The sequence below is a fragment of the Taibaiella chishuiensis genome (assembly GCF_003014535.1).
Classification (GTDB): domain Bacteria; phylum Bacteroidota; class Bacteroidia; order Chitinophagales; family Chitinophagaceae; genus Taibaiella; species Taibaiella chishuiensis.
Map to the genome: position 1 here is coordinate 115,343 of NZ_PYGD01000001.1, position 115,343 is coordinate 230,685.

A 115,343-nucleotide genomic window follows, 5' to 3' on the forward strand; every position below is an offset into this window, starting at 1 on the left:
CCGCGGTAGCCGCCACCTGTGCGATACCGCTGCCCATAGCGCCGCCGCCTACAACGCCTACGGAGAATTTATGCTGATCTGCTTGCATGCTGTTTTTTTGTTGTCGGCAAAAATAAAAAAATCCCGCAGGTCTGCGGGATTTCAGGGGCAATTAGTTCTTTAGAATTTATTCTTCCACATCATGCTTTCCACGGGGCGTACCGTACGCTCGGTGTATTTGGCATTCTGCTTGGTATTGTATTTGTTTTCCACCTCGCCGTCTACCGGGAAGTAGATGAGCTGACCTACCGGCATACCGGCGTAGATACGTACGGGGTGCACACAGGAGATCTCGAGGGTCCAGGTATTGCAGAAGCCCACATCGCCTTTACCCGCCGTAGCATGAATATCGATACCCAGGCGCCCGGTCGACGATTTGCCTTCGAGAAAAGGTACATGGGCATGCGTTTCGGTATACTCTTCCGTTACGCCCAGGTACAGGGTGCCGGGTTGCAGGATATAACCTTCTTCGGGGATTTCGAAATGCTCGATCTCGTTATGTTTCTTGGCATCAAGTACGCCGTCGCGGTACACTGCCAGGTGTTTGCCCAGGTGCACATCGTAGGAATTGCTGCCTAAATATTGCCGGTCGTACGGCTCGATAACAATAGTACCTTTCTGGATTTCCTCCAGTATACGTTTGTCGGAAAGGATCATTTTCTTTTATTTGAATCTACGGGTATGAGATCGGGCGGCAAAAATATAAAATCAGATCATATCCTTTCCTATTATTTTATCGCCGGTCCTTTAATTATCGGCCGGCAGCTGTACCCTGTTTTTTAGCCAGCTGAAACCCAGGGGCTGCAGCCAGTTGCGGAACATATCGGCCTTGGTGGCTACCAGGTTGTTGAACAGGAGGGTTTCGCCGTTTATATAACCTTTATCGATCGCATATTGCACCTGGCCCATAGGCAATACCTCGGGCTGGCCTTTTACCAGGAAGGTGATGGACAGGCGGTCGAACAGGTTTACATCGTACTGCCGTTCGATGCTTTTAATGATCCTTACCGAACTATCGGTGCTGCAACCGCTTACGGCTACTTCCGTTTCGTCGGCCATCATTACGATAAAGCGGCGAAAAAGCAGGCGGGCCCAGCCTTTAACCGGTGCGCCATGCGCCTGCCACTGGGCGTAGAACTGGAATAGTTGTTCGTTGATCTCCAATTCCTCTTTTTCGCTGAAGGGGCGGCTGCCCTGGTATATCCAAACCCGCGAGTCGTCCGAAAAACCGGCCGGTACAAGCGGGGTCAAGTCATAATTTGTCATGCTGCAAAGTTACGTTAAATAAGAAGAAGCCTGTTTATCGTGCTATATGTCTAAACTATCGGGACAATTTTTGATGCTGCACTTCAGGTGAGGCATCACGGATCCAATTTTTCAGCGCTTTTTCCATATGCCTGCGCAGCCGTGCCGGTGGCACCATCATCAGCGTGTTGTTGGCAAAGTGGCTATTGAGCAGGATGCGGCCTTCGTCGGCGATCAGCACCAGCACTTCGCGCATATCGCCCGACCTTGAGGAAACGGGCGTACTGACGATCTGGAAAATGTCCCCGCTCATCGGGTGGGTAATTACGGCCACCTGTTGCGCCCGGAGAAAAGCGGCTATCAGCTCGCGGCTGCGGCGCCTATCGAGACCGGTATATAAGGTTGCAAACCGGAGCGTAGCGCCGTAGCGCGACAGGCCGGCCAGGGTAATGATGGTAAATATAAGGGGCAATACGCCCATATAGTAGCGGCGATGATCTGCAGGATCGCCTGCGCCCCATATCCGGGCCAGGCTAAAACCGTATAAAGCCAGCAAGGGCACTATCCAGGCCAGCAGCGGCACCAGCAGGCGGCGCCGGAGCGGGTAATGCAGTTTCTTTTTTATAAAATCGAGATCTTCATAAACGCCGGCGCTCCGGGGACCGTCGTTTAAATAATGTTGCGTCATAGCGTGGCTTTAAATATTCATGATTGGCGGCGTTTGCAGTGGTGTGCCTGGTTCACTCTACCTGCGGATAACGACTTTGCCGCTACCGGAGCCGGAAGGTCCCCATAACCGGAAACCGTAGATACCATCCGGTAAGTTGCCGGTAGTGATTAGCGTGCGGGAACCGCTTATCTTTTGGGTAATCATCCTGCGTCCGCAAATATCGTATACTTCGAAGATAAAATTGTCAGCGGGTAAAGCCTCCGGTAGTTCCAGGTAAAACTGTGTGGCAGCAGGGTTGGGGAACAACCGGAATGTTATGGCCTGTGCAGCAACCGCCCCGGCTATACCCAGGGCATTATTGTTATCGCAGGGCACCTGGCCTGCCTTGCCGGCAGCCTCCAGCTTGCTGCGCGTTACCGGTATATGAATACCTGTAATACCCCCACTCTCCATGGAGATTTCGCCCAGCCCGTTTTTGTAATAACTTTTAGGCAGGACAGGCTCTACAGCTCCGCCCTCCAATTGCCCGTTAGCAAATATCACATCCGTTTCAAAACCATAAGCCGCAGAACGGTAACAGAACGTAGAATCGCCGGGCCAGTAATAACAGTATTTCCCATTAAACCATTCTTCCGGCATTTTAACCGTATCGCTCAACAAGGCATCCTCACCGATGTTCAGGGTGTCCAAACCGCTTCCGGCCGTAGGGTAAGGCGGCGCATTGCCCGGGTAGACCGTTCCGGAACTGGTATAAGCCCGGGTATAGGCAATACCGCTACCAGTTACCTGCTTCGCCGTTATCTCGAAGCGGGTGTTCTTGAACGAATATTGATTGACGTCGAAAGCGACATACCGGTTATCGCGGAACACATCGCCGGTATTAAAATCATAGATCTTATGCCGGTAGGCAGGCACGAAATTAATGCGCCGGAAAACCAGCAAAGCCGGGTTCAGTACTCCTCCCCCATTTACCTGCTTGAAATAACAGTCGAAAAAACTATTAAAAACCTTGCCTGGTGCATGATAAGGAAACAGATAAAGATCGGCTGCCTGCAGCCAGCCCTGCTCGCGGCCTAGGAGCAGTTCCAGGTGATGCAAGGGGTCGGTGCTCAAAACCGAAGTGCCGCTCCAGGCAGTAAGCCGGATGGTTTTTACCGAATCGGTTACGCCGTTTACCGTCATCGTATCCCAGGCCGTAACCGTGGCTTCGTAGTAGACAGCCGTACTATCGCGGAAAAAGATCCAGGATTCGTTTAATAATGCGTCGTTTTTTATACGGATCGTATCGCCCCAGGTATTGGGTATATAGGTAAAGCCGCCGGGTGTTTCTATAATCTCTTTGCCCAGCCAGCTGCCACCGGTTGTATCTGCTTGTAAAGGTCCGCTCCCATAGGACAGCCTCGCCCTCCGGAACGGGTAATGTACCGTATTGCCATCAATTATTTTAGTAGAGTCTATACGCATGCCCCGCAGGTAACCGGCTGCGTTCGTGAAGTATACTTTTTGCCCCGGTGCCACGCAGGCGTAGTGCTGCGCCCGCATCACATACCCGGATAGCACAACCAGTATAAACAATAAAAAGTACTTCATTTTCGACATATTTACCCATAAATGTAAATAATCAAAAACTTAAAATCGAGTCATACAAGGGATTATTTATAACAGGGATTATGAGGAGTATCTGCCTGTTACGGCGGTATTACCAACCGGTATTGTACCGGGCAAACAATCCGGCTTTAAGCTCGGGCCATTCCTCTTTCAGGATGCTGTAATAAACCGTATTGCGCAGGCTGCCGTCGGGGTTGACCATATGGTGGCGGAAGATGCCTTCGAAACGGCCGCCGATACTTTCGATCGCCCGGCGGGAACGCGTATTATCCTCGTTGGTCTTGATCTCTACCCGGTTCATCTCCATCACGCTGAAAGCATGTTCGAGCATCAGGTATTTCATGGCTTTATTGAGCCCGGTACCCTGAAAGGCGCTGCCGATCCAGGTCCAACCGATCTCTACCCGCTTGTGCCGCAACTCCAGGTTGCCAAACCGGGTAGCGCCCGCAATGGCGTCCTGCTGTTTATCGATCACTACAAAAGGTATGCATTTGCCGGCCTCCCGGTCTTGTATGCCTTCGGTTACAAACCGCAACAGGTCGTCTTCATTGCCGATAACGGCGCTCATATAACGGTAAAGCTCCGGCTCGCCAAGGGCCAGGGGCGCGAGCAGGGCTACATCGCTCAGCTGCATGGGACGCAGCAAGGCCCGCCTGTTTTCAAGGGTGGGACTGAAGTTCATAGGGATAAGGTGTGGGTAACAAGAACATAAGCCTGACGGGTTAAGGATCAGGCTTATGTGTTCTTCTAATTCTGGCATTTATAGCTAGGCGATGATCAGGCCAGCGACTGGGCCACCATTTCGGCGATATCCAGTACCTGTACATGATCTTCCTGTTCCTTGTTCTTCACACCGTCCAGCAACATCGTGGTACAGAAAGGGCAGTTGGCGGCAATTACGGTAGCACCGGTGGCCAGGGCCTCCTCGGAGCGTTCGATATTGATCCTTTTATCGCCGGGCTCATCTTCTTTAAACATCTGGGCACCGCCCGCACCGCAGCAAAGACCGTTGGTCTTGCAGCGTTTCATCTCTACCAGCTCCACATCGAGCGCTTCCAGCACGGCGCGGGGCGCTTCGTAAATCTGGTTGGCCCGGCCCAGGTAACAGCTGTCGTGATAGGTGATCCTGCGGCCTTTAAATGCGCCGCCTTCCTTCATCACGATCTTGCCTTCGCCGATCAGCTGGTTGATGAAGGTGGTATGATGGATCACTTCATATTGGCCGCCCAGGGCAGGATATTCGTTTTTCAGGATATTGAAACAATGCGGACAAGCGGTTACGATCTTCTTGATATTATAACCGTTCAGCAGCTGGATATTGTTATAAGCCATCATCTGGAACAGGAACTCGTTACCCGAGCGCCGTGCCGGATCGCCGGTACACATTTCCTCTTTACCTAAAATGGCGAACTGAACGCCTACTTTATCCAGGATCTGGGCAAAGGCTTTGGTAATACGTTGCGCGCGCTGGTCAAAGCTGCCGGCACATCCTACCCAAAACAGGACTTCCGGTTCCGTACCTTCGGCCATGTATTCGGCCATTGTTTTTATCTGCATAAAATCTTCTTCTTTTGGTTGTTCCGGCTGCAGCCGGAGAAAAACGTCAACTTACAAACTCGTTACTGTTGTCTGCCATTCGCCCTGGTGATTGGAACGTTGGGTAACGACGTATATCATTTTCCCGCTTACCACATCGTAGTGCAATACCCAGCTATTGGGCAAGCCGGGATAAGGCTGCTGGTATAAGGCCGTATCGTTCGTGGTACCCATATAGGCCAGCGACTGCGATGCCATACCATTGTTTTCCAACACCACACGGATCGTATCCGGCCCTCCGCTTATCGTCATATGCCCGGTGTACGTGGTATCCGTGCTGTGCCCGATAGGACCATCCGGGCCCATCGGCGCAGTGTATTGATCCCTGATCTGCACATTATAGACACCAGGGTCGATAACGGGCTCCTTCACCGGAACGGGAACCGGGGTATCCGGATCCGAATGACAACCAGCAAATATACCGGCAGCAATCACGAGTAAAAAACCTTTTTTCATGGCTATCCTTTATTGCCCGATAATCATCATTTACTATACAGCCTTCAGGATGCAGCCAGCTCTTCAGCCCATTTGTCGCGGTCATCAGGACTGAACTTCCAGGGCGCCATATTATTTTCGATATTGCTGAACATGCTGTTCCATTCCTGTGGCGCATTACTTTCTTCCATAACCAGGTTACGGCGCAGGTCCAGGATAATGGACAGCGGGTCGATGCTTACCGGGCAGGCTTCCACACAAGCGTTACAGGAGGTACAAGCCCTCAGTTCTTCGGTGGTAATATAATCGTGCAACAGCGACTTGCCGTCGTCTACAAAAGTCTTGTTCTTATCGATATTTTTACCCACTTCTTCCATACGGTCGCGGGTATCCATCATAATCTTACGCGGCGACAGCTTTTTGCCGGTCATATTGGCCGGGCAATTGGCGGTACAACGGCCACATTCCGTACAGGAGTAGGCATCCATCAGGCTCTTCCAGCTCAGGTCGGTTATGTCTTTGGCGCCGAAACGGTGCGGTTCGGCCGCAGCGGCATCTGCCGGCGCTTTATCCGGCTCCATCATATACAATACCTCGTTCTGGATCTCGGGCATGTTTACCATTTTGCCCTGGGGCACCAGTTTGGCATAATAAGCATTGGGGAAAGCCAGTACGATATGCAGGTGTTTACTGTAAGGCAGGTAGTTGAGGAAGGCGAATATACCGGCAATGTGCAACCACCAGCAGGTACGCTCGAGCAGGACCAGGCCGGTTTCGCTCATACCGGAAAACAAAGGTGCGATAAGCCCCGAAACCCAGAAAGCGCCGGTATCCTGGTAGTGATGCGCCCCCAGTTGCTGCAGGTTATAGTCTGCGGCATTCATGGTGAGCAGCAGCGCCATCAGCACCACCTCGGTAGTCAGGATGAGGTTGGCATCGGTTTTGGGCCAGCCGTCGAGCTCGCTTTGGTTCAGCCTTTTCAGCTTCAGTATATTACGGCGGATTAAAAAGATAACACAGGAAACCAGTACCAGCGCGGCCAGGATCTCGAAAAAGCCGACCAGCACATTGTACAGCCCACCGATATAAGGGGCGAACAGGCGGTGTGTACCCAGGATACCATCCAGGATGATTTCGAGGATCTCGATATTGATGATCACGAAACCGGCATACACAAAAAAGTGCAGGATAGCCGGCGTCATGCGTTTAAACATTTTTTTCTGACCAAAAGCCAGCAGCAGTACATTCTTCCAACGGGCCGAGGGATTGTCTTTTATCTCCAGGTCTTTACCCAGGTTGATGTTACGCCTTATCTCCCGCACCTTACGGACAAAAAGAAACGTTGCCGCAACGGCAAGAAGGACGAAAAGGATCTGCTGAACAATTTGCATGGTTTATATTTTTTAACGCTTAGCCTGGTCACACCCTGCCAGCGTCACAACAGGGCGGACAGATAACGGATCACGAAAATGAACGGTTATTCATTTTTATTTTCTCAGTGCGAAAATACGCTGTTTACTGTAAAAAATACAGAAATGTCATGATTTTGTAAAAAACGGGGAAGGCTTTTGCAACAAAACCTTCCCCGCTACGCCTATGGTAAGTTACCACTCACTTCGACTCTGTTGTTCCGTATTTTATATACGGCGCCTGCCGGTTATACCGTGGCCTCGTATTCATGCAACCATTGCTCTACCTGCGCGGCATACTCCGGTTGTTCTATATTCGTAAAGAAGTCGCCGCCGGCCATAATCCTGCCCAGCAGTACATCCTGCGCTTTGGTGCAATGCAGGGCATAAGCATAGGGCGTATGACTGAAGGATACCATTTCGTATACCGAGTTGAAACGGCCGGCATAACGGCGTCCCAGCTCTTTTTCGATCTTTTTCCTTTCGAGGAATACCGGGTCGGCTACCTTATCGCGCATTTCGATAAAATTGTTGAGCGCCAGGTCGGCTACCGCATCGGCATTGGGTTTACGCTGCTGCTCCAATTCGCGCAGTATCGTTTCCCAGTCTTCGCCATGCTCCTCCATAAGGGCTTCCAGTACCGAGCAGTCTTCGAAACCGGCATTCATACCCTGCCCGTAAAACGGCACGATGGCATGTGCCGCATCGCCGATCAGGCAGCTGCGGTCGGCATTGCGCCAGGGGAAGATTTTGGTAGTGATGAGCGAGGATACCGGGTTATGCATAAAATCGTGTACCAACGTAGGCATCAGGTCGATCGCATCGGGAAACTGCGCCTGGAAGAAGGCCTGTACTTCGGCTTCGGTTTTGAGCGCAGCAAAGGACGGATTGCCTTCGAAGGGGAAGAACAGGGTACAGGTAAAGCTGCCGTCAGTATTGGGCAGGGCAATCATCATATAATTATGCCGCGGCCAGATATGCAGGGCATTCTTCTCGATCTGCCAGGCGCCATTGGGCCCCGCAGGGATATTGAGCTCTTTATAGCCCGCTTCGATATAAAACTGGGAGAAATTGGTACGGTCGGTAAACGACATCGCGGTACGCAGGGCCGAGAACGCGCCATCAGCACCAAACAACAGGTCGCAGGTTATGGCCTGCTCGCTGCCGTCTTCCTGTTGTATAAAAATGGTATTGGCCGCCACATCGACCCGGCTGCAACGCTGGTTGAACAGGATCCTGGCGCCATGCTGTTCGGCCAGGTCCATCAGCTTTTTATTGAGCTCGCCGCGGCTTACCGAATAGATGGCTTCTCCGTTTTTGCCATAGGCCTGGAAGGCCGAGGAACCGTCTTCCTGGTGCAGGAAACGTCCGGGCATAGGGATGGCAATGGCTTCGATGTCTTCGCGCAGACCGGCCAATTCAAGGGCTTTCCAGCCGCGGTTGCTCATCGCCAGGTTAATGGACCGGCCCGCCCCGATAGTTTCTTTACGCATGTCCGGACGACGTTCGTAAATGGTCACTTCATAGCCCCTTTTGCGGAGCAGCACCGCCAATACCGAACCCACCAGACCGGCACCTAATATAGTAACAGCACGTTTGCTCATGTAGATTTCAAATTTTGCGGGCTAAGGTACAAAAATGCCGTTATTCCTGCGGAAAAAGAGAACTATATTGCAGGGACTTTGTTAGTTCAGAACATTTAAATTCAATATCATGAGTCAAAACATTGTAAGCTTCTACGACAGCCACGAACAGGCAGTAGCAGCCGTTAACCTGCTGAAGCAAAACGGGTTTAACGAAAAACATATCAGCCTGCTGGGCAAAACCGATGTAGGCGATGATCTCCAGGTAAAGGATGCCACTATCGCGGCCAAAGGCGTAGGTGTAGGCGCGCTCGTGGGTGTGCTGGCCGGCGTAGGCCTGGTAGCGGTACCCGGTATCGGCGTACTGTATGGCATCGGCGCATTAGCAGGCGCCATAGCGGGTTTCGACTTCGGTGTGATCGGCGGCACCATTGCTTCCGTACTCATGATCAATAACGCCGATGCAAAAATTGCCCAGCACTACGAAAACCAGTTGAAGGAGGGTAAGACCCTGCTGGCCTTTAAAGGCAGCAAAGAGGAGGTGCACCAAGCCCAAGCTGTACTCGAGGGCCATGGTATCCATACGGAACTGAATGTACACTAAACCAGGCTATCCTGAGATAAATATAAAAACCGGGACCTTTCCAGGACCCGGTTTTCGCATTTTATAATTTTCAGCGCCACACTTCCACAAGCGCCTCTTGTATTTTTCCTGCAGTAAGATCGTCACCAGGACTATTTACAGGCCCAGCTGCGCGCTCAGCTCCAGCATACGGTCGATCGGCTTTTTAGCCGCGAGGCGCAGCTCTTCTTCCATCGTGATCTCCGGGATCTCGTACTTCATACAGAGGTACAGTTTCTCCAGGGTATTCAGTTTCATATGCGGGCAATCGTTACAGGCACAGTTATTCTCCGGCGGTGCGGGAATAAAGGTTTTGTCGGGCGAGTTTTTCTGCATCTGGTGCAGGATACCGGTTTCTGTAGCCACGATAAAGGAGGTTGCAGGATTGACTTCCGTATACTTCAGCAGTTGCGTGGTAGAACCTACAAAATCGGAGATCTTCAGCAGCGGCTCTTCACATTCGGGGTGCGAGATCAGTTTGGCATCGGGGTGTTGCTCCTTCAGGCGGATAATTTTTTCAAGTGAAAAAATCTCGTGTACCATACAGGCGCCGTCCCACAGCACCATATTACGACCGGTCACTTTATTGATATAACCGCCCAGGTTCTTGTCCGGTGCGAAAATGATCTTCTGGTCCTGCGGCAGGCTGTCTACGATCAGCTTGGCATTAGAAGAGGTACAGATAATATCGCTCAGGGCTTTAATACCCGCGCTGCAATTGATATAGGAGATCACCAGGTGGTCGGGATGCTCCGCCTTGAATTTGGCAAAGGCTGGCGGTGGACAGCTATCGCTCAGCGAGCAGCCCGCATTCAGGTCGGGCAGCAACACTTTTTTATCGGGGTTGAGGATCTTAGCGGTTTCGGCCATAAAATGCACCCCGGCAAATACGATAATATCGGCATCGGTTTTGGCGGCTTCCTGCGCCAGGCCCAGGCTATCGCCAATATAATCGGCCACGTCCTGGATATCGGGCTCCTGGTAATAGTGCGCCAGCAGCACGGCATTTTTCTCTTTCTTTAATTTCTCTATTTCTTCAAACAGATCCAGCGTGGGGTCGATCGCAACGTCGAGAAACCCACGGCGGCCTACCTGTTGTTTTGCTGTTTCAATATCTGCAACCATGTACTTATAATTTTGTTTACCTTAGATCGGTTCCGCAGCCTTCCGTTTAGTCGGGCCATGACGAAACCGTGACACAAACTTCGCATTTTATTTCGGAAACGGATGCTAAGCCTTGTTTATATTTTACTAATGGGACTATAGGCTGCGGCGAACACCGGCCACCATGTCTTACCTCGAAACCCTGATCAATGATACCGCGCATCGCCCCTGGCCGCTACCACCCGGCAACTGGACCTATTACCAGGAGTGGAACAGGGCCCTGTTCCTGCATTGGAAAATAGACAGCGCCCTATTAATTCCCTTTTTACCCCCGGGACTTGAACCCGATACTTTTGCCGGTTCGGCCTGGATATCGCTGGTGGCCTTTACGATGGAGCAAATACGGCCGCGACAGTTGCCCGCCCTGGCTTTCCTCTCCGATTTTCACGAGCTCAACCTGCGTACCTATGTGCAGCATAGCGGTAAAAAAGGCGTTTACTTCCTGGGTATCGAAGCGCAGAAAATCCTTTCTGTACTGGTGGCCCGCAGCCTGTCGGGACTGCCCTACCGCAAAGCCAGCATCAGTCGTAAGCCTACGGCAACAGGCCAGCAATACGAAGTACAGAACCCCGGGGCGGGTACCCGGCTGCTGGTGCGTTACCGTACCGGTGCTCAATTGGATGCGAAACAGGAGCAGGACACCTGGCTTACCGAACGGTATTGCCTTTATACGGAAAAAGATACCCGCCTTTTCCGCTTCGACATACACCACGAGCCCTGGCCCTTGCAGGAAGTACAGTTGGAGCAACTGGAAACGCATTACCGCGTGGGCAGTTTCGACCTGGCCGGCCGCAAGCCCGACCTGCTGCATTACTCGCCGGGCATAAAAGTGCTGGCCTGGCATAAAACTTTAGTGTTGCAGGGTTGTTAGTTCAAGAGCGGCCGTTATCTAAAGATTTACAAAGTAAGTACTTCCCTACCCCTTTCTTTTTTGATCGTAAACCGCTATCTTTGAATGAACGTTTATTCATTTTAATAACCGGCTCCTCCGGGACGTAAAACATAAGAACAGCTATGCAACAACAGCGATTGTTTGATTTTGCAGATATACAAGCCGCAGACCGCCCGGGGGGCGTCATGCTGGCTTCGAAGATAAATGGCGTTTGGCAGACGATTTCCTGTAAGGAGGTAAAAAAACGTTCGGAGGACCTTGCCTCCGGCCTGTTGTCTTTAGGCATCCGCAACAAGGAACTCGTTCCGGAGCAACAGGAAAAAATTGCCATCTGCTCCCAAAACCGGCCCGAATGGATCATTACCGACCTGGCCGTACAACGTACCGGCGCTATCCTTACGCCTATCTACCCTACGGTAAGCCCACAGGATTTTGCCTTTATCCTCAACGAGGCCGAAGTAAAGATCATCTTCTTTGCCAGCAAAGAGTTGTACGACCGTTTCCAGCCCGCCTTTAAGGATATACCCAGCCTTAAACATATTTATACCTTCGATGAACTGCCTGGTGTCGATAACTGGAACGTACTGAAACCCACACCCGATGGCGATGCCCAACGCGATGAGGTATGCAGCCGTATTACTACCGAGACGATCGCTACTATTATTTATACCTCCGGTACCACCGGCGCACCCAAAGGCGTTATGCTTTGCCACCGCAACATCGTCAGCAATGTGGTCGACAGTGCGCCGCTGTTTCACTTTGCCCGTAAAGACGACCGGGCACTAAGCTTCCTGCCGCTCAACCATATTTTCGAAAAGATGATCACCTATGTGTACATCAAAGGCGGCCTGGGTATTTACTATGCCGAAAGTATGGATACTATCGGCGACAACCTGAAAGAGGTGCAACCCATGGTGTTTACCTGCGTACCGCGCCTGCTCGAAAAGGTATACGAAAAGATTATGGCCAAAGGCCTTGCCCTGACCGGCATCAAACGCGGCCTGTTTTTCTGGGCGGTGGAGCTGGGTAAGAAATACGATAATGTAAAAAAAGGCAGCCTGGGCTACCGCTTACAATTATGGCTGGCCAATAAACTCATCTTCAACAAATGGAGAGAAGCCCTGGGCGGCCGTGTAGAAGCGGTAGTGAGCGGTTCGGCAGCCCTGTCCGAAAAACTGATCCGTATCTTCAGCGCAGCACAGATCACGGTTATGGAAGGATACGGCCTTACCGAAACTTCGCCGGTAATCTCGGTAAACCATCTCGAAAGCGAGAACCGGCGTATCGGCACCGTTGGCCCCATCCTGAAAAATGTACAGGTAAAGCTGGCTGAAGATGGCGAGATACTTTGTAAAGGCAATAACGTAATGGTGGGGTATTATAAAAACCCGGAAGCTACAGCCAAAGAGCTGACTTCAGATGGCTGGTTCCATACCGGCGATATCGGCGTATGGGTAGAAGAGCGGTTCCTGAAGATCACCGACCGTAAAAAAGAAATGTTTAAAACCTCGGGTGGTAAATATGTAGCCCCACAGGCTATCGAAAACAAAATGCGCGAAAGCCCGTATATCGAGCAAATGATGGTGGTAGGCCCGGGCCGTAAATTTGTAAGTGCACTGATCGTTCCCAATTATGGCCAGATCCGCGGCAAACTGAAGGGCGAAGGCAAATCGCTACCCGATGATAATGCCGCGCTGATCAAAGAAGAGTCGGTGATCAAGCTCATCCAGCAACAGATCGATCGTTATAACCCCGAATTCGGGCATGTGGAACAGGTGAAGAAGTTTACCCTCCTGCCTTCCGAATGGACGGTAGACAATGGTATCCTTACGCCCAAGTTGTCGATACGCCGTAAAATGGTGGAAGAAAAATACAGTAAAGAAATAGAGGCCATGTATGCCGATGGCCACGAAACGGTATAAGCTAATAATCAATTACTCGAAGCATGAGCCCTGCAGTTGTCGCCTGCGGGGCTTTTTTCGTGGTTGAAATTTAGATGTCCCCGCAGGGTCTCCTGCATTGAGACCCTGCGTGAAGGAAGGACAACAGACAGCCCTTTCGCAACGTCCCTTACAGTAGCCGTCGCGACGAAATCAACTGTTGATTAAGGGCTTGCAGTGCCGCGGCAATCGCAGAAAAATCCAGATGTCCCACGCAGGGTCTCCTGCAAAGAGCCCCTGCGTGAAGGAAGGACAACAGACAGCCCCTTCGCAACGTCCCTTACAGTAGCCGTCGCGACGAAATCAAATTTAGATGTACCCGCAGGGTCTTCTGCAAAGAGACCCTGCGTGAAGGAAGGACAATAGACAGCCCCTTCGCAACGTCCCTTACAGTAGCCGTCGCGACGAAATCAACTGTTCTGTTTAATATCTCGCAGTGCCGCGGCGATCGCAGAAAAATTTAGATGCCCCCGCAGGGTCTGCTGCAAAGGGACCCTGCAGAAGGCAAGGAACAACAGACAGCCCCTTCGCAACGTCCCTTCGCAGGAGACGTCGCGACGAAAATCAACTGGTCCGTTTAATATCTCGCAGTGCCGCGGCGACCGCATAAAAATCCAGATGTCCCCGCAGGGGCTCCTGCAAAAGGACCCTGCAGAAGGCAAGGAACAACAGACAGCCTCTTCGCAACGTCCCTTACAGTAGCCGTCGCGACGAAATCAACTGGTCTGTTTAAGGGCTTGCGGTAGTGCGATGATCGCAGAAAAATTTAGATGTCCCCGCAGGGTCTCCTGCAAAGGGACCCTGCGGGAAGGAAGGACAATAGACAGCCCCTTCGCAACGTCCCTTCGCAGGAGACGTCGCGACCAAATCAAATTTAGATGTCTCCGCAGGGTCTCCTGCAAAGGGACCCTGCGGAAGGAAGGACAACAGACAGCCACTTCGCAACGTCCCTTCGCAGGAGACGTCGCGACGAAATCAACTGGTCCGTTTAATATCTCGCAGTGCCGCGGCGATCGCAGAAAAATCCAGATGTCTCCGCGGGGTCTTCTGCAAAGAGACCCTGTGAAAGGAAGGACAACAGACAGCCCCTTCGCAACGTCCCTTTGCGGGAGACGTCGCGACCAAATCAACGGATCTGATTAAGGACTTGCGGTGGCACGGCGATCGCAGAAAAATCCAGATGTCCCCGCGGGGTCTTCTGCAAAAGGACCCTGCGGAAGGAAGGACAACAGACAGCCCCTTCGCGACGTCCCTTACAGTAGCCGTCGCGACGAAAATCAACTGGTCTGTTTAATATCTCGCAGTGCCGCGGCGATCGCAGAAAAATCCAGATGTCCCCGCAGGGTCTCCTGCAAAGAGACCCTACGGGAAGGAAAAAGTCGATTATTCCATATCCCCATTGCCAATATACGGAACTCCCCGTTTGATCCTCCGGATCACCACAGGGAGCTCTTCGGCACCAAACGAACACCAGGCGCAGGTATTGACGGAGCCCCGCTTACGGGAAATCATACGCATTAGTTTACGCTCTTTATCATTAAGTCTTAGGCCCTGCCGTTTCAGTTGCACAAAGGCATCATACCCATACAACTGTTTTTCAGTATTGGTTGCCTGCAGCCAGGACAAAAGCGCCACCCGGTTGCGGTATTTAACCAGGCTGTCGGTTACAAGCCGTTCGTCCGGTACCGCGCCGCCAATGCCACACTGGTAACCGAATACAATGCCATCGCGAAACAATTGGGTAGTATCCATCGATGCTCCGGTGGTTTGTTTGAACCCCTGCTGCAGCTGCACGTAGTCTGCAACATCCCGGTATGCGCCCCGTTGTACGAAACGGATCGAATCGGGTTGTTCCTCATTACCGTTTACGACCTGCATCAGTTTACCTTCGATCATTTTATCTTTCCGGGTAATCACCCATAGTTGATATTCCTCATAAGGGTACTTACCTGCGGGAGCGGTGGGCAGGTAGTGGTCGTAGGTAAATATACCCTCTTTATAATCGCCGTAAAGGGTTCGATAATAAACGGTATCCAGTCCATCCTTTCCTACCCGGCGACCTGGCCGTCCTGCAAACTGCTTAAATGGAGAGAGGCCTTTGCTGGCCATCACCCGGTGCCATAGATCCAACATTTGCCCATGCGCAAACGCGGAATAAAACAGGCAAACCAACAGAATAAGGCGTTTCATAAGCGGGTTTTGATCAGTAATTATGCACAAACCATAAACAGTAAACGGGCAACAGGCTTTACCCTATCCGGGTATGGGGCTACCAGTCGTAGTTAAACAGTCCCGTCCGGTCTGCGACCTCCTTTGGCCTGTGCTTAACCTGGTGAATAATATGATGAATCTCCGGCCTTCCATGCCTGTAAGCTGCACAACTATTTATCGTTCCCTTCTTAGCCGAAATCTTTTTTATCAGATCCTGCTCAAAGCGTGTAATCGGGAGGCCTTGTCTTTTAAGCTGGTAACTGGCATCCAGGCCATATAGTTGTCGCTCCGTATTCGCAGATTGCAGCCAGGATAGTATTGCTGCTTTATCCTTATGCACAATAAGTGTATCCATCAGCACTCTTTCATCCGATGGCGTTGAGCCAAAGCCACAGCCATGACTAAACTCAATATTATCCCGGAGCAGCTCCGATGCTTTTATATCGGCCCCGAATGTCTGTCTGAAGGATCTGTGCAGCAGGCTGTAAGAAACGGAATCCTGGTAGAAAGCTCTTTCGGCAAAGCGCAGAGAATCCGGATCATCGGCAGCCTTTTTATTATCTTCCAACAACCTGGCATAAATAATTTTGTCCCGCCGGGTTATGACCCGGAACTGATAGCTTATTCTGTAAAGCCCGCCGGGCCTGGTATCGCCAACCCACCTATCATAAATAAAAAGACCTTCATAAAAATCGTCACACAGGGTACGGAAATAAAGAGTATCCAATTTATCCTTATCCTCCTGGTAGCTTTCCTGTCCTGTAAATTGCTTAAAAGGAGCAAGGTCCTTGCCTGCAAGTATTTGGTTCCACAAGCCTGGCGTTTGTCCGTGGACACGTAGCGTAGAAATAAGCACCAATAAGAGTATAAATTGTTTCATGGATAGTATGGTATAGCCGATACCATTCCAAAATACAAAAAATTGATTTGTTGCTCCGTAATGTAGCCTATATACATAAGCTATTCTGCACATTCCGTTCGCAACATCCCTTACAGTAGTCGACGCGACGAAATCAACTGATCTGATTAAGGACTTGCGGTGGCACGGCGATCGCAGAAAAATCCAGATGTCCCCGCAGGGTCTTCTGCAAAAGAACACCGTGGTAGCAAGGACAATAGACAGCCCTTCGCAACGTCCCTTTGCGGGAGACGTCGCGACCAAATCAACTGTTCTGTTTAAGGGCTTGCAGTGCCGCAGCGATCGCAGAAAAATTTAGATGTCCCCGCAGGGTCTCCTGCAAAGGAACCCTGCAGAAGGAAGGACAACAGACAGCCCCTTCGCAAAGTCCCTTACAGTAGCCGTCGCGACGAAATCAACGGATCTGATTAAGGGCTTGCAGTGCCGCAGTGATCGCAGAAAAAGGTTTTGATGTCCTCGTAGGGTCTCCTGCAAAGAGACCCTGCGGAAGGAAGGACAACAGACAGCCCCTTCGCAACGTCCCTTTGCGGGAGACGTCGCGACCAAATCAACTGTTCTGTTTAATATCTCGCAGTACCGCAGTGATCGCAGAAAAATTTAGATGTCCCCTCAGGGTCTCCTGCAAAGGGACCCTGCAGAAGGAAGGACAACAGACAGCCCCTTCGCAACGTCCCTTACAGTAGCGGTCGCGACGAAATCAAATAGAAAAAATTCTGCTGCTGCGTGTTTAGCCTGAATAAACATAAAAAACCGCCCTATAAGCGGCGGTTTCTATATTGCATATCCTATTACTGGCAGCCTACACCAATTGTGCAGCCAGGGTTTCGAAACTTTCTACCGCATGGAAGAAAGATTGCATCTCTTTATATTCATGCGTAGACAGGTTGATTACCGTAGTGCCGTCTACCGCCTCTGCGATGGAGATGATGCTGTCTTTACGGATCAATACCCTTAAGTGCTTGTCGTCTGTAATTGTTGTTATCTGGATAAAACCATTCATTGCTTTTGTTTTTTGTACAGAGATATAACAAGGTAACAGGCACAAAGTTGGATAGTTCCCCAACAAAAAGGACCGGCTGTTGACCGGTCCTTTTACCACTATTGCTAAAATATTACTCCGGTACGACCACCTCTACTTTAGGCGGCAGTAATTTATACACTACCGGCGTTACGATGCGCGACAGCAAGGTGGAACTGATGAGGCCACCGATCAGCACGATGGCCAGCGGGGCAATCAGTGGGTTGGTCGATATCGCGATGGGTATCAAACCACCGATGGCCGTAAGTGAAGTCAATACGATGGGCAGGAACCTGATCTCGCCCGCCTCGCGTATGGCCGTATCCAGGTCGCGGCCCTGCATCCGCAACTGGTTGGTAAAGTCGACCAGCAGGATGGTATTTTTAACCTCGATACCTGCCAATGCGATCAACCCGATAATGGCTACGAAGGATAAAGAGTTGCCGGTAAGCCACAGTGCGATAGCGGCGCCCACGATACCCAGCGGTATTACCGACAGTACGATCAGCGTGCTTTTAAAGGTCTTGAACTCCAGGATCAGCACGGCAATAAAAAGGAACAAGGTAACGATGATAATGCTGCCGAAGCCGCCGAAGGAGTCCTGCCGCGATTCCACCTCGCCCCCCATACCGTACTTATAACCGGCAGGCATTTTCATCTTATCCATCTTCGCTATGGTCTCGTTGATGATACGGTCGGCCAGGAAACCCTTTTTCACAAAGGCTTTTACGGCTACTACCCTTTGCTTCTCGTGGTGGTTAATGTTTACCGGCGACTGCTCCAGCTTCAGCGTAGCCAGCTGGTTCAGCGGCACCACACCGCCCTGCTGGTTGTTGACATAAAGATTATTGAGCACATCGAGATCGGGCCTGCCGGGCTTGCTGCGGGTTACTACAATGTTGTAATCGTTGCCATTGGCATCGTTATACTTGCCTACATCGAGACCGGCAATAGCCAGGCGCACCATACGGTCTATGTTTACGGTAGGCACGCCCAACATCTGCGCTTTCTCGCGGTTAATGGCAACGCGCATATCGCTCTTCAGGATGCTCATTGGGTTGTTTACATAGATTGTGCCCCCGATCTGCTTCAACAAGGTTTCGACCTGGCCGGCGATCTGCCGCAGGGTATCCATGTTTTCGCCATAGATGCGTACCTCTACCGGGGCAGTAATACCTGTACCCTGTTCAAAGTTTTTGAGCTCTACTTTAGCGCCCGGGTAAGGCGTCCAGCGTTTCTGGTATTTTTCGATCAGGGCCAGTTTTTCGGCCGGTGTGGTGTGCTTGTCGAGCTGTACAAAGATCTGGGCATAGTCGGAGCGTTCGTTCTCCTGCATCTCGTTGTAATAGATACGCGGGTTGCCCTTGCCTATGTTGGCGGCATAATACTGTACGGCTTTTTCATGCTTCAGTTCGGCTTCGATCTGCTGTGTGATCTTATTGGTATAAGCCAGGTTGGACTGTGGCGGCGTATTGATATTGATCAGGAACTGTGGTTTTTCAGAAGCAGGGAACAGGCTAAAGCCAATTACCTGGAAAAGATAAACCGAACCCGCAAAGATCAGTACAGCGATGACCACGGTTTGCCAGGGATGCTTCAAAGCCCGCTCCAGTAAAGGCGCATAGCTTTTATGAATGCCTTTTTTAAGCCCGCGCATAAAGATATTGCCTTCGGGATTACCCACATGTTCCTTGAGCAAACGGCTCGAAAGGAAAGGGATAACGGTAAGCGATACCAGCATGGAGGCCAGTACGGAGAACATAACCGCCAGCGGCAGGCTGCGGATAAAGTCGCCCGAGCCCTCGGGCATAAAGGCGATAGGCAGGAAGGCGATGATGAGCATAGCCGTACAGCCCATTACCGCAAGACCGATCTGCCTTGTGGCCTTTAAGGTAGCCTCCATACGCGAATGTCCTTCGAGCATCCAGCGTTCTATATTTTCAACCACTACGATGCTATCATCTACCAGCAGGCCCAGCGCCACCACAAGGCCCACGATACTGAGCTGGTTAAGGTTGTAGCCGAAAAGATTGAGCAGGATAATACCAATGGCCAGCGACAACGGGATGGAGATCATTACGATCAACGCAGGCCGCGAGCCCAGGGGCAACAAGGTTACGGCGACCAGCAGGATAGCAATCAGGAAGTCTTTGCCCAGGCCGCTGAGCCTGCTGTTTACATTATCGGCCTGGTCGAAATGCGCCACGAAGTCGATGTTCTGCGGCTGGGTCTTTTTGAACTTTGCGATTACGGGTTGATAGCGTTCCTGCGCGCTGCTGATATTGGCGCCGTCTTTGAGGGCCGCGGTTACGAATACCGCGCGGTGACTGTTGAGGCGGGTACTGTACTTCTCGTCTTCATAACCATAGTATACCTTGGCGATATCGCGCAGCAGGATGTTCTTGCCATTCATGGAGAAGACGATGGTCTGCTGAATCTCGTCGAGCGACTCGTAATTGCCGCTGGTCTTGATGTTGAAGGTTTTGTTGCCCGCATCGATACTACCGCCGGGTATATTGGCGATCTCGCTCTGCAGGTTGCCGATCACGGCAGTAACCGGTATATTCATCTGGGCCATCTTATCGAGGTCCAGCTCTACGCGTACCTGGCGGTCGGGCAGGCCGTGTATCTTCACGTTTTTCAGTTCGGGTATTTTCTCAAGGTCTTCCTGCAGATCTTCGGCATATTGCTTCAGGCGTTCGCGCGGTGCATTTTCCGAGATCAGGGCCATCTGCAGGATATTTACATCGGAGGGTTGCCACTTCTCTACCACGAGGCTATAGATCTCGCGGGGCAACTCGGCCTGCTTGCTGTTAACCAGGCGTACCACCTCCTGGTACTTGGCCTCTACATCGCTGCTGTATTTATAGTCTACGCGGATCACGGCAAAACCATCGCCGATCACGGTGCGCAACCTTTTTATATTTTCGAGCTGGTAAATTTCTTTTTCGAGCGGGTCTACCACCAGGTCTTCCATGTCTTTAGGACTGGCGCCGGGATAGATGGCCGTAACCGTGTACACAGGCGCATGCATCTCGGGGTCCTCGCTGCGGGGCATATTCAGTATAGTACTGATACCCAGTACCACGATCATGATCACGATAATGAGCGTGAACTGGTAATTCTTTACGGCGTAATCAGATATTTTCATGGACAGCTGTTTTTATTGCTGAATGTTTGCTTTCGGGATAAGGCGATCAGGGTATTACTTTAATGCGGCTTTTATCGTTGAGGTAAGCACTGCCTGAAATGATGAGCGACTGCGCATCTTCGAGCCCCTGCTGTATCCAGATGCGGTCTTTGTCCATACCGGCAATGGTCACCTTTATCTTTTGGGCCGTTTTGTTATCATTGGTTACGAATACATAACCGGTACTGCCATCGCCATCCAGCAGCGCATCGTAAGGTATGGCCCAGGCCGAGCCTGTAGTAGCGGTAGCTGCTGCAGCGCCCGTGCTGATTACGGCACGACCGTACATACCGCTGGCCACGGGCATGCCCTCGCCGGCATCGAGTTTGATATCGATAGCAAATGCGCCGGTATAGGGGTCTACACTTTCGGCACGGCGGAATACGATGCCTTTGTATGACTTGCCCGACACGGATTCTGAACTGACCACAGCCTTGTCGTTGACCCGGATGGCCGCCCAGTCGCGGTCGCTGACACCGATACGCAGGAACCAGGCGCCACTGCCCGCGCCGTTGGTTTGTAATACCGGTGTACCGGGACCAGCCACCTGGCCTTCATTGGCCAGTTTACGCAATACATAACCGGCACGGGGCGCCCTGATCTCAGAGTAACTGCGATTAAACTGTGCGGCCGATAACTGTTGCCGCGCCAGGTCCAGCGCCGTTTTGCTGTTTTGTAGTTGTTCGAGCGAAGCCACGCTATCCTGGTACAGGTTGCCGGTACGCTGGTGGTCGCGCTGGGCCTTTTCGAAGCCGGCCTTTGCCTGGCCTACCTGCGCATCGATCTCGGTAAGATTGAGCGTGGCCAGCAATTGCCCGGGCTTGATAGCATCGCCTTCTTTAACGAGTATCTTGTTGATAATACCGCCCGTCTTAAAGGACAGGTACACTTCATCGTCGGTGGTAAAGCGGCCCGAAGCCGTTACAGTACTGGCTGCCGTCGATTTATTGAGGGGCAACAGTTTTACCGGGATTACATCGGCAGTCGTAGTGGCAGGTTCTTCTTTTTTACCGCCGCAGGCCGCCAGCGTGATGGTGATGGCTGCGATCAGGGGTAAAATTTTTATGTATTGCATAAGCTATAGTTTATACCTGGGTCATTAGTATATAGAGGAAGAAATTAAAGGGGATAAGCAGCCTGGCTGCGTTCGAGGGCCGCCAGCGCGATCCAGATATCGGTGCGGGCTACGGCAAGCTGCAAGCGTGCGCCGGTAAGCTGGTTTTGGGCATCGAGCAGTTCGATATACAACAACTGTCCTTCTTTGTACACTTTGAACTGGTCGTTGTAATAACGCTCCGAAAGGCTGGCCTGGACCTGGGCATTATTGTAATTGGTCATGGCCGTATTGAGGTTATTGCGGGCCTGCGCCTGTTGCAGTTTAAGCGCCAGTTCGGTCTGGTCCAGCTGGGCTTGTGCTTGTTTCAGTTCGGCATCGGCCTGGCGTATTTTGGTATTGTTGCGGCCACCGGCAAAGAGGTCCCATTGCAAGCTGATACCACCGAAGTAATACAGCGTCTTACTGTCTACTTTAAAATTGAACGCCTGTGAACCCAGGTCCAGGAAGGCATTCAGCTTGGGTATACGGTTGCTTTGCTGCATATCTTTCTGCAGGGAGAAGGCCTGTTGCGCGGCTTTGATCTGCAACAGTTCTTCGCGCTGACCAACCCCTTCAAAGCTGGCCGGGGGCTGTGCCGACAGGGCTGTCGTGTCCAGTTCGATATCAGCCAGCAGGTCGCGGTTTAGCAGGAAGTTGAAGTACTGTTTGGCGTTCTTCACATTGTTCTGCTGTTCGTTGATCAGGGCTTCCGTCTTCTGGCCTTCGGCCTGGGCGCGGGTTAGCGCCGTGGCATTGCGCGAACCGTTGCGGTACAGGCTTTCGTTTACCCGTATGTTTTCGCGCACCAATGCCTGGGCCGCCTGGTAGATGGCTACCGCCTGCGTGGCCTGGTAGTAGCGGAAGTAAGCGGTTTTGATATCTTTTACCAGCTCCCTTTTATATACATTGATGGTTGCCTGCTGCCGGCTGATCAGCTCCTTACGGATCTGCTTGTTGTAACCGATCTCCATATTGACCAGCGGTAAGGTAGTATGCAGTTTGGCATCGTAAAAGTTACTGGGGTTAAGCAGTACGCTCTCGTTGCTGATCTGTGGGAAACGGTTGCTGGCCGTAAGCTGGTTGAGGGTGCTGTACACGGGATTCATGAGGTCGCCGATAGGCAGGTCGATGGTACGGCCGCCATCGGCCAGGGTGTAGTTGGCATTGAAGCTAACATTGGGCAGGTAGTAGGACCGGGCTTCCTGCAAGGCATACACGGCTTTATCAAGATTGAGCCACTCCTGCTTCAGGCCCTGGTTGCCGGCAAAGGCATCGCGAATGTACCCGTCCAGTACGGGTTGTGCCCCTGCTCCCGCCGAAAGGCTTAGTAAAGCGCCAAGGATCAGTTTTCTTTTTATAAATACTGTAAACATAATGAACAATGTTTAGTAAACAGGCAAAATTTTTTTAAAACGTCCCCCGCAGGGGACTGGTTATTGACGGATCATACGGAGAAACTCCTGTACTATATGTTGTACCATAGGCTCTACCGCCACCTCCTCGTTTTGTATTATTTTTAAACGGCAGCACAGGTTCAGCGACAAAATGCCGTGGCCCATAGCCCATACCGATAAGGCAGCCGTTGGCACATCCTTATAGCGCAGCAAGCCTTTGTCCATACAGCCCTGCACACAATTGATCAGGAAGTCGAAGGCCGACTGGCCGTTGGCCCAGTACTCGTCTTCGTCGATCACGTTCATCGGTGCTTTGTTGATGAACATCAGCGTGTAGAGTTCGGGCTGCTCGATACCGAACCGCACATAGGTTTCGCAAAGCTGCTCCAGGCGCTTCCAGGGGCTTTTACTCACCACCCTCTGTTCGAACAGGTCCAGCAATTGTTTGAAGGCTTCGCCCTGCACATCATAGAGCAGTTCGTCCTTGTCTTTATAATACAGGTAAATAGTGGCCGGGCTGTATTCGATCTTATCGGCGATATTACGGATCGAGGTTTTCTCATAACCTTCCTCTATAAACATAGCCAATGAAGCGTCGATAATACGCTGGCGCATCTCCTGCCGCTCTCTTTCTTTTCGCTCTGATATTCCCATAGTATACACTGCAAATTTACTGAACACTGTTCAGTATTTCCAAATTAATTGCTGCATTTATTTTTTGCCCCGGCTTTTTGATACAAAAAATGCCGGACCAGGTCCGGCATTTTTTTAGCGTAGGTTGCTGCGGGTTAACGGGCACCTGCCTGTTGTGCCGCAGCTGCGTATTTCTGTGCGGTAGCCATATCGCCCTGTTGCTGGTAAATGTAGGCCAGGGCCATATAAGCCTGTGGCGCAATATTGCCATCGAGTGCTAATGCTTTATTGAGGTTATCGATCGCCATCGGGTAGTTTTTCAACCCGGCATAGGCTTGTCCCAGGCCCAGCCAGCCTTCGCCCATCAGCGGATAGTCCTGGGTCATTTTTCCAAATACCTGCAGCGCCTTATTGAAGTCGCCGATTTGCATATATACACCACCCGCAGTACTTGCATTTTCGAGATCGAGCGACGAGATCGCGTAAGCCTTACCGATAGCCTCCGCTGCGCCGGCCTTGTTGCCGGTCTGGAAATAAGTAATCGCCAGGTTGCGCCAGTTTTCCACGTCTTTGGGATATTGTTGAACCGCCTTTACAAGCAGGGGCAGGGCTACCGTATCCTGGCCCGCCTTCAGGGCCTCGAAGGCCTTCAGGCCTTTCCGTTCGGGATCATTCTGCAGCACGGTGGTCAACGGCACGCCATCGGCCGACTCGATATGGATCGGGTTGTCGCCGGGGAAATAGCCATTCTGCAACTGTTCTTTATCCAGGAAGCGGCTCATAAATACGCCATAGTCCCAATTACTCTGGTTACGCTGGTAATACCGTACATAAACGAATTTAAAGGGTACCGGCGATATCTTCTGGTATTCGATAAAAAGCGCGGGCGCATTGGAAGCAATGATTATAGAATCGCCGGGCTTCCTGCCTGCCGCATCTTTTTTCAGCTTGTTTTCTACCAGCCAGTTCAGGGCGCCTTTCATAGAATTGAAGTAGTAATCGGTTTCGTACTCGCCGTACGCGCCCTTAATACCACCGGCCAGTTCGTTGAAGTAAACATATTCGTTGGGATAATTGGCAAACATAAACCGGGCGGGCAATGCAACCAGTACCAGCGTAACACCGGCAACGGCGTATTGTATCGCCTTTTTACCCGCAAACAGCTGCAGCAGGTAATCGTAAAACAGCGCTGCAAGTATAACGAACAAAGGCAGTACGAACAGGATATGACGCATACCGTCGTATACCACCGATTTCTTATAAATGATATATACTATGGGGAACAGCGCTGCGAAAGCCAGTAACAGGTAATACGTATGCTTGCTTGTTTTGGTCCACTTGAACAACAGGACCAGCGCCCCGATAAAGCCAATGAGAATATACAGCGGCATACCGATGCTGATCCAGCGGGGCAGGTATCCCGGGGGAATCTCCGTAGTCCGGATCTTCATACCCTCGTACAGTGTGCTTACATTAAGCGGATACGCACTCATTACCTTAACGGCATCTATAGGGTGACTGATCACGTCTTCGAGGGCATAAGGCCACCAGATACAGGCGCCGAGCCAGCCGATAATACCGGCTACTACCAGATGTTTGATAGACCCGGTAAATACCTTCGTGCCAAACTTTTTGGTACGCCATAGTTCTATAAGCCAGAAAAGGCCCAGATAGGCGATAACCAATATCCCACCCACACGCACACTGATCGCCAGGGCAATGGAAAGACCGAGTAATATAGTTGTTTTCCAGGAAGGGGTTTCCAGGTTTTTCAGCCATTTAACGATGCAGAGCAAGGCCGCCAGGTAACCCGTAGCGAAAGGAATGTCTTTGGGGTTATTGAACATTTCGCCGAAAATACGCGGCGTAAATACCATAAAGATCACCGTAATGATAGCGGCACGCCAACCGGCGAACTCCCTGGCCAGCAAACCTGCAAAAACAATACCCGCAAAACCGAAAATCATATTCCAGTAGTGGCGCAACAGGAACTCATCTTTAGGATGAAAGATATCGATCAGCATGGCGGCAAACCCATCGAAGAAACCACCGTACATCGCCTGGGTATTTTCGAGATAGGTACCACTTACCGCAGTTTTATCGGCACCGAAGGTCTTAAGGTAGTTCCATACGGAGGTACCGTATTTCCACTGGGTTACTTCATCGCCCGTAATCCCGTATTGCGGTACCATAAACAACATGACCACAAAAATGAGGGCGAGCAGGCCCCAGAAAATTTTTGGCAGATTTTTTTGATCCATCATAATTAAAAAGCAATTCCCGTTTTAGACCTTGGCCATATACAACCAGTCGCCGTCTATCTTACGGCACTCATAGCTGGGTAACTGGAACAGGCTGGATACGGAGTATTCGTTAGGAAAGAAATGAATATGCAGGTCGAGGGTATAAAAGTAATAACGCTGGCAGGGGGTTGCGATGATGATCTGTTTCCTGGCTACCCTTTTCATCTCTTCGATGGCTTTGGGCAGGTTTTTAAGATGCTCGATCGTATGCTGGCAGGTAACGATATCGAAAGACTTATCGGGAAAGGGCAGGGCTTCAACATTGCCCCGGCAATAGGTGGCGCGCTTCATAGGTACATCATCGAAAAAGTCGACACCGGTAAGCTCCAGCCCCGGGAAACGGTCGGCAACCAGGTCGAGCCAGTAACCACGGCCACAGCCGACATCGAGCATATTCGTCGCACCCGGATCCAGGTTTTCCAGGATATGATCGATTGTAGCCTGGTTCGTATCCGTAGGCCGGTCTTTAGACAGGTTGGAGGTGGTCCTGTAAATATCAGCGAACTCTTCGTCCGTCATGGTGCTGACATTTTTCTTGAAGTTCATCACTTTATCCAGATTACTATTCTTGAACCATATCTTAAAAAAAGGATACATAAACCAACGGCTATCCCTGATAACCGGCGGGATGCATTCATCCATTATGAAGCGTATCTTATTGGTTGTACTCCTTTTCATTTGTTGTATAAGAACAGGAACCTATTGCGATGCAGCGGATCCTCTTTTGTTTTTTCGTTTAAATTTATACATCACGCCCATCAGTATCCAGATATCTTTAAAGGCTTTGATCACCGTTTTGAAAGATGATCCCTTACTGACCCCATAGATACGCGGCAGGTATTTTGATTGTACTTCTTTAACCCCTACACCGAGATAAAGCAATTTCGAGCAAATCTCGGTTTCCACCAGGGAGCTTTTGAGCTGGAGGTCGAGCTGTTTCAGATGATGCTGCTTGATGATCTTCGACCAGTTCACATCTTTTATCTTAACACCCAGCAGGTATTCGTTCATTTTTTTATTGACCCAGCTCAGCCAGTTCCGGTAAAAACTATATACCGTATTTTCCTTGCGGTAAAAAGATACAAAGCTATCGGGGGCTACATAAGCAAAGGGGAGCAGTTCGTCCAGGTCGAACTGGCCGTCGCCCGCGGTGAGAAAAACATTTTCGTAACGCACATGCTCATAAAAGGAATTAATACCCATACCAATCCCTTTATTGGTAGCATGGATCACAGGCACCACCTGTTTATATTGTGCTGCCAGTTCGCGTATTGCCTCTGTGGATCCGTCCTTACTGCCATCATCAACGATAATCAACTCATACTCCGAAGCAATAAGCTCCAGGTTGCGCAAGGCCTTCTCGGCAACATCCCTGATTGTTTTTACTTCGTTGTAACACAATAGTCCAACGGACCAGCTTTGCTTTTGCATTTAATTATAGGCGTTAATGGCATCAATTACCTGTTGCACGGCATCGTCTTTCAGCTCTGCATAGATGGGCAGCGACACGCAATGCTCCGCCAGGTATTCGCTGTTAGGAAAATCGCCTTGTTTATAACCCAGGTGCGCATAGGCTTTCTGCAGGTGGCAGGGTACCGGGTAGTGTAGTCCGGGGTAAATATTTTTGCTGTTCATGTACTGCATAAAATGCTCGCGGTCGGCTACCGTAACCACGAAAAGGTGGTAGGACGAATCGGCCCATTCGGGCATCGCCTGGAAGGTGATTGCCTTATTGGTAATTTCGGTTTTGTAGCGGGCGGCGATCTCTTTCCTGCGGTTGTTCCAGCCGTCAATGTATTTGAGCTTCACTTCGAGTATCGCGCCTTCAATACCGCCCATGCGCCAGTTATAGCCGATCTCGTCGTGGTAGTAACGTACGGTGCTGCCGTGGTTACGCAGGCTGCACATGCGTTTGTAATAATTTTCGTCGTTGGTAATTACACCACCGCCTTCGCCGAAGGTGCCCAGGTTCTTACCCGGGTAGAAGCTGAAGCAACCCATGTGCCCGGTATTGCCTACATGCCGGCCTTTATAGTAGGCCCCATGCGCCTGCGCACAGTCTTCGACCAGGTACAGGTTATGTTTATCGGCAATGGCTTTTACGGCGTCGATATCGAAGGTTTGCCCGTAGAGGTGTACGCCGGCAATGGCTTTGGTTTTCGGGGTAATTTTTGCTTCGATCAGGGCAGGATCTATTTCCCAGGTATCGCTGGTACAATCGACAAAAACCGGGGTAGCACCGGCATGCGACACGCCCCATGCGGTAGCGATAAAGGTATTGGCCGGAACGATCACCTCGTCGCCGGGACCGATATTGAGGGTTTGGAAGGCCAGCTGCAATGCAATGGTACCGTTACTTATACCGACAGCGTATTTTGCGCCGGTCCACGCGGCAAATTTCTCTTCGAAGGAAGCGACAAAAGGCCCACCGGAAAAAGCAGTCTGATCCATTACCTTTTCCATAGCCTGCCAGGCTTCTTCTTTGATCTGCAGGTACTGTTCTTTAAGGTCTAAAAAATTAATGCGTTGCATGCAGCGGCTCTTTATATGTTATTATTGGTTTGCTGAATAAATAATCGTCCAAAAATAATGGAATTCTTCAAGATACCTTGGCCGCAGGGCAATTTTGCCGGTTTTTTTTTGCCCCATGCCTCACTGCATCTGCATAAATGAAAAAGATCCGCAGCGACAGCCACGGATCTTTACCTTTTCTTTAATTTATAATATTACCCCGGATAGCCGGTTGCTATGCGTTCACCTTTACTTCCCTGCCCTTGTCTTTGATACTCTCCTGCGCGGCTTCCAGCAGGGCCACCACATCGCGCCCCAGCTGCCAGTTCGATAAAGGTTCTGACCCGGTGCGGACGGCCTGTATAAAGTCGGTAGCCATGCCGAACAAAGCTTCCTTCTGTGCCAGCTTAGGCACGAATATATCGCCGGTACGGTAGTCGATCAGCAGTTTCCGCTTTTCTTCATCGTTGGTTACATTATAACCGGTGTCGTATACCTTTACTTTTTCGGAGGGTTCCACATCGTCGAAAAGCACCATCTTTTTACTCCCGCCGATCAGGATGGTCCGTAGCTTTACGGGCGAGGTCCAGGAGCAGTTAAAATGCGCGATCTTGGGCACATTATAATTAACCGTAAGGTAAGCGATATTCTCGATACCGTTTGGCGTATGGGATACGCCGGTAGCGCAAACACTTACCGGGCGCTCTTTTACGAGGTGGAACAGGATGGAGATATCGTGCGGGGCCAGATCCCAGAGCACATTCACGTCCTGTTGAAAAAGCCCGAGGTTGATCCGTGTGGAATCGAAGTATTCGATCTCGCCGATCTCTTTGGAATCGATCAGCTCTTTGATCTTCTGTACCGCCCCGGTATACAGGAAGGTATGGTCGACCATCAGCACAAGGCCTTTTTCCGAAGCCAGCGCACCCAGCTCATCTGCTTCTGCGACCGAAGGCGTCATCGGCTTTTCGAGCAGTACATGCTTGCCGGCCTGTAGTGCCTTCAGGGCCAGCGGGTAGTGCGTCTGCACCGGCGTTGCGATGATTACGGCATCCACTCCGGCATCCGAAAAGATATCTTCTACATCCGTGGTAACACCGATACCCGGGTATTGCTTACTGATCAGGTCCAGCCGGGGCTGCCGCAGGTCCGAAACCCACTTCACCTTACAGTTGTCCACTGCATTAAAATTGCGTACAAGGTTAGGGCCCCAGTAGCCATAACCGATTATTGCGACATTGGTCATTGCATAATTGGATTGAAACGATTTATAAATCAGGCTTCGGCCGGCAAAGATAGGTTATGAAACCCTTTGAATTTCTGCAACATAGCCGGGAACTGTTCTTTATAAAACTCGTAAAATATATCAAGATCCGATTCCCTGTAAATATGTGCGCCGTAAGAAAGATGGAATTTAACCACATTCCTGTTTTCGATACGCACATCGGACAAGGTCTTTTTCAATCCCAGGATATGAAATGCGATATAATAAACCAGCATAGCGCTTTCCATGGCGGTATACATCGGCGCATCGGGATGTATGATCCAGCGCCCCCAGTTAAAGGTACCCGCCTGCTCGTCGATCTGGTAAATGGCTACAGCGCCCAGCCTGTTGCCCGCCAGGTCTTTGATGGTAAAATTATAATCGCCCGGCTTATCGTATACCATACGAATCCAGTTCTCCTGGTCCTCTACTTTCGGGCTCGTCGGATTGAGATGCTTGTTCAGCGCAGGGTCCATTCTCAGTCCGAGAATAAAGGCAGCATCTTCTGCTACAGAAGAGCATAATTGTATGCGTTTGCCGGTTACGGGTTCTTTTAAATGCATTGTAAAAATATTTTACCAGATAATATAAGATACATAGTTGCCATTGGGCGAACGTACGAGATTCCGTTGTGCAATATCCAGCTCCTCCATGAAGGCCTGGGTCTCACCGGGAAACTGGGCCATACATAATTCGTCGAAGGCTACTACGGCGCCTTTCACCAGGTACTTTTTCAGCAGTTGCAGACACTCTTTGGTAGGTTTATAAATGTCCATATCGAAATATGCAAAGGCGACAAGCGTTTCTTTCTGTCTTTCGAGGTATTGCTTCAATTCTGCGCCTGCATCACCTTTGATGATCTCAAATTTTTTGTGGTGATTATTGGGGTTGATGCTTTCATGGTACTGCATGATGCGCTCAAGATACTGATCGTAGCTTTGATCGCCCAGGTCCTGCGTTTTGTAGCTGCCCTCATGAATAAGATCGTGATTACCGTCTTCTTTCGTCGTGCCTTCGAAACCTCCGAAGGTATCGAAGCCAATAATTTTCCGGGAAAGATTATAGGGCTCATACATGGCGCGCAAAGAGGCTATAAGCGCGAGGTTTTGTCCGTAACGGCAGCCGAATTCCATAACTACACCATGCGTATTGATAATTTTTCGGTACAGCTCATCGAGAAACAGGATACGGGAAAGTTGCCAACGGTTGATGAACAGCCCCTGGTGCGCAAACAGTTCCCCTTTCGGGATCGGGCAATGATCATAGAGCTCGATTAATTCTTGCTTTGCCGCGATTGCAGCCGGCGAAGAAAAGGTGCCGGTTAGATTGGGATGGGTCATATTATTGCGGTTTATTCTATAAAATCTTTTCTCCCTTCTTTTTCGTAAAGCCGGTTTATCTTTCCAGGTATATCTTCCGGGATAATGCTTCGAGCAGGTTATAACCGTCCCAGATATAGTTAAAATCAAGTGCATGCCCCAGGGGAACAATGCGGTCTATACCTTCTCCCCGGCTCAATGACACAAGCGCATCCAGTGCTGTATCATCCAGGCCGAAATAAGATACTGTTTGCAGCTTGTTGTCCACAAAAGGCAACAGCCCATCCACCGAGTCGAGCCGGCGGGTATAAAAGTAACCGCCCCCGCAGGAATGTGGCAAAGCTGCTTCCGTTGCGTCCTGCGTGCGCAATGCAGCAAAAGTCACATAATTATCGCCCCATTTATGATCAATGGTCCTGTCCAGGGTATCGTCGACCATGCGGTTCAGCTTGAGCGAAGCGATGGAAGCAATATCCGTATCGTAGCGGCCGGCTATAGCACCTGACAGCAGGCTGACCATTTCTGTTACACAGGTTTCGTAAGCGGCTTCGTCGCCCAGCAGGAATACCGATTGCGGCGACGAACAGCCTTTCTGATCGAAGGTATAGGCATCGTTAAAAAACAGGCGGGCAAAGTTTTCCCGGCCTTTTGCGTCGAGCTCATTAAAGGCATTGCAATCGATACACAACAAGGAGACCCTGTCGGCAAACACGATATCACGGGTGCGCGGTGCAGGTTTAAAATCGCGGAATGCAGCAATCGTACTGTCGCCACCCCATATTACACGGGCATTGCAGCGCCCCGAGATGGCGGTGCTTATTGCATCGTTGTGCGGGTAAGTTATGATATGGATATAATCCCGGAACAGTGCGAATTCTGCCAGTCCCAGGAGTTCATTTAATGTATCGAACAGGAACGTGATCTGCGGCGCCTCCATACGCGCCGATATACGCAACAGGTTTTTATTCCCCATCAGTACCGATACCGCCAGGCTATAGATAAACATGGTATCTACATTGGCCGGGCAAACATGGAATACACGCCCCAGCGGGCTTAGTGAAAAATGTGCCTGTCCGAAAAGATGACTGTTTTCCTTTTGTATCTGCAGCAGGTTGGCCCTCCTGATCCAAAACGCCAAAGCTGCGATTTCCGGCAGCCGGTTTACGCTCCGGTCTGCAAGCAGCTTTTTAGAGAAAGTATCAAAGAAAGCAAGCGTCCGTTCGTCGAAGGGCGCCAAGCCGTATACCGTAGTGGTATCAAAAAATGGCAATTCGTTCAGATCGGTATCCCGGCGTTCGGGTGTCAGTAGCTGGACATTCATGATTATCGGGATTTAAAAGTGTCGCTGCAACCCCGCAATTCCGCTTTTTTAGCCCTGCCGGTCACCTTAAAATATTTTCCTTTCCAGCCATTGCTGGCATCGTCTTCTCCCATAATCACCCCGATATCTTCGGTAAGCAGGGAGTGCCCGGGATAACTTTGCGGCAATACACTGATAACCTGTACGAGGCCCGGCACCCCATGTGGCTGTACCGAAAAGTCGGCAGGATTACGGATAATAACATCCGCAAAATTAGGACAGTGCAGGTAGCCGTCTGAGTTTTCTAAAAATACCGAGCCGATCTGTTCGATCATTCCATAAAAGTTGTAGATCTGGTCCAGGCCAAACCGGTCTTTCAGCGAGGCACGGAATACGGAGTTATCTACCGCCATATCCGTCATTTTTTTCCAGCCGCCGCTATGGATCAGTATAGCCTTACTCAGGTCGTAGCGCTTGCCAGTTTTAGCATTAAACAGGTAGAGCCATACCATAAAAGTAAAGCCGAAAATAAAAAAGGGTTGCCCGTCGTAGCGTTCGAGAAAGGACGCCAGTACCTGTTCGTCGAATTCGAAATTATCGTCAAGCACATAAGTATGGTCCTTACCAAACACCGACAAGCCCAGGATACCCGCACCCCGTGCGGAATAGGATTGTTTATTGGCGAATACGGCCTTGGAGTCGATGATCAGCATAGGCAGACGCGCCTTGCCCAGTACATGGGTGATGATCTTGGATAAGGCCAGCGACTGCAGCTGTGCCGTTTCTTTATTCAGGAAAATACGGCTTACTGCATCGCCCGTAGTACCGCTTGATGTCAGCACTTTGAACACCTCGCTATCCGGGATGCTCTTCAGTTCATGATTTTTAAAGGCAGATACCGGCAGGAAAGGCAGATCGGCAAGCGTTGCAGGCTGCCGTATGCTACCCTCAAACACGGTATTGTAAATATCGCGATAGGCCGCACAGGATCCCAGGTGCCACTGATGCCGTTCCAGCAGAAGCGGCAGCAGCTCCCGGTTTTTTTCATCCCGGGTGAGCGAATATTGTATGGTATTTAAAAGATCGTTCAACATTATCGTTCCGCGTACATTTTTTGTATCCTGGTATAATCTGTTTTGCCATTGGCCGTAAGCGGCAGCTCCGGCACGGTCCACACTTTCACAACCGAAGGATGCAATTTGAGCGTCGTCGTTATCAATGCTGCCACAGTCTGCTCATCTACTTCCGGCCGGTCGGTTACCAGCAGCATCAACTTATCTTCTATGCCCACAGCTTTAACCGGTACATCCAGGTTTATCGCAAGCAACTGTTCCACTTCATCAAGATTGATACGGCTGCCAAACAGTTTGACAAACCGGTTGATCCTCCCGGTGATGTAATAGAAGCCGTCTTCATCTTTGCGCGCCAGGTCGCCGGTACGCAACCAGGCTGGCTGGCTGTAATCCGACAGGTCATTAATACCGGTTACATAACCACCAAACACATTCGGCCCGGCGTACAACAGTTCACCATTATCCGGATCGATATCGAAAGTACCTCCCGGAATAGGGACCCCTATAGCAGAGGGATGGCGCTCCAGTTCGGCAGGGGGAAGATAGGCCATACGGGCCGTCGCTTCCGTTTGCCCGTACATCACATAAAATGCATAGCGCTTTTCTGAGGCATAGGCAGCGAACTTATGAACAAGCGCTTCGCGCAAACGGCCGCCGGCCTGGGTAAAATATTTTAAAGAAGGGTAGTCTTTTTTCGTGAAGCCGATACGGTCCAGCATTTCGTAAACGAAAGGTACGCCCGCAATGGAAGTATATCCCAGTTGCTCCATACCCGACCAGAATTCGCGGTTGAGGATATCGGTATGACAGCAAACCAGGGTACCGCCGAAAATGGCGTTGCTGGTCAGTACGGATAAACCGTAGGAGTAGTAGACCGGTAGGTTAAGGGGGGTTACATCGGTACCGCAGACCGGCAGGTAGCCGGCAATAGACTTTGCATTTTCCAGCAAGTTGTTTTCCGAAAGCTTTACAAACTTAGGAGAGCCCGTGGTGCCGGAAGTACTCAGCAATAGCTTTACATCCGGGTGTATATTCACGTCCTTAAGCGTATCGCGCGTAAAAAGGGGTTGATCCGCCGCGTACTGGTACCCGGTTATATCGGTTCTGGCAGGATCGTAGATATAAGCAGGTTCGTAACGCCGCTCCAGCTCGTCCTTGAAATGTGGCGCCAGATCGGGGCTCAGCAGGGCACAGACATGCGGGCTTTTCAAAAAGGACAACAAAATAGTAATAGCAGGGAGTGTATTATCCAGGTAGAGCAAGGCCAGCCGGCGGGTATTACCCGGTAAGGATAACAGGGAGAGGTCTTCCAACCGGAATACTTTACCGGGATCCGCTTCGTTAATGAAGCGCAGCTGTTGGTTTGCCTGTATTTCGTTGAAGAGTTTCATAATCTTAGAGCATCATACCTCCATCCACACCAATAACCTGTCCTGTTACATAACCCGAAAGCTCCGAGGCCAGGAACAGCGCAACCCGTGCCACATCTTCCGGTTTCCCGGCGCGTTTCATACCGATACTGGCCAGGGTCTTTTCCCTCGCCGGCGCGGGAAGGCCGGCAACCAGCTCCGTTTCTATAAAACCCGGAGCAATAGCATTAACCCTTATGTTTAATGGGGCCAGTTCTTTGCTGAGCGACCGGGTAAACCCGATCACCCCGCTTTTTGCGGCAGCATAGGCCGATTGCCCGGCGCTGCCGTTGGTGCCCACGATAGAGCTCAGGTTGATAACCGATCCGCCTCTCCGGCGGATCAGCGATTTCACTGCGGCCTGTGTTACATGGAACGTGCCATACAGGTTCACTTCTACGTTCTGCCTCATAACCTCCGGCTTCAGGGTAAGCAGGGAGGCATCTATCATCTGGCCGGCGTTATTGACCACGATATCAATATCCATCTTTGCACCAGTAATCGTCGCGAAAACAGCTTTTACCTGTTCCGGATCAGACACATCGGCTGTATAAACGGTAACGGAAACGGGATAAACCTCTTCCAGTTTTCTTTTTTGCTGTTCCAACTGGTCGCTGTTACGTGCCAGCAGGATCAGGCCGGCGCCTTCGGCGGCAAACAATGTGGCGATAGCTTCGCCTATGCCCCTCGTAGAGCCGGTAATAAGAGCCGTTTTACCTTTTAGCAGCGACATCAGAATACGATGTTATACTTGGTCAGGATCTCTTTCGCCTTTCCTACAGAGCTCAGATCAATCACATCGTCGGTATCGATAGCAACACCAAAGGTATCCTCCAGCTGGCTGATCAGGATCATATGCGTTATAGAATCCCACTCGGGAATAGCCTGGTAAGCCAAATCGTCTTGAATGGTTTCCTGGGGAACGGCTAAAGCTTCTGAAAATGCATGGATCAGTTTTTCGGTATTGCTCATAAAAGTTATTAACTACCTTTTTTAATTATCGGTAAAGGGTTACAAAAGTAGTTATAATTTGGCACAAAGAGAAAGCCGGCGGGCAGCGCATAACCCCTTCAGAATGCGGCAACAGAAAGGCATTGCCCGGCATTCAGGCATCGAACTATGGAAAAACCCGGCGCTGCTCTGCCCAGGCAACCGTTGCGGAGTCTTCGTCCGCTACACGTAAGCTGACCAGCAATGAAATACACAAAAAGCACATACGTAATTTACTCCTGAGCAGCGCCGCTTTTTTATACCGGCGAACCCGCGACAGCGCTTACAGGGGCACAACAAACGCCTGCAGCAGACAGCTATTGCACTACGAACGGTACTATTTTCTTTACGAGCGGTAGGCAGGATCAAAAAAGGGTAAAAGCTCCATAATTAATGTATAAATTTATGGGCTTTAACCTGTCTTTGTTTACGTTAAAGAATATCTTTACAATTCCGCTTCAGGTATACCGTACTCAGGACCATCATTGCATGTCATTTTAACCCATGGAAACGCTTAACCTACTCCTCGTTGACGACGAACAGGAAGCCTGTATGAATTTAAAGCATATCCTGCTGGATTATATAGATAAGGATATCAATATTCTCGATGTTGCACACAGCACGAAAGATGCCGAGGAAAAAATTGCACGGTTAAAGCCCAATGCGGTGTTTCTTGACATTGCCATGCCCAACGAGAACGCTTTCCAGTTCCTGGAAAGGATTAGCCCTATCAATTTTGAGATCGTATTTGTAACGGCCTACGACGAGTATGCAGTAAGAGCCTTCAAACTGAATGCCGTAGACTACGTACTCAAACCGATTCATATCGAAGACCTGCGCAATGCGGTGGAAAAGCTGAAAGAAAAAGTATTCTACAGGAATATAGTGAACAATGTACCGGTATACAATGAACTATCGCTGCAGATCGGCCAGAAGAAGAAGCAATCGCAGATCATCCTGAAGGATAACCACATCATGGAAGCCGTGCCTTTTAAACACATCCATTATATTAAGGCTATGGGCAGCTATTCGATGATCTACTATTTCAAAAACCGGGAAGAAAAAACCTTCCTGATGTCACGACCTATATCCGAATACGAGGACCTGTTACCGAAGGACTCTTTCTTCCGGATACACCGTTCGTACCTGCTTAATTGCAATTGCATCCGGAAGATCGTTAAGGAAGAAATCCCTTCCGTGATCCTGCAGGACAATACCCATCTCCCGATCGGGCGGCGCCGTTTTTCCGCCCTGATGTCTTTTCTCGAAAACTTTAACCTGTCTGATGCCTAGGCGTTCTTACTACCTGCTGCTCGTCCTGGCTCTGGTTTCGGCCATCAATAAGGCTTGGGGACAGCTGCCCCCGATGCAGCATTTTACTGTGGACGACGGTTTACCTTCCAACCTGATCTATTCTATTAATGTAGATCACCAGGGCTACCTGTGGTTTTCGACCAACAAGGGCATTTCGCGATTTAACGGGACCTGGTTCCAGAACTTCAGCACCTTCGACGGCATGCCCGACAACGAAGTATTTGCGGCCATGCCCGATCATAAAAATCGCTTATGGCTATCCAATTACAGCGGGCAGCTCTGTTATATGGAGCATAATGTTTTCCATACACCGGCCAATACGCCCTGGCTCCGGTTGCCGTTCAGATCTGCGGTGTCTGGTATGTATCCACAGACCGACAGTAGCCTCAATGCCGTATTCGGCAGCGTGCACCAATTCGTCAATATCCGCAACCACCAGCTGCGTATTATTAAAACGCCAATGATACCCAAAAGGCTGTGTTATGTCCGAAGCCTCTCCAACAGGCGTTTCCGGCTTTTCTACGCCGATTTCTGTATCGACATCGACACGCTGGGCAAGGCCTATGATACGATAAAATACACCAACCACAAGTTCTACCAGCCCATTAATATAAAACCAAACGGTAGCTATATGCTACTGGCAGATGACGGCATCTACTCCTCCGACCTGCATAAGTTGTACAACCTGCGCAATACGAGATTCAATATTGGTTATTCAGTAGGGGCGAACATCATTGCCAACGATTGTTTTGTAGGATTGCTCAACGGGTTTACGATCAACGACTCTATCCATATCCGGATCGGGGAACACGTCAACTTTTTCGAACAAGACAACAAGGGCAATATCTGGATAGCAACCAGGGGCAACGGCATTTATAAACTGAGCAAACATTTTAACCACATTACGGAATACAACAAACAATACAAAGACCAGGTATTGTATGCCCGGTATGTGGGTAATAAACTGTTCTATGTAACCAACGAAGGTAGCCTTTACGAATTCAGTAATGGTGTATCTCATTTGCGGCACCAGAATTACAGCGACTACCGCAACAACGCCATCTACTTTGCCCGTTCTAATTTCCTGATCGACAACAATGGCAATTTCACTCAGTTTTACGCGTACCAAACCGTGTTTATAACAGGACTATTGGCAGGCAAACCACAGGTACACCGCTTCTATTCTTATTGGGACAATAATATCAAAGAGATCATCTATAACGGGAAGTACATCTACTATGTCCCCTTTTCCGATAATATCAGGCAATTTACGTATACTGACTTTTTCAAAAAAGGCGTCCCGCACTATGAGGATATCGTGACAATACCTCCCGAAAGCCAAAGCCACATTTTATCGAGAGCAGTAAACCCTGCCGATTCGAGTCTCTGGCTCTCGCATACCCTTGGCGTATACCGGATCAAAGAAAAAGAGATCACCCGGCAATCGCAGTTCAGGAATATAAGTTTCAGGCAATTCGTATTCCACGGGCCTTACCTGCTGGGAATTACGGAAGATAATCACCTCGTAGTCTGTAACATTAACAGTGGCAGGGTCGACACGGTAACCACCCAGGATTATATCTGGGAAACTATTTACCCTATAGACCGCAACCGTTGCCTGGTAAGCACCAATAACCTGTACTGCGTACTCACCTTTCATCCTCCCACGGACCAGGGCCGGGCCCGCTACACGATACAGCCTATCGAAAACAGCTTTATACCGCGGCAGGCCGACTGCGTAGCGGCCGACTCAACTTACTGCTTCTTTTTCAAAAAAGGAACAATAACCAAAGTCGGCACCAGCGTTCTTTTCGGCAAGATGGCGCCGCCCACGCCGGTATTGCAATTACTGAGAACCAGTGCCGGAACCCATACCATAAGCCCGGAGATCACCATTCCCTACAGCGAATCGCGGAACATAAGCCTGCTCTTCGATAACATATCATTCTCCGGCAAGGAAGCCAGTTCGGAATATTCGATCACGGAACAAGGCCGGGAAAACTGGCGGCCGATCGCCGGCAACGAAATCAACCTGAACCGGCCGGGCTTCGGCAGTTTTATTATAAAGGTAAGATCCAGAACACCCTCCAGTGGCTACTCCCAGCCGGCTATCCTGCACCTTATCATCCTGCGTCCCTTCTGGGCAAGCTGGTGGTTTATACTTACGGGCATAGCCGTATCTATCGTGCTGTTTTACTTTACCCTGTTATTGCTTACCCGCCGCCGGCTGGCCAAGAAACAGAAGGAACATGACTCAGAAATGAAATACCAACAAGCGGAGTACAAAGCATTGAATGCTCTGATGAACCCACATTTTATTTTCAACAGCCTGAATAACATACAAGGCCTGATCAATAAAAACGAGAAAAGGATCGCCAATGCGTACCTGGTTGTTTTTTCCGACCTCATTCGCCAGAATATGCACAATATCTCCCGCGGGTTTATCTCCCTGCAGGATGAGATCAACCTGGTTGAGAATTACCTCAACCTGGAAAAACTGCGATTCAAAGAGTTTATCAATTACGACATTATCGTGGACGATGAAGTAGAGGCTGACTTTATCATGATCCCACCACTTATGATCCAGCCCCTGGTCGAAAACGCAGTAAAACATGGCCTCCTGCCTAAACAATCGGAGCAAAACAGGGTAACCATACGGGTGTTTGAGGAACAGGACCTGTTGTACATCGAGATCATTGATAACGGCGTGGGACTTACCTATGCCCGCGAGCACCTCAGTAACCTGCACGAGTCTTTTGGGCTGTCGAACCTGCAGAAGCGTGCAGAATACCTGAAAAAGATACAAAAGCGTAAACTAGACCTGGAAATAACGGAATTGAAAGATGCCGGGGGACAGATCCTGGGTACACGGGCCAGGATCATTATGGAACTCGATGAGCAATCATGAACCAGCCACAGGGCGGCAGATCAGCCGCTTACTAATATTTTTCCGGCAAAAGTTTTAAAGTATCACCAGGAAAATTATCTTTGTTTGATTAAAAATACCGGGATGAAAAAAATTTTAAGCATTATTACCTTAATTGGGCTCGGCTCCCCGGCTATGGCTCAGGACATTAAAGTGGGGCCGGAAATAGGCGCTACTTACAATACCATGTATCAGAAGCTGAACGGGGCCAAAAGGGAAACCAATTACCAGGTAGGCTTTAAAATAGGCGGTGTGGTAGACCTGCCCCTCAACGAAATGTTTTCGCTGCAGCCGGGCCTGTTCCTCTCCCTGAATAACGGCACGGAAAGCTATTACGAACGCAATTTCAAATCCGGTGCAGGTGTACCGAACGCCCAGCGCGACCGCAGGAATTACGGCGTCACTTATGTACAACTCCCGGTATATGCTTTATTTAAAACAGGTAAGGAATATGACGATCCCCATTTCTTTTTCGGTATAGGCCCTTCTTTCAATTATGCTGTGGGCGGCGGTTTCAAACAGGAATTCACCAATACCATTAACGGCGAAGACCGCACCTCCCGCTACGATTACAGCATTCCTATCGGTAACAGCAAAACCAAAGATAAGATCAGGCCTTTCGATATCAGCGCCAATGTAACCGTTGGTTACGAAGCGCCTTTCGGGCTCTTCTTCCGCGCTTATTACGGCGTAGGCTTGCTTAACCTCGCGCCATCCGGCGACTCGGACAATAAGTTCCGGGCGCATGGCGGTGGTCTCTCGGTAGGCTTCCTCTTTAATACCACCCACGGACCGCGTTGGCGATAAGATAATTTAACTACTTTTGATAAAGGACACCTTACCGGTGTCCTTTTTTAATCAGAAAAATTTCGACCTGTGTCATTCCGTAAAGCATACGCACGCACCTTTGGCCCCCTGCTCTCCGCATTCAGTAAGAGAAGAAAAAGAGATACGTATAACCCCAAGCGGGAAGCAATTACGGCGCCGGATATCCCTACCGTTTATACCATTTATGATTACAACGAAGGGAAATGTGAACGCATAGCGACCGACCAGCTGGTGCATTGCATGCCGCATACCCACGATACGCACAACACCTGGATCAATGTGGACGGGCTGCGCAAAGAGGAAGTAGAACGGCTCTGCGCCAACTTCGGCATTCACCCCCTGCTTACCGAAGATATACTGAGCACCGGCCAGCGGGCCAAGGCCGACGATATGGACAGCCACCTTTTTTGCCTGCTGCCCATGCTTACCTATAACCAGGATACCGGTCTGATCCATACCGAACAACTCAGTATCGTGCTCGGCGACAACTATGTGATCTCGTTCCAGCCCGATCCCAAACAAGACCCCTTCGACCCGCTGCGCGAAAAATTGCGCAACGACCTGGCGCCGGTACGAAAAAAAACGGTGGACTACCTGGCCTATTGCCTGATCGATGCCGTAGTGGACGACTACTTTACGGTACTGGAAAAACTCTCCGACCGGCTGGAAAAACTGGAAGATGAAGTGGTGATCAAACCCAACAGCGCCGTGTTACTGAAAATAACGTTGCTGCGCCAGGAGATCATGGTGGTGAAAAGGGCCATCAGCCCGGTACGCGAACTGGTAAACAGTTTCTGGCATTCCGATAACGAACTGATCCGCGAGATCAACCACAAGTATTTTAAAGATATCTACGACCATATATCGCTGGCGATCGAATACACGGAGAACTATCGCGAGGTGGCGATCAACCTGCAGGACCTGTATATGAACCAGGTGAACACGCGGATGAATGAAGTGATGAAGATACTGACCGTGGTAACAACGCTGCTGGCGCCGGCAACCGTGATTGGCGGTATCTTCGGAATGAACTTCGATATTATACCCTTCCAGCATCACCACCACGGCTTTATAATTGCCGTAGTGTCGATGTTATCCATATCGGTGCTGATGCTGTTGCTGTTTCGCAAAAAGGGCTGGTTCTAACTTTCCCGTTTCCCTTCCAGCAGCATATGCAGGGCATTATCGAGCGAGCCGGCGGTAATAATGGTACCGGCATTTACGAAGAAGATCTCGTCGGCATTCTCGATCGTATTCAGGCGGTGTGCGATAATGACCCGCGTGGTTTCGGGGGGCAGCAATTGCAACACTTCCTGTAACTGCCGCTCGGTTACGGTATCGATATTGGCCGTGGCCTCGTCGAGCACCAGCAGGGCAGGCTTACGCAATACCGCACGGATAAAGGCTATGAGCTGGCGTTGCCCCAGGCTTATGCCTTCGCCACCCGAGGCTACCGGTGTATCGAGCCCCTGGTCGAAGCGTATGAGCAGGCGATCCAGCCCGGTTTCCTGCAACAGTACCATCAGGGCCTCGTTACTGATGTCCTGGTACTTACGGTTGCCATACAGGATATTGTCCCTGAGCGTGCCGGTAAAGAGTACCGGCTCCTGCAGGATAAAGCCGATCAGCCCGGTACGTTCCTCTTCGGTATAATCTTTTATATTCCTCCCTTTCAGGTACACGATGCCTTCTGTAGGATCATAGAGCCGCGCGATCAGCGAAGCCGTTGTGGTTTTGCCACCGCCTGTAGGTCCTACCAGGGCATAGGTCTTACCCTGTTCCATACTGAAGTTGATATCGTGCAGTACTTTTTTGCCATCGGGATACTGGAACGATACGCCCGAGAACTGCAACAGCGAAGCCGACACTTTGATGGTATTGAGCTCAGGCACTTTGGCGCCATCACTGGGCGCTTTCATTTCGAGGATCAGCGCGATGCGGTCCCAGGCAGCCATTGCCGTCTGGAAACCCGCCCAGAGTGCTGCCAGCTGGCGCAGGGGCATGTAAAAATTCTGTACGTACACCACGAAGCTGATGAGCAAACCCAGGGTAAACGAACCGGCGGCAATCAGGGAGATACCGTATACCAATACAATAAGCAGGGCAATATTGGAAAACAGGCCGAATACCGGGGCAAAGATATTATTGGCCAGACCCGCACCTATAGCGGCTTTGTAGTTCTCGGCATTGGCATCGTCAAAACGTTTCCGGAAATAGTCGCGCCGGTTAAAGGTAATGATGGTCTTAAAGTTCTGCAGGCTCTCCTGGATCTCGGCGCTCAGGCCGCCGGTATGTTTCATACTCGCCGCATTCTTTTTCTTTACCCAGCCCGATGCCAGTTGTACAAACACCAGGATGAGCACGCCCGGCAACAGCGAAGCACCGCCCAGCTTCACATTGATACACAGCAGGAAGATCGCCGCACCGGCCATCGTAAAGATGCTGTCGACGAACTGCATCAGGGATTGCGAAAAAAACTGGTTGACCTTATCGGTATCGTTGTTGATCCTGGAGATCAGGTCGCCGGTTTTGTTCTGGTTAAAGAAAGCCACGGGCAGTTGCTGCAGTTTGCCAAACACCTCGTTGCGCAGGCGGTACAGCATACGCTGGCCCACGCCGCCCATCAGTTTGGTCTGCAGGTATTCGGTGCCGGCCCATATGATATACATAACCAGCAGCAGGCCCGAAAATACCGCCAGGCCGTGGTAATTGCCCTGCGCGATGTAGTGATCGATGGCATAGCCCATAAGGTAAGGCGTCAGCATGGTAATACCTGCGTTCAGCAGCATCACGAAAAAGGCGAGGAACAACTCCCGCTTTTCGGATTTCATAAACTGGAGCATCTTACCCAGGGCTGCCCGGGTCGATGTTTTCTGATCGGTATTAAGACTATAATTCATTTGCGGGTATACAACCTGTTTAATACTTTTTTTGCGGTTAAGATTCCTGGTCCTGCGGCAGCGATTGCTGCGAGTCGTAGATCTGCACATATTCAGGGCAGGCCGCCATCAGTTCGGTATGGGTGCCGCTGGCTACCACTTCGCCTTCCATCAACAGTATGATCTGGTCGAAATCCTTTACGGAGCTTACTTTCTGCGTAATGGACAAGAGCGTGATGCCGGGATAGTTCTGCCGCACATTTTCCAGTATCTTCTCTTCTGTAGCGGCATCTACACGGGCGGTAAAGTCATCGAGCAACAGGATCTTAGGTTCGATCGCCAGGGCCCTGGCCAGCATTACCCGTTGTTTTTGTCCGCCCGAAAGGCTGTTGCCCCGTTCAGATACCAGGGTGTCGAGCTGCTGGGGTAAGGTGGCTACAAAGTCCTGCAGCTCGGCCGTACGGATCGCTTTATCCATGGCCGCATCACTCACCGCCGTGTTGAAAGCGATATTCTCGCGCAGGCTCATATTGAAAATGATGCTATCCTGGAAAGCCAGTCCCACCTGGGCCAGCAGCGACTCCTGCCTGTATTCGGCAATGGGGATACCGTCGTAACAGATCGTGCCTTCTTTGGGCCGGGTCAGCGTGGTCAGCAGGTAGAGCAATTGCGTTTTGCCCGCCGCTGTAGGGCCGATGATGGCCGTTCGCGACCCTGCTTTCACTTCGAAGGATATGTTTTTCAACGCAGCCTTTTCGCCATAAAACACGCTCACATCTTTTACTTCGATATTGCCATCCAGCTCCCGGCTTACCGTACCGCCGTCTACCGTATCGGGCGCATGCAATGTGCTGTAGATACGGGCATAGGAGGCCGAGGCGCGGGCAATGACATTGCTCATAAACCCGATCACCAGGATCGGGAAGATCAGGATGGCGATATAACTGTTGAAGGCGGCAAACTCGCCCAGGGTCATGCCACCGGAGATCACGTAATGCCCGCCCAGCGCCAGCACGGCCAGCCGGGCCATATTGGCGGTAAATACGATAACGGGTATCAGCATGGCAAACAGGCGCAGGATGGACATACCCAGGCTTTTGGCCTCCTTGCTGATGTCCATAAACTTGTTGTACTCCGTGGCCTGGGCATTCAGTACGCGGATCAGCGCGGCGCCCAATATACTTTCGTTGATGACCTTGTTGAGCTTATCGACTACTTCCTGCCCTTTCTTAAAGAGTATCCTTACCTTCTTCAACACGAACATGAACGTGAGCGCGATAACAGGGATAATGAGCAGTACGATCAGCCCCAGTTTCCAGTTGATCTGGAGCAACAGGACAGCCGCGCCGATGATGAGTACGATTGAAGAAACGATAGACACGATGGCCTGCGACACGAACATCTTGATCGCATCCACATCGGAAGTAAGGTTGGTAAGCAATTTGCCGGGTGTAGCCTCCTGGATATAGAGGTAACTTTGTTGCGATATCTTGGCGGAGAGCCGGGTACGCAGGTCGCGGGCAACCTTTTCTGAAGCATAGGTTTGTACGATGCTCTGGAAATACATGAAGATAAAGATGAGCACTGCCGCCAGCGAGAAAGACAACAGGATGTGCTTTACATCAAACACGCCTTTACCATAGTTGTCTATACCCTGTTGTACGATTTTAGGGATAACGAGGTTCAGTGCATTACTAAGCAGGGCGAAGAGCAATAGGGCCAGGATGAGCCTGGAATAAGGCTTGAGCAATTGTATGATGCTGGGCTTGGGCCCTGCCGCTGCAGATTTTCGATCGGGTGCTTTCATCAAAATGGGAATAAAGTATAACCGGCTTACTGCCGGCAGCAGGTTTTACTACCGGTTGCCCGCAGCCCGGGGCTGCAAACGGGCAACCGGCAAATGTACCTACAATTCGTCCTTGTCAAATTTACTTAGCGAAATATTAACCCCGGCAAAAATGGTGCGGAACATCGCGGGCTGTACCGGGTAGCGGTTCTGGCCATCGGCCGAGTAACGGTAGCCGAATATGTTTTTCCGGTTCATCACATTGTCCACGCTCAGGTAAAATACCGTAAACCATTTGCCGATGCTGCGCAGGTAACTTACCTGCAGCGCTACATTGTGGTAGTCGGGGGTACGGTCGCCCAGGAATACCGGGTTGGCCGGGTTATAATAGGGTTTGCCGCTGGCATAGCTATACGTACCGCTTACCATGGTCGACCACTTTTCGATCCAGTACTTGGTTACCAGGCTCAGGTTATGATCCGAAATAAAGTCGGGTGTAGCCTCGGCCGGGAAATTCTTGTACAGCCTTTTGGTATTGATATAACTGTACGACAACCAGTATTCGAAGTTCTTCACTGTTTTCTTATCGCGCCAGAACAGCTCCAGGCCCTGCGCATAGCCATCGCCTGTATTGTTGACCAGGCCCTGGATAAAACGGTAACTATTGGGATCATAATTGCTGACCTGTTCTTTTACCAGCTCATGGTAGCTCTTGTAATATCCTTCCAGCCTCAGGGTACGGTCGTTTTTAGCGTACATATAGTTGGCGATATAGTGCACGGCCATCTGCTGCCCCGGGCGATAGCCCTGCAACAGGTATTGCTTATCGGCATTCTGGTAAAAGAGGCCGCCTGCCACCGATACACTGCTGAAGTTACCGGTTTTGATAGAGGCTGAAAAGCGGGGCGACACATTGGTCGTAAGTAGCAACCGGCTGTGCTCTACCCTTACACCCGGCCTGAAAGCCAGCCAGTACAGTGGCGTCCACTCCGCTTCCGCATATCCGGCAATTTGTGTTTCGGTAAAACCACCTACCATACTGTCGAATGTCCTTTCGACTTTAAAATGCTGCACTTCGGCGCCCGCTACGATGTTAAGCCGCGACACGGCATACCAGGTAAGCTCGCTGCGTACCTGCGCCCTGCGCTCCTTACTGCCTGTAGGAAAATTACCCCATTTGGAATCGTCGTTGTTGTAGGAATAAGAAGCCGCGCTAAACCATTTAAACTTGCTGCCGAAAGCCTGTTTGAACGTAGCCTGGGTGTAGGCATTTTTATTCTTCATGGCAAAGTTCATCATATCGCCGGCCGTGAAGGGGTTGGGCAGCAGGATACCCGATTTATTTTCGGAGTAATTACCCATGATCTTAAAAAGGCCGCCGGACTTCGTTTTCCAGTCGTAACCTACAGAACCGCCTCCACCTTTGGGCACATCATAAAAGTCGAAATTGGTTTTGGCAATGCCATAAAAAGGAGAGAGATTGGTATAGTTGGCAGAAGCCCTTACCGCCATAGTATTATCGTTGAAGATCTTGGAGCCCGAGGCATAAAGCCCGGCCATATGGGCGCCGAGATTGATCGTGCTTTCGTCGGGCATATCCAGGGTATTCATTTCCAATACCGAAGACATGGCCTGCCCGTAACGTGCACTATAACCGCCACTGCTAAAGGCTATGCCTTTGAACTGGAATGCGCCGAAGCGGCTGCGTTGCTGTACACCGGGCGCATCGCTGAAAAAGGGGTTCTGTAATACCAGCCCATCAACTACGATGGCGGCTTCGCTCGCATCGCCTCCCCTTACCATCATACCGGTTTGGGTACCATTGCGCTGCACACCGGGCAACATTTGCATGGCGGCAATAGGGTCAGCGCCCGAGCCTGCCGTGGTTACGATATCGAGCGGCTCCAGCACGGTTTTCTGTGTACCGTCGGCCGAGCCGAAGCTGCCGGCCGTAATGGTTACCTGCTGCAGGGTATTGGCCACATTTTTCATGGTCATGGCAATATCGCCGCTGAGCGCATCGAGGTTAACCGGCTTCGAAACCGGCTCGTAACCGATAGCCGTTACCGCCAGAACCTGCTCGCCCTTTTCGCTGGTATTCAGTACAAACTTACCCGCAGTATCGCTGGTTGTACCGTCAAGGGTATTTTCGAGCGATACGCTGGCGCCGCTTACGGGAGCGCCCTTCGGATCTTTAACGGTGCCTTTGAGCGTGACTTGTGCCTGTGCGGCGGTTACTGCGAAGAAGCTTAAAATAGATAGTAGATAGGTAAAGGATCGATTCATGTTTGCATTTTTTGCGATACAAAAGTAAAGCGTTTCCAGCTTAGCAAAATAACATTTCGGTTACCGGCAGCAAGGTTTCGGTAAATGGACCGGATGCCGCTGTCAGCCGCTTCGGGACAAGGCCCCGCCACGAGGGCCGATGTGCATAAATAAGCCCCGCTTTAACAAAAAAATCTGCAAATTTCAGCTAAGTTTGTCGTCATCACAATCGGAATATTTTTATGGAAGCCCGCATGCTCAGCCTGTTTGACGACGAAGACTTTTTACCCCAGGAAAAGCCCAAAACCGCTAAGCCTAAAAAGTCGCCGGCAAAAAAGGAAAGTGCAACGGCCCCGACAGAAGATGCGCCCCAGGAAGAAGAGGAGCAGGTAGCAACCCCGGCGCCGGTAGCGACCGGTATACCGGAAGAGCCTGCCGTTGCAGACAGCAGCAATGCGCCTCACCTGGAAATGCCCCAAACACCGGAGCCCGCCCAGGCTACAGCCATACCCGCTGAAACCGAGGTTATCGATACCCCTCACGAAGATGAGGTGCAGCCGGAACCCGCAGTTGACGAAGCCGAGGAGACTGCAGCAGCAACAGCGTCCGTTAACACCCATCACGAAGAAGAAGCGCAGCCGGAACCCGCAGTAGACGAAGCCGAGGAGACTGCAGCAGCAACGGCGTCCGTTAACACCCATCACGAAGAAGAAGCGCGGCCGGAACCCGCAGTTGACCAAGCCGAGGAGACTGCAGCAGCAACGGCGTCCGTCGCGCCCCATCAAGAAGATGAAGCGCAGCCGGAACCCGCAGCAGACGAAGCCAAGGAGACTGCAGCAGCGCCGGTAACACCGGCGGCTGCAGATGAGGAACTGAACCGCCAGATCTTGAGCGAGCTCATCCTCAGCGACTATACAGCGCTGATCCATAAGGAATACCCCTTCGACCTGAAACACGCCGAGGTTGTAAAAAAAGATAAAGAGGTAAAGACGCCCGACCCGGTACGGAAGCCGGTAATAGCAGTACAGGAAGAACCCGAGGAGCCTGAAATGGAAGAAGAAACCGATGATGAGCCGGTAGCCCCCTTACCCGAATGGGATCTCGACAAAAGGTATTATACGATCGGCGAGGTAGCGCAATTGTTTAAAGTAAACACCTCGCATATCCGTTTCTGGACCAATGAATTTAAGCTGCGGCCGCGTACTACGCGTAAAGGCGACCGCCTGTACAGTCCCGAAGACATTGCCCAGCTTCGCCTGATCCACCACCTGGTTAAAGAAAAAAAACACACCATAAAAGGCGCCAAAGAGAAGCTGAAAGCGGGCAAAGAAGCCGTAGGCCAGAAGCTCGATCTTAAGGACTCCCTGGTATCGCTGAAGGAAATGCTGATCCGGATCAAAGAGCAACTGTAACCCGGAGCAACCGTTTTTATAACCCGGCTTCGATAAAACCAATAACAGGACCGGTGTAAATCCGTTATTTTTGAAGCAACAGGCGCCGGGCTCCCGGAAATGGCCGGATCCGGTACGGGGCCACAACCCCATAAAATAACGATAATGAAAAGAATCCTCTTATTGCTTTCCTTAACCCTTGGGTATATGAGCGTACAGGCGCAAAACAAGTCTGATTATGAAGTAATACCTTCCGAGAATAATACGGAAGTGATCTATAAAGGGCAATGCACTTTTGACGATATCGGTAAAGTAGCGGCCTTCCACCTGCAGGAAAATGCAGCCGCCTATAAACCTGATGCCGCAGTTACCGCCGCGCTGAAAGAAAAGCTGGGCGCTTACCGGCTTACCTTATTCCTGGGTACCTGGTGCGAAGACTCCCACTACCTGGTACCACAGTTGTACAAAGTGCTCGAAGCCGCAGGATATCCCCTGAACACCATTACGCTTTATGCCGTAGACCGCGCAAAAAAAGCGAGGAACCACGAAGAAGAAACCTATGCCATCACGAATGTGCCCACCCTTATCGTATCGCAGGGCGACAAAGAAACCGGCCGCATCACCGAATCCGTACATAAAAGCGTAGAGCAGGACCTGCTCGATATCATCGTAAAAAAATAACCGGGTTATACCTTACCCTTCGCCCCCTGTACCTTTACAGGCTATCCGACAACATGAATAACCCATCCTATCCCGTAATCATTATCGGCTGCGGACCGGCAGCCGCAGGCGCATCCATGTTCCTGAGCAAAGCCGGTGTCCGTCACCTGATCCTCGAAAAAGACAGTTTCCCGAGAGACAAAATATGCGGCGATGGCTGCAGCGGTAAAACAGCGCTGGTGCTTCGCAAAGCAAATCCTGCCTATCTCGATGAGATATTTGCCGATGGAGAGCGCTTCCTGCCCAGCTTTGGCGTGGTGTTTGCCGCACCCAATGGCAAAGCGATCGATATTCCCTTCGGCACTGATAAAATCGTGGAAGGCCGTCCGCCGGGCTTTACCGTTAAACGCGAAATATTCGATCATTTCCTGTTCAGCAAACTGCAGGGCCCGCATACTACCATTATCCAGCGTGCCACGGTAACCGGTATCGATACCTCAAGCGGAGGTTATACCGTAACTTACAAAGACAACAGCAGCCCGGATGGCGCCTTACAATCGGTACAATGCAGCCTGCTTATCGGCGCTGACGGCGATAAAGGCATTTCCCGCAAAAAGTTATTGCAGCAGGATGTGCTCAGCAAGTCGTCCTTTGTAGGCCTCAGGGCTTACTATGACGGTGTTACCGGCATGCATCCGCAAAATTTTATCGAGCTGCATTTCCTTAAAGACGCGCTGCCGGGTTACTTCTGGATCTTCCCCCTGCCCAACGGGCAAGCCAATATCGGTATCGGTATGGATTCGGAACTCGTCCGGAAAAAGAAGATCAACCTGCGCGAGCTTATGCTTAAGGCCATCAGCGAAAATCCCAATATCCGCCACCGGTTTACCCATGCCCGTATTACCGATAAAATATATGGCTGGGGCCTGCCGATGGGCGTTGAAAAAACCAGGGTATCGGGCGATCATTTCCTGATGACCGGCGATGCCGCTTCGCTGATCGATCCCTTTACGGGCGAGGGCATCGGCAATGCGCTGTACAGCGGCATGCTGGCTGCAGAAGCCGCAGCCAAAGCCCTGGAGCATAACCGGTTCGATGCCGCATTCCTCCAGGAGCATTATGGCGATGTATTGTTTCGCCGGATCGGCGACGAACTGAAACTCAGCTATACCATGCAACGCCTGGTGCGTTATCCCTGGTTATTCGACTTTGTGGTGAACAAAGCACATAAAAGCCCGGCATTACAACAAACGATCAGCAGTATGTTTGCCGATCTGGACATGCGGGCCCTGTTGCGCAAACCCTCCTTCTACTGGAAGATACTAACCAACCAGTAACCTGGCGATGATCCGCAATTTCGTTGTACAATTCCAGACATAAATAAGGAGGCGCAAGCGCCTCCTTATCCGTTATTATTTCTGCTCTGGATCTTTGGGTTTATCCGGCTGTTTATCCGCTTCTTCTTTGTGTTCCGGATCGGCAGCTTCCGGCTCTTCTGTTTTGGGGGGCACAGGCGCCAGGAAGTCGATATCGCTTTCCCAGCCCGCCTTCAATGATATTTCCGGGGTATATGGAATCACCTTTTCGGGCTGTATCTTTTTAAACAACACCCCTTCGTCCCATTTGCCGTTTTTATTGGCATCCACGATAATACGCATACCGTAGGCGCCCGGCTGGAGCAAAGACAGGGTGATCACCGAATCCTTAACCGGCTTTTGGTATATAGAGTCTGCTCCTTTATAAACGACAAGCACGAGACTATCGCTCAGGTATTGCCGGTCCATATGAACCCGGATCGTACCATAGTCTTCTTCCTGTTTGGTACGGAAGATGTATTTGCCCGGCGGCAGCTCTGCTCCTGCCGTATCTTTAGCCCAGCCTTTTACCAGCCTTAAGGTATATACTTTGTCGGGTTGCCATTGGGTATGGATCCTGATGCTGGTGTCTGAAGCCCGCAGTTGCTGTACGGCTTCTACTTCGATACCGCCATTATCGTAACTGAGATATACCTTGCCCGTATCCAGTTTGGACAACTCTTTATAAAGTTCGATAGTAAGCGGCTGTGTCAGTTCGAAAGTACGTAAGCGGCTGCTGGTATCGGCGAGTACCTCGTAACCGATCTTACTTTTTTTGCGGCTTGAAAAGTCGCGGGCGCCACGGCCGGCAACCGGCGTATGTACACTGTCCCGCGTACGGACACTATCCGTGCTATGGGCCAGGGCGGTAGTATCAACAAACTCTTTAAATATTGGGAATACCAGCGAATCGGGTTGCATCGCGGGCACCACCGTCTCTCCTAAAAAGCCCACTTTTTCCTGCCCCATATCATAGATATAGTTACTGTTCAGGTCCTGTACTGCGTAGATCCGGAAAGGCTTTTGCGGCAGGTACTTCAGCGCAAAATAGCCGCGGTTATTGACCTTTACGGCGTACTGCGGTTTATGGCGCAATAATGCCGAGTCGCTTTCTGTTGCAGGATACAACATCACCACCGAAGCGGTATCCGGCGCCCCGGTAGCCGCGTCGAATACCCGGCCCCTCAGCTGCAGGGAGTCAAAATAATCGCCGGTACTGAATATATACACGAAGTTCTTATAGGGCGTGGCCTCGCGGTTATCTACGAGTGCGTTGCCCAGCGACAACCGGTAGGTGGTATTGGGCGGCAGGGTATCGGCGATCTTGATCTCGATACGTTTACCATAGGAAATAACCGATGGATTGATGTTGAGAAAGGGCGACATCTGCAGGTGCTTTTCCAGTTCGCGCACTTCCATATATTTATTGAAATACAGCTCAAGTTTCGTGATCCGGGTATTCTGCGAGGAGTCCGGCGGATCGATACGGAGCAACACCGGGGGTGTCTCATCCTTTTTGCCTCCTTCGGGCGGCACAATATTGGCGCAGCCTTGCACCAGGAAGAGGAACAGGATATAAAAAAGGGTCCGGACCGGGCCGGATCTGAGGGATAAAAAAGAGTGCAAAGGAACAGGTTTTCGGGCTTCAAAAATACGCTTAATTCCCTTAATTACCGGAAAACAGGTTTTACCGGATACTTGGGGAGGGCTGCATAACGTTATCAGAATAGTACAGGCATAGTAGCATACAGCGAAAATTTAACGTACTTTGCCCTCAATTATTATTATTTGCAGCGCTCTGAATGAATATTACCCATTACCCATCGGCTACCCGGGGAGAAAAGGCTTATGAGTGGATAGCCTGTATCTGTTGCCTCGGCATGATCGCAGGTTTATTCTTTTCGAGGGCCATACTTTCCCTCTCCATGTTTATCATGTTGCTGAATGCCCTGCAACCTGCCCGGGTACGCGACAACTGGCAGATATGGAAGCAAAACAGGTTTGCGCTTTTTGCCGCCCTGTTTTTCGGTACCTACCTGGTTTCCGGGTTGTGGAGCGGGGACAAAGACTTCTGGTGGGCGGCCACACTCAACAAGTTGCCCTTCCTGGTGCTGCCCTTTGCCTTTACCTCCGCACCCTTACATAAGGAATACTACCGGCGCGTGGTCATTACCGGTATTGTGCTGATGCAACTTGGCGTAGTGACCTACAGCCTGGCCTGCCTGGCGCTTAACCCCGACTACTACCTTTCGGGGTACAGTTTTTCCAACCCCTTGCCCACCACCAAGTATAACGACCATATCCGGTTTAGCCTCTCACTGGTCCTGTCCCTGCTGATGTGTTTCTTCCTGCTTTTCGAAAAACAGGAGCGCCCATTGCCCCGGTGGCTGCGTTATTTACTTAGCGGCTGTTGCCTGCTCTTTATAGGCTACCTGCATATCCTGGCCGCTAAAACGGGCCTGGTATGCCTGTACTTCCTGCTGGCTGCTTACATTATCGTTAAGTTATATAAACGGCACAAACTGCTCACTTTTACCTTCATAGCTTTGCTCGCCCTTGTTCCGGTAGTGTCTTATTTTACGGTCAATACCTTCCAGACCAAGGTTAAATATGTACTTTATGAAATCGAGAAATCGAAGCGGGAACAACGGTACGATTATACCCTGAGCGATGCGGGGCGTATGATTACCTACGACATCGGCGCCAAAGCGCTGGCTGCGCACCCGCTGGCCGGCACCGGTGCGGGCGACCTGATGCACGTAATGCGGGAGGGCTACGCGGCCTACTACCCCGAGGTGAGCGCCGACCAGCAATACGGCCCCATCAACCAGTTTATGTATACTGCGCTCAGCGTAGGTATACCGCTAAGCCTCATTCTTTGCGCCATGGTCTTTGCACCGCTGTTTGTTGCCGTGCCCGGCAGGCTGTACCTTATTATTACGACCCTGTTGCTCTGGATCGCCATTATGGTGGAAGCTATGCTTGAAGTACAATTTGGTGTATTTACTTATTTATTTTTTGTACTTTTCTGGCTATCAGCACTCGCTAACAAACCAATACAGCCGAAGAATTCAAGACTATGACAACATCCACAACGCAAAAGATCACGAGGTACTGGCCGCTCCGGGTACAGGAATACCTGGCCTGTGTGTGCTGTATCGGCATGGTAGCCGGCATGCTGTTTTCCAGGGGACTGCTATCCGTATCCATGATCGTTATGGTGCTGAATGCGCTGCACCCCGCCACCCTGCAGGAAAGCTGGGCACGTTGCCGCGGCAACCGGTTTGCGCTGTTCAGTCTTTTATTTTTCCTGTCTTATGCCGTATCCGGCTTCTGGAGCCAGGATATCGGTAACTGGTCGCGGATCCTGCAGATCAAACTCCCCTTCTTGTTCCTGCCCTTTGCTTTTATCAATGCGCCGCTGCACGAGGTAAGGCTGCAACGTTATACTATTTACGGCATCCTGCTCACCCTGCTCGGCGGCATGGTCTACAGCATTTCCTTCCTCGTTGCCGACCCCGGTTATTTCAGCGTCAATCCACACCTGCCCTCTCCGCTCGAGGGCGATTATATCCGGTTCACGATTGCCCTCGTACTCGGGCTTCACCTGATCTTTTACCTGTTTTCGGAGAAGAACTCCTTCTTGCTGAAAGGCGCAGAAAAGGCGCTGCTGGTGTTGTGGAGCGTAGCGGCCATAGCCTATATCCATATACAGGCGGCCAAATCGGGTATGCTGTGCCTGTACCTGCTGATCATCATATACATCGTTGCCCGGTACATCAGGAAAAGACCGGGACTGGGTTTTGCCTTTCTCTTCCTGCTGGGCGCAGCTTCTATTATCGGTGGTATGACGATACCTTCTATTAAAAGCCAGGTAAAGAATATCGTGAAGGAACAGAAAATGTGGGAAAGCAATAATACGGCTCAATTTAATAACGCCTCCTCTTTTGTACCGCGGCTCATCTCGTACAAGGTGGCGCTGGAACTGATCAGGGATCAGCCCTTGACCGGCGTGGGCACCGGCGATGTAAAAGCAGAAATAGACAAAAAGTACAAAGCCGAATACCCGGGCATGAGCGAATACTTCCGGCTTATCCCGCATAACCAGTTTATATTTACGGCGCTGGTAGTCGGCATCCCGTTGTCCTTACTATTGGTCCTGCTGGTTTTTGCGCCATTGATGCGGCAAACCAGGAACGTGTATACCGTAGCTACGCTTATGATCATGTTTGTGGGGCTCAGTATAGAACCCATGCTGGAAGTACAGAACGGTGTTTTCGTATACCTGTTTTTTACGCTTTTCTGGATGGCGGTATTTAAACGCGATACACAAACCTTACCTTAGGCTTACCGAACCTTTACCGATAAGATAGCCTTCGTGGTAGATCTCGACGGTATAAGCGCCCTTTTCATATTCGGCGCTTTGCTGCCAGTCTACATTGATGTCCTTAACCGGGAGGTCGGCCTGCAGGCTTACGTTCTTGGATACGGAGAAGAATTTGGATTGTCCCTGTGCTGTTTTAAAACTGCCGGAGCCTAAGGCTGCATTACTCAGCAGTTCACCATCGGGATTAATGATGCAGATCTTAAGTTCTTTAACGCCGCTCTCCGCGATCCTGTTTTCATCGATATCAAAAGTAACGCGCAGCAGGTCTACCCTTTTTGCCTTGGTCGTTTCTTTTTCCTTGCGGCCACCCTTGCGCAGGTCGATAGCGGTCATACGGATATTGGAAGCATGTAATACTTTAGCCAGGTTTACTTTTTCCTGCAGGGCGCTGTTATTGGTTACCACCGAATCGCGTTCTACAGTAAGCTGTGTATTTTTTTCCTTGAGGACAACAATCTGTTTTTCGTAATCGGCGATCCTTACGTTCAGTTTGCGGATAAGGCCGCGCGCTTCGTTAAATTCTTTTTCTGTTGCGTTGGATTTAGCCAGTATCTCCTGTATCCTTGCCTTGGTTTTAGCCAGTTCGGAGTTTTTGGCCTTCAGCTGGTTGTCCAGTTGTGCATTCTTACCGGTAAGGTCGTCCAGCCGGGCCAGCGAAGCGTTGTATTCATTCTGCAAAGCTTCTTTGGAAGAAGAGACTTGTTTAAGCTCCTGCGTTACTACTGATTTCTCTTTCGTAACATTGTTTTTTTGCAGGAACAGGTAAACATTGGTTCCCAGCAATAATACAATGATAACAGCATAGATCCAGGTATTGTTACGCTTGTTACGCATGGGCTGTTCCGTCGTCTCCGGCTTAGCATCTTCCATTATGCTTCAATTTATTTTTTTTAAATTTGAGTAGGCAAATTACAAAACAAATATAGGCTTATGATTACGCAAAAGATAAATGACAGCATATATTTTCACAAAACATTAATTATTGATATTGAAACAGTACCGCTTAGCGGGGATTGGCATGAATTACCCGAAGCCCTGCAAAAGCACTGGCTTCATAAATCGGGATTCCTGTCGCTTAATGAAGCCGAAAAAACCGACCCTGCTTATGCCTTCCGCAACCGGGCCGGTATATATGCCGAGTTTGGAAAGATCGTATGCATTGGTATGGGTTTTATTACAAAACAGGACGAAAAACATGTGATACGGCTTAAATCTATATGTAATGATAATGAGCAGGCCCTGCTGCAGGAGTTCTGCGATACGCTGCACTCCTTCGAAAGGCAACATAAAGACGTGCTGTTATGCGGCCATAACATAAAAGAGTTCGACATTCCCTACATTTGCCGCCGGTTACTGATCAACAATATGCCCCTGCCCCGTACCCTGGATCTTGCCGGCTTAAAACCCTGGCAGGTAGTACACCAGGATACGCTTGAGCTCTGGCGGTTTGGCGATCATAAACATTATACATCGCTCGACCTGATCGCGCTGGTGCTGGGGCTGCCCTCTTCCAAATCGGATATAGACGGCAGCATGGTAGGAGAAGTGTACTGGCAAAACGGCGACCTGGAACGGATTGCCGCCTATTGTCTTAAGGACATCTATACTACCGCCCTGGTATACCTGCGCCTGAAAGGCTGCAAAGATATTTATCCCGAAGCCGTATATGCCTGAGCCCGCAGGCCCGGCGCCACAGCTTATGAAGACATTTTCACAAATCCTGCAGGATCTGCAAAAACAACAATACGCTCCCGTTTACCTGCTCGACGGGGAGGAGCCTTATTATATCGACCTGCTGCTGCATCATTTCGAAGAAAAGATACTGCAACCCGAAGAACGCGACTTTAACCTGATTACATTATATGGTAAGGAAAGCGAATGGAAGGATGTCGTGAATGCGGCCCGCAGGTTCCCGATGTTTGCCGAGCGCATGGTGGTGATCCTGAAGGAAGCCAGCCAGATGAAGGACCTTAACGAACTGGACGGTTATATCGCCAACCCCTCGCCTACCACGATACTTGTCATCGAACACCGCTTTAAAAAACTGGACGGTCGCGGCAAGCTTGCCAAAAGTGTTCCTAAAAAAGGCGTGTACTTTACCTCAGAAAAACTGAAAGACGATGAAGTACCGCAATGGGTAAGCGGTTTCGGTCAGCAGAAAGGATTGAACATCGGCGGGCAGGAAGCGGAAATGCTATCGGTATACCTGGGTAACGACCTGCAGAAAATCGCCAATGAACTGGAGAAGATCTGCATCAACGAACCGGAACTGAAACAACTGAGTGTAGAACATATCGAAAAATATATCGGCGTAAGCCGCGAGTACAATGTATTCGATCTGCCGGACGTGATCTTCCGGGCCGACCATCATAAGCTGGCCCGTATGATCAGCTACTTCAGCGCCAACCCGAAAGCGGCGCCCATGGCGTTGGTAATCGGTACCTTCTATGGCTACCTCAACAAACTGTTTCTTTGTTATTTCAGCAAGGCCGATTTCCAGGCCGATCGTAAAATGGGTATCTGGTCGCATCACCGCAAAGCCGCGCAACACTTCAGCCTGCCGCATATCCACAGGAGCATCGCGCTGCTCGAAGAATTCAGTCATAAGATGGTGGGGATCGGCAATGTACATAACGACAGCGCCCTGCTGAAAGAGATGACCGGTAAGCTGAATAATATTCTTTACGGGCATTAAAAAAAATTTCGGAAAACTTTTGGAAATTGATCGCGATTTGTTTTACATTTGCACTCCTTCCGGAAAAGAAGGACAGTTCTTATCAATCGCGGGGGATTAGCTCAGCTGGCTAGAGCGCTTGCATGGCATGCAAGAGGTCATCGGTTCGACTCCGTTATCCTCCACAACTTAAAAGCACCTATGATCTCCATAGGTGCTTTTTTATTTTGTATGTTTTCCCGTTGGGACCAGATCAAGATGCCTTGTACGGATCAAGCGGAATTCCTGTGGGATTAATAAAAAGCCTTGTTCTTAAATCGAATCATCATTTGCCAAACACTTTACTTCTTAACAATTCGTAGTGTCTCGTTACGAATTTATCTGGCCTGGCAGCTAATACTATTTGCAGCGGTGGAATACGAGTTTTTTTCTCGCGGCGATGCGGCGACGCAGCGAACGGGTGCATATTGGTCGTAACACCTGGCACCTGGCCACCTACCGCGTAGGCATGCTACGTTCAACACTCGTTACATACACTGCCGGGACGTCAAGCCAGGAAAAAACCGAACATATCGACCTTTAGAAAAAGGGCGTTAATAAACCGCGTAGCGCTCATGAGCACCAACAGGACAATAAAAAATACAGCGAATAAATGCTGCAGGACGCCGTATAAAAAGAAATACAGTTGCCAAAGCCTGGCCCTGTACTTTAGTTCGTTCGTCATTCCTTCGTCCATTTTTTACTACTGCCCGGGCTTATTTCTTTTTAGGCATACAAGGCATTTTTAGCAATTTTCTACAGTCTTGATTTTTGCTTCTTTGTATTAAGACAAAGAAGAATAAAAAAACAGAATAAGTATACCGGGGCCCACCAACTTTTCCGCTTGATCCCCAAAAAGTACAAAGAAACATTTTAGGCCCGATAAATCGATTCGTCTAATCTGTCCCTATTTTATGGTCTCGCTGCGGCGCGGCGAGACCATAAAATTCAGGGGAGCACATTCGCCCGCCAGGACCTGGCATGGTCAGGCTCGATTTTGGATGTCCCCGCAGGGTCTCCTGCAAAGGGACCCTGCGGAAGGCAGGCAACAACAGCAGTAAATAGCATCAAATGCGTATCCCTACCGACCAGATAAACTGCCACCCACCCGCAACGTCCCTTACAGTAGCCGTTGCGACGAAAATCGGCCGACCTGTTTGAGGGCCCACGGTGACCGCCACGAGACTATAAAATTCAGGGGAGCACATTCGCCCGCCAGGACCTGGTATGGTCAGGCTCGATTTTGGATGTCCCCGCAGGGTCTCCTGCAAAGGGACCCTGCGGAAGGCAGGCAACAACAGCAGTAAATAGCATCAAATGCGTATCCCTACCAACCAGATAAACTGCCACCCACCCGCAACGTCCCTTACAGTAGCCGTTGCGACGAAAATTGGCCGACCTGTTTGAGGGCCCACGGTGACCGCCACGAGACTATAAAATTCACGGGAGCACATTCACCCGCCAGGACCTGGTATGGTCAGGCTCGTTTTTTAATACTCCCCTAAATTGCGCCTGGCCTGGATTACCGCCACCAATGGTAATAGTTGTGCAATCCATCGTATGCAAAACCACAACGCGGGTAAAGCCGGTTACCGATATCATTTATCTTCTCGGTTTCGAGCATCAGGCCACAAGCGCCGGTTTCGGTGCACCATTGCTTGCTGCGGTCGATCAGGGCCACCGAAAGTCCTTTACCCCGGTGATCGGGGTGTACAAACAGATCGCTGAGCAACCATTGCAGGTCCAGCTTTACATAGTGATACAGGGCATACAATTGCACAAAACCAACGGCCTCATCGTCCGCATATACCAGGAAGATATGCGACTGCTCCTGCCGCAGCCGGTCGGCTATAAATTGCTTACACCTGTCATAGTCGCTGCTTTGCCGGTAAAAAATGCGGTACAGGTTGAACAGGGTAGCCGCTGCTTCCAGATTATCCAGGCCTGCTTTTTTAATCGTGTAGTTCATTTCGGAAAAATTGTTTTGAATGAGGCCGCAAATTATCCGCAAGCTGGACTACTTTTATAGTCCAGTTTTAAGATAAAAGGTAGTCCAATATGTTTCCTTTCGAAAATGTAATTGTCCTGGATAAAACAAGCCGGCAACCCGTTTACCGGCAGATTGCCCATTGCCTGATCCAGGCGATCAGGAGCGGCACACTCAAAGCAGGCGCCCACCTGCCCGGCAGCCGCGAATTGGCGCAGAGCCTGGGGGTACACCGTAAAACGGTACTTGCTGCCTATGAAGAGCTGGACCGCCAGGACTGGATCACGATCATACCCAGGAAGTATACCGCGGTATCCGACCGTATCCCTTTATTGAAACCACGCCCCTGGAACCAGGCCGCACGGCCACCGGGATATGCACGGGACCTTGCCTTACCATTCAGCACGATAGCGGGTAACCCGGCCGTTGCAGATAGCGTGCCCGGTATACTTATCGACGACGGGCATCCGGATGTACGGTTATCACCCATCGACCATTTGCTAAAAACCTACCGGGCGCTTACCGCGCGCAAACACCGGGTTAAAAACGCTGCAACCGGCACCGCGCAAGGCATTCAGCCGCTTCGCGACATACTCGCCGCTTACCTGTCGGAAACACGCGGTCTTAGCCTTACCGCCGACAACCTGCTGATCACACATGGCGCACAGATGAGTATTTACCTCGCTGCTAACCTGTTGCTCCACCCCTCCTCGGTAATGATTACCGGCAGGCCGGGCTACCCCGCAGCCCGGCAAACATTCGAAGCCACAGGGGCCAAAGTAATCGAGGTACCGGTAGACGATAACGGTATCGATACCGATGCGATCGAAGCTGTTTGTAAAAAGAAAAAAGTAACTGCGGTATATGTCATTCCCCACCATCACTACCCCACTACGGTAACCTTAAGCGTGGAACGGAGAATGAAATTGCTGGAACTATCCGGTAAGTATTCGTTTGCGATTATCGAAGACGATTACGATTACGACTACCATTATACCGCCGCGCCCTACTTGCCCCTGGCCAGTGCCGCGCACGATGGCCAGGTTATTTACACGGGCTCCTTCTCCAAGATGCTGGACCCATCGCTGCGGATCGGCTTTATGGTGGCGCCGGCCAATTTTATCAGGCAGTGCACCGCCCTGCGCCAGCTTATCGATGTAGGCGGCGACGGCTATATGCAATACGCATTGTCGATACTGATCAGGGAAGGCGAACTGAAAAGGCACCTGAAAAAGGCGAAGAAATGTTACCACCAACGGCTCAACTTTTTAGATACCTTGCTGAAAGCACGGCTGGGAGCCTATCTCGACTATACGTTGCCCGGGGGTGGCATGGCAATATGGATAAAGCTGAAACCCGGCTACCCGGTCGACAGGCTGCTGGAGTGCCCACAACTGCGGCTACTCGGGGCAGACCGCGGGCAGCAGGCCTTCCGCTTTGGCTTTGCCGCTATGAATGAACAGGAGCTGGAGCAGGCCGTGGACCTGCTACACAGCATATTGCGAACTATAAAAGCACCTCATAAAAAAGGAGCAGCCAGGGACCGGCACTAGCGGCCCGAACAGCGCTATTACACTACCGAGCGCCGGCAATGGCGCGGCTAAGGGACAGCCACTATCGGGGCATATACATAAAGCGCGTCCCGGCACAAGGGTACCGGAACGCGCGCTGCAAGCGGTTTATATACGGGTTAACGCTTTAAGACTTTAAAATGCTCCAGGAGGCCGGTACCGTTTACCGTTACGAGGTACATACCGGCAGGCGCGGCGGGCATTGCCACATCGGCACTAAAGGTATTGCCGCTAACCGGCAGCGAGGTGGTTTGCAGGCACCGACCGCTGATATCGTAAATGGCAATATCGGCTTTACTGCCCGTGCTGTAGTTCAATCCCATCGAAGGCATATTGACCTGTATGGCAGCAGTACTGCCTGCACGCAGCTCGGCATATCCGCCCGGTACGGTGTAGAAATCATTGTCCTTAGCTGTTGTAAGGATAGCGGCACCAACGGTTGCGCATGTTGACAAAGAGTTCGTCGCGAACATCGTAGATAGCCGGACGGGGGAGTACGGCATTTTCGACATAGCGTTTATTATCGCCTATTTCCCGGCACAACATATTTGTTTTCCTGTTGCCGTCGCATTGTTCTTCCGCAACGCCGTCAACCATCAGCAAGGGGTTACGCACATTCAGGGGTCCCCTGTTATAACGGCATACATTGTCGTAACCCTCATCACTAAAGCGGGATACCGGTAATCACATCAAAAGGGGTATACGCAAGCCCGGATCAGGGAGGAAGCATCAATATATTTTCAGCAACAGGCGCAATAGCGTACCACGCCCGGGAACACTGTCGCAGCTCAGCTCGCCGCCGATCCGTTTGGCGCGGTTATTCATATTGCCGAGCCCGTTGCCTTTACCAGTGACCGAGGTATCGAAACCTTTGCCATTATCGAGCAATTCGAATACAAGCAATTCGCCCTGGCGGCTTACCTTAAGCGCAATGCGGGTAGCCTCGCCATGCTTCAGGCTATTGGTGATCGCCTCTTTAAAGATCATGATCATGTTGCGGCTGTAATCGATGGGCAATTTAATATGGGTATCGGACAGGGTATCCTGCTCGAAGTCGAATTGTATATCCGAATCCTGCAGCATCTCCTCGGCATTCTGCCTTATCCGCAGGATAATCTCCTCGAGGTAATCACTCTGGGGTTGCAGCGACCAGATAATATCTTTCGACCCGTTGTAAAGCGAGGTTACATTGGCCTGTATCTGGCCCAGTATACCCTTTACTTCCGGGCTGGAGGCAGGCAGCTTGCCGGTAGCGATGGTAGCCAGCAGGTTGATCCGGGTCAGTTTATTGCCGATCTCATCGTGAAAATCTTCGGCGGTCTTCTGGCGTACACGCGCCTGCTCCTCTTCGCGCAAACGGTCCTCCCACCTGCGCCGCAGCTCTTTCTGATGATTGCGGTAGTAAACAACCGCCAGGAAAATGCCGATCAGCAGGAAGGCAATGCCCAGCCTGAAATACCAGGTGGTATAATAAGGCGCATTGATGATAAAGGGGTAACTGACCACATTGCTGTGCCAGTTGCCGGCAGCATCGGAAGCCCATACCTTAAACACATAACTGCCAGGCGGCAGGTTGGGATATACAACGGTATTCTGGTTGGTTTCGGTAAAGGTTTTATCTGCGCCCATAAGCTGGTAGCGATACCGCACCTTTTCGGGGCTCGACAGGAATACACCTTTAAAACTGAAGGTTAGGTGGTTTTGCGAAGGCGGAAACACAGGATGCAAAGGCAGGTCGCTGAAAGGCAGGGTACTATCGGCGTATTTCTGCTCCGGTATATCTTTCGAGAAAAGCTTTACCCCCTGCAGCACCACGCGGGGCGCATGTTCGGGGGCCGCCGAGGTATAGGGGTTAAAGCGGAACAGGCCTCTTGTCGTGCCAAACCAGAGATAACCTTCCCGGTCTTCGAAAGAGGCATTGGCATTATTTTCCACCCCGAGCAATCCATCCGACTTACCGAAGCTGCGAATCTTCATACCCTTATCGGTAAACGAAATTTTATCGATCCCGCAACCCGTGCCTACCCATATGCTACCGTCCTTATCCCGGAGCAGGCTGTATACATAATCGCAGCTAAGCCCTCTTTTCTGATCGATATTACTGAGCTGGTGCGTGCCCCGGTTCCAAAGCACTACACCACGGTCGTCAGTACCGATATACACGTACCGGTTGTCTGCCGCCAGGCACAGCGTGGTCGTATTATCCAGCAAGGGTTGCGGCAGCAGTTTACGGGTATCCGTCCGGTAGAGGTACACGCCTTTACGCGTGCCGAGCAGCATAGAGTCGGTACCGATCATCAGCGTGGCATAAATCTCGCGGGCCTTGGGCAAGGGGTCGTACAGGATGGAATCGCCGGCCAGGTGGTACAAGCCGTTAACCGAGGATATCCAAAGTGTGCCCTCGTATTGGTACAGGTAGGTAATGTTGCGCGGTATCACCTTATTACGTGCTACGAAGGGCCGGGTGCTGCGCCCGTCGAGGTACCAGAGGCCGGCGCGCTGGGTACCGATCCAGAGCCTTCCGAAAGTATCGACCTGCAGGCTGTTTACACCCGATGCATAAGCGGGTATCGGCACCGGCTCCACGTTACTGTTGTTGCCGAGGCGATACAGGCCGGCATTACTGCTGGCCAGGTATATACTGCCGTCCTTGTATTGGGCCATGCTCATTACACTGGGCGAGGCCAGGCCGCTGGCCCTGTCGTAATAGGTAAAGAGGCTGCCGGTGTAGGAAAAAATACCGGAGCCGTTGGTACCGATCCAGATATTGCCTTCCGCATCTTCAAAAAAATGGGTAACGTTATCGTCCGTCAACCCGTTATCATAGTTGTAGTGAATCCATTTACTGTTGCTGTACACCCAGGCGCCGCCATCCGAAAGCGACAGCCATATAATGCCGCGGCGGTCTTCGTACATGGTATTGAAGAAACCGTTTGCCGGCAAGCCTTTCAGGAATTCGGGGTAACGCAGCTGGCCTTTGTCTACCGCCAGCGGGCCACGGCTCGTATTACAATACAAGGTACCCGAATAAGCGCCGAAGCTCATATCGGCTATCACCAGATCGGGCTCGTGCTGCAGGTCTATTTCTTTTTTCCATCCCTGGCCGTTCCATACAAAAATGCCTTTACCCGGGTTTACCACCCAGGCCTTTTCACTTTTATCCAGGGTAATACTCAGGGTAGTTCCGATGGTGGTATCGCGTACAAACCGGCTGCCCGAAAAGCGGTACAGCTTATCATTAACGATGGTCCATACGTTGTTATACCGGTCGACAATGATCTTGCGGATTACATTTTCGCCGGCTTTAGAGGAGGGGTAATAGGTATGAAATTGTTGCCCGTTAAAAAAAGCGATCCCGTCGTTCGTACCGATCCAGGTATTTTTGTTGCGGTCGGTAGCCAGCGCCGTTATCACGTTGTTGGGCAGGCCTTTGCTTTTGTTGTAGTTAACAAAAAAGGAGCCGTCGAACACCGACAGGCCACCAAAGGTGCCGATCAGCAATTCGTTGTTCCTGTTCTGTGCAAATACAGTGGTCTGCGATTGCGCCAGGCCGTTCTCTACATTAAAGTTGACGAAGTTCTGCTTTTGCGCATACAGGGAGGATATACCAAAAAGCAGGACTAAAAAAAACAAACAACGCGTTGCTCTTTGAGTCCGGATCCGGATGCTTTCGCGTTGTTTGTTTTCGCTTGTCATTCTAGTCATTTCCGTATTACAAAATACCGGTATTCCCGGGAGTATCCTGTCCCCCTGTAGACGTTAAAAAACTACCGGATCTCTACTTCCAGCAGTTTTTCGTTGTTGAGGTAGCCCTCAAGCGAGTCGAAGGGCAACACCGCGCCTACGCCTTTTGGGGTACCGGTAAAGATAAGATCGCCGATCTGGAGTGTAAAATAGTTGGACACATAGCTGATTATTTTCTCGAAAGAGAATAACAGGTCTGAAGTATGCCCGCGCTGTACGGTTTCCTTGTTCACCATCAGGGAGAAAGAAGCGCCGTACAGTTCGCCTGGATCAAAAGGGATAAAGCGTCCTACGGCTGCAGAGTTGTCAAAACCTTTGGCAATCTCCCAGGGTAAACCTTTGGCCTTCAGTTTTGCCTGTACATCCCGGGCCGTAAAATCGATGCCAACGGTCCAGGCGTCGAAATACTGGCGGGCAAACCGTTCCGGTATCTGGCGCCCGTTTTTACACACGCGCAGCACCACTTCACATTCATATTGCAGGTTATCCGTAAACTCCGGGTAATGAATGGGGGCGCCCGGTCTGGCGATGGCAGATTTGGGCTTCATAAAAATAACAGGTTCCTCAGGCACGGGATTGTTCAGTTCTTTGGCATGTTCCGCGTAATTTCGCCCGATGCAAATAATTTTCATTGTACTTTTTTTTAAGCCCTTTTGATTATGGCGCGTGTAAAATTAATTTTTCCTTCGAAAAATCCTATTTTCAGCACAGAAATTCCTTTAAGGATCACAGATATGAATTATGGTAATCATTTAGGGAACGATGCCGTGCTCTCCCTGATGCATGACGCCAGGATGCGATTCCTGGCATCCCATAACCATACCGAACTGGAAATAGGTGGTTGCGGCCTTATTATGGCCGATGTAATGATTGCTTATAAAGGACAAGGGTATTATGGGGATTTATTAAAAATTGAACTCTTCTGCACCGAAATCAGTTCCCGGTCTTTCGACCTGATGTACAAAATTACTGCAATTCGTAATAATACTTATATAGATATTGCAGATGCAAAAACAGGAATGGTTGCTTTCGATTATACCAGCAACAAGGTTACCCTGATCCCCGCGGCTTTCCTGCAGTTGATCGACCCGCCGGCACCGCCATCCGGCGCGGCTTCCTAAGCCCCTGTTTCGTACCGTATTATTTTATTAATTTTGCCGGGTTGCCGTAATTTTCGGGATCATTCATCTTAAACACATAACAGTTCAGACTTAATATGGACATATTTGCCAAATTTCAGAAGGACAGCGGGCCCATTGGCCAGTATAAAGAACAAGCACATGAATACTTTGCCTTTCCTAAACTCGAAGGCGAGATCAGTAACCGAATGATGTTCAGGGGTAAGGAGAAAATAGTATGGAGCCTGAATAACTACCTGGGGCTTGCCAACCATCCTGAAATCCGCAAGGCAGATGCTGAAGCCGCAGCCCAATGGGGTATGGCCTACCCGATGGGCGCCCGTATGATGAGCGGTAACTCCAATTACCACGATCAGCTGGAGCGTGAATTCGCTGAATTTATCGGCAAAGAAGATGTAATGCTGCTCAACTATGGCTACCAGGGTATGTCCTCGGCCATCGACTCCCTGCTGTCGCGCCACGATGTGGTGGTATACGATGCAGAAAGCCATGCCTGTATTATCGACGGCCTGCGTATGCATATGGGCAAACGTTTCAAATTCAACCATAACGACGTAGACGATTGCGCCAAACAACTGGAACGCGCCGCCAAACTGGTAGAAGGTACACCCGGCGGTATCCTCGTGATTACCGAAGGCGTATTCGGCATGAATGGCAACCAGGGCCGTATCGCAGATATTATCGCCCTCAAGAAACGATATGACTTCCGCCTGTTCGTAGACGACGCCCACGGCTTCGGTACTATGGGTGAAAAAGGTGCGGGTATCGGCGAAGAACAAAATTGTACGGAAGGCATCGACCTGTACTTCTCTACTTTCGCTAAATCGCTTGCCGGTATCGGCGGCTTTATCGGCGGCAATAAAGACATTATCTATTACCTGCGTTATAATATGCGCTCACAGATCTTTGCCAAATCGCTGCCTATGACGATGGTGATCGGCGGTCTGAAACGCATGGAGCTGATCCGTACCCGTCCCGAACTGAAAGCCAAACTCTGGGAAAACGTGAACAAGCTGCAGAACGGCCTGCGCGAACGCGGTTTCAATATCGGCACCACCAATACCCCCGTAACCCCGGTATATATGGAAAGCGGCGTAACCGACGCTACCCAGCTGGTAGTGGACCTGCGCGAAAACTACCATATTTTCTGCTCTATGGTGATGTATCCCGTTATCCCGAAAGGACACCTGATCCTGAGGCTGATCCCTACAGCGGTACATACCGACGAAGATATCCAGATCACGCTGGATGCCTTCTCCGAAGTAAGAAACAAATTGGAAAAACAACTGTATCCCAAAGAGATACCCCAGGTAAGCAATGCACTTGCCTAAGCATTATTTATAATAAAAGGTCCGGTACAGATGATGTACCGGACCTTTTTATGTTACAGCAGTTTGCTTTATCCTTTCTGCTCTTCTTCCATCATTTTTTTATCTGCCTTTACTTTAAAGTCGCGGGCAAAAGTTTTCAGCTCGTCGGCCAGTTCGGCATTGCGGGTAGCACGGGTATAGGTATCGGCCATGGTCATCAGGGTCTGGAAGAAAAAGTCATTCATTTCATCCACCATCATTTTCTTGGTCCACAGGTCAATACGCAATGCGGTCTTCTCGTTACCGTCCCAAAGGGAAAGCAATACCCCTTTAGCGGGCGTTGCGGTATCCGAATTGTTACCGGAAGCGCTCCAGTCGATATGCTCCGGCATTTTCTCATTGTCTAGTATTACATTGATATTGATCGAATGCTTATTCATAATTTTTTATTGAATTAATGCGCAAAGGTGAGTAATTTATTGAAATTGCCCGCAGGAAATCTCTTATAAGCCCATCAGTTGTCGGGGGTAACGTAAATATCGAGCTTATTGGCATAGAGGAAATACATGCGCTTGCGCTCGATACGCACATCGACCAGGTCGGCCGTATGCGGCAGGGGTATTACTTTAAGCGACAGGCTTTTGAGATCGTAGGCATTGAGGGTATCGCCCCGGCGGTACACCAGCTGGCTGCCGAAAGCCTGCATCCGGCTTACGCCCTTTATCTCCAGGGTATTGATAAAACTGGCAAACCGGTCGAAGGTGTAAATCCCTTTCTCTGCATCGCAAAGATATACTTTGCCCTCTCTTTCAATCATACAGGTGGGCTCGGGCACCGTACCCGATTCGATACGCATATCGTTGCTGGTATTGGTGGCGTTCAGCTGATCGTCAATCTTTTTGAGCCGTGCATTATTAAAGTCGTATACCCAGATACGCCCGTCTACCGAAATGCCTACCGCGGGTGCATTAAAAATCCCGATCGTTTTCAGGTCCAGCTCGTTTTTCGGGGTCAGCATGCGGTCGAGCAGGATGATCTTCGAAAAATCGGCATAGAACAGCAGGATACGCAGTGGGTTGGTAGCGTCGATCCAGCTGAGATCGCCGTTCTGTATACTCCGGAAGTTGCCGGTGCTGTCGCCGTCCTGGCTGTACCGGATCAGCGAATTATCGCCCCGTACCAGGTACACATTACCCATCTCGTCGGTGGTCATCAGGCGGGCATCCGCCACGGGTACCGACTTCAGCAGTTCCTGGGCAGGCAATCTGCCGCAGCAAAGGGCCAGGAGGAAAAGTGGCAGTATGGCATAAATGTATTTCACGATAAAAAGTTTTTTTGACCGGGTTTGTTGTATTACGCCTCTGCCTGCAACAGCTCCAGGATAGCCTTCAGCTCCCGGTTCATGATTCCGGGATCGCTGGATAACTGCGTCGCCCGCTTCATGATGTCTTCTTTATGATGTGTCCTGGCATAATCGAGTATCGCATTCCTGGTTTCCCGCATCTGCGCGAGGTAGGCAGCCACAGCCGGATCGTTATCCTCACCGGCCCCACCATTAAATTTGCCCTGTTCTTCCAGTTCCTGATACCCGTTTATAACAGCTTCCAGCGACCGGCTCAGCGACTCCGGGGTTACCGCTGTCTTTTCGCCCTTGGCTTCATCATGCAGCCAGTCTTTACGGCGCAGTACGAAGTCGCGGCCCAGGTACAGTTTCTTTACCTGTTCGTCGGTAGCCAGGTCCTCTGCCGTACCGGCCTTCAGCAGTTTACCTTCAAACATGAGGTAAGCGCGGTCGGTGATCGACAGGGTTTCGGTTACGTTGTGGTCGGTAATGAGGATACCGATATTTTTATACTTAAGCTTGGCCACGATACCCTGGATATCTTCTACCGCGATGGGGTCGATACCGGCAAAGGGCTCATCGAGCAGGATAAATTTAGGATTAACAGCCAGGGCACGGGCTATTTCGGTACGCCGTCTTTCGCCGCCGCTCAGTACATCGCCGGGACTTTTGCGTACGTGCTGCAGGCGGAATTCGGCCAGCAGGCTTTCCAGCTTTTCCTTTTGCTGCGCGCGGGTCTGCTTCGTCATTTCCAGCACAGCGCGGATATTATCTTCCACCGACAGCTTACGGAATACCGAAGCTTCCTGGGGCAGGTAACCGATGCCCATCTGCGCCCGTTTGTACATGGGCAGCTTGGTTATGTTCTCTTCATTGAGGAATACATTGCCTTCGTCGGGCTTTACCAGGCCTACTACCATATAAAACGAGGTGGTCTTGCCGGCGCCGTTGGGCCCGAGCAACCCTACGATCTCGCCCTGCGAGACCTCGATAGAACTGTGGTTGACCACAGTACGGCCCCGGTAACGCTTGACCAGGTCTACCGTGCGGATCTTTTCTTTTATCTCTTTCAAAACTGTATGGCCGATAAGGCTTTTGGAATGCTGCAAATTTAAAAATTTAACGGATGCACCGGGCTTTTATTATTAAAGCCGGGGCCTGCACTCTGCCCCCTTCCGGGGGATATGCAGGGTCATTCCCCCCGGATGCGGTATTTTTTCCCTATTTTTAACGCCGCTTAAATCTTTACAACCATTATTTTACTGAATATGTCAAAAACCAAACTTGGAATTATGCTCCTTTCCGGCTCATTGCTTTTCTCGGCCTGCGGCGGGAATAAAAGCGGAGAACAACCCAAAGGGGAAACCCAAACCGCAGCTTCAGGCTATGATCCTAACTTTAAAGTATTGGGCGAGGCCTTTGCCGACCTGCAACTGCTGCGCTACCAGGTACCGGGCTGGAACGAACTGAGCCTGCAACAGAAAACGCTGGCTTACTACCTGTATGAAGCCGCGCTCTCGGGCCGCGATATCTATTACGACCAGGCCAATAAATATGGTCTTACCCTGCGTAAAACCATCGAAGCGGTTTATGGCACTTATAAAGGCGATAAAAACAGCGAAGACTGGAAAAAATTTGCCGAATATGCGGGCCGCGTATGGTTCAGCACCGGCAACCACCACCACTATTCCAAAGATAAATTTGTACCGGAATGCTCTTTCGAGTATTTCTCCGAATTGGTAAAGAACAGCGACCAGGGCAAACTGCCCCTCAACTCCGGCGAAACGGTCGACGCCTTCCTTACCCGTATGAAACCCGTGATCTTCGACCCGAAGTTCCAGCCTAAAATGGTGGACCTGCGGGCCGGTATCGACAATATTGCTGCATCATCCGTTAACTTCTACGAAGGTGTAACCCAGAAAGAGGTGGAAGCTTTCTATGGCAATACCGCCATGTTCGGCCACTCTGACCAGGAACCGGAATGGGGCCTCAACAGCAAAGTGGTAAAAGAAAACGGCCAGCTGGTTGAAAAAACCTGGAAAGTAGGCGGCATGTATGATGCAGCCCTGAAGAAAGTTGTGTACTGGCTGGAAAAAGCGGCCACCGTTGCCGAAAACGAACAGCAGAAGAAAGCGCTGACCCTGCTGACCGAGTACTACAAAACCGGCGACCTTAAAAAATGGGATGAATACAATATTGCCTGGGTAGCCGATACGGCCAGCCGCATCGACATCAGCCACGGCTTTATCGAAGTATACAACGACCCGATCGGTAAAAAAGGAAGCTTCGAAAGCGTATTGTCGCTGAAAGACCTGGAAACAACCAAAACGATCGCTGCGATCGCCAAGGAAGCCCAGTGGTTCGAGGACAATTCGCCGCTGATGCCCGAGCATAAGAAAAAACAGGTAAAAGGTATTACCGCTAAAGCGATCACTGTAATCGTAGAAGCGGGCGATGCTGCTCCCAGCACGCCTATCGGCATTAACCTGCCCAACTCCGACTGGTTAAGGAAAGAGCATGGCTCCAAATCCGTGTCGCTCAGCAATATCGTACACGCCTATAACGAATCCAGCGCCGGCAGCGGTATGCTCGACGAGTTTGTAGCCGATCCGGCCAAGCTGAAACGCATGAAAGAATTCGGCAACCTGGGCAGCGACCTGCATACCGATATGCACGAATGTATCGGTCACGCATCCGGCCAGATCAACCCGGGTATCGCTACGCCGGATAAAACGTTGAAAAACTATGCCTCCTGCCTGGAAGAAGCCCGTGCCGACCTGGTAGCCCTGTACTACATCATGGATCCTAAACTGGTTGAGATCAAGGTAATGCCATCGCTCGAAGTCGGTAAAGCCGAATACGACAGCTATATGATGAACGGCCTGATGACCCAGCTTACCCGTCTTAAACAAGGCGACAATATCGAGGAAGCGCACATGCGTAACCGCGCCCTGAATGCCTACTGGGTATACGAAAAAGGTAAGAAGGACAACGTAGTCGAGTTTATCAAGAAAGATGGCAAGACCTATGTACAGATCAATGATTATGAGAAACTGCGCGTACTCTTCGGCGACCTGCTGAAAGAGATCCAGCGTATCAAATCGGAAGGCGACTTCAATGCCGGTAAGAACCTCGTGGAAACTTACGGTGTAAAAGTAAACCCCGCTTTGCACAAAGAAGTGCTTGAGCGTTATGCCAAGCTGAACCTGAAAGCCTATAAAGGCTTTATCCAACCGCGCCTCGTGCCGGTAATGGATGGAGACAAGGTCACCGATGTGAAGCTGGAATACCCCACCTCATTCTACGAGCAGATGATGGAGTATGCGAAGAACTATTCGCTGCTGCCGGCTGTAAACTAAGCCCCTCAGTGTTTTGATAAAAAAGGCAGGACCCCGTGGTCCTGCCTTTTTACATTACAGCCGGGCCAAGCGGTAATTCCGGCCTAAAAGATGCACTATCAACCATCGCCGGACCTACAGAAAAAATGCAGTTTTTTTATATTAATTTTCCGGTTCTTCCCCGGCCTGATGGCGCTTGTGCCCATCCAACCGTGTCGCATAAAAGATTTAATCATACGGTCATTTTACTGCATTATTTGTGTCATAAGTTTGTAAAATCCTACAACATCACCTACTTTTGTGTGTTGGTACAATTACAAGTCGCTTAAGCAGAATTTATGAATACACTTTTTCTTGCAGCCGATGCTACAGCCAGTGCCAGTAGCTTTATGCCCGTTGCCCTGCAATTGCTGGTAGTTATTGGTTTCGTGGGCATTATCATGATTGCCTCCCATTTACTGGGTCCCAAGCGCCGTACAAGCGATAAACTGATCAACTTCGAGAGTGGTATTCCTTCTATAGGTAACGCCCGCCAGCCGATGGCTGTAAAGTACTTCCTGGTAGCGATCCTGTTTGTACTGTTCGATGTGGAAGTTATTTTCTTCTATCCTTATGCGGTCAATTTCCGCGAACTGGGTCAGGAAGGTTTCCTGGCAGTACTTATGTTTGTTGCCTTTTTCTTCTGCGGCTTTTTCTACATTATCAAGAAAGGTGCGCTGAAGTGGGAAGACTAAAGGAGTGTTGAATTTTGAATGCTGAATTTTGAATTAAGTATAAAGTGGTTTTAAGGTAGCGTGCGTTTCATGGGGGGCTTTGATGGATTTCTAATAAAAGCTTTTTTATGAAGGAAAACCTGATCCAGACCAGGACATTCAATTTTTCACTGGCAAGCATTCAACTATACAGACTTCTTACTGAAGAAAAAGAATATATAATATCAAAACAGTTGCTGCGTGCAGCGACAAGTATAGGAGCCAATGTAGTTGAGGCGGAAGCGGCACAGAGTAAGGCCGATTTCATAGCCAAAATGAGTATTGCCTCCAAAGAAGCTAGGGAGACCAGGTATTGGTTGCAACTATTAGATAAAAGTAATTTTACAAAACATGATTTGAAAATGAATCTGAATGAAGTCGATGAAATAATAAAGATTATTACCTCGATCGTCAAAACCAGCCGGGAGCGTAGCTAACCAGTTAATGACCAATTCATTCAACATTCATCATTCAACACTCAAAATTATAAAGATGCGTCCGGTTCAATATAACGAGAATAGCAAGGTTACACTGGCCGAGATACCTGAGGGGTATTCGGGAGAAGGGTTTATGGCGACTAAGTTTGACCAGGTAATTGGTCTTGCCAGGGCAAATTCGCTCTGGCCTTTGCCTTTTGCCACCTCTTGCTGCGGTATCGAATTTATGGCTACCATGGGTGCCAACTACGATCTGGCCCGTTTCGGTTCGGAGCGTATGGGCTTTACCCCGCGCCAGTGCGATATGTTGCTGGTGGCCGGTACCATTGCCAAAAAGATGGCCCCCATCCTGCGCCAGGTATACCTGCAGATGGCCGAACCCCGCTGGGTGATCGCCATTGGCGCCTGTGCCAGCAGCGGCGGTATATTCGACTCTTATCCCGTATTGCAGGGTATCGACCAGGTGATCCCGGTAGATGTATATGTACCCGGCTGTCCGCCCCGCCCGGAAGGAATCCTGGACGGCGTGCTCAAACTGCAGGAAATTGTAAAAAATGAAAGCCTGCGCCGCCGCCACAGCGATAAGTATAAAGAACTGATGGCCGGATACGGTATCCAATAACAGCAGGAACAGCAAGCATCGCTGCAGCGTTTTACCGCAGCCTTTACAAACTACGATAATGACGAACGAACATATTCAACAACGCCTTACCGCACAGTTTCCCGACCTCAGCGAATGGGAAGAGCAGTATGGTATGCTCACCTTCAGAGCCCCGGCCGCGCGTAACCTGGAAGTGGTACGCTTCCTGAATGAAGATGCGGAACTGCGGTTCGTATTCCTGACCGACCTTACCGGGGTACACTACCCCGACCGTAGCGGTGAAGAGCTGTGTGTGGTGGCCCACCTGCATAACCTGCAGGACAATGTACGGATACGCATGAAGGTATATGTACCCGTAACCCAGCCCGACACCCATAGCCTTACTTCGCTATTCGCCGGCGCCAACTGGATGGAAAGGGAAACCTACGATTTTTTCGGGATCAATTTTATCGGTCACCCGGAACTGACCCGTATCCTGAATGTCGATGAAATGGACTATTTCCCGATGCGCAAGGAATACCCGATGGAAGACCCAACCAGGATTGACAAGGACGATGAAATGTTTGGTAGAGGTTAATTTTGAACAATAATATTGCCATTGCAAACTGTCAATTGTAGCAAATAATGAGTGAACAGCATATAAAACTCGCCGAGGAATCGCTGGAGAAACAGACGACCACTATTAACGTGGGGCCTACACACCCGGCAACCCACGGCGTGTTTCAGAATATCATGGAAATAGACGGGGAACGCGTACTGAGTACAGTGCCGACCATCGGATATATCCACCGCGCCTTCGAAAAGATCGCCGAACGCCGGCCTTATTACCAGATCACCCCGCTTACAGATCGCCTTAACTATTGTTCGGCGCCCATCAACAATATCGGCTGGCACCTTACCATCGAAAAACTGGTAGGTATCGAGATCCCGAAAAGAGTACAATACCTCCGTGTGATCATCATGGAACTGGCCCGTATCGCCGATCACATCGTCTGCAACTCCGTTATCGGGGTGGATACCGGCGCCTTAACTCCCTTTACTTATGTATTCCAGTGGCGCGAAAAGATCTACGAGATCTACGAAGAGATCTGTGGCTCGCGTCTTACGACCAATATAGGCCGTATCGGCGGTTTCGAACGCAACTTTACCGCAACCGCATGGCAGAAGATCGACAGCTTTATGGAGGGGTTCCCCAAAATGCTGAAAGAGTTTGAAGCTCTCCTGGACCGCAACCGTATCTTTATGGACCGTTGCATTGGCGCAGGCCCCCTCAGCGCCGAACGCGCCCTCAGCTACAGTGTTACCGGCCCTAACCTCAGGGCTGCAGGCGTCGACTACGACGTACGTGTAGCACAACCTTACTCCGCTTACGAAGAATTTGAATTTGATATACCGGTGGGTACTACCGGCGATGTATACGACCGTTACCTGGTGCGCAATAAAGAAATGTGGGAAAGTATGCGCATTATCCGCCAGGCGCTCGAAAAGCTGAAAGGCCTCGACCCCAATGTATACCATGCCGACGTACCCGACTTCTACCTGCCGCAAAAAGCAGATGTGTATACCAAAATGGAAGCCCTGATCTACCATTTCAAGATCATTATGGGCGAAACCGACCTGCCGGCCGGCGAAGTATACCATTCGGTAGAAGGCGCCAACGGCGAACTGGGTTATTACCTGATCAGCGATGGCGGCCGTAGCCCGTACCGGCTGCACTTCCGTCGTCCCTGCTTTATCTATTACCAGGCATTCCCCGAGATCGTTTCCGGTGGCCTGCTCAGCGATGCCATCGTTACCCTGAGCTCGCTGAATGTAATCGCCGGTGAGCTGGATGCCTAATTACTAAAAATGTAAACCGTAAAAGTCGGAATGTGTTTTGACTTTTAGCTTTTGATATATGATACAGTTTTCTGAGGAAAAATTTAAAAAAGCACAGGAGATCATCGCCCGTTACCCGGAAGGGAAACAGAAAAGCGCATTGATCCCCCTGCTGCACCTTGCACAGGAAGAGTTTGGCGGATGGCTGGATGTGCCGGTAATGGACTATGTGGCCGGCCTGTTGCATATTTTACCGATCGAGGTATACGAGGTGGCTACCTTCTATACCATGTTCAACATGAAACCTGTAGGTAAATATGTACTGGAAGTTTGCCAGACAGGCCCCTGCATGTTACGCGGCAGCGACCAGATCATTGATCATATCAAAAACAAACTGGGTATTAAAGCCGGCGAAACAACAGCCGACGGCCTCTTTACCCTTAAACCCGCAGAATGCCTCGGCGCCTGCGGTTATGCCCCGATGATGCAGTTGGGCAAACATTTCAAGGAGCACCTGACCACAGAAAAGGTAGATACCATACTGGACGAATTAAGGGCTGCCGCTAAAAACTAAACCTTACAACGTATGACCCTGCAGGAAGTAATGTCGGCACTGGAGCAAATGGGTACGGAACAAACCCGTAAAACATGGCGCAACCACGGTGCACAGGGCCCGGTCTTCGGCGTGAAGATCGGCGATATGAAGGTCATACAAAAGAAGATAAAACATAACCATGCGCTTGCGCTGGAACTGTACCAAACAGGAAATGGCGATGCCATGTACTTTGCAGGACTGATCAGCGAGCCCGCCAGGATGACGAAAGCAGAACTCCGGGATTGGGCCAAAAAAGCCAACTGGTCGATGCTCAGCGAATATACCGTAGCCTGGACCGCAGCAGAAAGCAATTTCGGAAGGGAACTGGCCATGGCCTGGATCGGGTCGAAAGAGGAGCATGTACAGGCAGCAGGATGGAATACCTACAGCAGCCTGCTGATGCTGAAAAAAGACGAAGAGCTGGACCTGGTTGAAATCGAAGCTCTGCTGGAACAAATTAAAACCAGCATACACAGCCAGGCCGAACGTACCAAGTATACGATGAACGGCTTTATTATCGCTGTAGGCGGCCAGGTAGCCAGCCTCGCAGCTAAAGCCAAAGCAGTAGCGGCTGCCATAGGTACCGTATCGGTAAACATGGGCGGAACGGCCTGTAAAGTGCCGGATGCCATCCCTTATATCGAGAAGATCGAAGCGATGGGTAAAGTGGGTAAAAAGAAAAAGACAGTATTTTGCTGAAACAGCATACCATACGATTCGCCAAAGCCGCGCTGTTGCTGTGTTGTATTACCGGGAACAAGGTGGCTACGGCACAATCGGGAAAAGAAGTTCTTGAAACAGGTTTTTACCAAACGGCGGAGCACAGCAACTACCGGTTTAAAGTGCCGGAGACAACAGATTCGATCTATATCGATACTGCAGCCATCTGCCTGAGCAGCGATTTCCGGGAGGTGCGCAATGTGGTTGAAGAATACGGCCACCAGCCTGCGATACAGATCCGGTTGACGGAAGCGGCCACAAAGCGTTTTGCGGAGGCCAGCAAACGGAATATCGGCAAACGGATCGCGATCATCGCCGGTGGACGCATACTGTCGGCGCCGGTGGTGCAGAGCGAGATCCCGGGCGGCGAACTGACCCTTACCGGCGGCTTTACACTCGAAGAAACCCGGGCTATTGCCGAACGGATGCAGCAAGAGGTGTTCCCCCGGAATAGCAGGGTGGGCAAACTGATGCAGGCTTTGGCCAGTTTTGACCAGGCCTTGCTCCAAAAGGATACCGTTAAGCTCAACGTATTGCTCACAGAGTATTTCAAGATGATACACTCGAATGGCTTTACTGAAACTAAGAAAGAATTGCTGCTGCATATGCGGCAGGGATTTTTGAAATACGATAAGATCGAGCAGTTGAACGCAGCTACCTTCAGGTTCGACGAGGAACTGGGTTATGTGAAACGCAAACTGTTGGTAACCGGATCGTTTAACGGCAAAGCTTTCAGCGTAAAACTGGATGTGTCGGAAGATTGGACCTGGGATTATAAAAAGGAACAGTGGCAGATGAAAGGGCGGCAAGCCGTCAAACAACAGGAATAACAAGACAGGACAACCTGTTTGTATCATAAAAAAACAGAGTGTACCCAAGCGGTACTGGAAATAGGATAGCATGAAACTATTATTAGAAAACGCGCATATCGAAGGAATCAGGTATTACGAAGCCTACCGTAAACACGGCGGTTACCGCAGTGTGGAAAAGGCTTTGAAAATGACGCCTGATGAAATTGTGGAAGAAGTGAAAAAGAGCGGCCTGCGTGGTCGCGGTGGCGCCGGTTTCCCTACCGGCATGAAATGGAGCTTCCTGGCCAAACCCGAAGGTGTGCCCCGCCACCTGGTATGTAACGCCGACGAATCGGAGCCCGGTACGTTTAAAGACCGCTACCTGATGGAGTTCCTGCCCCACCTGCTCATCGAAGGCCTGATCGTGTCTTCCTTTGCACTGGGTTCTAATGCAACCTATATCTATATCCGCGGCGAATATGCCTGGATCCCCGATATACTGGAACAGGCTATAGCCGAAGCAAAAAACAATGGCTGGCTGGGTAAGAATATCCAGAACAGCGGTTTCGATTGCGAGATCTATGTACAACGCGGCGGCGGCGCCTATATCTGCGGCGAAGAGACGGCGCTGATCGAATCGCTGGAAGGTAAAAGGGGCAATCCCCGTATCAAACCGCCCTTCCCGGCCATTGCCGGTTTGTGGATGCGCCCTACCGTGGTCAACAATGTAGAGACCCTGGCAGCCGTAGTGCCGATTATCAATATGGGTGGCGAGGAATATGGCAAGCTCGGCGTAGGCCGTTCTACCGGTACCAAGCTGATGTCGGCTTGTGGCAACCTCAACAAACCCGGCGTATACGAAATCCCCTTCGACCTTACAGTTGAAGAATTTATATTCAGCGATGAGTACTGTGGTGGTATTCCCAACGGTAAAAGGCTCAAAGCCTGTATCCCGGGCGGCTCTTCCGTACCCATCCTGCCTACCAACCTGTTGCTGAAAGATTCCAAGGGGGAGGCCCGCCAGATGAATTACGAAAGTCTTTCGGAAGGCGGTTTTGCCACCGGCACCATGCTGGGTTCCGGCGGTTTTATCGTGCTGGACGAAGACCAGTGCGTGGTACGGCATACCATGTCGCTGGCCCGCTTCTATAATCACGAAAGCTGCGGACAATGTTCGCCTTGCCGCGAGGGTACGGGCTGGATGTATAAGATTCTTAAAAACATCGAATACGGTAAAGGCCGGAAAGAAGACATCGACCTGCTCTGGGATATCCAGCGCCGGATCGAAGGCAATACCATCTGCCCGCTGGGCGATGCGGCTGCATGGCCGGTAGCGGCTGCGATCCGTCACTTCAGGGACGAATTCGAATGGCATATCGATCACGCCGAAGAAGCACAGACCCGTAATTTTGGACTGGCGCATTACGCTGATCCGTTGCCGGTGGTTACTGCGTAGGTAAAATGAAGTATACCAGTTGCAGCAAATAGATTCAACAAGTTAAGTTTTCCGCAGCGACGCTGCGAGACAATAATCAAGATTAGCGTTGCCGTATTAAAGAGATAAAGATGGCTGATAATATTAAAGTAACCATTGATAATATAACGATAGACGTTGCCCCCGGCACTACTATCCTGGAGGCCGCCCGCCAGATCGGCGGCGAAGTAGCGCCTCCGACTATGTGTTATTACAGCAAACTGAAAGGCAGCGGCGGTAAATGCCGTACCTGCCTGGTAGAGGTGAGCAAAGGTTCGGAAAAAGATCCGAGGCCTATGCCGAAGCTGGTAGCCAGCTGCCGTACCGGCGTTATGGACGGTATGGAAGTAAAGAGCATGACATCGGATAAGGTGATCGACGCCCGTAAAGGTGTTACCGAATTCCTGCTGCTCAACCACCCGCTCGATTGCCCCGTATGCGACCAGGCCGGCGAATGCCACCTGCAGGACCTGAGCTACGAAAACGGCAGTGCCGATACACGCTTCGAATTCGAGCGCCGCACCTTCGAACCCGAAGATATCGGCCCGAACATCCAGCTGCATATGAACCGTTGTATCATGTGCTTCCGCTGCGTATTTACCGCCGACCAGCTCACCAATACCCGCGAACACGGTATCCTCGACCGCGGCGATCATGCCCGTATCAGTACCTGCATCAGCAAAGCCCTGGACAACGAGTTTATCGGCAACGTGATCGACGTATGCCCGGTAGGCGCCTTAACCGACAAAACATTCCGCTTTAAGAACAGGGTATGGTTTACCAAACCGGTAGACGCCCACCGCGATTGCCCTACCTGCTCCGGTAAAGCCCGCTTGTGGATGCGTGGCGAAGAGGTATTCCGCGTTACTGCCCGTAAGGACGAATGGGGTGAAGTAGAAGAATGGATCTGTAATACCTGCCGTTTCGAAACCAAAGATGCCAAAGACTGGGTAGTAGAAGGACCAACGAAAGTAAACCGCCACAGCGTAATCTCTCAGGGGCATTATGCCGGCAAAGTGGGTACGGCCAAACAACCGGTACTGATCGACAAGGTAATCGGCAAACAACCGAAACTGACCTTCGATATCCATTCCGAAAGCGAGGTGAATAAACCTAATATACATTTAAGCCAGATCGAAGGGCCAGCCCATTCGGACGACTTTAATACCCCGGGATAAGCCCGGAGGTATGCTGCCGCCTGAATTTAATAGGAAACGGCAGACCATAAAATTTATATTCTTTTTACATTTGCGCCATCATGCTTTTATTATCAATTGACTGGATATTTATTATCGAAAAAGTGGCCCTGATCCTCGTGATCATCCTGGCCTCTTTCGGCATTGCCGCCTATGCAACCTGGGGCGAGCGTAAAGTCGCTGCCATTATGCAGGACAGGATCGGCCCGGCCCGCGCCGGTATATTCGGCCTGCTGCAGCCCCTGGCCGACGGTGGTAAGCTGTTCTTTAAAGAAGAGATCGTACCCGACCGTTCTACCAAAACCTTATTTATCCTCGGACCCGCCCTGTTTATGATCACGGCATTGATGACCAGTGCCGTAATTCCCTGGGGCCCCGATTTTACCATCAGCACCGATAGCGGCATCCGTACCGTATCCCTGCAGGTAGCCGATATCAATATCGGTATCCTCTACATCTTCGGCGTAGTGAGCCTGGGTATCTACGGCGTTATGCTGGGTGGCTGGTCTTCCAACAATAAATTCTCCCTGTTAAGCGCCATCCGTGCGGCTTCCCAGTCCATCTCCTACGAGCTGGCTATGGGGCTTAGCCTGATTGCGGTACTGATGCTTACCGGTTCTTTAAGCCTCCGCGACATCGTATCCCAGCAGCATGGCTTCTGGCAGGACGGTTATTTCAGCTGGAACTTTTTCAAACAACCGGTTGCCTTCCTGGTATTCCTGGTGTGTACGTTTGCCGAACTGAACCGTGCCCCATTCGATATGCCCGAGTGCGAAAGCGAACTGAACATGGGTTACCACCAGGAGTATTCCTCCATGAAGCTGGGCCTGTACCTTTTTGCCGAGTATATCAATATGTTTATCAGCTCTGCCGTACTGTCTACCGTATTCTTTGGCGGCTATAACTTCCCCTGGATGGACCAGGTAGCCAGCGCCGTACCTTCCGGCCTGTTCTCCCTGATCTGTGTGAGTGTACTGATGATCAAAGTGATCGGGTTTATCCTGTTCTTTATGTTTATCCGCTGGACCCTGCCGCGTTTCCGTTATGACCAGCTGCTGAACCTGGGCTGGAAGGGACTGATTCCTCTGGCCCTGCTGAACCTGGTGATTACCGGTGGTGTGATTTTATTCTTCTTTAATAAATAAGTTTTAAATAGTCCTGCTGCAGGACAAGGAGTGTGCATTATGCAATTAACAAAAAGAGCCGTTAACGTAGACAGGAGCCCAATGACACTGGGCGAAAAGATCTATCTGCCGGCTATCGCCAAGGGATTAAAAATTACCATGGGCCACATCTTCAAGAAGAAGGCCACTGTAAGCTACCCGGAACAAACCCGTCCGTTCAGCCCGGTATTCCGTGGCCTGCATGTACTGAACCGCGACGAGCAGGGCCGGGAAAAATGTACCGCCTGCGGACTTTGCGCCCTGGCCTGTCCTGCCGAAGCTATTACTATGGAAGCGGCCGAACGTAAAAAAGGCGAAGAGCACCTGTACCGCGAAGAAAAATATGCCGCCCGTTACGAGATCAATATGCTGCGTTGTATTTTCTGCGGTTATTGCGAGGAAGCTTGTCCGAAAGATGCCGTATACCTGAGCGAGACCATTATGCCCTCCAATTACAGTCGCGACTATTTTATCTATAAGAAAGAAGACCTGCTGATTACCGAGGAGCAAATGAAAAAACGTGCAGCGACCGGTAAAGGCTAAGGCTTTTACCCGATCAACCGATTTTAATTAAAAACAAAGCTTTACGAAGTCATTCAATAAACATCTCTTCCGGGATATCCGTTTATGCATCTACACGAAATACTCTTCTGGTTTTTATCCTTTATGGCCATCGTTTGCGCGCTGGGTGTTATCCTCAGCCGCAACCCGGTAAAAAGCGTATTATTCCTGATCGCTACTTTCTTTTCCATTTCTGGGCACTATGTATTGATGAACGCCCAGTTCCTGGCCGTAGTCAATATCATCGTTTACGCAGGCGCCATTATGGTACTGTTCCTGTTCGTGATCATGCTCATGAATCTCAACGCCGATGCCGAACCGCAAAAGAGCCGGTTGGTGCAGATGGCGGCGGTGCTGAGCGGCGGCGCGCTTTTCCTGGTGATCATTGCGGCCTTACGTACCGTAGACCTGAATAATAAAGCCATGATTACCAGCGAGGGCGACCTTGGCCTGATCCACAACCTGGGCATGGTGCTGTTTAAAGAATATGTACTGCCCTTCGAGTTGAGCAGTGTGCTGTTCCTCGCCGCCATGGTCGGCGCGATGGTAATTGGTAAAAAAGAAGAAGTGATCCAGAATCCATAAGTTATTACTCACGTAAAAAAGTACAAGCTGTGCCTATACAATATTATTTATTCCTGAGTCTTGCCCTGTTCTCCATCGGGATCATGGGGGTGCTGATGCGCCGTAATGCGATCATCGTATTTATGTGCATCGAGCTGATGTTGAATGCCGTGAACCTGCTGATGGTTGCCTTCAGTAAAATGTATGGCAATGCCGATGCCCAGATCTTTGTATTCTTTATTATGGTGGTTGCCGCGGCAGAGGTTGCCGTGGGCTTGGCCATCATCGTCATGATGTACCGTAAGGTGCATTCGGTAGATATTAATATCCTGAACAGGTTAAAACACTAAACAAAAATTATACGGGGTATGAAGTTTGAATTTGAGGTAGGCGCTAAAGAAAAACATACCGTATCCTTTCGTTTCAATAAGTTCTGGGGTGGTCTTAAAATCAAAGTAGATGGAGAGACGAAGGTTTCTGATTTCAGAATGTATTCCCCCGGGCTGGTCGAAACGTACAGGCTTATAGTAGGTGTTCAGGAAAGTTATGAGGTCAGGATAGATAAAATCAGGCCGCAGTTTTTTGCTGGGTTTCGATCCAACGAATACAAGGTCTACCTTAATGACATGCTTTACAAGTCGTATAAAGATTAATTACTAAAATACTAACCATACGAATTACCTGGTATCAATAATATATAAAGTCCGTTCGGACTCATCTGGTTTATGAAAGATTTAGTTTACTTAGTTCCGTTGTTCCCGCTTATTGGCTTTTTAATTAACGGCTTGTTCTGGAAGTCGATGCCCAAAAAGGTATCCGGTGTCCTGGCAAGCGCCGCCATGCTGGCATCCTTTGCCGTTTCGCTGGGTATCTTTTTCGAGATCAAAGGCAACCCGGCAGCAGCGGGCGTCGTACACCTGTTCGATTTTATTAAGTCCGGAACCGTAAATATTCCTTTCGCCTTCCAGGTCGATGCCCTGTCGTCCCTGTTCCTGCTGATCATTACCGGCGTGGGCTTCCTGATCCATGTGTATTCTACCTCGTATATGCACGACGATCCGGGCTTTACTAAATACTTTGCTTACCTCAACTTCTTCGTATTTGCGATGCTGCTGCTCGTACTGGGCGCCAACTATGTGATTATGTTCATAGGCTGGGAAGGCGTGGGCCTTGCCTCTTACCTGCTGATCGGCTTCTGGTACAAACGCCGCGACTATACCAATGCCTCCAAGAAAGCCTTTATCATGAACCGTATCGGTGATCTGGGTTTCCTGGTAGGTATGTTCCTCACCCTGTATCATTTCGGTACCGCCAGTTATGGCGAACTGTTCCCGCAACTGGCTCATGGTATGCCGGCCAATATTTCTTCCGGTACCATGAATGCTATTGCCATCTGTTTCTTTATCGGTGCGATGGGTAAGAGTGCCCAAATCCCGCTGTACACCTGGCTGCCCGATGCGATGGCCGGTCCGACACCGGTATCGGCCCTGATCCACGCAGCTACCATGGTTACCGCCGGTATCTATATGATCGCCCGCAGCAGTGCAGTGTACAACCTCGCGCCTGTAGCCCAGAACCTGGTAGCCATTATCGGCCTGGCCACCGCCCTGTTTGCCGCTACCATCGCCTTAAAACAATACGATATCAAGAAAGTACTGGCCTACTCTACCGTAAGCCAGCTGGGTTATATGTTCCTGGCCCTGGGCGTAGGCTCTTATACCGGCGCTGTGTTCCACGTTATGACGCACGCCTTCTTCAAAGCCCTGTTGTTCCTGGGTTCCGGTTCGGTAATCCATGCCATGGGCGGCGAACAGGACCTGCGTAAAATGGGCGGCCTGGGTAAATACATGCGTATTACACAGATCACCTTCTTATTGGGTTGCCTGGCTATTGCCGGTATCCCGGGCTTCTCCGGCTTCTTCTCCAAAGATGAGATCCTGGCCGCAGCCTATTCCAGGAACCCGGTATTCTATTACCTGGGCCTGGCCGGCGCACTCATGACTGCCTTTTACATGTTCCGTTTATACTTCTTCACCTTTACCGGCAGCTTCCGCGGTACGCACGAGCAGGAACATCACCTGCACGAAAGCCCGGCAGCGATGACCCTGCCGCTCATCGTCCTGGCGATCCTGTCTGTAGTGGGTGGTTATATCGGTCTGCCCGAAGTATTCAGCGAGCACCATATGCTGGGCGAATACCTGGCGCCGGTGGTACAGAATTTTGACGTACACCACCTGAGCCACGAAACCGAGTGGATGCTGATGGGTATATCCGTTACCCTGATCGTGATCATGATCGTGATGGCTGCGGTAATGTGTAAAAAACCGAACTTTAAAGAGAATACCGGTATCGCTAAAGTACTGGAAAATAAATGGTACGTAGACGAGTTGTATGACAATGCCATAGTGAAACCCTTGAAAGGCCTGGCCTGCCTGCTGGATAAATATGCGGAACGCAGTGGTATAGACGGCATCGTAAACGGCGTAGGCCGCCTGGTAAACTGGGGTAGCGGCCGTTTGCGCCTGCTGCAGAACGGACAGGTAGGAACCTATATCTTTGCGATGGTAGTGGGTGTGATCCTGCTTTTTGTAGTGGGCTTATTCCTGGCGGTGTAAGATGAGAAAAGTTTTTTTATTGTCTTTTTTGCTCATCAATGGTGTTGCATTTGGACAAAGAGATACGGTTAAAACATTCTATGACTATGCATTGAGACCAGTAACAGAAGCCAATGCGCGGTCCTACAAACTGGTTTATAAAAAAGGCGAACGCTGGGTAGCAGACGAATACCTGGTCAAAGGTAAAATTTTGATCAAAAGCATCAGTTACTCCGTATTGGATTCGGTAAGAGATGGGAATTTCACCTCTTACTACAAAAACGGTAACGTAGAACAAGAGGGAATCTATTCCGCCAATATAAAAACCGGGCCATGGCGTTACTGGACCGAGAACGGCAAACTGGAGTCCGAAGTCAATTATTTGAGCAACCTGGATACGATCGTTAAGGTGATGAGGGAAGATAGTATTGTGAGACGACTGGTGATCGAAACGGCTTGGCAATACCAAAGGAAGAACTATGAAGGTATAAAGGACGGTATATGCAAATGGTATCACCCCAATGGAGTACAGAGTTCGGAAGAGTTCTATAAACACGGTAAAATTGTGCATGCGCGGTACTGGAACGAAAAGAAGATAGAAGAAACTTTTCCATTAGTTGATTTTTACGATGACAACGACCGGAGTTTCTATTACAACGGCGACTTAAATGAGTTCTTACGGCAATCGATCGTTTATCCAAAGAAGGCCTTGGAACAACAGCTTGAGGGTAATGTCAGGATTAAATTTAACATCGATAAAGAAGGAAAAATAGGAGGGCTATACGTGACTTATGCCACAGACAATATATTTAAAGACGAAGCAGTCAGGGTATTAAAACTGACAAGCGGATCATGGTATTTAAGATTGAATCATAACAGGTGGTGGGACAAACGATGGAGTTCCGGTGATACCAAATTTTTCACAACAATTCCATTCAATCTGCCAGTTCAACAATAATGGACAGGGCTGAACGCCATGATCCAGATAACATATAAACACACAGTTCAATTATAAAAATGTTACTATTACTTTTAGTTTTAATCCCGTTTTTATCAGGCATTATCAGCTTTTTCTTCCGCAGCGAATCGGTTAAAGGATGGGCATTGTTCAGCACCTTGGTTACCCTGGCCGTAGCGGCTGTGGCTACCGGCGCCGTACAAAACACATCGCTGGCCTATAAGCTCCCCTGGATCGCCTCGCTCGGCGCCAATTTCCACCTCTATGGCAATGGCATGAGCATTATGCTGGCCTTGCTTACCGCCATCGTATTCCCGGTGATCTTTATCGCACAGTGGAACAAACCGCTGCCCGAAATGGGACGCTTTACCGGTTTGATGCTGATGGCCCAGGCCGGCCTTATGGGCGTATTCCTGGCGCATGACCTGTTGTTGTTCTACTTCTTCTGGGAGCTGGCCCTGATCCCCGTTTACTTCCTGTGCTCTACCTGGGGCGGGGAAAAAAGGATCCCGGTTACCTTCAAATTCTTTGTTTATACCTTCCTCGGTAGCTTAATGATGCTGGCCGGTGTAATCTACCTGTACCTGCAAACACCGACCCGCAGCTTTGATTATGATATGATCCGCCAGACCGGCGCTGCCCTGGGTGCATTCCCGCAGCAGGTACTGTTCTGCGCTTTCTTTATTGCCTTCGCGATCAAAATGCCGATCTTCCCCTTCCATACCTGGCAGCCCGATACCTACGAACAATCGGCCACACCGGTTACGATCGTACTAAGCGCCCTGATGGTTAAGATGGGCCTGTTTGCCACGGTAAAATGGCTGGTACCCGTATTGCCCGCCGGTGTAGCCTACTGGTCGGATACGGTTATGATCCTCTCGCTGATCGGCATTATCTACGCTTCGCTGCTGGCTATGGTACAGAGCGATATCAAACGCCTGATCGCCTATTCTTCTATTGCCCACATCGGCCTGATGAGCCTCGGCATCTTTGCCAATACAGAGATCGCCACAAATGGCCTTATGGTACAGATGTTCAACCACGGTATCAATATTACCGGTATGTGGCTGATCGTTTCGATGATCGAGCAGCGTTATAATACCCGTAACCTGCGGGAATTGGGCGGCATGGCCGGTTCGGCGCCTTCTATGGCGATCGCCCTGGTGATCATTGCCTTTGCCAATATCGCCTTACCGCTTACCAATGGCTTTATCGGGGAGTTCATGCTGTTCCACGGCATCTTCCAGAGCGAGAATCCCAACCATATCCTGTACATGGTCATTGCCGGCCTGGGTGTGATCCTGGGTGCGGTATATACCCTCAACATGGTTCAGAAAGTAGCTTACGGCGAAGCCAAAACGGTTGCCGTAATTAAAGATATCAGCAAAAACGAACTGCTCGGACTGGTCATTATCATTGCCCTGATCATTATCCTCGGTGTTTATCCGAAACCCCTGCTGGGACTGATCAACTAAATTTTTAAGCGTAACAATAGCTTTCGCATTTTATATTATATTATTCAGATTATTGCATGAAACCACTTATAGCATCCGCATTATTCGGCATTATTATGATGTTTGCCGCGTTATCGGTAAAAGAAAAGAAATCCTTTACGATCATGGCAGCCCTGTTCATGGCAGGCCTCACCGCGTTCAATATCGCTGAGTTAATTGCCCTGATCAACGGAGGTACGCCTGTGCCGTTATTCAACGGCATGATCCGTTACGATTCTTTTTCTGTGTGGTTCAATACCCTGATGTCGGGTGTAGGCCTGCTCTACATCCTGCTTTGCGGCAGGAATATCGAACGTGTGGGCCAGCATGTGGGCGAATATTATGCCTTGCTGTTCTTCATCTTCTGCGGGGTCAACCTGCTCTCTTCCTTCAGCAACCTGCTTATCCTGTTCCTGGGTATCGAGATTCTTTCCATCCCGCAATATATCCTTGCAGGCAGCGACAAGCGTAACCTTAAAAGCAGCGAGGCCTCCCTCAAGTATTTCCTGATGGGCTCGTTCTCTACCGGTATCCTGCTTATGGGTATCGCCCTGCTGTACGGTGCTATGGGTAGCTTCGACATCACGAAATTCAACTTCATGCAAAGCGGCGTAAACCCTATGGCACTGGCAGGCATCCTGTTCCTGATCGTTGCCTTCGGCTTCAAGGTTTCTGCTGCACCCATGCATTTCTGGACACCGGATGTATACGATGGTGCACCTACGCCATTCACCGCACTTATGGCTACTATCGTAAAGGCTGCCGTTTTCGTTGCGTTCCTGCGCCTCTTTATGGAAGCATTCGGCGGTATTAACGCGCATTGGAGCCTGGTACTGTCTATCGTTACAGCGCTTACTTTATTTATTGGTAATATCACCGCGGTATTCCAGCAGAGCGTAAAAAGAATGCTCTCCTACTCTTCGATCGCGCAGGCCGGCTTTATGCTGTTTGCCGTACTGTCGATCAATGCTACCGGCATGAAGGGTATCATTATTTATTCCGTTGCCTACAGCGTAGCCACCATCGGCATCTTTGCCGTACTGATGAAGCTGAAAGATTATACCTACGACGGCTTTAACGGCCTGGCTAAAAAAGAGCCGGTGCTGGCCTTCGCCGCCACCGTGTTCCTGCTTTCGCTTGCCGGCATCCCGCTTACAGCCGGCTTCTTTGCCAAGTACTATGTACTTACCGCCGTGCTCGAACAAGGCACGGGTTCCCTGTGGCTGGTAATCTTCGCCCTGGTTATGGCGGCAATCAGCGTATTCTACTACTTCAAGGTGATCATGGCCATGTATTTCAAGAAAGGAGATACCGAGCTGGCAACAGAGATCACGGCTACCGACAAACTCATACTGGGCATTGCCTGCGCCATCGTGATCGTGATCGGTGTAGCCCCGGATATGCTGCTGGCCTGGCTGTAGTATTTACAGGACGGTATAGCAGTTTTGATTATCTTTACCCGGTTAATAATGCTATTCCCCTCCCGATAAAGGAATTTATGCTGTGAGAAAATTACTGCTGTCTGTATCCTTAAGCCTGACTACCCTTGCTGCTGCCACTGCGCAGACTACCTACCTGCCCCTCGGTGCAGCGGAATACCATGTGCTCGACAGGCTGGAAACATTAAGCGGCGAACTGAGCAATGATTTTAACTCGGGGCTGAAACCCATACCCCGCAAGGGTGCTGTGGCGTTTCTCATCAAACAGAAACGCGAGGGACTTTATCATTCCGGCGGCTTCAGCAATACCGACTTCTACAATATAGACCGGGCACTCTCCATAAGCGGCGAGTGGTCGGATACCCCTGAGGGTGATGATGGCGCCCTGCCCTCGCGCCGGCCCATCCTCAAATACTTTTATCAAAAGCAACCCGACCTGGTCCATGTCAATACCGGCGACTTCTTCCTCGTAGTCAACCCGGTGCTGTACCTGCAGGGTTTCAAAGAAAGAAACCAGGACGGTATTAAATACATCAATACCCGCGGGGCCGAGATCAGGGGCCGTATCTTCAACCATATCGGTTTCTATACCATGCTTGGCGATAACCAGGAGAAGGCGGTAAGTTATGTCTACGACTGGGAACGGGCGCATAGCGCATTTCCCGGTAACGATTATTACCTCAATACCTCGGGCCATGGTTACGATATCTTCCTGGCCAGGGGTTATGTGGATATCGGCGCATTTAAAGACAGGCTCAATATTACTTTCGGTTACGACAAGCAATTCTCGGGCGACGGCATGCGCAGCCTGCTGATCTCCGACTTCGGCGCACCGGCCACCTTCCTGCGCCTGCGCACCAAGATCTGGAAACTGACCTACGAAAATCTTTACCTGGAGCTGATGCAGGATTATGCACGCGGTACCGACCGCATCCTGCCGCATAAATATGCCAGTATGCACCAGGTGAGTATCAATGCCACACGCTGGCTTAATGTCGGCATTTTCGAATCGACCATATATGGACGTGGCGACCGCTTTGGCGTAGAGTACCTGGTACCCGTCATCTTTTACAATACCGCGGCCCGTGCCCTCGGCGCTAACCAGAAAACCGCGCTGGGTTTCAATTTCAAGGCTATGGCTTTACAGCGGTTGCAGGTATATGGCCAGGGTTATTTCGACCAGGTCAAATTAGGCGAACTGGGCAAAGGCTCCTGGGCCAACCAGTTTGGCGCACAACTGGGCCTCAAATATTTCAACGCCTTCAACCTGCTTAACCTCGATCTTCAGGCAGAAGCCAATGTGGTCCGTCCTTTTACGTATGCGGCCAACGACACGATATCCAATTATACCCATTACAACCAACCGCTGGCGCACCCTTATGGCGCGGGCTTTGCCGAATTTATCGGTGTAGCGCGTTACCAGCCGCTCAATAAGCTGTACCTGACCGCAAAAGCGATCTATTCGATGCGCAGCGTAGACAGCAACGGAACCGTAAACTATGGCAGCGATATCTTTAAACTGACCGATAACCGCACCCAGCTCGATAAATACGGGCTTACCCCGGGCGAAAAGGTGAAGGGGCTGTACCTCAATTTCAACGCGGCTTTCGAGCTTCGTCCCAATATTTTCCTGGAAGCAGGCGCCACTCATTTACGCCGTACCTATGAGTCGGGGGTGGCTTTACCCTCTTCGACCTTTTTCTATGGCGGTCTGCGCTGGAATATCTCCCGCCGCGAAAATGACTATTACTAATCGCTAATCCTTAATTCTTATGCCGGTAATTCTTCCCGTAAAAGGCGTGCAGCCCCAGATACCCGACAATTGCTTTATTGCTCCCAATGCCACCATCGTAGGCGATGTGGTTATGGGCGACGAATGCAGCGTATGGTTCAATGCCGTGATCAGGGGCGATGTAAACAGCATCCGCATGGGCAATAAGGTCAATATCCAGGATGGCGCCTGTATACACGCCACCTACCAGAAGACCAAAGTAAACCTGGGCAATAATGTATCGGTAGGCCACAATGCTATTGTACATGGTTGTACGGTTGCAGACAATGTGCTGATCGGCATGGGCGCTATTGTGATGGATAATGTGGAGATCGGCAGCAATACGATTATCGCAGCAGGCGCCGTGGTGCTCGAAGGCACACAGGTACCCGCAGGTTGCATCTTTGCCGGCGTACCGGCCAAAAAGGTAAAGGATATCAGTGCAGAACTGATCAAGGGAGAGATCGAAAGGATTGCCAATAACTATACCATGTACAGCGGCTGGTTTAAGTAAATACAGCAGCCTTTTACACGTACGGCCTGCAATAGCCGTCCCTTAAGATTTTGAACGGCCCATGGTATTTTCTCCGATCCAGTTGCGGAGCTGGTTCGCCAGCAAGGCCTTGCCAGGTGCGGTATTGAAACCGGGATCTTTTACCTTCAGGCGCCGCAACGCGCTCAATTCCCCCAACATGGTATACAAGGCGATCGCAGCCTTCAGCTGGAAACGGTCTTTATAGAAAGACTCCAGTTCGAGCAGCGCCGGTTGCAACCTGTTGTCCGCTAAAAAAGATAAGGCTTTGGTACAGGTGTCCCCGGGAAGATTATCGAGCAGGCCCCAGTGGCCGGTATGTTCCAAGTAAGGCGTTGCAATATCCTTGCCGCAATACTCCTGCTGCTTCAACACGAAAGCGTAACAGGTGAGGCGTTCTTCAAAAGGCAGGTCCGAAACAGCATCGTATAGCCGTCTCCGGAGCTTTAACCCATCTTCATAACCGAGCCCGAAACCGATCCAGAATTCCGCGAAATCGTAAGGCGAATCCTGTGCCGATTTATAAGCATCGAAAGCTTTCGAACGGGTATAATCCCACAGCTCCTTACCCGACCGCAAAGCTTCCTGCCGCCCATCCAGCTGGCCCCGGCCCATTTCCGTATAACTTATACCCATGAATTAAAGTAAGCCTTTTTATTTCTTCGGCGGTACCGTGCCGAATACATGGTCCCATAATACGGAACTTACCCCGAAGCCTTTTTCCGGGTATTTGTAATGATGGAGATGATGATTGCGCCAGAGCGCTTTCAGGAAAGAAGGTGGTGTAAATGCATGAATGGCATAATGCATGGAACCATATAACAGGTAGCCGAACATAAAGCCGGGAAAGAAGCCCAGCGCATTCCAGCCCATCAGCAGGTACTGCAGGCTGAAGAAAATGGTAGCCAGCACGATACTGGGCAAGGGCGGCATAAACAGCCGCTCCCGGTCGCGCGGGTACTCGTGGTGCACGCCGTGCATGGTATAAATGATATTCTTCATCCTCTGGTTTTCCGAGGCAAAATGAAATACGAAGCGATGCATGATGTACTCGAAAAAACTCCAGAACAACACCCCCGAAAAGAAGAGCAGGGCTTCCCTGCCGGCCGAAAGGCCATGATACGTATAACCGTAATACAGCAGGAAGGCAATTACCGGGAAATAGATACTGTAAATGACCGCAGGATGGGTCTTGGTCATCATCTCAATATAGTCACTCTGAAACAACCGCCCCTGACCCTTGTTTTTTATTTTATCAAAGTCCATAGCATATTGAATTTACGCCCACAAAATAAACGTGCAGTAACCAAAAAGGTTGATTACATCTTCATTAATTCAGACAATCCTGTCCTCCGTAACCCCTATCGGTGCTGCTCCTTATGATCGTATGATAAAGATAATCGAATATGCCTATTTCACATTATAGGTTTTGATTATTTTATTATATTTATCGAAAACATAACGCACGTGTGCTTTCACGGTCTTGGTTACCTGGTCTTTAATACTGAAGAACTCGTAGTCAGCATACATATCATAAGTATTATCTCCTGTCTTCTTAAGGCGTACCCGCTGGTGTTTACCATCGGCCGATTTATCCCATACCGAAGTATACCGTCTGGTCAGTTCTTCCTGCGAAGGATAGTTGATATCCCAGTACTGCTGCATATCGGGTGAGAAGCAATCCAGTATCGCACCGATGTCCTTCGACTCTTCGGCCTTCAGCAGGTTATGGATCACGCCTTTGTTCACTTCATCGGTTTCTGTTTCGGCCAGTACCGGCTCTTCGGGTTCGGTTGCCGTTTGTTTTACCGGGGCCGGGGCGGTCTTTGCCGTATCGGGCTTTTGCGCGGTAGTGGTATTATCCGGCTTTTTATTTGTGGTATAAAAAGCGAATGCACCGGCCAGTGCCAGCAACACGATTATGCCCACATAGAGCACGGTTTTATTGCTCCTGGCCTGTGGCGCCGCATAGTCGTAAGCCGGCGGGGGAGGCAAAGGTGTTTGCTGCGGCTGCGGCGCCTGTTGTTGCGCCTGCTGGGGTTGTTGCAACGTTGCAGATGATAAGGGGGCTACCGCCTGGTAAAACTCCTGCTCATACAACAGTCCTGTAGTGGTATCGATACCCCAGTGCTGGTAAAGCCCCTGCAGTTGCGAGGCGATCTCGGCATCTGAAAGTATAGCCCAGCGCCGCTGCAGTTCTTCGGTTGCCGGTGCGCTGTATTTTTTGAAATGGAGAAAATTAATGTATCCCCTGATATTGGTGCTGTTAATCATGATCCGGATTTTATTCAAATATTTGTTGCAGCAAAGAAGGTTCTTTATACGCGAAAGCGACGATCTTGCCGTTATCATCTTTCTTCGCTTCGTAATTGGTGGCAGCCGCCCTGATGCAGTCGTACAGGATAATATTACCGTCCTTGTTCATAAAACGGTAGTTACCGCTTAAAGGTTCGGTTTGCCCTTCGGCATTGATCACCATAATTTTTTGTGGTGCGGTAAAATTATTGCTTTTGATATCACCCTCGAAACTATAGTAGTACCCGTCCGACATGCCGGCAATGATCACGTACTTCACATTCTCCGTCACGGGTTGTTTGATCACCGCAAAAGTGGCGTCCACTGCGCTCCTGGGTATACCGCCGGCGTGTATGGCGATATACTTGTTTTCCATACCGGCATCCAGGCTCATCGAACCGATGATGATTTTACGGTACAGGGCTTTCAGATCGGCATTCTCCGCCTTATTGGTCTTTATCTCTTTAAAGGCGGTCTGGTACAGGTTAAACTCTTTTACGTTATCGACAACGTAATTGGTATTGACATACCCGAATTGCCCCTGCCGGTTAAACAGGTAAGCCATGAAATTATTTTCCTGCAGGAGCACCTTACGGCAGGGATAAGTTTTATCGGAGTTATCGATACCGCGGTAATAGATCTTATCGTCTATCGCTTTCATCTTCTGGTACGAAGGGATATTACTTTTCACTTCGAACAGGTCGAGCCGCGCTACGATCTCTTTCTCCTCGTTACGCACCGATACATTGTCGGTAATGGTATAGATATAACTGGCCCCGGCATAACTCATATACCGGAAGCCCGTGTACCCCGCCAGCAGCAATACGATCACCGCAACTACCCACAGGCTACGCTTCCAGGCTGCAGGCTTACGGCGTACTGCAGGCAGGGTTTGCTGCGGTTGCGGGCGCGGCGGAGGTGGGGGCGGCATCTTAGGTGCAGCCTGCGGTTTTGGAGCAAACAGGGTCTCTTTAAAAAATGCGTTGATCTCCTGTTTCTTCTCAGCTTCACCCAATCCCCAGGAGGCAAAAAGGCCGTCCAGCTGCACATCGATTTCTTCGTTGCTCAGGGCTTTCCAGCCCTCCAGCAGAGCGGCGGGCGGTGCTATGTTCTTCTTCTTTTTATAGAGGAAGGTAATAAACTCGGCTATGTTATTTTGCGCTATCGACATGCTTCGTTGGCGTTGTATTGATTTTGCCGGTCAGGCGCAACAGTACGTCGTTCGGTACGGGAACACCCTGCTGTTCGTCTATCCGGAATAAGGCCCTTACTACTTCTTCGCCCGGATTATACTTGATATCAAAACCATAATCGTTGAGCTTATACTGCAGCAGGGCATCGTTATTATTAAAAAAACTGCCGGGTGCGTTCTTATCGATCTTTACAGACAGGTCCAGCACTTTGTCCTCGCGTGGCTGTATGGTAACCCCGGCATAGTTACTACGCACCAAAGCTACAAAAGTATCCAGCTTCATCACGTTGAAATTATCGGGACCAAAGGCGGGTGCATGTTCGGTTACAGGCGGTGCAGGACTGTTATCGGTATGGGTAAAGAAGAAATACAGGGCGCTGCCCAGGACCAAAGCCAATAGGGTAAAGGTAAGCTGCCAGCGGTAATTGCTATTTTTCATCCTCTGTTTATAAGTTTATACAGGCCGCACCGCTACCTGCCGATCGTATTGAAATATTGTGTAAACGAACGCGAAGCCATCGTACGGTTAATGATATTGTTGAGCAGGCTCCAGTCAAAATCGCGGTTGTTATCCACCGCAAAATACAGGGCATATACTTTGGTATCGGGCTTACCGATATTGGCTGCCTGCTGCAGGTCTTTATTGGCAACCACTACAATCAGCCTTCTCGAGTTTTTGGCGCCCGAGCCCTGTTCGTTGATGGTACCCGTTTTGGCATAGAAATAGTAACCCGGGTGTGCACCGCGCAACCCGCCTATGGCATGGGCTGTACCGCTTCCACCGTAGATCACATCGTTCATACCCTTAAACACACCGGCGGCCAGGAATTGATTAAAGGGATCGTTGCCCTGCCAGGTACTGTCTGCCTGCCAGGGTACAACGGCGGCACGCGCCGGCAATACATGCAGGCTGGTATTCCTGTTTTGCGTAAACAGGGCCGTATACATCTGCAGCATCATAAACGGCGACATCTGGTAGGGATAACCGCCCAGGGTCGCGGTCTTCAGGCCCAGGTTAAAGTTCTGCTCCGGATCGGGAAAAGCACGCTGGCCCTGCAGGAAGCTGGATTGCTCGGGGAAGCTCCACAGGAAGTTACTGCCTTTGTTACGCGACAGCATCGCGTAAAGCGTACTGTCTGCAATGTTGACGCGGGTATAGGAGTTACGCGCATAACCGTTTTCGTCCATATCGCTGGTATGCAGTTTCAGGTTGCGCTCCAGGCCCAGGGCCAGTACGGAATGCTCGTTGCCGAAATAGCTTTTCTTCTTTTTCGCCTCGTAATTGGTAAGCGGCCAGTTGCCGTTGCGGTTGTTATAATTGGGCAGGTAATATACGCCGCCGTTAAACTCGAATACGGGATAACTGTTGTTGGCCCCGGCCTGCCCGCTCAGTACGTTTTTAAGACTTACGGTGTTATTCTTCACAAAAGCCGATTTAGGATACGATCCCAGGAAGATAATGGCCGACTGGTAGAAGTTGCTGGATACTTCGATAAACTTATCTACACCCAGCAAACCGGCGCGATAGTGATCGTCGTTCTCCCAGGGTTTGCGCAACCGGAAACCGCCGTAGTTGCTGTACGCGCCCTGGTCGGGAGCACGCATGTACAGGCTGCCCCAGCCCGCGTTTACCTGCGAGGCCACAGCCGCCATGGTTACGGGTTTGATCGACGATCCGGGTCCGAGGTGCATCGACATCAGGTTGCTATTGCCCCACTGGTCGCGCTCGTTGCGGATATTGCTGAAAAAGAAATGCCGTTGCTGCAACCTGTTGATCGAAGCCTTATCGTTGGGATCCAACGGGATTCGGTTGCTTACAAAATCGTTCATGGTGCTTATATTGCCATTGCCATCGGCGGCAATCACGCTGAACTTAAAGCGCTTGTTGGCCCGCGCCGTATTGCCATACGTGGCATCGACCATACGTTGCACATCCTCCACCAGTGTATAATCCAGGCTTATGCCTACATGCCGCTGCAGCATACTGTCGGCGGTGTAGGCATTCCGTACCGCATTGGCAAAATGGTACATCCAGAAGTTATTGCCGCGCTGCGGATACAGGATTTCATAACCGCCGTTGATCCATTTATTTACGGCAAATACATTGCCGGCATTGGCAAAAGCGATTACCGACTTGTTACCGCGGCTGTTGATGCTGACCACATCTTCGCTGGCGCTGGTACTGGCATAGGCTGCAGACAACTGTTTTACCCGGCTGCCGCCCGGCCGCGATACAAAGAGTTCGCCTTTGCCGCGCTCCGAAGCTTCCAGACCGATGATACCGATATCATCCTTGGCTTTTACAAACCAGCCGGCTGGCAATACCGCCATACGGATACCCGATGCCGCATCATAGCGGCTATAAGGCAGGGGCACTACGGTACGGTTGTTGTTGTAATCGATATGTGCCTGGGCGGTCAGGTTGGTCCAGGCTTCCCGCACCGAACCATTCCACACCTTGCGGTTCTCCACAGCAGGCAACTCGAGGTACAGGTGTTCGTTGTACAAGGCCGTATACTTGTCGTTGTCGTAGATCATGTACAAGGGATTGTCGATACGCAGGGCGCCCGAAGGCTTTTCCACCAACTGGCGGAAAATACTTTTGGTATAATTATCCTTCAGCGAATCGTCGAGCAAAGCCTCGAAGCGTTTATCTTTTTCCAGGGTACGGATCAGGCTGGTATAGGTATATTTTTTATGCTTTGCATCAAGGCTGTCCTGGATCTCGTACAGCACGGCATTCAGGTCGCGGTTGATCCAGGTTTTGGTTTTTTCTACGATAATGGAAAAGTTATTACTGCTGAGCTCGTTCGACTTAATCGTGGTTAAGGCAAAACCCGCTACCAGGGCCGTAAAGAAGGCATAACGGGCAAAGTTGTTCTGCAGTTTCAACTGGTGCGAACGGTAAGTTTCAGGCTGTTGCGTCAGGGTTATGCCAAACAGGATCAAAGGCAATACCACGCTGAGCTTACTGGTAAGACTCAGGAAGGGGAAATCCTGCCCGAAGAATACAAACCTGTTGGTGGCCGTCAGCCATACAAACAAACTGATGGTAAAGAGCAGCAGCAAAGGCAACACACCGGCATAAGAACGGTAGTTGAGTTTAAAGTAATGATTGTCGGTAAGCCGGTACGAGATCAGGTACAGGATCAGGGGCAGCAGGGTAAGCACCAGCACCAGGTACATGGTAAAGTTGCCGAGCTCGCCGATCACGAACCTTGCGATCACCACATCGCGGGTTTGTGTATTGTAATCGACGCCTACTTTGGAATAAGGCCTCAGGTTGATCACTGCATTATTATCGTAGGGCTTATTGATATACGAGTTAATGAACCACTGGTTTTCGGCCGTCTCGATGATCTTCCGCGTCTGGAAGGAAGAGAAGGCGTTTTGCGCCAGCAGTTCGCTGATGGGCTGGTGGATAATGGAAGCGCGGAACTGTACATGTTTAATGGCACCGGTAGCCTTGGCTTCGATCAGGTTGCGCGTAGGCGGCACCACGAGCAGCAGGGTGAATACCGCCAGCACTGCCGTAAGCGCCAACCGTATTTTTGCATATTTCCGGTAGAACAGCCACAAAATGATACAGGGCACGAACAGCACCAGCCACAACACTACGAGCTTATACGTGATCAGGTAATAGAACAGCGACTTGAACGAAAGTATGGCCAGGTATACCACCAGCGACAGGATGCCGTATACCCAGTAATTATTGGGGCGGAACAACATATGCTGCAGCTTTACCTCCCCCGAGTTAAAGGGCTTCTTCAGGAAATTGAGGAAGATGTTCTTCAACAGGATGAACAAGGTAAACAGGATCGCAAAACCCCGGTCGGTAAGGGCAAAGTACAGGATGGTAAGCAGGGTGATGAGGAATACCGGGTTGTTGATAAAGTAATGCAGGTAAGCCTTGGCCCGTATATAAAATCGCGATTCGCCCGGCTTTACCCACTCCGCATCAAAGCTGAAATACTTATTGGCCAACATGGCAAAATAACAATAACCGACTACAGGTACAATGATCGCGGTAACCCGGATCAGGACTTCGAGGTGTAATATTTTATCGTTGATAAAATACAATACGGTACACAAGCCAATAAACAACGCATAACCGGTGTTGATGCGCTTCATGGTCTTCAGGTTCCATTGTTCGGCCGGCGCCCAGATCACGCTACGGCCCCTGGCCGCTACATAACGGTAGGCCGCCAGGATAATGAGGAAGAGATACACCCAGATAAGCGTAAGCGGTACCGGTAAACGGATACCCCAGCGATAATCGAAATTAAGGATCGTGTTTTCCAGTTCGTATTTCGAAATATTTTCCAATGGAGGAAAGGTAGCCAGGCGCCAGTACAGGATAAAGCGTACGATAAGCAGGGCATAGATTACCGTGAAAATAACCGGCTCGATACGCACCAGGCTCTTACCCGGGAAGAAGATGAGCAACACGGTAAAGCCCAGGTAGATCAGCAGGGCAAACAACAGCAGCTTGCTGTAATGAAAGCCGTTCTGTGAAAAGTCGCGGATCGCAAAGAGGTATTGCACTTCGCTATCCGACGACTGCAGCCGGAAGCGGTTATTCGATACTTTGTAATAGACATTATTCCGGTTATGGTCGGAAATACCGGCCTGCAGCGCCACATTGGGGCCCTGCGACAGGTAATCGATACTGGCATTGATGGTATGATCCGTACCCAGGTTATAGTTTTTAAAAAAGAAACCTTCCTTTAATTCGCTGGCAATGATATTCTCGTTGTTGTTGGAGATAAAGCGCAGGTTGCGGCTCCCGGTCTGCTGCTGGGCTTCCGGACCGGATAAGAGGTAAGCCGGCGGATAATCGAACAACAGCGCCAGGCTGCTACCCGAGGCCGAGGCATCATAGTCGGCATTATTTACGGTACCGAAATAGGCTTTCTCATTCACGTTATGAAAACCGATGTAGAACTTACGGCCGGCGGCCAGGCTGGCGCTGTTGCTCACCTGGGGCTGCACGGCCTGTCCATCGGCAAAAAGCTGGTAGCGGTTGGCTATAAAATCCTGTGCAGGAAATACGGTGTAATAGCGCTCCGTACCGTTGTAATTGGCCAGCAGGTAACTCTCGCCCAATTGGCGCAATAAGTATTCAAGCACCAGGTAACTTTCGTTTTGCCCCGAGGAAAAACTCCTGCCATTCAGCAACAGGTTGTACAACAGTTTACCTTCTTTCAACTCCCGGTCTTCCACCACCAGGTGATCCGAGTAAGGCAGTGTTATATTCGCCTCCTCGGCCAGCCGCGGGTCTTTCGACTCCACACGGATATCATAGGTCATTTTCTTGCCGCGGCCACCACGCAACATATCCATAAAACCGCGTTCCTGCTCCTGCAGCGATACCTCCAGGGTATTGAGCCCGTTGGAGATCTTAAAGCTGCGGTTAAACCCTTTGGGAAAAATATTATTCAGTGGTGTATACACTTGTTCCTCCTCCGTTGCCCCGAATACCGGCTGGTAAAAATCGCTGAACCGGAGACTCACTTCCGCATCGCCCTTCCGGGTAATGTCCAGCCCGCCATAGGTATTGAAGCTGTCGCGGGAGGCCTGGGTCAAACTAAGCGTCTTGCGAAAGGTAATGCCCGTATTGCTGATACCGTGATAGTCGTTGTTCAGGAACCAGGGATGGCTGCCCGATGGGTTGGTGGTACGGCTGATGCAGATAACGCCGCTGACAAACACCGTGGTCAGCAGGGCAAAGGACAGGATTACTTTATACTTTTTGATTACGGCTGCCGCTCCGGCCCGCACTTCATCGGAAACGTCGACGGCATTGGTCTTCTGGTAAATAATATTTTCGATATTGACCTGCAGCACATAGTAAACCAGGCAAGCCACGATGGCGATGCTCAGGAACCAGCTGATGATACTGCCAAAAAACAGGTTCAGCAATATGATCGCCAGGGCAGGCAGGACAAGATATAGACCTTTTAACCTCATCGGAATAGTTTATAGGGGATAGCGCAACATAAAAGGCCGGCAGCCAGGACGACCGCCGGCAGTATCTTACAGGTTTTTGATCCTGTATCCCGACAATATGGTGTCGTCGAGACCGGCAGAGCCCTGCTCATGCAGCAGGTCGGTTACCGTTCTTATATTTTTAGGGATCTTATCTTCCGGCGTAGTACGGTCTATCTCGGTTACCGCCACTTCGGCGCCGGGTGCTTTCTGGTTAAGCAGGTAATAAATATTGGCTTCGTCGAAGGCTTGTTTCTTCGCGATCTTATACCGGGTAAGGCTACTGAAATGCATCGCCATCTTCAGCACCGCCTCCAGTGTATCCTTACGCGACCCGCTTTCTAGCGCTTCGTGCATGGGCGCCACCAGCTTGCGGAAGGCCTCATTGAAATAGCTGCTGTCGAAACTGCGGTTTACGTTCAGCTTCTTTTCCAGGTCGGCATGAGTGGCCTGGAGTTGTTCCAGTTCGGCCAGGGCAGCGGCCAGTTCCTGTTTTACTTTTTTAAGTTCTGCAGCATTGCCCTTCGGCTCTTTACCGGCGGCGGCAACGGCTACAGGCTCCGGGTCGGCTACGGGAGCGGCTTCCGGCGCTTTTTTGTTTTTTACCAGCATACGGGTCAGTAAGGCGCTTACCAGGGCCACGCCCAATGCGGCCAGCAACAGGGTCATCCAATTGTCTTTCCAGAGGTTGCCGCCATCGTCGGCAGCAGGCGTCTCGTTTACACCGCCGGCCTCGCCGCCGTTATTGTTCGCAGTTTCGTCGACGTTTTCATCCGGACCGCCATTATAACCCTCGGGTACGATCATCAGCTTCTTACCGGCAAAGGTATTGGCCTTATTGATCAGCTTTTCGCCGGCCAGCAGCGAGCGGTCCAGGTCATGGTATTCTTTATCGATACGCGCGGCATCTACTTTTACCAGGCGCAGCAGGCGTTCATTCTCTGCCGAGCTTTTTAAACGCAGCAACTGGCCTTCGCTATGCAGCGGGAAGGTGGCAGCGGTAGCGCCGCTCTGCACTTTTACTTCTTTGCCTTCGTTAACGATGGTTATGGCGGCCGTATCCTTGTAACCGTTAATGCGCCAGTGTTGCGCAGTTACGAACAGGGGACCGGTACAAAAGACAAGCAGGGTCAACAGGAAGTTTTTCATCGATGTCCGCATTTTGTTTTAAAAGTATAAAGGGTTTTGCCCGGATGAATTATCGTTACCGGAGGTATTGCCGGAAGCCGGCGTTACCGGGCCGGCGGACGGTTCGGGTACAATATCGTCGCGCTCCAGGCTGTTCAGGTATTTCTCGTCGATATAATTCGGGAACAGCGAAGGCACCACCAGGCTCAGGTCGTTATGCTCCGTATCGTCGATCACCTTCATCGGTGCAATGCTGTCTACGATACCGTTATGCTTGCGGCGTATGTAATAACCCTTATGCGTAAACTCCACGTTCGCTTCATAGTTGACGCCCGGTTGACGCTGGAAGATATCATTGCCCGCAATACGGTATGTCTTCGACCCGATCAGGAACTGGCTGGTTTGCAGTTTGTCGAAATTAAGGTTATTATCGAAAGCGAGTACTTTCTCTACTTTATCAAAAGTATTGAGGTCGTTGAAAAGCCTTGCAAACAGCGACTTCCGGCTGATCACCGGTTTCTTTTCAACCGGTGGCGCCGCTACCGGTTCATTGCTTTCCGTGCCAAAGATCAGCTGTATCGGGTAACCCGTCATCTCGGCATTCAGCCGGATCGAGTTATTGAATACGCCTTTGATACAGATATCTTTCAGTTCATTACTGCTCAGCAGGTTGATCTGCTCTTCGCGCACGCCCAGCTGCTGTACCAGGGTCTCCTTCATTTTTTCAACCAGCGGCTTAAACATAAAGCTGCGCCCGGTAAGGATAATGCCTGCACAGTTAAAGTCTTTCTTGTTATCCTTGATCAGTTTAAGATAACTTACCGTGCTGCCCGCGATAAAGTCGCAGGTCTCGCCGATATAGTTATAGAAGTCGGCCACATTCTCGATACCGTTCAGCAGGCTGATCAGGGTATTGATGCCATCGCCGAATTCGATCAGGTCTTTAAAACCGATATCCCCGCTCTTCGCATTGTCCCAGGTGCCGCGCACCTGGGCCTTTACATTGGCGCCTTTGTAGTTAAACTTCAGCCGCTCCAGCTCCGAATACAGGTTGTTTTTCCGTTCGAGGTCGTCGCTGGTCAGTATGCGCACCACTTTATCCTTGATGTATTTGATACTCGACTGGCTGGTATGCGCCGTCTGCCGGATATAATGCAGCAGCGTTTCGAACACCGCATAGGTAATCATATTGCCCGCACCCGAAAAACCGTTACGGTATACCGGTTTCAGGTCGAAGATATTGCCTTTGCCTGTACGGATAATAGAAAAGTCGGTGGTACCCTTACCGGAATCGATAATGATATAATCGCGGTCTTTCTGGATCTGCGTATTGTTCTTGTTGATGTAGCCGATAAAGGAGGCATCGCTTTCCGATATCGTCAGCACTTCCCAGGCCAGTATCTTATCACGGTATTCATTTTCGCTCAGCTCCTTAAAAATATTGTTGAGCTGGTGCTGGATATAATTGATATCGTTGGTATCGTAGATATTGGGCACCAGCAGCATCAGTCTTATATAACGGGTCGCATTGTTGTAACGGATAAACTCTTTTTTCAGGAAAGAGGCAATCATCACCTGCAGGATGGTATTATACACCTTCTGCTTGATCTCGCTCAGCTTGATGGGAATACCATAACCCTGTTTTTCGATCTCGAAGCTGATCCCGTTCAGCAAGTCTTCGTGTTTATGAATGATCTTCAGGTTGGGCAACTGGTGGAACTTCTGGCGGGTAAGTGTATTGAAGCCATCCTTCGTGTTCACCAGCATTTTCAGGTTGTCTTTTACATCCTGGATAAATACTTCCTTGTCGATATCCTCGTAATGGCCCGACAACTGTTCTTTAAGGAAGAAAAGCGATTTATAGAAATTCGTATTCTTCTCTTCCTGGTAAAAGTCCACGGTTTCGTTCTGTTCGAGCCAGCCATTGCTTTTATGGAAGGAAACGATATTGCGGAACAGGTTTTCGATCTCCGGTTTTTTCTCCAGCAGGTTAAAGTCGTTCGTATACCGTTTTACGGCCATCTGGCTCGATTCCGAACCGAAGTCGAGCGCGATACCGATAAATTGCGCAGGATGGGAAAGATACAGGTCGATGTGGCTCGAATAGCTTTGCTGGTTCACTTCCAGCACCACGCGTATGGTCAGTTTGTTCTGGTCAAACAGTTCCTGGTTGATTTCGCGGATCTGGCGGCTCTTTACGCTGATGGCATGCCGGTTGGCTTCGAACATAAGCGCCAGGTGGCTGTTGGCATGGCCCAGTTGTTCATTGCGTTCGGTAACCGGTGTAAAAACTTCTTCCTGTTGTACTTTGGCTTTGGGCTTAAAGTCTTCCAGGTCCTCGTAGCTTAGCTTTTCTTTGGGGGCAGCCGGCTCTTCGGGTGTATTATTGATGTATAGGGGAACGGCCTCGAACAGGCGCAGGGTCACGATCCCGTTCATAAAGGTGCATTCGGTTTCGATCTGTTGCAGGGGTATATCGCGGCTCTGCTCTACAAAAGTCTTGATCGTGTTTTCCCGCAGCAGGGTCAGCAGGTTAAAGCTCGTAAGACTTGGTACTTCTATGATATAACTGTTATTCCGGGTAGTACTGTATTGCTCCACCAACTCCAGCAGCATTTCCCTGCGGTCGTTAATGATGATCGGTAAGGAGTAAAAGTTCATGAGTACGGGTAATTTATAATTGAAAAATACAAAACAAAAGTAAGATTAAGCCCTTGTCTTTGAACAGCAGGAGCACAAATATTTAATGCAAAATAAAAGCCAAAACAAAAGCGTGGTTGCGCTCTTGTTTTGGCTTTACTATTCTGTACTATTGCTTGAGGTAAATGTTGCAGGATCAGGCGGCCTGTTTACGGGCTTTTCTTTTTTCGGCATAGGCTACGGCAGCTTCCCTTACCCATTCGCCTTCTGCCCAGGCTTTCTTACGGGTTTCCAGCCTTTCCTTGTTACAAGGGCCGTTACCTTTTACCACGTTCCAGAATTCATCCCAGTTGATGGTTCCGAAATCGTAGTGACCGCGTTCTTCGTTCCATTTAAGGTCTTTATCGGGAATGGTCAGTCCCAGTATCTTGGCCTGTTCCACGGTAACGTCGATAAATTTCTGGCGCAGATCGTCGTTGCTGAACCTTTTGATCTTCCATTTCATGCTTTGCACCGAGTTCGGACTGCTGTCATCCGTAGGACCAAACATCATGATCGACGGCCACCACCAGCGGTTCAGCGCATCCTGTGCCATTTTCTTTTGTACGGCAGTGCCCTTGCTCAGGGTGAGCATAATCTCGTAACCCTGCCTTTGGTGAAAGCTTTCTTCTTTACACACCCGGATCATAGCCCTGCTGTAGGGACCGTAAGAGGCCCTGCACAGCGGCACCTGGTTCATAATAGCCGCGCCGTCTACCAGCCAGCCTATGGCGCCCATATCGGCCCAGGTTATCGTAGGATAGTTAAATATAGAAGAATACTTGGCCTCGCCGGAGTGCAGCTGGCTGTACATCTTATCGCGGCTGATGCCCAGTGTTTCGGCGGCACTGTACAGGTACAGGCCATGCCCGGCTTCGTCCTGCACCTTGGCCAGCAGTACCGATTTGCGGCGCAGCGAAGGGGCGCGGGTAATCCAGTTGCCTTCGGGCAGCATACCTATAATCTCGCTATGCGCGTGCTGGGAGATCTGGCGGATCAATGTTTTGCGGTATTGTTCCGGCATCCAGTCTTTAGGCTCTATACGCAGCTCATTATCTATTTTCTGTTGGAATTGTTCTTCCAGATTGATTTCGGGCATGACTTTACACTTTAATTGCAGGTACAAAGATAGGCATTAGTATCGAGATGTGGGTATGGGGTACCGGGCGGTCATATTGTTAATGATTAGATATTAGATGTTAGATTATTAGATGTTAGATATTTAAGTGTTAGAGGACTGTTGTCATCCTGAGCATCGCGAAGGATCTCACCAGTAAGCTGGCTTTATTGAAGTGTAAAACAGCAAGTACCAAAAGGTCGCTGTCATCCTGAGCATCGCGAAGGATCTCACCAGTAAGCTGGCTTTATTGAAGTGTAAAACAGCAAGTACCAAAAGGTCGCTGTCATCCTGAGCATCGCGAAGGATCTCACCAGTAAGCTGGCTTTATTGAAGTGTAAAACAGCAAGTACCAAAAGGTCGCTGTCATCCTGAGCATCGCGAAGGATTTCATCAATTAGCTGGCCCTGTTCGCATCCCAATACTCAATACCCATATCTCTATACTCAATACCCAAATCCCAATACGCAATACCTAAATAAAATAAAATGACATTTTAAACGGTTGTTTAATTTTAATTTTGCGGCATCATCCTAAAATCAAAGCAATGACAGATAAATCTTTGCAGGAGCAACCCACCAATATCGTGCTGATCGGGGCAGGCATTATGAGCGCCACGCTAGGCATATTCCTCAAACAACTGCAACCCGATTGGACCATCGAGGTGATCGAACGCCTGGACGAGATCGCCGCCGAAAGTTCTGACGCCTGGAATAACGCCGGCACCGGGCATGCAGCCCTCTGCGAGCTCAACTATACCCCGCAAAAAGAAGATGGCACCGTCGACTGTACCAAAGCCTTTAAGATCGACGAACAGTTTGAAGTTTCCAAACAGTTCTGGGCCTACCTCGTAGACCATAAGCTGATCGGCGCACCTGCCGACTTTATCAACAGCGTACCGCATATGAGCTTCGTACGGGGCGAAGCCGATATCGACTTCCTGAAAAAACGCGTCGAGGCCCTCACCAAAAACCACCTGTTCGAGGGCATGCAATATACCGAGGACAAAGCCCTGATTGCCGAATGGGCGCCGCTTATGATGGAAAACCGCGACCCGGCAGACCGTATCGCCATGACCCGCATGGATATCGGTACCGATGTAAACTTCGGTGCGCTTACCCGTTCGCTCTTTGCCTACCTGGCCCAGCAACCCGGTGTAACCATACACCTGCAGCACGAGGTTAGGGATATAGAACGTAATGATAATGGAACAGACTGGAACATCAGGGTTAAAAACATGGCAACCGGCGATAAACGCTGGATCAATACCCGGTTTGTATTTATCGGCGCGGGCGGCGGCGCTTTGCACCTGCTCGAAAAGTCGGATATACCCGAGGCCAAAGGTTATGGCGGCTTCCCGGTAAGCGGGCAATGGCTGCGTTGTAACAATCCCGAAGTGATCAAAAAACACGATGCCAAGGTGTATGGCAAAGCCGCTGTAGGCGCACCGCCTATGTCAGTACCCCACCTGGATTCACGGGTGATCAATGGTAAAAAAGAACTGCTGTTCGGTCCTTATGCCGGTTTCTCCACCAAGTTCCTGAAACATGGCTCTTACCTCGACCTGGCCACTTCTATCAAACTGAACAATGTAGTACCCATGCTGCAGGCCGGCTGGGACAATATACCGCTTACCCGCTACCTGATCCGGCAGGTGCGCCAGACCTCGCAGGACAAGATGGATACCCTGATGGAATTTTTCCCTTCGGCGCAAATGGGCGACTGGGAACTGGCAATTGCCGGCCAAAGGGTACAGGTGATTAAGAAAGATGCGGAAGGCGATGGTGTACTGGAATTCGGTACCGAGATCGTACATGCCGCCGATGGCTCGCTCGCAGCCCTGCTGGGCGCTTCGCCGGGCGCTTCCACATCGGTATCCATTATGCTCGACCTGCTCAAAAAATGCTTTGGCGACAAAGAACAGAGCACCGAATGGCAGGACAAGCTGAAAGCCATGATCCCTTCGTATGGCCGGAGCCTGATTACCGATAAAGCGCTGGCTCTGGCCGTAAGAGCCGATACCAGCAAGGTGCTGGAACTCGAAACCGTACCCGCCTGAGCCGTATCATAATTACGCCGTTCAACCCGGCATAACCAACGAAGCAGGCCCCCAGCACGGCCTGCTTTGTTGTATTACAGGACCAGGCCTATACCTGCGGTAACCGGCAGGCATAAGGTGGAATAATTTTTATGGCTGCCATACTGCGTATATTGATCCTCGGGTGCGGAAAGCATATTATAAATGGGATTGGCAGATACATTGACCGACATTCTTTTTGCGACCAGGTACCTGCCCGTAAAATTCAACCCGATCGTAAAACCGGTTTGATGATAGCTGCCTGATGCATCGGTGCTCCAACGATTAATAGAATGGGCGCCACTGATAATATGCAGAGCAGGCCCTGCCACGACGCCGGCGTCGAAGGTGAATTTACGGCCGTCGACAAACCGGTAATCACATTCGGACAGGAACTGTATGATGGCGTTGGAGAGCTTGCCTGTCCGGTACCCGTTGGCAGCGATATCTTCCGATATTTCGGCTGAAGTGCTGAAATATCGGAGCACAGGTCCTAATTTAAGCCGGTGCTGCACGAAACAAAAACCGGTTACCTGCAAAACAGGATTGAGCCCGCCTGTCCGGAAAAGTGGTTGTTCCGTAGCCGCTGCACGGCGGCTAAGCAGGCTGGGGGGTACTATATTACCCGAAATACCGCCCTGCAGGGCCAGCTCGAAGCGTTGCGCCGATGCCAGTACCGGCAACAGGCACAGCAATACAATCAGTCGTTTCATGAAAATGGTGGTTTTCACATTAAAACGGATCGTACTGTTTAAAATTGTGCATTGCAACAGGGCATCATCCTGGAAATTTAACAAAAAGATGCATACACGGCTACAAAAATGCATTTGGAATTGTAAAAAATACGTATCTTTGCATCCTGTCAGGATTAAGAAGGGGGCTCATAAGCCCCCCTTCTTCGTTTTTAAGGCCGGAGCAAGCCGGTTTTTATACAGTCTTCCGGCAGGAATAAACACATGGAAAATAGTATCATTAAACAAATCACAGACCGGCTCGAAGCGCTGATAGATGGCTCCAGCCTGTTTTTGGTAGACATCAAGATCAAGCCGACCAACAATATCAAGATCTATCTCGACGGCGATACCGGCGTTACGATCGATGCCGTATCCAAGATCAACAGGAGCCTGTATAAGCAACTGGAAGAAAGCGAAATGTTCCCCGATGGCGACTTTTCGCTGGAAGTAAGCAGCGCCGGCATCGACGAACCGCTGAAGTTTTTCCGCCAGTATGTAAAAAATATTGGCCGCAAGGTAGAAGTAACCCTGCAGGACGACCAGGTACGTAACGGTGTGCTGACAGCAGCCACCGAAGCGGAAATAACCCTGGAGGAAACCATCGGCAAGAAGAAAGAAGTGACCAGTACGGCAATCCCGTTCGGCGACATTAAAAAAACAGTAGTTCAAATATCATTTTAAAAAGTACTGTGTACAGGAAAAAAGGCCAAAAATTGTTATTTTTGTGACCTGATTTTTCAGAGACAATACTTAATACTTAAAAAAATGGCAAGTATTAACCTTATTGAATCCTTTCAGGATTTTAAAGAAGCAGAAAATATAGACCGTTCCACCCTGATGAAGGTACTGGAGGATGTATTCAAGACCCTGCTCCGTAAAAAATACGGATCTGATGATAATTTTGATGTGATCGTGAACGATCAGACGGGTGACCTGGAAATCTTCCGCCGCCGCCTGATCGTAGAAGACGGGTTTTCTGAAGATGATCTTGCTGAAGTTGAATATTCTGAAGCGATTAAAATTGAGCCGGACTATGCTGTAGGTGAAGAGTTGTATGAAGAGGTGAATGTATTCGATTTCGGCCGTCGCGCCATCCTGGCTGCCAAACAAACACTGGCGGCACGTATCAGCGACCTGAAAAAGAATGGCCTGTTGCAGAAGTATGCCGACCGCGTAGGTGAAATTATTACCGGCGAGGTATACCAGATCTGGAGGAAAGAACTGATGCTGCTCGACGACGATGGCAACGAACTGCTGCTGCCTAAATCAGAGCAGATCCCAAGCGACTTTTTCAAAAAAGGCGAAACCATCCGTGCCGTAGTGAAGAAAGTGGAAATGCGCAACAATACGCCTTACATTATCCTGAGCCGTACCCACCCGTCCTTCCTGGAGAAACTGCTGGAAATTGAAGTTCCGGAAATTCTCGATGGCCTGATCGTGGTACGTAAGATTGTAAGGGAACCCGGCGAGCGTGCTAAAGTAGCCGTAGAGAGCTACGATGACCGCATCGACCCGGTAGGCGCTTGTGTGGGTATGAAAGGAAGCCGTATTCACGGTATCGTACGCGAACTGCGCAACGAAAATATCGACATCATCAACTTTACCACCAATACCCAGTTGCTGATCCAGCGTGCATTAACGCCGGCTAAAGTGAACCGTATTGATGTAAATGACGAGAAAAATCATGTTGACGTATACATGGATACCGACCAGGTATCACTGGCGATTGGTAAGAAAGGGGTGAACATTAAACTGGCCCAGCAGCTTACCGGTTATGGTATCGACGTATTCCGCGACATTAAAGAATCTGCGGACTTCGACATCGACCTGGAGGAATTCAGCGACGAGATCGAAGAGTGGGTGATCAACGAATTCAAAAAGGTAGGTTGCGATACCGCGCTGAGCGTACTCGACCTGTCTGTGGAAGAACTGATCCGCCGTACCGACCTGGAAGAAGAAACCGTAAGGGACGTACGTCGCATATTAGAGGCGGAATTTGAAGAAGACGGAAGTGATGCATAAGCCTTCTTTTAGTTTTACCGGAAGTACCCGCTGTAAACGTAGGGAAAAACCCTACATTTGCAGGATTATAATATAGTTTTGCTCCCTTTTGTTTTCAACCGAACTAAAGACGGGCTATTAAAAATGAAAAATACTACCACATGAGGTAGCCCGTAGGTTGAAAGCTGAAACAACGAATGTCCATAGGAACAAATACACCACGATTATTGGCAGCCGCCAAAGAGTTTAACATCGGAAAGGAAACGCTGGTCGAATTTCTGAAAGGGAAAGGTTTTGATATTGAGGCCAACAAGCCGAATACCAAGCTTACCGAAGAGATGTACGACTCGCTCCAGGCTGAATTTGCACAAGACAAAGCAGCAAAACGCAAAAGCGATTCTATTGCTTTGCCCAAAGGTTCCCTTATCGATAACCTGAACAAATCTCAGGAAGAATTAGATATTACCGCCAAGGATAAAAAAGAAGAAAAGGCAGAAGTCCGGAAAGAAGAGAAAGCCGAGCCGGTAATGAAGGTTGAGCCGAAAAAAGTTGAACCCGTACAGGAAAGCCAGCCCGAGCCAGAGCCACAACCTGCGCCGGAACCTGAGAAAGCGCCTGAGCCTGAGATCAAGGCCCCGCCCGCTGTTGAAGAGCAGGCCCCACCCGTACAGGAACCTGCGCCGGCAGCAGATACGCCGCGCCAGGAAACAGCCGAAGAGCCTGCCGAACCCGCACATATCGAAACACAGTCGCCCAGGCTGGAAGGTCCGAAAATCCTGGATAAAATTAACCTGGATGACCTCAACCTGAGTACCCGGCCTAAAAAAGGTGCCGGTAATAAGAAGAAAGACGAACCTGTGAAAAAAGCCGAAGAGCCGAAGCCGGCCGAACAGCCAGCGGAAACTCCCGCACCGGCCAAACCAGAACCAACACCAGTGGTACCGCCAACACCAGTAGCCAAAGAAGCGCCCGTAGTACCTCCTGTAGTTACCGAGCAACCCGCTGCGGTTACGCCTAAAAAAGAAGAGCCCCAACAACCCGAAGAGGAAGTAAGGGAGCATATCGAAATGAAGGCGCCCAAGCTGGAAGGTCCTAAAATTATCGGTAAGATCGAACTGCCGGTAAATACCGTAAGCGGTAAACAGGAACGTAAAGAAAAGCGCAAGCGCAAGCGCATACCCGTTGATAAGAAACCGGAAACCGGTAACAACAACAACAGGCAGGGCGGAACGGGTAATACCGGCGGCACACAACAGGGCCACCAGGGTAACCGTAACAACCAGAATGCCAACCGTCCGGGCGCTAAACCCAACGACGCGCCACGCGCTGTATACAACCGCCCGGGCCAGAACCAGGGTGGCAACAGGCACAATCACAATAATAACCGCGGTCCTGCAGGCAGAACCGGCGCCAATACCGGCCACGAGCAGGAAATCGACGCTAAAGCAATCCAGGACAAAATCCGCGAAACACAGGCCAAACTGGCCGGTGGCGGAGCGCGTAATAAAAACCTCAAAGCCAAATACCGCCGTAACAAACGCGAGGAAATGGCTGAGAAACGTGCTGCTGCAGAGCAGGCCAACGATGGCAGCGTAATCCAGGTTACCGAATTCATTTCGGTAAGCGAACTGGCCAACCTGCTGGACGTAAGCTTTGCCGATATCATCAGCAAATGTATGAGCCTGGGTATCATGGTATCGATCAACCAACGCCTGGATGCGGAGGTAATCGAACTGGTGGCCAGCGAATTTGACCGCGAAGTAGAATTCATTAACCTGGAAGAAGGCTCTGATGAGGAAGAAGAAATCGTAGAGAATGAAGCGGATCTGTCGCCCCGTGCTCCGGTAGTAACCATCATGGGTCACGTCGATCACGGTAAAACCTCATTGCTTGATTACATCCGCAACGCCAGCGTAGTAGCGGGCGAGGCCGGTGGCATCACCCAGCACATCGGCGCCTACAGGGTAACGACCGATTCCGGCAAGAGCATTACCTTCCTCGATACCCCGGGTCACGAAGCGTTTACCGCGATGCGTGCCCGTGGTGCGAAAGCGGCCGATGTTGCCGTTATCGTTGTCGCGGCGGACGATGCCATCATGCCACAGACGCGTGAAGCCATCTCGCACGCCCAGGCTGCCAACCTGCCCATGATCTTCGCGATCAACAAAATGGATAAGGAAGGCGCTAACCCAGAGAAAATCAAAGAACAATTAGCCGGCATGAATATCCTCGTTGAGGATTGGGGCGGTAAATACCAGAGCCAGGAAATTTCAGCCAAAAAAGGTATGAATATCGACCTGCTGCTCGAAAAAATATTGCTCGAAGCAGAACTGCTGGAGCTGAAAGCCAACCCGAAACGCGAGGCTTCTGGTTCTACCATCGAAGCTTCGCTCGACAAAGGCCGCGGTTATGTATCTACCGTACTGGTTCAGGGCGGTACCCTGCACCAGGGAGACATGATCGTATCCGGCCAGTACTTCGGTAAGATCAAGGCGATGTTCAACGAACGTGGTCAGAAGATCAATATCGCAGGCCCTTCCACACCGGTACAGGTGCTGGGCCTGAACGGTGCGCCGCAGGCTGGTGAGAAATTTAAAGTATACACCGACGAGACAGAAGCGAAGAGCGTAGCCAACCACCGTGCACAGATCATGAGGGAGCAGGGCTTACGCAGCCGCAAACACATCACCCTTGATGAGATCGGCCGTCGTCTGGCACTGGGTAACTTTAAAGAGCTGAACGTAATTATCAAAGCCGACTTCGATGGTTCTGCCGAGGCCCTGAGCGACTCCCTGCAGAAACTGTCTACCGAAGAGGTAGTGGTGAATGTAGTACTGAAAGGTGTTGGCCAGATCACGGAGAGCGATGTAATGCTGGCCAGTGCATCCGATGCGATCATGCTGGGCTTCCAGGTACGTCCTTCGCCACAGGCTGCAAGACTCGCGGACCAGGAAAACATCGAGATCCGCTACTACTCCATCATCTACGACGCCATTGCAGAAATCAAGAGCGCAATGGAAGGGATGCTGGAACCTACCCTCGAAAAGAAAGTGGTGGGCAATATCGAGATCCGCGAAGTGTACAAGATCAGCGGCGTAGGTACGATTGCAGGTTGTTACGTACTGGACGGCAAGTTTACCCGCAATACCCGTATCAATATCATCCGCGATGGTATCGTAGTACATACCGGCGAACTGGCTTCCCTGAAGCGTTTCAAAGACGACGTGAAAGAAGTCAATGCCGGTTACGAATGTGGTCTGAGTATTAAAAACTACAACGACATACAGATCGGCGATATCCTTGAAGGTTACGAAGAAGTGGAAGTAAAACGTAAGTTGTAAGCTTTCTTTCGATATACGACCAAAATATCAAAGCCGTTGGAGCCCTGCTTCAACGGCTTTTTTTATGCGTCTGCTCATACACGGGCTGTTTATGAACGTTTGCTGGAAGTAGCCATAGACCTTGATACCGCAACCACCCCTTGCAGAGACGTCGCGGCAAAACAAAATTTGAGCCCTAAAGAATAGAATAACCGATGGCCTACGGCAACAGGGAGCAATGGACAGACGCCTGTAAAGGATTTAAGATAGATTAAAGCCCTGGTCCATGTCCGTCATGCTGCACAACATCCCTTGCAGTATATGCCGCGGGGAAGAGATATCTTTTAGCAACATTTCCGATCAGGCAAAAAAGACGAAGAAGTATATGGACCCCGGCAAAGCGATTCGGTTAATCTAACTATATTTTTTTCTCGCAGCGGCGCTGCGCTCGCTGCGAGAAAAAATGAAATTCACAGGATCACATTCCCCGCAAGGAACTGGTATTGCAGTATATTTGTTGTCCCCGCAGCGTCTCCCCGCAGGGGGACGCTGCGCAAAGTGAGAACAAGCACTAAAAGACCGCAA

General features: G+C 50.4%; 96 protein-coding genes and 1 tRNA gene (1 of these 97 cut by a window edge). 44 read left to right on the forward strand and 53 right to left on the reverse strand.

Annotation, left to right across the window (positions count from 1 at the left end; all coding sequences use genetic code 11):
• The 10 genes from B0I18_RS00470 to B0I18_RS00515 all read right to left on the reverse strand — a co-directional run.
• A protein-coding gene (locus tag B0I18_RS00470; protein ID WP_106520686.1) for a 3-hydroxyacyl-CoA dehydrogenase NAD-binding domain-containing protein crosses the window boundary here: on the reverse strand, positions 1-88 show its beginning. It extends 1,085 nt beyond the left edge of the window; the window shows 88 of its 1,173 coding nt (coding positions 1-88); the start codon lies at positions 86-88; its stop codon lies off the left edge, out of view.
• A 71-nt stretch (positions 89-159) separates the two neighbouring features.
• On the reverse strand, positions 160-696 hold the full coding sequence (dcd, locus tag B0I18_RS00475; protein WP_106520687.1) for a dCTP deaminase: 537 nt from the start codon (positions 694-696) through the stop codon (positions 160-162).
• A gap of 90 nt (positions 697-786) precedes the next feature.
• Positions 787-1,305 carry a hypothetical protein gene (locus tag B0I18_RS00480; RefSeq protein WP_106520688.1) on the reverse strand — a complete coding sequence of 173 codons (519 nt, stop codon included), beginning with the start codon at positions 1,303-1,305 and terminating at the stop codon, positions 787-789.
• A gap of 55 nt (positions 1,306-1,360) precedes the next feature.
• Positions 1,361-1,972: a hypothetical protein gene (locus B0I18_RS00485; protein ID WP_106520689.1), complete on the reverse strand. Its 612-nt coding sequence runs from the start codon at positions 1,970-1,972 to the stop codon at positions 1,361-1,363.
• 57 nt (positions 1,973-2,029) lie between these two features.
• Positions 2,030-3,544: a T9SS type A sorting domain-containing protein gene (locus tag B0I18_RS00490; RefSeq protein ID WP_181358276.1), complete on the reverse strand. Its 1,515-nt coding sequence runs from the start codon at positions 3,542-3,544 to the stop codon at positions 2,030-2,032.
• 109 nt (positions 3,545-3,653) lie between these two features.
• On the reverse strand, positions 3,654-4,244 hold the full coding sequence (locus B0I18_RS00495; RefSeq protein ID WP_181358277.1) for a GNAT family N-acetyltransferase: 591 nt from the start codon (positions 4,242-4,244) through the stop codon (positions 3,654-3,656).
• Between the two features lie 95 nt (positions 4,245-4,339).
• The gene (locus tag B0I18_RS00500; protein ID WP_106520692.1) at positions 4,340-5,119 is read right to left on the reverse strand and encodes a (Fe-S)-binding protein; all 780 of its coding nucleotides are present in this window, start codon (positions 5,117-5,119) and stop codon (positions 4,340-4,342) included.
• A gap of 51 nt (positions 5,120-5,170) precedes the next feature.
• Positions 5,171-5,614, reverse strand: a complete 444-nt coding sequence (locus B0I18_RS00505) for a hypothetical protein (RefSeq protein WP_106520693.1) — start codon at positions 5,612-5,614, stop codon at positions 5,171-5,173.
• Positions 5,615-5,658: 44 nt separating this feature from the next.
• A complete protein-coding gene (locus B0I18_RS00510; protein ID WP_106520694.1) occupies positions 5,659-6,984 on the reverse strand; it encodes a 4Fe-4S dicluster domain-containing protein in 1,326 nt (441 codons plus the stop codon).
• A gap of 266 nt (positions 6,985-7,250) precedes the next feature.
• Positions 7,251-8,606: an FAD-dependent oxidoreductase gene (locus B0I18_RS00515; protein WP_106520695.1), complete on the reverse strand. Its 1,356-nt coding sequence runs from the start codon at positions 8,604-8,606 to the stop codon at positions 7,251-7,253.
• Between the two features lie 109 nt (positions 8,607-8,715).
• Between B0I18_RS00515 and B0I18_RS00520 the strand changes: the two genes are divergently transcribed.
• Positions 8,716-9,189, forward strand: a complete 474-nt coding sequence (locus B0I18_RS00520; RefSeq protein ID WP_106520696.1) for a hypothetical protein — start codon at positions 8,716-8,718, stop codon at positions 9,187-9,189.
• 135 nt (positions 9,190-9,324) lie between these two features.
• Here the strand turns inward: B0I18_RS00520 and nadA are convergent, their stop codons facing one another.
• Positions 9,325-10,332, reverse strand: coding sequence for a quinolinate synthase NadA (gene nadA, locus B0I18_RS00525; protein WP_106520697.1), 1,008 nt, complete (start codon positions 10,330-10,332; stop codon positions 9,325-9,327).
• Positions 10,333-10,495: 163 nt separating this feature from the next.
• Here nadA and B0I18_RS00530 point away from each other — a divergent pair, with 163 nt between their 5' ends.
• Both B0I18_RS00530 and B0I18_RS00535 read left to right on the forward strand, forming a co-directional pair.
• Complete coding sequence (locus B0I18_RS00530) at positions 10,496-11,242, forward strand: YqjF family protein (RefSeq protein ID WP_106520698.1); 747 nt, start codon at positions 10,496-10,498, stop codon at positions 11,240-11,242.
• A gap of 143 nt (positions 11,243-11,385) precedes the next feature.
• Positions 11,386-13,185: an AMP-dependent synthetase/ligase gene (locus B0I18_RS00535; protein WP_106520699.1), complete on the forward strand. Its 1,800-nt coding sequence runs from the start codon at positions 11,386-11,388 to the stop codon at positions 13,183-13,185.
• 1,401 nt (positions 13,186-14,586) lie between these two features.
• Here the strand turns inward: B0I18_RS00535 and B0I18_RS00540 are convergent.
• The 19 genes from B0I18_RS00540 to B0I18_RS00630 all read right to left on the reverse strand — a co-directional run bounded on the left by B0I18_RS00540 (position 14,587) and on the right by B0I18_RS00630 (position 35,815).
• The gene (locus B0I18_RS00540; protein ID WP_106520700.1) at positions 14,587-15,393 is read right to left on the reverse strand and encodes a hypothetical protein; all 807 of its coding nucleotides are present in this window, start codon (positions 15,391-15,393) and stop codon (positions 14,587-14,589) included.
• Positions 15,394-15,472: 79 nt separating this feature from the next.
• Entirely contained in the window at positions 15,473-16,294 is an 822-nt protein-coding gene (locus tag B0I18_RS00545) for a hypothetical protein (protein WP_106520701.1), read from the reverse strand.
• A gap of 838 nt (positions 16,295-17,132) precedes the next feature.
• Positions 17,133-17,333, reverse strand: coding sequence for a hypothetical protein (locus B0I18_RS00550; protein ID WP_106520702.1), 201 nt, complete (start codon positions 17,331-17,333; stop codon positions 17,133-17,135).
• A gap of 112 nt (positions 17,334-17,445) precedes the next feature.
• The gene (locus B0I18_RS00555; protein WP_106520703.1) at positions 17,446-20,502 is read right to left on the reverse strand and encodes an efflux RND transporter permease subunit; all 3,057 of its coding nucleotides are present in this window, start codon (positions 20,500-20,502) and stop codon (positions 17,446-17,448) included.
• A gap of 46 nt (positions 20,503-20,548) precedes the next feature.
• Positions 20,549-21,616, reverse strand: coding sequence for an efflux RND transporter periplasmic adaptor subunit (locus tag B0I18_RS00560; protein ID WP_106520704.1), 1,068 nt, complete (start codon positions 21,614-21,616; stop codon positions 20,549-20,551).
• Positions 21,617-21,660: 44 nt separating this feature from the next.
• Positions 21,661-23,010: a TolC family protein gene (locus B0I18_RS00565; protein ID WP_106520705.1), complete on the reverse strand. Its 1,350-nt coding sequence runs from the start codon at positions 23,008-23,010 to the stop codon at positions 21,661-21,663.
• Between the two features lie 60 nt (positions 23,011-23,070).
• A complete protein-coding gene (locus B0I18_RS00570; RefSeq protein ID WP_146146619.1) occupies positions 23,071-23,685 on the reverse strand; it encodes a TetR/AcrR family transcriptional regulator in 615 nt (204 codons plus the stop codon).
• A gap of 134 nt (positions 23,686-23,819) precedes the next feature.
• Positions 23,820-25,928, reverse strand: a complete 2,109-nt coding sequence (locus B0I18_RS00575; RefSeq protein ID WP_106520707.1) for a tetratricopeptide repeat protein — start codon at positions 25,926-25,928, stop codon at positions 23,820-23,822.
• Between the two features lie 21 nt (positions 25,929-25,949).
• Positions 25,950-26,645 (reverse strand): class I SAM-dependent methyltransferase, encoded by a 696-nt coding sequence (locus B0I18_RS00580; protein WP_106520708.1) that lies wholly within the window; start codon positions 26,643-26,645, stop codon positions 25,950-25,952.
• 21 nt (positions 26,646-26,666) lie between these two features.
• Positions 26,667-27,398, reverse strand: a complete 732-nt coding sequence (locus B0I18_RS00585) for a glycosyltransferase family 2 protein (RefSeq protein WP_106520709.1) — start codon at positions 27,396-27,398, stop codon at positions 26,667-26,669.
• The gene (locus tag B0I18_RS00590) at positions 27,399-28,499 is read right to left on the reverse strand and encodes a DegT/DnrJ/EryC1/StrS family aminotransferase (protein WP_106520710.1); all 1,101 of its coding nucleotides are present in this window, start codon (positions 28,497-28,499) and stop codon (positions 27,399-27,401) included.
• A gap of 214 nt (positions 28,500-28,713) precedes the next feature.
• Entirely contained in the window at positions 28,714-29,724 is a 1,011-nt protein-coding gene (locus B0I18_RS00595; RefSeq protein WP_106520711.1) for a Gfo/Idh/MocA family protein, read from the reverse strand.
• Between the two features lie 29 nt (positions 29,725-29,753).
• On the reverse strand, positions 29,754-30,305 hold the full coding sequence (locus B0I18_RS00600; protein ID WP_106520712.1) for a GNAT family N-acetyltransferase: 552 nt from the start codon (positions 30,303-30,305) through the stop codon (positions 29,754-29,756).
• Between the two features lie 12 nt (positions 30,306-30,317).
• Positions 30,318-31,082 carry a class I SAM-dependent methyltransferase gene (locus B0I18_RS00605; protein WP_106520713.1) on the reverse strand — a complete coding sequence of 255 codons (765 nt, stop codon included), beginning with the start codon at positions 31,080-31,082 and terminating at the stop codon, positions 30,318-30,320.
• 55 nt (positions 31,083-31,137) lie between these two features.
• Entirely contained in the window at positions 31,138-32,382 is a 1,245-nt protein-coding gene (locus tag B0I18_RS00610) for an acyl-CoA reductase (RefSeq protein ID WP_106520714.1), read from the reverse strand.
• Positions 32,383-32,384: 2 nt separating this feature from the next.
• Positions 32,385-33,455 carry a LuxE/PaaK family acyltransferase gene (locus B0I18_RS00615; protein WP_106520715.1) on the reverse strand — a complete coding sequence of 357 codons (1,071 nt, stop codon included), beginning with the start codon at positions 33,453-33,455 and terminating at the stop codon, positions 32,385-32,387.
• Positions 33,455-34,825 carry an AMP-binding protein gene (locus B0I18_RS00620; protein WP_106520716.1) on the reverse strand — a complete coding sequence of 457 codons (1,371 nt, stop codon included), beginning with the start codon at positions 34,823-34,825 and terminating at the stop codon, positions 33,455-33,457. Before B0I18_RS00620 ends, B0I18_RS00615 begins: the two co-directional genes overlap by 1 nt.
• A gap of 4 nt (positions 34,826-34,829) precedes the next feature.
• Positions 34,830-35,576, reverse strand: a complete 747-nt coding sequence (locus B0I18_RS00625; RefSeq protein ID WP_106520717.1) for an SDR family NAD(P)-dependent oxidoreductase — start codon at positions 35,574-35,576, stop codon at positions 34,830-34,832.
• The gene (locus B0I18_RS00630) at positions 35,576-35,815 is read right to left on the reverse strand and encodes an acyl carrier protein (protein ID WP_106520718.1); all 240 of its coding nucleotides are present in this window, start codon (positions 35,813-35,815) and stop codon (positions 35,576-35,578) included. Before B0I18_RS00630 ends, B0I18_RS00625 begins: the two co-directional genes overlap by 1 nt.
• A 522-nt stretch (positions 35,816-36,337) precedes the next feature.
• Here B0I18_RS00630 and B0I18_RS00635 point away from each other — a divergent pair.
• From B0I18_RS00635 to corA, 4 genes are all read left to right on the forward strand, one after another.
• Positions 36,338-37,126, forward strand: a complete 789-nt coding sequence (locus B0I18_RS00635; RefSeq protein WP_106520719.1) for a LytR/AlgR family response regulator transcription factor — start codon at positions 36,338-36,340, stop codon at positions 37,124-37,126.
• Positions 37,119-40,055 (forward strand): sensor histidine kinase, encoded by a 2,937-nt coding sequence (locus B0I18_RS00640; protein ID WP_106520720.1) that lies wholly within the window; start codon positions 37,119-37,121, stop codon positions 40,053-40,055. Before B0I18_RS00635 ends, B0I18_RS00640 begins: the two co-directional genes overlap by 8 nt.
• A gap of 102 nt (positions 40,056-40,157) precedes the next feature.
• Positions 40,158-40,880, forward strand: coding sequence for a porin family protein (locus B0I18_RS00645; RefSeq protein WP_106520721.1), 723 nt, complete (start codon positions 40,158-40,160; stop codon positions 40,878-40,880).
• A 69-nt stretch (positions 40,881-40,949) separates the two neighbouring features.
• A complete protein-coding gene (corA, locus tag B0I18_RS00650) occupies positions 40,950-42,047 on the forward strand; it encodes a magnesium/cobalt transporter CorA (RefSeq protein WP_106520722.1) in 1,098 nt (365 codons plus the stop codon).
• Here corA and B0I18_RS00655 read toward each other — a convergent pair.
• The 3 genes from B0I18_RS00655 to B0I18_RS00665 all read right to left on the reverse strand — a co-directional run bounded on the left by B0I18_RS00655 (position 42,044) and on the right by B0I18_RS00665 (position 47,852).
• Entirely contained in the window at positions 42,044-43,801 is a 1,758-nt protein-coding gene (locus tag B0I18_RS00655; RefSeq protein WP_106520723.1) for an ABC transporter ATP-binding protein, read from the reverse strand. The genes corA and B0I18_RS00655 overlap by 4 nt on opposite strands.
• A gap of 37 nt (positions 43,802-43,838) precedes the next feature.
• Positions 43,839-45,587, reverse strand: coding sequence for an ABC transporter ATP-binding protein (locus B0I18_RS00660; RefSeq protein ID WP_106520724.1), 1,749 nt, complete (start codon positions 45,585-45,587; stop codon positions 43,839-43,841).
• Positions 45,588-45,686: 99 nt separating this feature from the next.
• Positions 45,687-47,852, reverse strand: a complete 2,166-nt coding sequence (locus tag B0I18_RS00665; RefSeq protein ID WP_106520725.1) for a TonB-dependent receptor — start codon at positions 47,850-47,852, stop codon at positions 45,687-45,689.
• Between the two features lie 221 nt (positions 47,853-48,073).
• Here B0I18_RS00665 and B0I18_RS25190 point away from each other — a divergent pair, with 221 nt between their 5' ends.
• From B0I18_RS25190 to B0I18_RS00680, 3 genes are all read left to right on the forward strand, one after another.
• Entirely contained in the window at positions 48,074-49,243 is a 1,170-nt protein-coding gene (locus B0I18_RS25190; RefSeq protein ID WP_219905891.1) for a MerR family transcriptional regulator, read from the forward strand.
• Between the two features lie 144 nt (positions 49,244-49,387).
• A complete protein-coding gene (locus tag B0I18_RS00675) occupies positions 49,388-49,903 on the forward strand; it encodes a thioredoxin family protein (protein ID WP_146146620.1) in 516 nt (171 codons plus the stop codon).
• Positions 49,904-49,956: 53 nt separating this feature from the next.
• Complete coding sequence (locus B0I18_RS00680; protein ID WP_106520727.1) at positions 49,957-51,219, forward strand: NAD(P)/FAD-dependent oxidoreductase; 1,263 nt, start codon at positions 49,957-49,959, stop codon at positions 51,217-51,219.
• Between the two features lie 75 nt (positions 51,220-51,294).
• Here the strand turns inward: B0I18_RS00680 and B0I18_RS00685 are convergent, their stop codons facing one another.
• Positions 51,295-52,863 carry an Ig-like domain-containing domain gene (locus B0I18_RS00685; RefSeq protein ID WP_181358278.1) on the reverse strand — a complete coding sequence of 523 codons (1,569 nt, stop codon included), beginning with the start codon at positions 52,861-52,863 and terminating at the stop codon, positions 51,295-51,297.
• Between the two features lie 176 nt (positions 52,864-53,039).
• On the opposite strand from B0I18_RS00685, the gene B0I18_RS00690 reads away from it, so the two are divergent.
• Positions 53,040-54,320 (forward strand): O-antigen ligase family protein, encoded by a 1,281-nt coding sequence (locus tag B0I18_RS00690; RefSeq protein ID WP_106520729.1) that lies wholly within the window; start codon positions 53,040-53,042, stop codon positions 54,318-54,320.
• Entirely contained in the window at positions 54,317-55,582 is a 1,266-nt protein-coding gene (locus B0I18_RS00695; RefSeq protein WP_106520730.1) for an O-antigen ligase family protein, read from the forward strand. The genes B0I18_RS00690 and B0I18_RS00695 overlap by 4 nt, the downstream gene beginning before the upstream one ends.
• Here B0I18_RS00695 and B0I18_RS00700 read toward each other — a convergent pair.
• The gene (locus tag B0I18_RS00700) at positions 55,574-56,494 is read right to left on the reverse strand and encodes a hypothetical protein (protein WP_106520731.1); all 921 of its coding nucleotides are present in this window, start codon (positions 56,492-56,494) and stop codon (positions 55,574-55,576) included. The two genes, B0I18_RS00695 and B0I18_RS00700, sit on opposite strands and share 9 nt — an antisense overlap.
• A gap of 60 nt (positions 56,495-56,554) precedes the next feature.
• Here B0I18_RS00700 and B0I18_RS00705 point away from each other — a divergent pair, with 60 nt between their 5' ends.
• From B0I18_RS00705 to B0I18_RS00715, 3 genes are all read left to right on the forward strand, one after another.
• On the forward strand, positions 56,555-57,298 hold the full coding sequence (locus tag B0I18_RS00705) for a 3'-5' exonuclease (RefSeq protein WP_106520732.1): 744 nt from the start codon (positions 56,555-56,557) through the stop codon (positions 57,296-57,298).
• Between the two features lie 25 nt (positions 57,299-57,323).
• Positions 57,324-58,319, forward strand: a complete 996-nt coding sequence (gene holA / locus B0I18_RS00710) for a DNA polymerase III subunit delta (RefSeq protein ID WP_181358279.1) — start codon at positions 57,324-57,326, stop codon at positions 58,317-58,319.
• Positions 58,320-58,409: 90 nt separating this feature from the next.
• Positions 58,410-58,483, forward strand: a tRNA-Ala gene (locus B0I18_RS00715).
• Positions 58,484-59,859: 1,376 nt separating this feature from the next.
• On the opposite strand, the gene B0I18_RS00725 is transcribed toward B0I18_RS00715, so the two are convergent.
• A complete protein-coding gene (locus B0I18_RS00725; protein WP_106520735.1) occupies positions 59,860-60,306 on the reverse strand; it encodes a GNAT family N-acetyltransferase in 447 nt (148 codons plus the stop codon).
• Positions 60,307-60,395: 89 nt separating this feature from the next.
• Between B0I18_RS00725 and B0I18_RS00730 the strand changes: the two genes are divergently transcribed.
• The gene (locus tag B0I18_RS00730) at positions 60,396-61,877 is read left to right on the forward strand and encodes an aminotransferase-like domain-containing protein (protein ID WP_106520736.1); all 1,482 of its coding nucleotides are present in this window, start codon (positions 60,396-60,398) and stop codon (positions 61,875-61,877) included.
• Between the two features lie 137 nt (positions 61,878-62,014).
• Here B0I18_RS00730 and B0I18_RS00735 read toward each other — a convergent pair whose 3' ends face one another.
• From B0I18_RS00735 to B0I18_RS00745, 4 genes are all read right to left on the reverse strand, one after another.
• A complete protein-coding gene (locus B0I18_RS00735; RefSeq protein ID WP_181358280.1) occupies positions 62,015-62,350 on the reverse strand; it encodes a T9SS type A sorting domain-containing protein in 336 nt (111 codons plus the stop codon).
• Positions 62,304-62,510: a hypothetical protein gene (locus tag B0I18_RS25010; RefSeq protein WP_181358281.1), complete on the reverse strand. Its 207-nt coding sequence runs from the start codon at positions 62,508-62,510 to the stop codon at positions 62,304-62,306. The genes B0I18_RS00735 and B0I18_RS25010 overlap by 47 nt, the downstream gene beginning before the upstream one ends.
• A gap of 114 nt (positions 62,511-62,624) precedes the next feature.
• Positions 62,625-65,600: a ligand-binding sensor domain-containing protein gene (locus B0I18_RS00740; protein ID WP_106520738.1), complete on the reverse strand. Its 2,976-nt coding sequence runs from the start codon at positions 65,598-65,600 to the stop codon at positions 62,625-62,627.
• Positions 65,601-65,662: 62 nt separating this feature from the next.
• On the reverse strand, positions 65,663-66,271 hold the full coding sequence (locus tag B0I18_RS00745; RefSeq protein WP_106520739.1) for a fumarylacetoacetate hydrolase family protein: 609 nt from the start codon (positions 66,269-66,271) through the stop codon (positions 65,663-65,665).
• Positions 66,272-66,373: 102 nt separating this feature from the next.
• Here B0I18_RS00745 and B0I18_RS00750 point away from each other — a divergent pair, with 102 nt between their 5' ends.
• Both B0I18_RS00750 and B0I18_RS00755 read left to right on the forward strand, forming a co-directional pair.
• Positions 66,374-66,760, forward strand: a complete 387-nt coding sequence (locus B0I18_RS00750) for an acyl-CoA thioesterase (protein ID WP_219905892.1) — start codon at positions 66,374-66,376, stop codon at positions 66,758-66,760.
• 95 nt (positions 66,761-66,855) lie between these two features.
• Positions 66,856-68,109 carry an aminotransferase class I/II-fold pyridoxal phosphate-dependent enzyme gene (locus B0I18_RS00755; RefSeq protein WP_106520741.1) on the forward strand — a complete coding sequence of 418 codons (1,254 nt, stop codon included), beginning with the start codon at positions 66,856-66,858 and terminating at the stop codon, positions 68,107-68,109.
• Positions 68,110-68,177: 68 nt separating this feature from the next.
• Here the strand turns inward: B0I18_RS00755 and gldC are convergent, their stop codons facing one another.
• From gldC to lptB, 3 genes are all read right to left on the reverse strand, one after another.
• Positions 68,178-68,528, reverse strand: coding sequence for a gliding motility protein GldC (gene gldC / locus B0I18_RS00760; RefSeq protein ID WP_106520742.1), 351 nt, complete (start codon positions 68,526-68,528; stop codon positions 68,178-68,180).
• A 74-nt stretch (positions 68,529-68,602) separates the two neighbouring features.
• Positions 68,603-69,409, reverse strand: a complete 807-nt coding sequence (locus tag B0I18_RS00765) for an NHL repeat-containing protein (RefSeq protein ID WP_106520743.1) — start codon at positions 69,407-69,409, stop codon at positions 68,603-68,605.
• A gap of 32 nt (positions 69,410-69,441) precedes the next feature.
• On the reverse strand, positions 69,442-70,539 hold the full coding sequence (gene lptB / locus B0I18_RS00770; RefSeq protein ID WP_245882022.1) for an LPS export ABC transporter ATP-binding protein: 1,098 nt from the start codon (positions 70,537-70,539) through the stop codon (positions 69,442-69,444).
• A 183-nt stretch (positions 70,540-70,722) separates the two neighbouring features.
• Here lptB and B0I18_RS00775 point away from each other — a divergent pair, with 183 nt between their 5' ends.
• The 22 genes from B0I18_RS00775 (at position 70,723) to B0I18_RS00880 (ending at position 92,209) form a co-directional block, all read left to right on the forward strand.
• Positions 70,723-72,789: a dipeptidyl-peptidase 3 family protein gene (locus B0I18_RS00775; protein ID WP_219905893.1), complete on the forward strand. Its 2,067-nt coding sequence runs from the start codon at positions 70,723-70,725 to the stop codon at positions 72,787-72,789.
• Between the two features lie 317 nt (positions 72,790-73,106).
• A complete protein-coding gene (locus tag B0I18_RS00780) occupies positions 73,107-73,502 on the forward strand; it encodes an NADH-quinone oxidoreductase subunit A (RefSeq protein WP_106520745.1) in 396 nt (131 codons plus the stop codon).
• A gap of 107 nt (positions 73,503-73,609) precedes the next feature.
• Positions 73,610-73,957, forward strand: coding sequence for a four helix bundle protein (locus B0I18_RS00785; protein ID WP_106520746.1), 348 nt, complete (start codon positions 73,610-73,612; stop codon positions 73,955-73,957).
• A 55-nt stretch (positions 73,958-74,012) separates the two neighbouring features.
• A complete protein-coding gene (locus tag B0I18_RS00790; protein ID WP_106520747.1) occupies positions 74,013-74,579 on the forward strand; it encodes an NADH-quinone oxidoreductase subunit B in 567 nt (188 codons plus the stop codon).
• A 58-nt stretch (positions 74,580-74,637) separates the two neighbouring features.
• Entirely contained in the window at positions 74,638-75,135 is a 498-nt protein-coding gene (locus B0I18_RS00795; protein WP_106520748.1) for an NADH-quinone oxidoreductase subunit C, read from the forward strand.
• Positions 75,136-75,182: 47 nt separating this feature from the next.
• Positions 75,183-76,397: an NADH-quinone oxidoreductase subunit D gene (locus B0I18_RS00800; RefSeq protein WP_106520749.1), complete on the forward strand. Its 1,215-nt coding sequence runs from the start codon at positions 75,183-75,185 to the stop codon at positions 76,395-76,397.
• 58 nt (positions 76,398-76,455) lie between these two features.
• On the forward strand, positions 76,456-76,950 hold the full coding sequence (locus B0I18_RS00805) for an NADH-quinone oxidoreductase subunit NuoE family protein (RefSeq protein WP_106520750.1): 495 nt from the start codon (positions 76,456-76,458) through the stop codon (positions 76,948-76,950).
• Between the two features lie 12 nt (positions 76,951-76,962).
• Complete coding sequence (locus B0I18_RS00810; protein WP_106520751.1) at positions 76,963-77,670, forward strand: DNA alkylation repair protein; 708 nt, start codon at positions 76,963-76,965, stop codon at positions 77,668-77,670.
• Positions 77,664-78,521, forward strand: coding sequence for a nuclear transport factor 2 family protein (locus B0I18_RS00815; RefSeq protein ID WP_106520752.1), 858 nt, complete (start codon positions 77,664-77,666; stop codon positions 78,519-78,521). The genes B0I18_RS00810 and B0I18_RS00815 overlap by 7 nt, the downstream gene beginning before the upstream one ends.
• Positions 78,522-78,591: 70 nt before the next feature.
• Positions 78,592-79,938 (forward strand): NADH-quinone oxidoreductase subunit NuoF, encoded by a 1,347-nt coding sequence (nuoF, locus tag B0I18_RS00820; RefSeq protein ID WP_106520753.1) that lies wholly within the window; start codon positions 78,592-78,594, stop codon positions 79,936-79,938.
• A 110-nt stretch (positions 79,939-80,048) separates the two neighbouring features.
• Positions 80,049-81,134, forward strand: a complete 1,086-nt coding sequence (locus tag B0I18_RS00825) for an NADH-quinone oxidoreductase subunit G (RefSeq protein ID WP_106520754.1) — start codon at positions 80,049-80,051, stop codon at positions 81,132-81,134.
• Positions 81,135-81,214: 80 nt separating this feature from the next.
• On the forward strand, positions 81,215-82,297 hold the full coding sequence (gene nuoH, locus B0I18_RS00830; RefSeq protein ID WP_181358282.1) for an NADH-quinone oxidoreductase subunit NuoH: 1,083 nt from the start codon (positions 81,215-81,217) through the stop codon (positions 82,295-82,297).
• 39 nt (positions 82,298-82,336) lie between these two features.
• Positions 82,337-82,858, forward strand: coding sequence for an NADH-quinone oxidoreductase subunit NuoI (gene nuoI, locus B0I18_RS00835; protein ID WP_106520755.1), 522 nt, complete (start codon positions 82,337-82,339; stop codon positions 82,856-82,858).
• Positions 82,859-82,942: 84 nt separating this feature from the next.
• Complete coding sequence (locus B0I18_RS00840) at positions 82,943-83,461, forward strand: NADH-quinone oxidoreductase subunit J family protein (RefSeq protein WP_106520756.1); 519 nt, start codon at positions 82,943-82,945, stop codon at positions 83,459-83,461.
• Between the two features lie 29 nt (positions 83,462-83,490).
• On the forward strand, positions 83,491-83,790 hold the full coding sequence (nuoK, locus tag B0I18_RS00845) for an NADH-quinone oxidoreductase subunit NuoK (protein ID WP_106520757.1): 300 nt from the start codon (positions 83,491-83,493) through the stop codon (positions 83,788-83,790).
• Positions 83,791-83,808: 18 nt separating this feature from the next.
• Positions 83,809-84,093, forward strand: a complete 285-nt coding sequence (locus B0I18_RS00850; RefSeq protein ID WP_106520758.1) for a hypothetical protein — start codon at positions 83,809-83,811, stop codon at positions 84,091-84,093.
• Between the two features lie 72 nt (positions 84,094-84,165).
• On the forward strand, positions 84,166-86,055 hold the full coding sequence (gene nuoL / locus B0I18_RS00855) for an NADH-quinone oxidoreductase subunit L (RefSeq protein WP_106520759.1): 1,890 nt from the start codon (positions 84,166-84,168) through the stop codon (positions 86,053-86,055).
• A gap of 1 nt (position 86,056) precedes the next feature.
• Complete coding sequence (locus tag B0I18_RS00860) at positions 86,057-86,992, forward strand: energy transducer TonB (protein WP_106520760.1); 936 nt, start codon at positions 86,057-86,059, stop codon at positions 86,990-86,992.
• Between the two features lie 59 nt (positions 86,993-87,051).
• On the forward strand, positions 87,052-88,467 hold the full coding sequence (locus tag B0I18_RS00865; protein ID WP_106520761.1) for a complex I subunit 4 family protein: 1,416 nt from the start codon (positions 87,052-87,054) through the stop codon (positions 88,465-88,467).
• A 56-nt stretch (positions 88,468-88,523) separates the two neighbouring features.
• The gene (locus tag B0I18_RS00870) at positions 88,524-89,906 is read left to right on the forward strand and encodes an NADH-quinone oxidoreductase subunit N (protein ID WP_106520762.1); all 1,383 of its coding nucleotides are present in this window, start codon (positions 88,524-88,526) and stop codon (positions 89,904-89,906) included.
• An 82-nt stretch (positions 89,907-89,988) separates the two neighbouring features.
• Positions 89,989-91,677 carry a capsule assembly Wzi family protein gene (locus B0I18_RS00875; RefSeq protein ID WP_106520763.1) on the forward strand — a complete coding sequence of 563 codons (1,689 nt, stop codon included), beginning with the start codon at positions 89,989-89,991 and terminating at the stop codon, positions 91,675-91,677.
• 19 nt (positions 91,678-91,696) lie between these two features.
• Positions 91,697-92,209 carry a gamma carbonic anhydrase family protein gene (locus B0I18_RS00880; protein ID WP_106520764.1) on the forward strand — a complete coding sequence of 171 codons (513 nt, stop codon included), beginning with the start codon at positions 91,697-91,699 and terminating at the stop codon, positions 92,207-92,209.
• 42 nt (positions 92,210-92,251) lie between these two features.
• Here B0I18_RS00880 and B0I18_RS00885 read toward each other — a convergent pair whose 3' ends face one another.
• From B0I18_RS00885 to paaA, 9 genes are all read right to left on the reverse strand, one after another.
• Positions 92,252-92,863 (reverse strand): hypothetical protein, encoded by a 612-nt coding sequence (locus B0I18_RS00885; RefSeq protein WP_106520765.1) that lies wholly within the window; start codon positions 92,861-92,863, stop codon positions 92,252-92,254.
• A gap of 18 nt (positions 92,864-92,881) precedes the next feature.
• On the reverse strand, positions 92,882-93,493 hold the full coding sequence (locus B0I18_RS00890; RefSeq protein ID WP_106520766.1) for a sterol desaturase family protein: 612 nt from the start codon (positions 93,491-93,493) through the stop codon (positions 92,882-92,884).
• 144 nt (positions 93,494-93,637) lie between these two features.
• Positions 93,638-94,501, reverse strand: coding sequence for a hypothetical protein (locus B0I18_RS00895; protein WP_146146621.1), 864 nt, complete (start codon positions 94,499-94,501; stop codon positions 93,638-93,640).
• 10 nt (positions 94,502-94,511) lie between these two features.
• Positions 94,512-95,693, reverse strand: a complete 1,182-nt coding sequence (locus tag B0I18_RS00900; protein ID WP_106520768.1) for a hypothetical protein — start codon at positions 95,691-95,693, stop codon at positions 94,512-94,514.
• Positions 95,674-96,153: a hypothetical protein gene (locus tag B0I18_RS00905; RefSeq protein WP_106520769.1), complete on the reverse strand. Its 480-nt coding sequence runs from the start codon at positions 96,151-96,153 to the stop codon at positions 95,674-95,676. Before B0I18_RS00905 ends, B0I18_RS00900 begins: the two co-directional genes overlap by 20 nt.
• Positions 96,154-96,185: 32 nt before the next feature.
• Positions 96,186-101,684, reverse strand: a complete 5,499-nt coding sequence (locus tag B0I18_RS00910; RefSeq protein ID WP_106520770.1) for a penicillin-binding transpeptidase domain-containing protein — start codon at positions 101,682-101,684, stop codon at positions 96,186-96,188.
• Between the two features lie 66 nt (positions 101,685-101,750).
• Complete coding sequence (locus B0I18_RS00915; protein WP_106520771.1) at positions 101,751-102,851, reverse strand: hypothetical protein; 1,101 nt, start codon at positions 102,849-102,851, stop codon at positions 101,751-101,753.
• 18 nt (positions 102,852-102,869) lie between these two features.
• Positions 102,870-105,491, reverse strand: coding sequence for an acetate and sugar kinases/Hsc70/actin family protein (locus B0I18_RS00920; protein WP_106520772.1), 2,622 nt, complete (start codon positions 105,489-105,491; stop codon positions 102,870-102,872).
• A 175-nt stretch (positions 105,492-105,666) separates the two neighbouring features.
• Positions 105,667-106,608: a 1,2-phenylacetyl-CoA epoxidase subunit PaaA gene (gene paaA / locus B0I18_RS00925; RefSeq protein ID WP_106520773.1), complete on the reverse strand. Its 942-nt coding sequence runs from the start codon at positions 106,606-106,608 to the stop codon at positions 105,667-105,669.
• Between the two features lie 565 nt (positions 106,609-107,173).
• Between paaA and B0I18_RS00930 the strand changes: the two genes are divergently transcribed.
• The gene (locus B0I18_RS00930; protein ID WP_106520774.1) at positions 107,174-108,685 is read left to right on the forward strand and encodes a malate:quinone oxidoreductase; all 1,512 of its coding nucleotides are present in this window, start codon (positions 107,174-107,176) and stop codon (positions 108,683-108,685) included.
• A 74-nt stretch (positions 108,686-108,759) separates the two neighbouring features.
• Here the strand turns inward: B0I18_RS00930 and B0I18_RS00935 are convergent, their stop codons facing one another.
• Positions 108,760-109,416, reverse strand: a complete 657-nt coding sequence (locus B0I18_RS00935) for a hypothetical protein (RefSeq protein WP_146146622.1) — start codon at positions 109,414-109,416, stop codon at positions 108,760-108,762.
• Positions 109,417-109,659: 243 nt separating this feature from the next.
• On the opposite strand from B0I18_RS00935, the gene B0I18_RS00940 reads away from it, so the two are divergent.
• From B0I18_RS00940 to infB, 3 genes are all read left to right on the forward strand, one after another.
• On the forward strand, positions 109,660-110,118 hold the full coding sequence (locus B0I18_RS00940; protein WP_106520776.1) for a ribosome maturation factor RimP: 459 nt from the start codon (positions 109,660-109,662) through the stop codon (positions 110,116-110,118).
• Between the two features lie 84 nt (positions 110,119-110,202).
• Positions 110,203-111,459 carry a transcription termination factor NusA gene (nusA, locus tag B0I18_RS00945; RefSeq protein ID WP_106520777.1) on the forward strand — a complete coding sequence of 419 codons (1,257 nt, stop codon included), beginning with the start codon at positions 110,203-110,205 and terminating at the stop codon, positions 111,457-111,459.
• 176 nt (positions 111,460-111,635) lie between these two features.
• Entirely contained in the window at positions 111,636-114,779 is a 3,144-nt protein-coding gene (gene infB, locus B0I18_RS00950; RefSeq protein WP_106520778.1) for a translation initiation factor IF-2, read from the forward strand.
• Positions 114,780-115,343: the final 564 nt, after the last annotated feature.

Coding starts and splice junctions, on each gene's coding strand:
- B0I18_RS00865 (WP_106520761.1), top strand. CDS start 87,052: ATGTTACTATTACTTTTAGTTTTAATCCCGTTTTTATCAGGCATTATC.
- B0I18_RS00755 (WP_106520741.1), top strand. CDS start 66,856: ATGGACATATTTGCCAAATTTCAGAAGGACAGCGGGCCCATTGGCCAG.
- B0I18_RS00705 (WP_106520732.1), top strand. CDS start 56,555: ATGATTACGCAAAAGATAAATGACAGCATATATTTTCACAAAACATTA.
- B0I18_RS00490 (WP_181358276.1), bottom strand. CDS start 3,544: ATGAAGTACTTTTTATTGTTTATACTGGTTGTGCTATCCGGGTATGTG.
- B0I18_RS00870 (WP_106520762.1), top strand. CDS start 88,524: ATGAAACCACTTATAGCATCCGCATTATTCGGCATTATTATGATGTTT.
- B0I18_RS00805 (WP_106520750.1), top strand. CDS start 76,456: ATGATACAGTTTTCTGAGGAAAAATTTAAAAAAGCACAGGAGATCATC.
- B0I18_RS00780 (WP_106520745.1), top strand. CDS start 73,107: ATGAATACACTTTTTCTTGCAGCCGATGCTACAGCCAGTGCCAGTAGC.
- B0I18_RS00595 (WP_106520711.1), bottom strand. CDS start 29,724: ATGACCAATGTCGCAATAATCGGTTATGGCTACTGGGGCCCTAACCTT.
- B0I18_RS00890 (WP_106520766.1), bottom strand. CDS start 93,493: ATGGACTTTGATAAAATAAAAAACAAGGGTCAGGGGCGGTTGTTTCAG.
- B0I18_RS00485 (WP_106520689.1), bottom strand. CDS start 1,972: ATGACGCAACATTATTTAAACGACGGTCCCCGGAGCGCCGGCGTTTAT.
- B0I18_RS00615 (WP_106520715.1), bottom strand. CDS start 33,455: ATGTTGAACGATCTTTTAAATACCATACAATATTCGCTCACCCGGGAT.
- B0I18_RS00675 (WP_146146620.1), top strand. CDS start 49,388: ATGAAAAGAATCCTCTTATTGCTTTCCTTAACCCTTGGGTATATGAGC.
- nuoF (WP_106520753.1), top strand. CDS start 78,592: ATGAAACTATTATTAGAAAACGCGCATATCGAAGGAATCAGGTATTAC.
- gldC (WP_106520742.1), bottom strand. CDS start 68,528: ATGAATAAGCATTCGATCAATATCAATGTAATACTAGACAATGAGAAA.
- B0I18_RS00555 (WP_106520703.1), bottom strand. CDS start 20,502: ATGAAAATATCTGATTACGCCGTAAAGAATTACCAGTTCACGCTCATT.
- B0I18_RS00610 (WP_106520714.1), bottom strand. CDS start 32,382: ATGAATGTCCAGCTACTGACACCCGAACGCCGGGATACCGATCTGAAC.
- B0I18_RS00565 (WP_106520705.1), bottom strand. CDS start 23,010: ATGTTTACAGTATTTATAAAAAGAAAACTGATCCTTGGCGCTTTACTA.
- B0I18_RS00680 (WP_106520727.1), top strand. CDS start 49,957: ATGAATAACCCATCCTATCCCGTAATCATTATCGGCTGCGGACCGGCA.
- B0I18_RS00800 (WP_106520749.1), top strand. CDS start 75,183: ATGAGTGAACAGCATATAAAACTCGCCGAGGAATCGCTGGAGAAACAG.
- B0I18_RS00930 (WP_106520774.1), top strand. CDS start 107,174: ATGACAGATAAATCTTTGCAGGAGCAACCCACCAATATCGTGCTGATC.
- B0I18_RS00500 (WP_106520692.1), bottom strand. CDS start 5,119: ATGCAGATAAAAACAATGGCCGAATACATGGCCGAAGGTACGGAACCG.
- B0I18_RS00645 (WP_106520721.1), top strand. CDS start 40,158: ATGAAAAAAATTTTAAGCATTATTACCTTAATTGGGCTCGGCTCCCCG.
- B0I18_RS00515 (WP_106520695.1), bottom strand. CDS start 8,606: ATGAGCAAACGTGCTGTTACTATATTAGGTGCCGGTCTGGTGGGTTCG.
- B0I18_RS00495 (WP_181358277.1), bottom strand. CDS start 4,244: ATGAACTTCAGTCCCACCCTTGAAAACAGGCGGGCCTTGCTGCGTCCC.
- B0I18_RS00625 (WP_106520717.1), bottom strand. CDS start 35,576: ATGTCGCTGCTAAAAGGTAAAACGGCTCTTATTACCGGCTCTACGAGG.
- B0I18_RS00520 (WP_106520696.1), top strand. CDS start 8,716: ATGAGTCAAAACATTGTAAGCTTCTACGACAGCCACGAACAGGCAGTA.
- B0I18_RS00690 (WP_106520729.1), top strand. CDS start 53,040: ATGAATATTACCCATTACCCATCGGCTACCCGGGGAGAAAAGGCTTAT.
- B0I18_RS00530 (WP_106520698.1), top strand. CDS start 10,496: ATGTCTTACCTCGAAACCCTGATCAATGATACCGCGCATCGCCCCTGG.
- B0I18_RS00825 (WP_106520754.1), top strand. CDS start 80,049: ATGGCTGATAATATTAAAGTAACCATTGATAATATAACGATAGACGTT.
- B0I18_RS00620 (WP_106520716.1), bottom strand. CDS start 34,825: ATGAAACTCTTCAACGAAATACAGGCAAACCAACAGCTGCGCTTCATT.
- paaA (WP_106520773.1), bottom strand. CDS start 106,608: ATGCCCGAAATCAATCTGGAAGAACAATTCCAACAGAAAATAGATAAT.
- B0I18_RS00695 (WP_106520730.1), top strand. CDS start 54,317: ATGACAACATCCACAACGCAAAAGATCACGAGGTACTGGCCGCTCCGG.
- B0I18_RS00850 (WP_106520758.1), top strand. CDS start 83,809: ATGAAGTTTGAATTTGAGGTAGGCGCTAAAGAAAAACATACCGTATCC.
- B0I18_RS00920 (WP_106520772.1), bottom strand. CDS start 105,491: ATGAACTTTTACTCCTTACCGATCATCATTAACGACCGCAGGGAAATG.
- B0I18_RS00790 (WP_106520747.1), top strand. CDS start 74,013: ATGCGTCCGGTTCAATATAACGAGAATAGCAAGGTTACACTGGCCGAG.
- B0I18_RS00775 (WP_219905893.1), top strand. CDS start 70,723: ATGCTCCTTTCCGGCTCATTGCTTTTCTCGGCCTGCGGCGGGAATAAA.
- B0I18_RS00550 (WP_106520702.1), bottom strand. CDS start 17,333: ATGAATGGTTTTATCCAGATAACAACAATTACAGACGACAAGCACTTA.
- B0I18_RS00750 (WP_219905892.1), top strand. CDS start 66,374: ATGAATTATGGTAATCATTTAGGGAACGATGCCGTGCTCTCCCTGATG.
- B0I18_RS00560 (WP_106520704.1), bottom strand. CDS start 21,616: ATGCAATACATAAAAATTTTACCCCTGATCGCAGCCATCACCATCACG.
- B0I18_RS00730 (WP_106520736.1), top strand. CDS start 60,396: ATGTTTCCTTTCGAAAATGTAATTGTCCTGGATAAAACAAGCCGGCAA.
- B0I18_RS00895 (WP_146146621.1), bottom strand. CDS start 94,501: ATGATTAACAGCACCAATATCAGGGGATACATTAATTTTCTCCATTTC.
- B0I18_RS00575 (WP_106520707.1), bottom strand. CDS start 25,928: ATGATGGATCAAAAAAATCTGCCAAAAATTTTCTGGGGCCTGCTCGCC.
- B0I18_RS00935 (WP_146146622.1), bottom strand. CDS start 109,416: ATGAAACGACTGATTGTATTGCTGTGCCTGTTGCCGGTACTGGCATCG.
- nusA (WP_106520777.1), top strand. CDS start 110,203: ATGGCAAGTATTAACCTTATTGAATCCTTTCAGGATTTTAAAGAAGCA.
- B0I18_RS00585 (WP_106520709.1), bottom strand. CDS start 27,398: ATGCAAAAGCAAAGCTGGTCCGTTGGACTATTGTGTTACAACGAAGTA.
- nuoI (WP_106520755.1), top strand. CDS start 82,337: ATGCAATTAACAAAAAGAGCCGTTAACGTAGACAGGAGCCCAATGACA.
- B0I18_RS00840 (WP_106520756.1), top strand. CDS start 82,943: ATGCATCTACACGAAATACTCTTCTGGTTTTTATCCTTTATGGCCATC.
- B0I18_RS00640 (WP_106520720.1), top strand. CDS start 37,119: ATGCCTAGGCGTTCTTACTACCTGCTGCTCGTCCTGGCTCTGGTTTCG.
- B0I18_RS00510 (WP_106520694.1), bottom strand. CDS start 6,984: ATGCAAATTGTTCAGCAGATCCTTTTCGTCCTTCTTGCCGTTGCGGCA.
- B0I18_RS00635 (WP_106520719.1), top strand. CDS start 36,338: ATGGAAACGCTTAACCTACTCCTCGTTGACGACGAACAGGAAGCCTGT.
- B0I18_RS00725 (WP_106520735.1), bottom strand. CDS start 60,306: ATGAACTACACGATTAAAAAAGCAGGCCTGGATAATCTGGAAGCAGCG.
- B0I18_RS00570 (WP_146146619.1), bottom strand. CDS start 23,685: ATGGGAATATCAGAGCGAAAAGAAAGAGAGCGGCAGGAGATGCGCCAG.
- B0I18_RS00545 (WP_106520701.1), bottom strand. CDS start 16,294: ATGAAACAATTTATACTCTTATTGGTGCTTATTTCTACGCTACGTGTC.
- B0I18_RS25190 (WP_219905891.1), top strand. CDS start 48,074: ATGGAAGCCCGCATGCTCAGCCTGTTTGACGACGAAGACTTTTTACCC.
- B0I18_RS00940 (WP_106520776.1), top strand. CDS start 109,660: ATGGAAAATAGTATCATTAAACAAATCACAGACCGGCTCGAAGCGCTG.
- B0I18_RS00785 (WP_106520746.1), top strand. CDS start 73,610: ATGAAGGAAAACCTGATCCAGACCAGGACATTCAATTTTTCACTGGCA.
- B0I18_RS00605 (WP_106520713.1), bottom strand. CDS start 31,082: ATGACCCATCCCAATCTAACCGGCACCTTTTCTTCGCCGGCTGCAATC.
- infB (WP_106520778.1), top strand. CDS start 111,636: ATGTCCATAGGAACAAATACACCACGATTATTGGCAGCCGCCAAAGAG.
- nuoL (WP_106520759.1), top strand. CDS start 84,166: ATGAAAGATTTAGTTTACTTAGTTCCGTTGTTCCCGCTTATTGGCTTT.
- B0I18_RS00590 (WP_106520710.1), bottom strand. CDS start 28,499: ATGCAACGCATTAATTTTTTAGACCTTAAAGAACAGTACCTGCAGATC.
- B0I18_RS00600 (WP_106520712.1), bottom strand. CDS start 30,305: ATGCATTTAAAAGAACCCGTAACCGGCAAACGCATACAATTATGCTCT.
- B0I18_RS00505 (WP_106520693.1), bottom strand. CDS start 5,614: ATGAAAAAAGGTTTTTTACTCGTGATTGCTGCCGGTATATTTGCTGGT.
- B0I18_RS00480 (WP_106520688.1), bottom strand. CDS start 1,305: ATGACAAATTATGACTTGACCCCGCTTGTACCGGCCGGTTTTTCGGAC.
- dcd (WP_106520687.1), bottom strand. CDS start 696: ATGATCCTTTCCGACAAACGTATACTGGAGGAAATCCAGAAAGGTACT.
- holA (WP_181358279.1), top strand. CDS start 57,324: ATGAAGACATTTTCACAAATCCTGCAGGATCTGCAAAAACAACAATAC.
- B0I18_RS00880 (WP_106520764.1), top strand. CDS start 91,697: ATGCCGGTAATTCTTCCCGTAAAAGGCGTGCAGCCCCAGATACCCGAC.
- B0I18_RS00860 (WP_106520760.1), top strand. CDS start 86,057: ATGAGAAAAGTTTTTTTATTGTCTTTTTTGCTCATCAATGGTGTTGCA.
- B0I18_RS00665 (WP_106520725.1), bottom strand. CDS start 47,852: ATGAATCGATCCTTTACCTATCTACTATCTATTTTAAGCTTCTTCGCA.
- B0I18_RS00915 (WP_106520771.1), bottom strand. CDS start 102,851: ATGAAAAACTTCCTGTTGACCCTGCTTGTCTTTTGTACCGGTCCCCTG.
- B0I18_RS00655 (WP_106520723.1), bottom strand. CDS start 43,801: ATGAATTATAGTCTTAATACCGATCAGAAAACATCGACCCGGGCAGCC.
- B0I18_RS00885 (WP_106520765.1), bottom strand. CDS start 92,863: ATGGGTATAAGTTATACGGAAATGGGCCGGGGCCAGCTGGATGGGCGG.
- B0I18_RS00810 (WP_106520751.1), top strand. CDS start 76,963: ATGACCCTGCAGGAAGTAATGTCGGCACTGGAGCAAATGGGTACGGAA.
- B0I18_RS00745 (WP_106520739.1), bottom strand. CDS start 66,271: ATGAAAATTATTTGCATCGGGCGAAATTACGCGGAACATGCCAAAGAA.
- B0I18_RS00900 (WP_106520768.1), bottom strand. CDS start 95,693: ATGTCGATAGCGCAAAATAACATAGCCGAGTTTATTACCTTCCTCTAT.
- B0I18_RS00795 (WP_106520748.1), top strand. CDS start 74,638: ATGACGAACGAACATATTCAACAACGCCTTACCGCACAGTTTCCCGAC.
- B0I18_RS00580 (WP_106520708.1), bottom strand. CDS start 26,645: ATGAAAAGGAGTACAACCAATAAGATACGCTTCATAATGGATGAATGC.
- nadA (WP_106520697.1), bottom strand. CDS start 10,332: ATGGTTGCAGATATTGAAACAGCAAAACAACAGGTAGGCCGCCGTGGG.
- B0I18_RS00540 (WP_106520700.1), bottom strand. CDS start 15,393: ATGAAACGCCTTATTCTGTTGGTTTGCCTGTTTTATTCCGCGTTTGCG.
- B0I18_RS00910 (WP_106520770.1), bottom strand. CDS start 101,684: ATGAGGTTAAAAGGTCTATATCTTGTCCTGCCTGCCCTGGCGATCATA.
- B0I18_RS00905 (WP_106520769.1), bottom strand. CDS start 96,153: ATGAAAAATAGCAATTACCGCTGGCAGCTTACCTTTACCCTATTGGCT.
- nuoH (WP_181358282.1), top strand. CDS start 81,215: ATGCTTTTATTATCAATTGACTGGATATTTATTATCGAAAAAGTGGCC.
- B0I18_RS00660 (WP_106520724.1), bottom strand. CDS start 45,587: ATGAAAGCACCCGATCGAAAATCTGCAGCGGCAGGGCCCAAGCCCAGC.
- B0I18_RS00630 (WP_106520718.1), bottom strand. CDS start 35,815: ATGAGCAATACCGAAAAACTGATCCATGCATTTTCAGAAGCTTTAGCC.
- B0I18_RS00740 (WP_106520738.1), bottom strand. CDS start 65,600: ATGACTAGAATGACAAGCGAAAACAAACAACGCGAAAGCATCCGGATC.
- B0I18_RS00535 (WP_106520699.1), top strand. CDS start 11,386: ATGCAACAACAGCGATTGTTTGATTTTGCAGATATACAAGCCGCAGAC.
- B0I18_RS00700 (WP_106520731.1), bottom strand. CDS start 56,494: ATGGAAGATGCTAAGCCGGAGACGACGGAACAGCCCATGCGTAACAAG.